The sequence below is a fragment of the Rhizobium sp. WYCCWR 11152 genome, from assembly GCF_013087615.1.
Taxonomy (GTDB): Bacteria; Pseudomonadota; Alphaproteobacteria; order Rhizobiales; family Rhizobiaceae; genus Rhizobium; species Rhizobium indicum.
This window is the reverse complement of record NZ_JABFCP010000011.1, coordinates 225,739-337,999: the sequence shown is the minus strand read 5'-3', so window position 1 is coordinate 337,999 and position 112,261 is coordinate 225,739. Positions and strand designations below refer to the sequence as shown.

The 112,261-nt window shown below is 61.8% G+C and carries 106 protein-coding genes, 2 tRNA genes, 1 pseudogene and 1 riboswitch (1 of these 110 cut by a window edge); of the genes and pseudogenes, 49 read left to right on the top strand and 60 right to left on the bottom strand.

Features of this window, described 5'->3' with window-relative positions; translation table 11 throughout:
- The 3 genes from G9X67_RS23170 to G9X67_RS23160 all read right to left on the bottom strand — a co-directional run.
- Positions 1-147: the beginning of a hypothetical protein gene (locus tag G9X67_RS23170; protein WP_171599787.1), read on the bottom strand. Its footprint begins 528 nt before the window's first position; the window shows 147 of its 675 coding nt (coding positions 1-147); its start codon is at positions 145-147; its stop codon lies off the left edge, out of view.
- Positions 148-398: 251 nt separating this feature from the next.
- Complete coding sequence (locus tag G9X67_RS23165) at positions 399-875, bottom strand: RbsD/FucU domain-containing protein (protein ID WP_171599786.1); 477 nt, start codon at positions 873-875, stop codon at positions 399-401.
- Complete coding sequence (locus tag G9X67_RS23160) at positions 859-2,106, bottom strand: ROK family transcriptional regulator (protein WP_164027026.1); 1,248 nt, start codon at positions 2,104-2,106, stop codon at positions 859-861. The genes G9X67_RS23165 and G9X67_RS23160 overlap by 17 nt, the downstream gene beginning before the upstream one ends.
- 228 nt (positions 2,107-2,334) lie before the next feature.
- Between G9X67_RS23160 and G9X67_RS23155 the strand changes: the two genes are divergently transcribed.
- From G9X67_RS23155 to G9X67_RS35095, 8 genes and pseudogenes are all read left to right on the top strand, one after another.
- A complete protein-coding gene (locus G9X67_RS23155) occupies positions 2,335-3,354 on the top strand; it encodes a sugar ABC transporter substrate-binding protein (protein WP_017958798.1) in 1,020 nt (339 codons plus the stop codon).
- A 155-nt stretch (positions 3,355-3,509) separates the two neighbouring features.
- Entirely contained in the window at positions 3,510-4,574 is a 1,065-nt protein-coding gene (locus G9X67_RS23150; protein ID WP_138332375.1) for an ABC transporter permease, read from the top strand.
- 2 nt (positions 4,575-4,576) lie between these two features.
- Positions 4,577-5,359 (top strand): ATP-binding cassette domain-containing protein, encoded by a 783-nt coding sequence (locus tag G9X67_RS23145; RefSeq protein ID WP_062945140.1) that lies wholly within the window; start codon positions 4,577-4,579, stop codon positions 5,357-5,359.
- Positions 5,356-5,988 carry a nucleoside triphosphate hydrolase gene (locus tag G9X67_RS23140; protein WP_171599785.1) on the top strand — a complete coding sequence of 211 codons (633 nt, stop codon included), beginning with the start codon at positions 5,356-5,358 and terminating at the stop codon, positions 5,986-5,988. The genes G9X67_RS23145 and G9X67_RS23140 overlap by 4 nt, the downstream gene beginning before the upstream one ends.
- Before the next feature lie 72 nt (positions 5,989-6,060).
- Complete coding sequence (gene pyrC, locus G9X67_RS23135) at positions 6,061-7,107, top strand: dihydroorotase (RefSeq protein ID WP_138332377.1); 1,047 nt, start codon at positions 6,061-6,063, stop codon at positions 7,105-7,107.
- Positions 7,108-7,286: 179 nt separating this feature from the next.
- Complete coding sequence (locus tag G9X67_RS23130; protein ID WP_171599784.1) at positions 7,287-8,465, top strand: GGDEF domain-containing protein; 1,179 nt, start codon at positions 7,287-7,289, stop codon at positions 8,463-8,465.
- Between the two features lie 190 nt (positions 8,466-8,655).
- A complete protein-coding gene (locus G9X67_RS35100) occupies positions 8,656-9,192 on the top strand; it encodes a glyoxalase superfamily protein (protein ID WP_246705445.1) in 537 nt (178 codons plus the stop codon).
- A gap of 29 nt (positions 9,193-9,221) precedes the next feature.
- Positions 9,222-9,420: pseudogene (locus tag G9X67_RS35095) on the top strand (diguanylate cyclase); the annotation flags it as partial.
- A gap of 7 nt (positions 9,421-9,427) precedes the next feature.
- On the opposite strand, the gene G9X67_RS23120 reads toward G9X67_RS35095, so the two are convergent.
- The 3 genes from G9X67_RS23120 to G9X67_RS23110 form a co-directional block, all read right to left on the bottom strand.
- Positions 9,428-9,988, bottom strand: coding sequence for a hypothetical protein (locus G9X67_RS23120; protein WP_171599783.1), 561 nt, complete (start codon positions 9,986-9,988; stop codon positions 9,428-9,430).
- A 537-nt stretch (positions 9,989-10,525) separates the two neighbouring features.
- Positions 10,526-11,023 carry an anthrone oxygenase family protein gene (locus tag G9X67_RS23115; RefSeq protein ID WP_171599782.1) on the bottom strand — a complete coding sequence of 166 codons (498 nt, stop codon included), beginning with the start codon at positions 11,021-11,023 and terminating at the stop codon, positions 10,526-10,528.
- The gene (locus G9X67_RS23110) at positions 11,011-11,835 is read right to left on the bottom strand and encodes an NmrA family NAD(P)-binding protein (protein WP_171599781.1); all 825 of its coding nucleotides are present in this window, start codon (positions 11,833-11,835) and stop codon (positions 11,011-11,013) included. The genes G9X67_RS23115 and G9X67_RS23110 overlap by 13 nt, the downstream gene beginning before the upstream one ends.
- Positions 11,836-11,935: 100 nt before the next feature.
- Between G9X67_RS23110 and G9X67_RS23105 the strand changes: the two genes are divergently transcribed.
- The 3 genes from G9X67_RS23105 to G9X67_RS23095 all read left to right on the top strand — a co-directional run bounded on the left by G9X67_RS23105 (position 11,936) and on the right by G9X67_RS23095 (position 14,342).
- Positions 11,936-12,592 carry a TetR/AcrR family transcriptional regulator gene (locus G9X67_RS23105; protein ID WP_171599780.1) on the top strand — a complete coding sequence of 219 codons (657 nt, stop codon included), beginning with the start codon at positions 11,936-11,938 and terminating at the stop codon, positions 12,590-12,592.
- A gap of 71 nt (positions 12,593-12,663) precedes the next feature.
- Positions 12,664-13,353, top strand: a complete 690-nt coding sequence (locus tag G9X67_RS23100; RefSeq protein WP_138388265.1) for an orotate phosphoribosyltransferase — start codon at positions 12,664-12,666, stop codon at positions 13,351-13,353.
- Positions 13,354-13,415: 62 nt separating this feature from the next.
- On the top strand, positions 13,416-14,342 hold the full coding sequence (locus G9X67_RS23095; RefSeq protein WP_171599779.1) for a carbohydrate kinase: 927 nt from the start codon (positions 13,416-13,418) through the stop codon (positions 14,340-14,342).
- A 279-nt stretch (positions 14,343-14,621) separates the two neighbouring features.
- Here the strand turns inward: G9X67_RS23095 and otsA are convergent, their stop codons facing one another.
- The 3 genes from otsA to G9X67_RS23080 form a co-directional block, all read right to left on the bottom strand.
- A complete protein-coding gene (otsA, locus tag G9X67_RS23090) occupies positions 14,622-16,037 on the bottom strand; it encodes an alpha,alpha-trehalose-phosphate synthase (UDP-forming) (RefSeq protein WP_138388262.1) in 1,416 nt (471 codons plus the stop codon).
- 548 nt (positions 16,038-16,585) lie between these two features.
- The gene (gene pgi, locus G9X67_RS23085) at positions 16,586-18,211 is read right to left on the bottom strand and encodes a glucose-6-phosphate isomerase (RefSeq protein WP_171599778.1); all 1,626 of its coding nucleotides are present in this window, start codon (positions 18,209-18,211) and stop codon (positions 16,586-16,588) included.
- Between the two features lie 151 nt (positions 18,212-18,362).
- Entirely contained in the window at positions 18,363-20,063 is a 1,701-nt protein-coding gene (locus G9X67_RS23080; RefSeq protein ID WP_171599777.1) for a long-chain fatty acid--CoA ligase, read from the bottom strand.
- Positions 20,064-20,309: 246 nt separating this feature from the next.
- Between G9X67_RS23080 and G9X67_RS23075 the strand changes: the two genes are divergently transcribed.
- Positions 20,310-20,702 carry a PRC-barrel domain-containing protein gene (locus G9X67_RS23075; RefSeq protein WP_011650296.1) on the top strand — a complete coding sequence of 131 codons (393 nt, stop codon included), beginning with the start codon at positions 20,310-20,312 and terminating at the stop codon, positions 20,700-20,702.
- A 213-nt stretch (positions 20,703-20,915) separates the two neighbouring features.
- Here the strand turns inward: G9X67_RS23075 and G9X67_RS23070 are convergent, their stop codons facing one another.
- The 7 genes from G9X67_RS23070 to G9X67_RS23040 form a co-directional block, all read right to left on the bottom strand.
- Positions 20,916-23,375, bottom strand: a complete 2,460-nt coding sequence (locus G9X67_RS23070) for a glycoside hydrolase family 2 protein (protein WP_171599776.1) — start codon at positions 23,373-23,375, stop codon at positions 20,916-20,918.
- An 80-nt stretch (positions 23,376-23,455) separates the two neighbouring features.
- Positions 23,456-23,851, bottom strand: a complete 396-nt coding sequence (locus G9X67_RS23065) for a VOC family protein (RefSeq protein ID WP_138332389.1) — start codon at positions 23,849-23,851, stop codon at positions 23,456-23,458.
- A 56-nt stretch (positions 23,852-23,907) separates the two neighbouring features.
- Positions 23,908-24,657: an ABC transporter permease gene (locus tag G9X67_RS23060; protein WP_138332390.1), complete on the bottom strand. Its 750-nt coding sequence runs from the start codon at positions 24,655-24,657 to the stop codon at positions 23,908-23,910.
- Complete coding sequence (locus G9X67_RS23055; protein ID WP_138388258.1) at positions 24,654-25,598, bottom strand: ABC transporter ATP-binding protein; 945 nt, start codon at positions 25,596-25,598, stop codon at positions 24,654-24,656. The genes G9X67_RS23060 and G9X67_RS23055 overlap by 4 nt, the downstream gene beginning before the upstream one ends.
- Positions 25,595-26,761, bottom strand: coding sequence for an ABC transporter permease (locus G9X67_RS23050; RefSeq protein ID WP_171599775.1), 1,167 nt, complete (start codon positions 26,759-26,761; stop codon positions 25,595-25,597). Before G9X67_RS23050 ends, G9X67_RS23055 begins: the two co-directional genes overlap by 4 nt.
- Positions 26,762-26,848: 87 nt before the next feature.
- Positions 26,849-27,757, bottom strand: coding sequence for an ABC transporter substrate-binding protein (locus tag G9X67_RS23045; protein WP_171599774.1), 909 nt, complete (start codon positions 27,755-27,757; stop codon positions 26,849-26,851).
- A 286-nt stretch (positions 27,758-28,043) separates the two neighbouring features.
- Positions 28,044-28,229, bottom strand: a complete 186-nt coding sequence (locus G9X67_RS23040) for an acetyltransferase (protein WP_210258961.1) — start codon at positions 28,227-28,229, stop codon at positions 28,044-28,046.
- Positions 28,230-28,278: 49 nt separating this feature from the next.
- Between G9X67_RS23040 and G9X67_RS23035 the strand changes: the two genes are divergently transcribed.
- Both G9X67_RS23035 and G9X67_RS23030 read left to right on the top strand, forming a co-directional pair.
- A complete protein-coding gene (locus G9X67_RS23035) occupies positions 28,279-29,526 on the top strand; it encodes a LysR family transcriptional regulator (protein ID WP_171599773.1) in 1,248 nt (415 codons plus the stop codon).
- Positions 29,523-30,248: a copper homeostasis protein CutC gene (locus tag G9X67_RS23030; RefSeq protein WP_138332394.1), complete on the top strand. Its 726-nt coding sequence runs from the start codon at positions 29,523-29,525 to the stop codon at positions 30,246-30,248. Before G9X67_RS23035 ends, G9X67_RS23030 begins: the two co-directional genes overlap by 4 nt.
- Before the next feature lie 413 nt (positions 30,249-30,661).
- On the opposite strand, the gene G9X67_RS23025 is transcribed toward G9X67_RS23030, so the two are convergent.
- The 7 genes from G9X67_RS23025 to G9X67_RS22995 all read right to left on the bottom strand — a co-directional run bounded on the left by G9X67_RS23025 (position 30,662) and on the right by G9X67_RS22995 (position 38,630).
- Positions 30,662-31,681: a zinc-binding alcohol dehydrogenase family protein gene (locus tag G9X67_RS23025; protein ID WP_138332395.1), complete on the bottom strand. Its 1,020-nt coding sequence runs from the start codon at positions 31,679-31,681 to the stop codon at positions 30,662-30,664.
- A gap of 63 nt (positions 31,682-31,744) precedes the next feature.
- A complete protein-coding gene (locus G9X67_RS23020) occupies positions 31,745-32,719 on the bottom strand; it encodes an ABC transporter permease (RefSeq protein ID WP_138332396.1) in 975 nt (324 codons plus the stop codon).
- 27 nt (positions 32,720-32,746) lie between these two features.
- On the bottom strand, positions 32,747-34,300 hold the full coding sequence (locus G9X67_RS23015; protein ID WP_138332397.1) for a sugar ABC transporter ATP-binding protein: 1,554 nt from the start codon (positions 34,298-34,300) through the stop codon (positions 32,747-32,749).
- Positions 34,301-34,408: 108 nt separating this feature from the next.
- Positions 34,409-35,398, bottom strand: coding sequence for an ABC transporter substrate-binding protein (locus tag G9X67_RS23010; protein WP_138332398.1), 990 nt, complete (start codon positions 35,396-35,398; stop codon positions 34,409-34,411).
- A gap of 208 nt (positions 35,399-35,606) precedes the next feature.
- A complete protein-coding gene (locus tag G9X67_RS23005) occupies positions 35,607-36,053 on the bottom strand; it encodes an RbsD/FucU domain-containing protein (protein ID WP_171599772.1) in 447 nt (148 codons plus the stop codon).
- A 9-nt stretch (positions 36,054-36,062) separates the two neighbouring features.
- Positions 36,063-37,082, bottom strand: a complete 1,020-nt coding sequence (locus tag G9X67_RS23000; protein WP_138388240.1) for an aldo/keto reductase — start codon at positions 37,080-37,082, stop codon at positions 36,063-36,065.
- Between the two features lie 45 nt (positions 37,083-37,127).
- The gene (locus tag G9X67_RS22995) at positions 37,128-38,630 is read right to left on the bottom strand and encodes an altronate dehydratase family protein (protein WP_138332401.1); all 1,503 of its coding nucleotides are present in this window, start codon (positions 38,628-38,630) and stop codon (positions 37,128-37,130) included.
- A 342-nt stretch (positions 38,631-38,972) separates the two neighbouring features.
- On the opposite strand from G9X67_RS22995, the gene G9X67_RS22990 reads away from it, so the two are divergent.
- The 3 genes from G9X67_RS22990 to G9X67_RS22980 all read left to right on the top strand — a co-directional run bounded on the left by G9X67_RS22990 (position 38,973) and on the right by G9X67_RS22980 (position 42,654).
- Positions 38,973-39,872, top strand: a complete 900-nt coding sequence (locus G9X67_RS22990) for a GntR family transcriptional regulator (protein ID WP_171599771.1) — start codon at positions 38,973-38,975, stop codon at positions 39,870-39,872.
- Between the two features lie 232 nt (positions 39,873-40,104).
- The gene (locus tag G9X67_RS22985; RefSeq protein WP_246705444.1) at positions 40,105-40,395 is read left to right on the top strand and encodes a hypothetical protein; all 291 of its coding nucleotides are present in this window, start codon (positions 40,105-40,107) and stop codon (positions 40,393-40,395) included.
- Between the two features lie 258 nt (positions 40,396-40,653).
- Positions 40,654-42,654 (top strand): ABC transporter ATP-binding protein/permease, encoded by a 2,001-nt coding sequence (locus G9X67_RS22980; protein WP_171599770.1) that lies wholly within the window; start codon positions 40,654-40,656, stop codon positions 42,652-42,654.
- A 26-nt stretch (positions 42,655-42,680) separates the two neighbouring features.
- On the opposite strand, the gene G9X67_RS22975 is transcribed toward G9X67_RS22980, so the two are convergent.
- Positions 42,681-43,139 (bottom strand): MarR family winged helix-turn-helix transcriptional regulator, encoded by a 459-nt coding sequence (locus tag G9X67_RS22975; RefSeq protein WP_171599769.1) that lies wholly within the window; start codon positions 43,137-43,139, stop codon positions 42,681-42,683.
- A 127-nt stretch (positions 43,140-43,266) separates the two neighbouring features.
- On the opposite strand from G9X67_RS22975, the gene G9X67_RS22970 reads away from it, so the two are divergent.
- Positions 43,267-43,644 (top strand): nuclear transport factor 2 family protein, encoded by a 378-nt coding sequence (locus G9X67_RS22970; RefSeq protein WP_171599768.1) that lies wholly within the window; start codon positions 43,267-43,269, stop codon positions 43,642-43,644.
- A 138-nt stretch (positions 43,645-43,782) separates the two neighbouring features.
- Here the strand turns inward: G9X67_RS22970 and G9X67_RS22965 are convergent, their stop codons facing one another.
- Positions 43,783-44,034 (bottom strand): hypothetical protein, encoded by a 252-nt coding sequence (locus G9X67_RS22965; protein WP_171599767.1) that lies wholly within the window; start codon positions 44,032-44,034, stop codon positions 43,783-43,785.
- A 277-nt stretch (positions 44,035-44,311) separates the two neighbouring features.
- On the opposite strand from G9X67_RS22965, the gene G9X67_RS22960 reads away from it, so the two are divergent.
- On the top strand, positions 44,312-45,157 hold the full coding sequence (locus tag G9X67_RS22960; RefSeq protein WP_171599766.1) for a methyltransferase domain-containing protein: 846 nt from the start codon (positions 44,312-44,314) through the stop codon (positions 45,155-45,157).
- Here the strand turns inward: G9X67_RS22960 and G9X67_RS22955 are convergent.
- The 4 genes from G9X67_RS22955 to G9X67_RS22940 form a co-directional block, all read right to left on the bottom strand.
- Positions 45,125-45,667, bottom strand: coding sequence for an AAA family ATPase (locus G9X67_RS22955; RefSeq protein ID WP_138388223.1), 543 nt, complete (start codon positions 45,665-45,667; stop codon positions 45,125-45,127). The genes G9X67_RS22960 and G9X67_RS22955 overlap by 33 nt on opposite strands.
- 85 nt (positions 45,668-45,752) lie before the next feature.
- Positions 45,753-46,319 (bottom strand): AAA family ATPase, encoded by a 567-nt coding sequence (locus tag G9X67_RS22950; protein WP_171599765.1) that lies wholly within the window; start codon positions 46,317-46,319, stop codon positions 45,753-45,755.
- A gap of 47 nt (positions 46,320-46,366) precedes the next feature.
- Complete coding sequence (locus tag G9X67_RS22945) at positions 46,367-47,857, bottom strand: MDR family MFS transporter (protein WP_171599764.1); 1,491 nt, start codon at positions 47,855-47,857, stop codon at positions 46,367-46,369.
- A 259-nt stretch (positions 47,858-48,116) separates the two neighbouring features.
- Complete coding sequence (locus G9X67_RS22940; RefSeq protein ID WP_171599763.1) at positions 48,117-48,497, bottom strand: hypothetical protein; 381 nt, start codon at positions 48,495-48,497, stop codon at positions 48,117-48,119.
- Between the two features lie 724 nt (positions 48,498-49,221).
- On the opposite strand from G9X67_RS22940, the gene G9X67_RS22935 reads away from it, so the two are divergent.
- Complete coding sequence (locus G9X67_RS22935; RefSeq protein ID WP_171599762.1) at positions 49,222-49,716, top strand: ankyrin repeat domain-containing protein; 495 nt, start codon at positions 49,222-49,224, stop codon at positions 49,714-49,716.
- 285 nt (positions 49,717-50,001) lie between these two features.
- On the opposite strand, the gene G9X67_RS22930 is transcribed toward G9X67_RS22935, so the two are convergent.
- A tRNA-Thr gene (locus G9X67_RS22930) sits at positions 50,002-50,077 on the bottom strand.
- 122 nt (positions 50,078-50,199) lie between these two features.
- Complete coding sequence (locus tag G9X67_RS22925; protein ID WP_171599761.1) at positions 50,200-51,159, bottom strand: nitronate monooxygenase family protein; 960 nt, start codon at positions 51,157-51,159, stop codon at positions 50,200-50,202.
- Positions 51,160-51,445: 286 nt separating this feature from the next.
- Between G9X67_RS22925 and G9X67_RS22920 the strand changes: the two genes are divergently transcribed.
- Complete coding sequence (locus G9X67_RS22920; RefSeq protein WP_171599760.1) at positions 51,446-52,630, top strand: regulator; 1,185 nt, start codon at positions 51,446-51,448, stop codon at positions 52,628-52,630.
- Between the two features lie 89 nt (positions 52,631-52,719).
- Here the strand turns inward: G9X67_RS22920 and ppk2 are convergent, their stop codons facing one another.
- Entirely contained in the window at positions 52,720-53,601 is an 882-nt protein-coding gene (ppk2, locus tag G9X67_RS22915; protein ID WP_138332411.1) for a polyphosphate kinase 2, read from the bottom strand.
- A gap of 241 nt (positions 53,602-53,842) precedes the next feature.
- Here ppk2 and phoR point away from each other — a divergent pair, with 241 nt between their 5' ends.
- The 7 genes from phoR (at position 53,843) to phoB (ending at position 61,672) form a co-directional block, all read left to right on the top strand.
- On the top strand, positions 53,843-55,066 hold the full coding sequence (gene phoR, locus G9X67_RS22910; protein WP_138332412.1) for a phosphate regulon sensor histidine kinase PhoR: 1,224 nt from the start codon (positions 53,843-53,845) through the stop codon (positions 55,064-55,066).
- A gap of 195 nt (positions 55,067-55,261) precedes the next feature.
- Positions 55,262-56,296 (top strand): substrate-binding domain-containing protein, encoded by a 1,035-nt coding sequence (locus G9X67_RS22905; protein WP_029875432.1) that lies wholly within the window; start codon positions 55,262-55,264, stop codon positions 56,294-56,296.
- Positions 56,297-56,466: 170 nt separating this feature from the next.
- Positions 56,467-57,948 (top strand): phosphate ABC transporter permease subunit PstC, encoded by a 1,482-nt coding sequence (gene pstC / locus G9X67_RS22900; RefSeq protein ID WP_029875431.1) that lies wholly within the window; start codon positions 56,467-56,469, stop codon positions 57,946-57,948.
- Positions 57,945-59,267 (top strand): phosphate ABC transporter permease PstA, encoded by a 1,323-nt coding sequence (gene pstA, locus G9X67_RS22895; protein WP_138332413.1) that lies wholly within the window; start codon positions 57,945-57,947, stop codon positions 59,265-59,267. The genes pstC and pstA overlap by 4 nt, the downstream gene beginning before the upstream one ends.
- Before the next feature lie 15 nt (positions 59,268-59,282).
- Complete coding sequence (pstB, locus tag G9X67_RS22890) at positions 59,283-60,098, top strand: phosphate ABC transporter ATP-binding protein PstB (protein ID WP_003545178.1); 816 nt, start codon at positions 59,283-59,285, stop codon at positions 60,096-60,098.
- 44 nt (positions 60,099-60,142) lie between these two features.
- Entirely contained in the window at positions 60,143-60,856 is a 714-nt protein-coding gene (gene phoU / locus G9X67_RS22885) for a phosphate signaling complex protein PhoU (protein ID WP_003545180.1), read from the top strand.
- Positions 60,857-60,988: 132 nt separating this feature from the next.
- The gene (gene phoB / locus G9X67_RS22880) at positions 60,989-61,672 is read left to right on the top strand and encodes a phosphate regulon transcriptional regulator PhoB (protein WP_003545181.1); all 684 of its coding nucleotides are present in this window, start codon (positions 60,989-60,991) and stop codon (positions 61,670-61,672) included.
- Positions 61,673-61,919: 247 nt separating this feature from the next.
- Here phoB and G9X67_RS22875 read toward each other — a convergent pair whose 3' ends face one another.
- Positions 61,920-62,453 (bottom strand): GcrA family cell cycle regulator, encoded by a 534-nt coding sequence (locus G9X67_RS22875; RefSeq protein WP_012755911.1) that lies wholly within the window; start codon positions 62,451-62,453, stop codon positions 61,920-61,922.
- A 420-nt stretch (positions 62,454-62,873) separates the two neighbouring features.
- On the opposite strand from G9X67_RS22875, the gene G9X67_RS22870 reads away from it, so the two are divergent.
- From G9X67_RS22870 to G9X67_RS22855, 4 genes are all read left to right on the top strand, one after another.
- Positions 62,874-64,073 carry an aspartate aminotransferase family protein gene (locus tag G9X67_RS22870; RefSeq protein WP_138332414.1) on the top strand — a complete coding sequence of 400 codons (1,200 nt, stop codon included), beginning with the start codon at positions 62,874-62,876 and terminating at the stop codon, positions 64,071-64,073.
- A 42-nt stretch (positions 64,074-64,115) separates the two neighbouring features.
- Positions 64,116-65,030, top strand: a complete 915-nt coding sequence (argF, locus tag G9X67_RS22865; protein WP_138332415.1) for an ornithine carbamoyltransferase — start codon at positions 64,116-64,118, stop codon at positions 65,028-65,030.
- A gap of 90 nt (positions 65,031-65,120) precedes the next feature.
- Positions 65,121-66,113, top strand: a complete 993-nt coding sequence (locus G9X67_RS22860; RefSeq protein ID WP_130761654.1) for an Hsp33 family molecular chaperone — start codon at positions 65,121-65,123, stop codon at positions 66,111-66,113.
- Between the two features lie 133 nt (positions 66,114-66,246).
- The gene (locus tag G9X67_RS22855; RefSeq protein ID WP_138332416.1) at positions 66,247-66,834 is read left to right on the top strand and encodes a hypothetical protein; all 588 of its coding nucleotides are present in this window, start codon (positions 66,247-66,249) and stop codon (positions 66,832-66,834) included.
- A 204-nt stretch (positions 66,835-67,038) separates the two neighbouring features.
- Here G9X67_RS22855 and apaG read toward each other — a convergent pair whose 3' ends face one another.
- A complete protein-coding gene (gene apaG, locus G9X67_RS22850) occupies positions 67,039-67,431 on the bottom strand; it encodes a Co2+/Mg2+ efflux protein ApaG (protein WP_003545191.1) in 393 nt (130 codons plus the stop codon).
- Positions 67,432-67,714: 283 nt separating this feature from the next.
- Positions 67,715-68,899 carry an O-succinylhomoserine sulfhydrylase gene (locus tag G9X67_RS22845; protein ID WP_171599759.1) on the bottom strand — a complete coding sequence of 395 codons (1,185 nt, stop codon included), beginning with the start codon at positions 68,897-68,899 and terminating at the stop codon, positions 67,715-67,717.
- 42 nt (positions 68,900-68,941) lie between these two features.
- Positions 68,942-69,020: riboswitch (SAM riboswitch) on the bottom strand.
- A gap of 72 nt (positions 69,021-69,092) precedes the next feature.
- On the opposite strand from G9X67_RS22845, the gene G9X67_RS22840 reads away from it, so the two are divergent.
- Positions 69,093-70,187, top strand: a complete 1,095-nt coding sequence (locus G9X67_RS22840) for a 2'-deoxycytidine 5'-triphosphate deaminase (RefSeq protein ID WP_012755918.1) — start codon at positions 69,093-69,095, stop codon at positions 70,185-70,187.
- Between the two features lie 59 nt (positions 70,188-70,246).
- A tRNA-Gly gene (locus G9X67_RS22835) sits at positions 70,247-70,320 on the top strand.
- Between the two features lie 132 nt (positions 70,321-70,452).
- Here the strand turns inward: G9X67_RS22835 and G9X67_RS22830 are convergent.
- The 5 genes from G9X67_RS22830 to G9X67_RS22810 are packed head-to-tail and all read right to left on the bottom strand — an operon-like array spanning position 70,453 to position 75,875.
- Positions 70,453-70,962 carry a DUF995 domain-containing protein gene (locus G9X67_RS22830; RefSeq protein ID WP_171599758.1) on the bottom strand — a complete coding sequence of 170 codons (510 nt, stop codon included), beginning with the start codon at positions 70,960-70,962 and terminating at the stop codon, positions 70,453-70,455.
- An 18-nt stretch (positions 70,963-70,980) separates the two neighbouring features.
- Positions 70,981-71,919, bottom strand: a complete 939-nt coding sequence (locus G9X67_RS22825; RefSeq protein WP_171599969.1) for a glycoside hydrolase family 26 protein — start codon at positions 71,917-71,919, stop codon at positions 70,981-70,983.
- A gap of 19 nt (positions 71,920-71,938) precedes the next feature.
- The gene (locus G9X67_RS22820) at positions 71,939-73,846 is read right to left on the bottom strand and encodes a glycosyltransferase family 2 protein (protein WP_171599757.1); all 1,908 of its coding nucleotides are present in this window, start codon (positions 73,844-73,846) and stop codon (positions 71,939-71,941) included.
- Positions 73,843-74,829: a UDP-glucose 4-epimerase GalE gene (gene galE / locus G9X67_RS22815; RefSeq protein WP_131661678.1), complete on the bottom strand. Its 987-nt coding sequence runs from the start codon at positions 74,827-74,829 to the stop codon at positions 73,843-73,845. The genes G9X67_RS22820 and galE overlap by 4 nt, the downstream gene beginning before the upstream one ends.
- Positions 74,829-75,875 (bottom strand): UDP-glucuronic acid decarboxylase family protein, encoded by a 1,047-nt coding sequence (locus G9X67_RS22810; protein ID WP_138388186.1) that lies wholly within the window; start codon positions 75,873-75,875, stop codon positions 74,829-74,831. The genes galE and G9X67_RS22810 overlap by 1 nt, the downstream gene beginning before the upstream one ends.
- Before the next feature lie 354 nt (positions 75,876-76,229).
- Between G9X67_RS22810 and G9X67_RS22805 the strand changes: the two genes are divergently transcribed.
- Positions 76,230-77,378 carry an AraC family transcriptional regulator gene (locus G9X67_RS22805; protein WP_171599968.1) on the top strand — a complete coding sequence of 383 codons (1,149 nt, stop codon included), beginning with the start codon at positions 76,230-76,232 and terminating at the stop codon, positions 77,376-77,378.
- Positions 77,379-77,528: 150 nt separating this feature from the next.
- On the opposite strand, the gene G9X67_RS22800 is transcribed toward G9X67_RS22805, so the two are convergent.
- Positions 77,529-77,807 carry a hypothetical protein gene (locus tag G9X67_RS22800; RefSeq protein WP_003545212.1) on the bottom strand — a complete coding sequence of 93 codons (279 nt, stop codon included), beginning with the start codon at positions 77,805-77,807 and terminating at the stop codon, positions 77,529-77,531.
- 422 nt (positions 77,808-78,229) lie between these two features.
- Between G9X67_RS22800 and G9X67_RS22795 the strand changes: the two genes are divergently transcribed.
- Complete coding sequence (locus G9X67_RS22795; RefSeq protein WP_171599756.1) at positions 78,230-78,610, top strand: VOC family protein; 381 nt, start codon at positions 78,230-78,232, stop codon at positions 78,608-78,610.
- A 57-nt stretch (positions 78,611-78,667) separates the two neighbouring features.
- Here G9X67_RS22795 and G9X67_RS22790 read toward each other — a convergent pair whose 3' ends face one another.
- Positions 78,668-80,659: a methyl-accepting chemotaxis protein gene (locus tag G9X67_RS22790; protein ID WP_171599755.1), complete on the bottom strand. Its 1,992-nt coding sequence runs from the start codon at positions 80,657-80,659 to the stop codon at positions 78,668-78,670.
- Between the two features lie 575 nt (positions 80,660-81,234).
- Between G9X67_RS22790 and G9X67_RS22785 the strand changes: the two genes are divergently transcribed.
- Positions 81,235-82,110, top strand: coding sequence for a transporter substrate-binding domain-containing protein (locus G9X67_RS22785; RefSeq protein WP_171599754.1), 876 nt, complete (start codon positions 81,235-81,237; stop codon positions 82,108-82,110).
- A 28-nt stretch (positions 82,111-82,138) separates the two neighbouring features.
- On the opposite strand, the gene G9X67_RS22780 is transcribed toward G9X67_RS22785, so the two are convergent.
- From G9X67_RS22780 to G9X67_RS22760, 5 genes are all read right to left on the bottom strand, one after another.
- Entirely contained in the window at positions 82,139-82,552 is a 414-nt protein-coding gene (locus tag G9X67_RS22780; RefSeq protein ID WP_003545221.1) for a tellurite resistance TerB family protein, read from the bottom strand.
- A 101-nt stretch (positions 82,553-82,653) separates the two neighbouring features.
- A complete protein-coding gene (locus G9X67_RS22775) occupies positions 82,654-83,364 on the bottom strand; it encodes a thermonuclease family protein (protein WP_171599753.1) in 711 nt (236 codons plus the stop codon).
- Positions 83,365-83,375: 11 nt separating this feature from the next.
- Positions 83,376-84,053, bottom strand: coding sequence for a helix-turn-helix transcriptional regulator (locus tag G9X67_RS22770; RefSeq protein WP_171599752.1), 678 nt, complete (start codon positions 84,051-84,053; stop codon positions 83,376-83,378).
- A gap of 122 nt (positions 84,054-84,175) precedes the next feature.
- Positions 84,176-84,823, bottom strand: coding sequence for a response regulator transcription factor (locus G9X67_RS22765; RefSeq protein WP_003545225.1), 648 nt, complete (start codon positions 84,821-84,823; stop codon positions 84,176-84,178).
- A gap of 91 nt (positions 84,824-84,914) precedes the next feature.
- Positions 84,915-85,313: a hypothetical protein gene (locus G9X67_RS22760; RefSeq protein ID WP_171599751.1), complete on the bottom strand. Its 399-nt coding sequence runs from the start codon at positions 85,311-85,313 to the stop codon at positions 84,915-84,917.
- Positions 85,314-85,432: 119 nt separating this feature from the next.
- Between G9X67_RS22760 and G9X67_RS22755 the strand changes: the two genes are divergently transcribed.
- Both G9X67_RS22755 and G9X67_RS22750 read left to right on the top strand, forming a co-directional pair.
- Positions 85,433-85,786: a DUF952 domain-containing protein gene (locus tag G9X67_RS22755; RefSeq protein WP_171599750.1), complete on the top strand. Its 354-nt coding sequence runs from the start codon at positions 85,433-85,435 to the stop codon at positions 85,784-85,786.
- Entirely contained in the window at positions 85,783-86,871 is a 1,089-nt protein-coding gene (locus tag G9X67_RS22750; RefSeq protein ID WP_171599749.1) for a quinone-dependent dihydroorotate dehydrogenase, read from the top strand. The genes G9X67_RS22755 and G9X67_RS22750 overlap by 4 nt, the downstream gene beginning before the upstream one ends.
- On the opposite strand, the gene G9X67_RS22745 is transcribed toward G9X67_RS22750, so the two are convergent.
- The 3 genes from G9X67_RS22745 to G9X67_RS22735 all read right to left on the bottom strand — a co-directional run bounded on the left by G9X67_RS22745 (position 86,847) and on the right by G9X67_RS22735 (position 89,044).
- Positions 86,847-88,193, bottom strand: coding sequence for an MATE family efflux transporter (locus G9X67_RS22745; RefSeq protein ID WP_171599748.1), 1,347 nt, complete (start codon positions 88,191-88,193; stop codon positions 86,847-86,849). The two genes, G9X67_RS22750 and G9X67_RS22745, sit on opposite strands and share 25 nt — an antisense overlap.
- An 85-nt stretch (positions 88,194-88,278) precedes the next feature.
- Positions 88,279-88,776 carry a CAP domain-containing protein gene (locus G9X67_RS22740; protein WP_128400926.1) on the bottom strand — a complete coding sequence of 166 codons (498 nt, stop codon included), beginning with the start codon at positions 88,774-88,776 and terminating at the stop codon, positions 88,279-88,281.
- Between the two features lies 1 nt (position 88,777).
- Positions 88,778-89,044: a DUF6460 domain-containing protein gene (locus tag G9X67_RS22735; RefSeq protein ID WP_026154422.1), complete on the bottom strand. Its 267-nt coding sequence runs from the start codon at positions 89,042-89,044 to the stop codon at positions 88,778-88,780.
- A 144-nt stretch (positions 89,045-89,188) separates the two neighbouring features.
- Here G9X67_RS22735 and G9X67_RS22730 point away from each other — a divergent pair, with 144 nt between their 5' ends.
- Entirely contained in the window at positions 89,189-90,121 is a 933-nt protein-coding gene (locus G9X67_RS22730; protein ID WP_171599967.1) for a tetratricopeptide repeat protein, read from the top strand.
- A gap of 210 nt (positions 90,122-90,331) precedes the next feature.
- Positions 90,332-90,967: a YitT family protein gene (locus tag G9X67_RS22725; RefSeq protein ID WP_171599747.1), complete on the top strand. Its 636-nt coding sequence runs from the start codon at positions 90,332-90,334 to the stop codon at positions 90,965-90,967.
- A 238-nt stretch (positions 90,968-91,205) separates the two neighbouring features.
- Here G9X67_RS22725 and G9X67_RS22720 read toward each other — a convergent pair whose 3' ends face one another.
- A complete protein-coding gene (locus tag G9X67_RS22720) occupies positions 91,206-91,607 on the bottom strand; it encodes an endonuclease domain-containing protein (RefSeq protein WP_171599746.1) in 402 nt (133 codons plus the stop codon).
- A gap of 202 nt (positions 91,608-91,809) precedes the next feature.
- Between G9X67_RS22720 and G9X67_RS22715 the strand changes: the two genes are divergently transcribed.
- Positions 91,810-91,977 (top strand): hypothetical protein, encoded by a 168-nt coding sequence (locus tag G9X67_RS22715; RefSeq protein WP_157628318.1) that lies wholly within the window; start codon positions 91,810-91,812, stop codon positions 91,975-91,977.
- A 69-nt stretch (positions 91,978-92,046) separates the two neighbouring features.
- Here G9X67_RS22715 and G9X67_RS22710 read toward each other — a convergent pair whose 3' ends face one another.
- A complete protein-coding gene (locus tag G9X67_RS22710; protein WP_027666287.1) occupies positions 92,047-92,508 on the bottom strand; it encodes a carboxymuconolactone decarboxylase family protein in 462 nt (153 codons plus the stop codon).
- A gap of 22 nt (positions 92,509-92,530) precedes the next feature.
- Positions 92,531-93,031, bottom strand: coding sequence for an Rrf2 family transcriptional regulator (locus G9X67_RS22705; protein ID WP_003545245.1), 501 nt, complete (start codon positions 93,029-93,031; stop codon positions 92,531-92,533).
- A 132-nt stretch (positions 93,032-93,163) separates the two neighbouring features.
- On the opposite strand from G9X67_RS22705, the gene G9X67_RS22700 reads away from it, so the two are divergent.
- The 3 genes from G9X67_RS22700 (at position 93,164) to pdeM (ending at position 97,153) form a co-directional block, all read left to right on the top strand.
- A complete protein-coding gene (locus G9X67_RS22700; RefSeq protein ID WP_171599745.1) occupies positions 93,164-93,796 on the top strand; it encodes a YitT family protein in 633 nt (210 codons plus the stop codon).
- A gap of 47 nt (positions 93,797-93,843) precedes the next feature.
- Entirely contained in the window at positions 93,844-96,354 is a 2,511-nt protein-coding gene (locus G9X67_RS22695) for a ligase-associated DNA damage response DEXH box helicase (RefSeq protein ID WP_171599744.1), read from the top strand.
- A gap of 61 nt (positions 96,355-96,415) precedes the next feature.
- Positions 96,416-97,153: a ligase-associated DNA damage response endonuclease PdeM gene (gene pdeM / locus G9X67_RS22690; protein ID WP_171599743.1), complete on the top strand. Its 738-nt coding sequence runs from the start codon at positions 96,416-96,418 to the stop codon at positions 97,151-97,153.
- Positions 97,154-97,374: 221 nt separating this feature from the next.
- Here pdeM and G9X67_RS22685 read toward each other — a convergent pair whose 3' ends face one another.
- The 7 genes from G9X67_RS22685 to G9X67_RS22655 all read right to left on the bottom strand — a co-directional run bounded on the left by G9X67_RS22685 (position 97,375) and on the right by G9X67_RS22655 (position 106,191).
- Positions 97,375-97,956 carry a transglycosylase SLT domain-containing protein gene (locus G9X67_RS22685; protein ID WP_171599742.1) on the bottom strand — a complete coding sequence of 194 codons (582 nt, stop codon included), beginning with the start codon at positions 97,954-97,956 and terminating at the stop codon, positions 97,375-97,377.
- A gap of 143 nt (positions 97,957-98,099) precedes the next feature.
- Positions 98,100-98,657 (bottom strand): dihydrofolate reductase family protein, encoded by a 558-nt coding sequence (locus G9X67_RS22680; protein WP_171599741.1) that lies wholly within the window; start codon positions 98,655-98,657, stop codon positions 98,100-98,102.
- A 200-nt stretch (positions 98,658-98,857) separates the two neighbouring features.
- A complete protein-coding gene (locus G9X67_RS22675) occupies positions 98,858-99,661 on the bottom strand; it encodes a TIGR02186 family protein (RefSeq protein WP_171599740.1) in 804 nt (267 codons plus the stop codon).
- Positions 99,658-100,581 carry a sulfite exporter TauE/SafE family protein gene (locus G9X67_RS22670; RefSeq protein WP_003545257.1) on the bottom strand — a complete coding sequence of 308 codons (924 nt, stop codon included), beginning with the start codon at positions 100,579-100,581 and terminating at the stop codon, positions 99,658-99,660. The genes G9X67_RS22675 and G9X67_RS22670 overlap by 4 nt, the downstream gene beginning before the upstream one ends.
- Before the next feature lie 316 nt (positions 100,582-100,897).
- Positions 100,898-104,692, bottom strand: coding sequence for a peptidoglycan-binding protein (locus G9X67_RS22665; RefSeq protein WP_171599739.1), 3,795 nt, complete (start codon positions 104,690-104,692; stop codon positions 100,898-100,900).
- Positions 104,693-105,021: 329 nt separating this feature from the next.
- Positions 105,022-105,387 carry a VOC family protein gene (locus tag G9X67_RS22660; protein WP_171599738.1) on the bottom strand — a complete coding sequence of 122 codons (366 nt, stop codon included), beginning with the start codon at positions 105,385-105,387 and terminating at the stop codon, positions 105,022-105,024.
- Between the two features lie 102 nt (positions 105,388-105,489).
- A complete protein-coding gene (locus G9X67_RS22655; protein WP_171599737.1) occupies positions 105,490-106,191 on the bottom strand; it encodes an SDR family NAD(P)-dependent oxidoreductase in 702 nt (233 codons plus the stop codon).
- A gap of 272 nt (positions 106,192-106,463) precedes the next feature.
- On the opposite strand from G9X67_RS22655, the gene G9X67_RS22650 reads away from it, so the two are divergent.
- The 4 genes from G9X67_RS22650 to G9X67_RS22635 all read left to right on the top strand — a co-directional run bounded on the left by G9X67_RS22650 (position 106,464) and on the right by G9X67_RS22635 (position 112,185).
- Positions 106,464-108,260, top strand: a complete 1,797-nt coding sequence (locus G9X67_RS22650; RefSeq protein ID WP_171599736.1) for an acyl-CoA dehydrogenase C-terminal domain-containing protein — start codon at positions 106,464-106,466, stop codon at positions 108,258-108,260.
- 100 nt (positions 108,261-108,360) lie between these two features.
- A complete protein-coding gene (locus G9X67_RS22645) occupies positions 108,361-109,569 on the top strand; it encodes an acetyl-CoA C-acetyltransferase (RefSeq protein ID WP_171599735.1) in 1,209 nt (402 codons plus the stop codon).
- A 2-nt stretch (positions 109,570-109,571) separates the two neighbouring features.
- Positions 109,572-109,955 carry a cupin domain-containing protein gene (locus G9X67_RS22640; RefSeq protein ID WP_138334494.1) on the top strand — a complete coding sequence of 128 codons (384 nt, stop codon included), beginning with the start codon at positions 109,572-109,574 and terminating at the stop codon, positions 109,953-109,955.
- Between the two features lie 16 nt (positions 109,956-109,971).
- The gene (locus tag G9X67_RS22635) at positions 109,972-112,185 is read left to right on the top strand and encodes a 3-hydroxyacyl-CoA dehydrogenase NAD-binding domain-containing protein (RefSeq protein ID WP_171599734.1); all 2,214 of its coding nucleotides are present in this window, start codon (positions 109,972-109,974) and stop codon (positions 112,183-112,185) included.
- Positions 112,186-112,261: the final 76 nt, after the last annotated feature.

The following is a 112,261-nucleotide window of genomic DNA, read 5'->3' as shown; positions in this document are numbered from 1 at the left end:
GAACCGCTGTTCCAGGGACTCCGAGCGCTCTTCGGCGTCGATCAACTCCGCCTCGCCTTCAATCCAATCGCGCTGCTGCTCAGGATCCAGAAACTTGCGCAGACCGGTGGTGCTGCGACGAGGAGGCGCGCTCATGTCAGGTGCCATGTGAAATCCGTGTCCTCATCGCTTCACCGGCCTGATCCCGCGCGTGTCTATGCAGCTGCTCGACGTCCGCTCCTGGTGGTGAGGCGCCCGTTCGCAGCACTTGGCTTAGCAAGCTGTTTGCCGGCGCGGCGGACCAACCCACCGGCCGCACAGTAACATCCATCCAACGAATGGCGAAAGACCGACCTTCAGCCGGACCGAAAGCCAAAGCCTACCGACGACCAAACCGCTGCGCGTTTTTGCTGAAATTGCTAGTAGACGAACGGATCCACCTCGGCCGCCGCATGGGCGTCCGCTTCCTTGGGGTAGATCACGCCCTTGCGCAGGATGATGTTGGCATAGAGCCTCGGCTCGCCGGTCTGGATCACCGCATGGGCAGCCTTCACCCGTCCGTAGAAATCCTGGCCGATCAGCGGCACCACCTGCCGGTGCGGCTCGTGGCGGGCGCAGCAGTCGATCATCTCCTCGTGCACGGGGTCGAGCTTGTCGCGCTCGGCCTTGACGGTCGAGCGGAAGATCGCTTCCGCCACGAAATCGTCGATCGGCAACACGCTGAGCACGGCGTTGAGAACCGGGATGAGGTGGTGGCCGTCGAGCCGGATCAGCCGGCGGGCATGTTCGACGCCCGGATAATTGCCGTCGACGATGGCGATCTCGTCGCCGTGGCCCATGGCGCGAAGCGTCAAAAGCAGCTCCGGGCTCAACAGCGGATCAAGTCCTTTCAGCATGGTCTACCTCCTTGAAGAGTACGTTCTGGTCGGTGAGGTAACGCGCGAAGATTGGCAGGCTGGCGCCGCCGATGGCGCGCGCCTGCGCGCCGACCGCGCCCTCGATGATTTCGGGCATGACGACGCCCTGTAGGTCGAGCTTGGCCGCTTCGTCGATGGTGGCCTGCACCACGCGGCTGCGCACCCAGCTGGGAAAGCCGCCGTCGATCACAGCCGCGCTGAAATCGACGATCGAGGCGGCGGCGACGATCGCCTGCGCCAGCGCCTTGGCGCTATCCTGGATCCAGGCTTCCATCGGCTCGCCGAAATCCACCCAGTCGTCGGCCGAATACCAGAGCGGCTCGGGATCGATGCCGCGCTCGCGCAGCATGTTTTCGAGCACGAAGATCGAGGCGATTTCGAGCAACTGCTTCGTCTCGCCGTTCTTGCCGCGCACAGGCAGCGGCCCGATCGCGCCTGCCGTGCCGGTGCGGCCGGAAAAGATCGCCGAATTGAGCACGATGCCGCCGCCGATGAAGGAGCCGATGAAGAAATAGACAAAATCCGGGTAGGACGGCCCGACGCCGAAGACCAGTTCGGCGCCGCAGGCGCTGGTCGCATCGTTCTGCATGAAGACCGGATGGGAGACGCGTGCGGCGATGTCGGCCTGCAGGTCGATCTCCCGCCAGACTTCCATGGCGCCAGCCGGCGCCCCCACCTCTTCGGCCCAATTCCAGAGCTCGAAAGGCGCGGCGATGCCGAGGCCGGCAATACGGCCGCGCTGCTTGTCGTCGAGCCGCTCTTCGAGTTCCCGGATGCCCGAGGTGACGAAGGCGAGGATTTCATCCGGCAGCGGATAGGCATAGGTCCGGTGCAACTGCATGCGGATGCGGCCGACGAAATCCATCAGCACCAGATCGGCGCTGCGCCGGCCCATCTTCAGGCCGAAGGAATAGACAGCATCGGGATTGATATGCATCGGGATCGACGGCTGGCCGACACGGCCGCGCACCGGTTCCCCGCGCGACAGCAGCCCTTCCTTCTCCAGCACCCGCATGATGACGGAGACGGTCTGCGCCGACAGCCCGCTGCGGCGCGCGATATCGGCCTTCGACAATGCGCCGTAGAGACGCACCAGCGACAGCACGAGCCGTTCGTTATAGGCTCGCACCCTGACCTGGTTCGCACCTCCGGCCGGATTCAGAATTGGTGGCGGGACCGGCGTGTGTTCCGGTCCATCCAAGGACGACATGGCCGCTCCTCCCGATTGTTGGCCTATGCCCTAATTCGATCGAGCATGCCACATCGAATTAATAATTCAATTGGATTTATTTATTGACAAGCCAATTTCTTTTCGCTCTTAATTGCCGTCGTCAAGGGCACGGGACCGCTGGGAGGCATTAGCGATCCACGGCGAAGTGTCATATCTTAAGCTTCCGGCCCCGCAGGGGCGGCGCCGGCAAACTCTGGGAGGAGTTCCATGAAGAAATCTGTTCTCGCTTTCGGCGCGCTCGCGCTTGGTGTCACCTTTTCCGCTCCTGTCATGGCGGCTGACGTTGCTGCCTGCCTCATCACCAAGACCGACACCAACCCCTTCTTCGTCAAGATGAAGGAAGGTGCGACCGCCAAGGCCAAGGAACTCGGCGTCTCGCTGAAGTCCTATGCCGGCAAGGTCGACGGTGACAGCGAAAGCCAGGTGGCCGCGATCGAAAGCTGCATTGCCGACGGCGCAAAGGGCATCCTGATTGCTGCTTCCGACACCAAGGGCATCGTGTCTTCGGTCAAGAAGGCGCGTGAAGCCGGCCTGCTGGTCATCGCTCTCGACACGCCGCTCGAGCCGGCCGATGCCGCCGACGCCACCTTCGCCACCGACAACCTGCTCGCCGGCAAGCTGATCGGCCAGTGGGCCAAGGAAACGATGGGCGACAAGGCCAAGGATGCCAAGGTCGGCTTCCTCGACCTGACCCCGTCGCAGCCGACGGTCGACGTTCTGCGCGACCAGGGCTTCATGATGGGCTTCGGCATCGATCCGAAGGACCCGAACAAGATCGGCGACGAGGACGATGCTCGTATCGTCGGTCATGACGTGACCAACGGCAATGAAGAAGGCGGCCGTAAGGCCATGGAAAACCTTCTGCAGAAGGATCCGAGCATCAACGTCATCCACACGATCAACGAGCCGGCCGCTGTCGGCGCCTATCAGGCGCTGAAGGCCGTCGGCATGGAAAAGAACGTGCTGATCGTCTCGGTCGACGGCGGTTGCCCGGGTGTGAAGTCGGTCAAGGAAGGCGTCATCGGCGCCACCTCGCAGCAATATCCGCTGATGATGGCAGCCCTTGGCGTCGAAGCGATCAAGAAGTTCGCCGACAATGGTGAAAAGCCGAAGCCGACCGAAGGCAAGTCCTTCTACGACACCGGCGTCTCGCTCGTGACCGACAAGCCGGTTTCCGGCGTCAAGTCGATCGACACCAAGGAAGGCACGGACAAGTGCTGGGGCTGAGCCCTGATTGTTGAAAGCAGACCGGCCGGGGCTTGATCCCCGGCCGTTTTCGACGGACGATGTTCCGTCGCCTCACGAACCGGCTAATCAAAGACCGGATGGATATCGGTGACGGCCCCCGCGCGAGTTCGGCGCGCGGATGCGGAGGAGGAACCATGACCGGAACACAGGAATTCGAACGTGTCCTCGACGGCAGCGACAAGAGCGTTGCCTCCTTCGAGCACGAGAAAGTCTCGCTGATCAAGCGCGCGCAGCATTTTCTCCACTCGACGCCGGCCGCCGTGCCGCTGATCGTGCTGGTGTTGGCGATCGTCATCTTCGGGATCACCATCGGCGGACGGTTCTTCTCGTCCTATACGCTGACGCTGATCCTGCAGCAGATCGCCATCGTCGGTATTCTCGGCGCCGCCCAGACGCTGGTCATCCTGACAGCCGGCATCGATCTTTCGATCGGCGTCATCATGGTGATCTCGGCGGTGATCATGGGAAATGTCGCCATCACTTATGGCATACCGACGCCGATTGCAGTGGTCGCCGGGCTTGTCGTCGGCGGCCTTTGCGGATTGCTGAACGGCTTCCTCGTCGCCTACATGAAGCTGCCGCCCTTCATCGTCACGCTCGGCACCTGGAACATCGTCATGGCGACGAATTTCATCTATTCCGCCAATGAGACGATCCGCGACACCGACGTCGACGAAAAGGCGCCGCTGCTGCATCTTTTCGCCGTGAGCTTCAAGCTCGGCAGCGCGGTGTTGACCCTCGGCGTCATCGCCATGGTGCTGCTCGTCCTGGTGCTCTGGTATGTCCTCAATCACACCGCCTGGGGCCGGCATGTCTATGCCGTCGGCGACGATCCGGAGGCAGCCAAGCTCTCCGGCATTCAGACCAAGAAGGTGCTGCTGACCGTTTACGCCATATCAGGCGTCATTGCCGGCTTGGCCGCCTGGGTCTCGATCGGCCGCAACGGCTCGATCTCGCCGTCCTCGGCCGTCACCGATTTTAACCTCCAGGCGATCACCGCGACTGTGATCGGCGGCATCTCGCTCTTCGGCGGCCGCGGCTCCATTCTCGGCACGCTTTTCGGTGCCATGATCGTCGGCGTCGTCTCGATGGGCCTCAATATGCTCGGCGCCGACCCGCAATGGAAAGTCCTTTTGACAGGCGTGCTGATCATTGCCGCCGTCGCCATCGATCAGTGGATCAGAAAGGTTTCGGTGTAATCATGGCTCGCGAACCCCTTCTCACCGCCCGCGGTCTCGTCAAGCGTTATGGCCGCGTGACCGCGCTCGATAATGCCGATTTCGACCTCTATCCGGGTGAAATCCTCGCCGTCATCGGCGATAACGGTGCCGGCAAGTCCTCGCTGATCAAGGCGATATCGGGCGCCGTCACCCCGGACGAGGGGGTGATCACGCTCGAAGGCCGGCAGGTGCAGTTCCGCTCGCCGATGGAGGCGCGCGACGCCGGCATCGAGACCGTCTATCAGAATCTCGCCTTGTCGCCGGCGCTGTCGATCGCCGACAACATGTTCCTCGGCCGCGAGATCCGCAAACCTGGCCTGCTCGGCTCGATGTTCCGCATGCTCGACCGGCCGGCCATGGAAAAGCTGGCGCGCAACAAGCTCACCGAACTCGGCCTGATGACCATCCAGAACATCAACCAGGCGGTGGAAACGCTCTCCGGCGGTCAGCGCCAGGGTGTTGCGGTCGCCCGCGCCGCCGCCTTCGGCTCGAAGGTCATCATCATGGACGAACCGACCGCGGCCCTCGGCGTCAAGGAAAGCCGCCGCGTGCTGGAACTGATCCTCGACGTGCGGGCCCGCGGCCTGCCGATCGTGCTGATCTCCCACAACATGCCGCATGTCTTCGAGGTGGCCGACCGGATCCACATTCACCGCCTCGGCCGGCGGCTGACGGTGATCGATCCGAAGGAATACACCATGTCCGACGCCGTCGCCTTCATGACCGGCGCCAAGGCGGTGCCGACGGAGCCCGTCGCCGCATGAACGCACGCATCGATGAAATCGCCGGCGAGGTGCTTGACCGCGCCGGCCATTCCAGGCGTTTCCTGGTCGCCATCGCCGGACCGCCGGGTGCCGGCAAATCGACCATGGCCGACAATCTGGCCAACGCCCTGAAGGCGAAAGGCGAGAGTGTCGCGGTGCTGCCCATGGATGGTTTCCACATGGACAATGCCATTCTCATTGAACGTGGCCTGCTTGCCCGCAAGGGTATTCCCGAAACCTTCGATGTGCGTGGCTTCCTGGATATAGTTCGCGCGGTTCGCCCCGCAGATCAGGAAGTTCTCGTCCCCGTCTTCGACCGCTCGCGCGAGCTTGCGATTGCCTCTGCCCGCCCGATCACTCCCGGGGATCGTTTCATCATCATCGAAGGCAACTATCTGCTCTTCACGCAGGGCAAATGGGCTGAACTTGACGGCATATTCGACTACACGATCATGCTCGCCCCACCAATCGAGGTGCTGGAAGAGCGCCTTTGGGATCGCTGGCGCGGTTATAATCTGACCGAGGAAGCTGCCAACGCCAAGGTCTACGGCAACGACCTGCCGAACGGCCGGCTGATCCTCGAAAACCGCCGCCCTGCCGACGTGACGCTGGAGATCGCGCTGGCGTGATGCCGCGGCGATTGTTTTCATGTAAAAGATAGTGCTATCGAGGCTGCAGACGCATCGCTTCGGAGGCCTGCCATGCAATCGATCACCATCCGCCGTCCTGATGACTGGCACCTGCATCTGCGCGACGGCGCCATGCTGGAAGGCGTGATCGCCGATACGAGCCGCACCTTCGCCCGCGCCATTATCATGCCCAATCTCGTGCCGCCGGTCGTCACGTCAGCTGACGCCAAGGCCTATCGCGAGCGTATCCTCAAGGCCTTGCCGGACGGTCATCGCTTCCGGCCGCTGATGACGCTTTATCTCACCGAACATACCAGCCCCGATGACGTAGAGGAGGGGAAGAACAGCGGCCTCATCACCGCCGTCAAGCTTTATCCGGCTGGCGCCACGACCAATTCGCATGGCGGCGTGCGCGACATGGAAAAGGCGATGCCGGTGCTGGAGCGCATGGCAAAGATCGGCCTGCCGCTTTGCGTCCATGGCGAGGTGACGACGCCGGAGGTCGATATCTTCGATCGCGAGGCCGTCTTCATCGAGACCGTGCTCGATCCGCTGCGGCAGCGCCTGCCGGAGCTGAAGGTGACGATGGAGCATGTGACGACATCCGATGGCGTCGATTACATCAAGGCGGCCAGGGGCAATCTCGCCGGCTCGATCACCACCCACCATCTGATCATCAACCGCAACGCCATCCTCGTCGGCGGCATCCGCCCGCATTATTATTGCCTGCCGGTCGCCAAGCGTGAAAACCACCGGCTGGCCCTGCGTGCGGCGGCCGTCAGCGGTGACCCGCGCTTCTTCCTCGGCACGGATTCCGCGCCGCATGTCGATCCGCTGAAGGAATGCGCCTGCGGCTGCGCCGGCATCTATACCTCGGTCAATACGATGAGCTGCCTCGCCCATGTCTTCGAACAGGAAAGCGCGCTGGAGCGGCTCGAAGCCTTCGTGTCGCTGAACGGGCCGGCCTGGTACGGGCTACAGCCGAACGAGGAGCGCATCACCCTGTCGAGGCAGGCCGAGCCGGTTGTCTTTCCCGCGAGGATTGAAACTGGCGCCGGTCCCGTGACGGTGTTCGATCCGATGTTTCCCCTGCATTGGCAGGTGGTGCAGCAGGCGTAATCTTTCAGATTTCAATTTTAAATAGATTTTTTATCCTAAATTCCGGCGTAACGTTAAACGCGTAACATTTGTATTGTGCGGTGCATCATTTGTTAACGGATGCATAAGACATTCCTCAGCACCGACCCCATGAGCTGCCGACATCATCCGGCGCGGCTGCAGTCGCGGAGACTGAAAGCATGATGCTTGACTATAACTCCCTCTTGTTGGCGCTCGGCGTCTCCGCGGCCTGCCTGGCGGTGACGCTGATGGGCAGTTGGCTTGTCCGTCGCGCAGAAACCGTGCTGTTGACCGCCACTGTCGGCCTTGTCCTCGTCGTCAGCGGCATTTTCGTCTATAGCGCTTATGTCAATACGCCGGAGAAATGGCTGGGCGTCGCCAATTTCGTGCTGTTTCATGCCGGTTTTGCCACCATCTGGGGCGCCGGCAAACAATTCCTCACCGGCCGGGTGTCTCTCCTCGCCATCGCGATCCGCGCGCTTGCGGCGATGGTCTTCTCCGTCGTGCCGATGCTGTCAGGCTATGACGGCCTGGCCTTCATCGCCGACAATCTCGCCATCGCCCTTTTGCTCTTTGCCACCGCCCGGCAATATTGGCTCGCCCGTGCCGAAGCACCGGCGCCGCTTCTCGGCATCACAGCGCTCTATACGTTGACGGCGATCTCCTTCTTTCTCTGCGCCGCGGTGCTGATATCAGACGGCAAGCTGGTGCTCGGCAAAGCCCCCAGCAACTGGGCCGAAGATCTGAGCCTTGCCGTCTGCATCGCCGGCATGACCGGGATCGGCGCGCTGTCGCTGGCGCTGCATCAATGGCGGCTCGCTGCCCGCCATCGCCTCGATGCGATCACCGATCCGCTGACCGGCCTGCTCAACCGCCGCGCCCTTTTCGACCAATACGGCACGCGCCCGATGGGAACGACCACGGCCGTCATCGTCTTCGATATCGACCATTTCAAATCCGTCAACGATCGCTTCGGCCATGCCACCGGCGACCGCGTCCTCAATGTCTTTGCCGGCGAACTTTCGGCCCATTGCCGCACCGGCGACACCGCTGCCCGGCTCGGCGGCGAGGAATTCGTGCTGGTGCTGAAGGAGATCATGCCCGGCCGGGCGGAACTCACGGCCGAGCGTATCCGCCGGGCATTCGAGGCGCGCGAGATCCATATCGACGACGAGGTGCTGACATGCACGGTCAGCGTCGGCGTCGCCCCCGGCCGTTCGAAGAACTTGGATTTCGACACCATGCTGAGTGCCGCCGACAAGGCGCTCTACGTCGCCAAGCGCGCCGGCCGCAACCGGGTCGAGCTTGCCAGCTACCTCAAGGCGGTTCCCGTCGAGGCAACGCGCACTGCGTCTTGATTCCTAACCGGCCCTCTCATAATATTGTCCTCGGCCGGATGCGGCCAGCCGCCCCGCGACGCTTCTGCGTTATGGTGAATGCATCCAGACAACATCCTTCACATCCCTTGCCGTTTGGCGATCGATGGCGAACGGGTCAGCAGACGCGGGCACTGATCTTCCTGTTTGCCGCCAACGGAAGGATGACATCATGCGCGATTTTCGCGATGCCAAGCTCATGGCAAAGACATTGCGGCAGGCCCTTGCCGACCGCGACATTTCGCTCACCCACAGCGAGGCGCTCGAAATCGTCGCCCGGCAGTTCGGGCTCGATCAATGGAATATCCTCTCGGCAAAGATCGATGCGGCAGGGGCTAACCCCTCTGCCATCGGCATCGAGCCGCCGATGCCGATCTTCCGCATCTTCTCGGTCGAAAAGGCGATGGAGTTCTATTGCGGCTTTCTCGGCTTCCATCTCGATTGGGAGCACCGCTTCGGCGAAAACTTCCCGCTCTATTGCCAGGTCTCGCGCGACGGCATGGCGCTGCACCTCAGCGAACATTCCGGCGACTCCAGCCCCGGCGCCAAGGCCTTCGTCCGCGTCGCCAATGTGCGGGCCTATCACGCCGAACTCTCAGGCAAGGACTACCGCTACATGAAGCCCGGCGTCGAGCAAGCGCCGTGGGGACTGGAGATGACCGTCACCGACCCCTTCAGCAACCGCATCGCCTTTTGCGAGCAGACGTAGTCGTCAGCGCAGCTTGGCTTATAGGTGACAAATCGATCAACGACCGCTATGGCCAGGCCGCCGGCGACCGCGTGCTCCAGGTCTTCGCCGATGAACTGACGGCCCGTTGCCGCCCCGGCGATACCGCGGCCGGCTCGGCGGCGAAGAGTTTGCGCTGGTGCTGACGGAGATCATGCCCCGCCGGATGAGCTCGCCGCCGAGCTCATCCGGAAAGCCTTCGAGGCGCGGCGTTTCTTCAATCTACCCGGCGCAGACTTTCCACAAAGACACCCCGACTGGTGCCTCGGCCCGAAACGGCGATCCGCTGTCCCGGTCCAAGTTCTCGCCTGATGTTCTCAGGGACACGACAAATTTCGTCGAATAGCATCGGAACCCCTTCGACCTGAACCGGTGACCGACATTTTTTGCTACCCCTTTCATGGGCGTCGACGACGGTGAAAGAAAGCTCTACCAGATGGCCAGCGATAAAGGCGAATAGCATCGGCACTGCGATGATGACGAGATGCTTTCCGAAGAAATAACCAGCGATCGGAGCGATTAGCAGGCCGAAACCTTTCCTCACGCCGTCGATCTCGCGCCTGCTCTTCAAAATGAGCCAAAACGGCAATGCCGCAGAGACCACGCCGACGGCGAGAGCAGGAAGGGCCGCCTTAGAGATCCACTCGTTTGACGGCAGAAAGTTAAAGCCGGATATCTGGACGAAAATGGAAAGTACAGCCGGCAAAAGCAACATGGTCAGAAGGATCCGGCCCGGTTTGCCGAGCGGCCATTTGACACTCTCTTCCTTCGACCCCATGGACAACGTACCGCTCTTTACATCGCAACCTGTCAATCACTCTGTGGCACATTTCGGCTGGCGGCTTCAAGGGGGCACGATCAGGGCAGCAAAAACCATTTTGGCTGCGTCTAAGAGGCCGCGGAACCCCTTTATACACCAACGACAAACTACAATGATGGCGCTCCCATGGATGTCGGCGCTTGCATCTCCGTCCTTGGAACTTACAGTCACACCATCGACGTTGTTTCAATGGAAATGAGTCCTGGTCGGCAGGGTGGGAACCAGATGAAATGTGTTTCGGTCCTGATTTTAGCGTTTCTGTCGATTTTTTTCGGATGGTTATTCTATGAAAGGTACTGGAAGTTCCGAGATTGCATATCGCAAGCCCTATCCAGTTGCCTCACTCCCGACGGTGACAATCTAACGCAAGGCGGCTCTCTGTGGGCTGGTTTGGCGGGGCTGTTCTTGTTGCTCGCTGTGATCTCAGCCTGGCGCTCTTTCCGGAGCCGGGATGCTGGCAAATAAGCTTGAGCGGCCAGCTCTTCCGCTTGCTTCTCAAACGATTATCAACGCCCGCACGAAGGCCACCGAGGCGAGTAGCGAGGCGATGGTCCGCACATGGTTCCACCACGTCCAGTCCCTGACATAGGTGGCCCAGAGCTGAACCGCTTCCGTCCCATTGCCGCCGACCTTTGCCAGCGCATCATTCATCGGCACGTTGAAGACGATGGTCGAGACGAAAGAGGCAAAGACATAGAGGGCTGCTCCGGCCAGCATCAGAAAAGATGCCCCGCCGCGCCAGTCGATCAGGGCGAGCACGGCGATGATGATGCAGAGGATCGCCGTGGGCACGAAGAGGCCCATGAAGGACGAGCGAACGATCGTCACGTTGATCGAGTTCATCGCCGCGATGCCTTGCTCTGCCGGAATCCGCGAGAAGGCGGTCATGATGAAGGTCGAGAAGGCGAAGAAGATGCCGGCGACGAGGCCGCTGCCGATCGCCGCGGCGACGAGGGAGAGGATGAGAATGATCTGCATGGTCAGGCGCTCCATATTCCGGTTGCCGCGGTCCGGTGGGCATATTCGCCGAAATCGGTGGCGGGGCGGCCGAGAATTTCGGCGACACCGCCCATGGTGCCGGAGTTGCGCCCATCGAGCACCTGGCCGAAAAGCTCCTCCAGAAGTTCGATCAGGCCCTGCGGCAGGCCGGCCGCCGCAAGCCCGCCGGTGAAATCCGCCATCGACACCTGCTCATATTCGATCGGCCGCCCGGCGGCCTGAGCGATCTCGGCGACCGCCTGGCGGAAGGTCAGCGCCCGCGGGCCGGTCAGTTCGTAAATCTTGTTGCGGTGGCCGGGATCGGTCAGGGCGGCGACCGCCGCATCGGCAATATCGTCGGCATCGATGAAAGGTTCGCTGATCTCGCCCGCCGGCAATTGTAGGCGGTCGCTAAGGATCTGCTCCAGGAAGGCGCCCTCGCTGAAATTCTGGCAGAACCAGGAGGCGCGCAGGATGGTGGTGTTTATGCCGGATGCTTTCAGCGCCGCTTCGCTTCGCTGCGCGCCCTCTTCGCCGCGGCCGGAGAGCAGCACGATATGCTCAAGGCCGCATCCCACAGCGACCTTGGCGAGCGCTTCGATCGCTTCCGCCGCCCAGGCGACGGAAAGGTCCGGCTGGAAGGCGACATAGGCGCTCGATGCGCCCTCCAGCGCGCCGCGCCAGGTCGACCTGTCCTCCCAGTCGAAGGGACGCGCGCTGGAGCGCGATGCGGCGCGGACGGTGAGGCCGCGCGCTTCCAGGCGCTTGATGATGCGGCCGCCGGTCTTTCCCGATCCACCGACGAGGACGATTTCGGAAGTCTGCATGTTAAAACTCCTCCCAAACTTTAAAACAAGAGAAACTCTCTCATTTGCAAAATGAGATAATCTCTCTTATTTTGTTTGTCAACGTGGAAAAGGAGAGAGCATGTCGGAGCAGCCGGTCGCAACGCGCAGGCGCCAGCAGGAGTCCACCGGCCAACTGCGCCGCATCCCCAGCCAGCAGCGCGGCCGCGAGCGCTTCGAAAAGATCCTCGCCGTTGCCTCGCAACTGATCGAAAGCCATGGCAGCGACGGCTTGAAGATGAGCGAGATCGTCGAAAAGGCCGGTCTCTCCTTCGGCGCCCTCTACCAATATTTCCCCGACAAGACTTCGATCATCCGCACATTGGCCGAGCGCTTCAACGAAGAGGGCAGGCGGTGCGTCGAAGAGGAGCTGGCGAAGGTGACCGACGCTACGGCCCTGCAGGGGGCGCTCGCCAATATCGTCGACGAATATTACGCCTTCTTCCGCCGCGAGCCTGTCATGCGCGACATCTGGCATGCGACCCATACCGACAAGCTGCTGCAACAGGTCGATGCTGAGGACATGGAATTTCATGCCCAGGCATTTCTCGCCGTACTTATCCGCCTGTGGCCGGTTCGCGACCGCAAGGAACTGCTCGTGATCGCGCGGCTGACGATGCAGTTGCTTGCCGCCGCCGTGCGTTATGCCGTTTCGCTGGACGCCGAGGAGGGCGCTCAGGCAGTCGCACTATTCAAGAAGATGCAGATCGTTGATATCGGCCGCCTGCTACAGCAATAGCCCGCCTTTCGTCTGGAAACCGCGGGCTCTTGCTGCTATTCCCGCAAGGATCCAAGCCGAAGGAGAGCCGCATGATCCAGACCACATTTCCCGACCGCGCCGTGATGGCCGAATTGCTGGCCAAGATGCTCTGGGAAATCAAAGCGGTGCATTTCAATGCCGCCCAGCCCTATAAACTCTCCTCCGGCATGGCGAGCCCTGTTTATATCGATTGCCGCAAGCTGCTCTCCTTCCCGCGCATCCGCTCGACGGTGATGGATTTCGCCGCCAGCACCCTGCTGCGCGATGCCGGCTTCGAGCAGTTCGATTGCATCGCCGGCGGCGAGACAGCCGGCATCCCCTTCGCCGCCCTGCTGGCAGATCGTCTCGGCCTGCCGATGATCTATGTCCGCAAGCAGCCTAAGGGCCATGGCCGCAATGCCCAGATCGAAGGCAACATGCCGGAAGGGTCGCGCGTGCTTGTTATCGAAGACCTGACGACAGCCGGCGGCAGCATGTTCAAATTCATCGAAGCGGTCCGCGCCGCCGGCGGCATCGTCGATCACGGCATCGCGCTGTTCTTCTACGGCATATTCGGTGAACAGCGCTTTGCCGACGGCAAAGTCAGGCTGCATCACATCGCCACCTGGCGTAATGTTCTGGCCGTCGCCAAGGCGCAGAAGCTCTTCGACGACAAGACGCTGTCGGAAGTCGAGGCCTTCCTCGATGCGCCGCTGGCCTGGTCGGGAAGGAATGGTGGGGTTAGTGAGCTTTCGCTCTAGCCAGTTGACAAAAGCTCGCTTAATCGGTTGATGAACGCATAAGTGCTGTTGGGAGGAATACGATGATTTTGTGCTGCGGCGAAGCCTTGATCGACATGCTGCCGAGGGACACGACGCTGGGCGAAAAGGGCTTTTCGCCCTATGCCGGCGGCGCGATCTTCAACACCGCGATCGCGCTAGGCCGCCTCGGCATTCCCACCGCCTTCTTCACCGGCATCGCCGATGACATGATGGGCGAAATCCTGCTGGAGACGCTGAAGGCGAGCAATGTCGATTACAGCCCGTGCGCCATCACACCACGTCCCTCGACCATCGCCTTCGTCAAGCTGGTGAACGGCCAGGCGACCTATGCCTTCTACGACGAGGGCACGGCCGGCCGGATGATCACCACGGCCGACCTGCCGGATCTCGGTGATGATTGCGAGGCGCTGCATTTCGGCGCAATCAGCCTCATCCCCAGCCCCTGCGGCGAAACCTACGAAGCCCTGCTCGACCGCGAAGCCGCTCGCCGCGTCATCTCGCTCGATCCGAATATCCGTCCCGGTTTCATCAAGGACAAGCCGTCGCATATGGCCCGTATCAAGCGCATGGCCGCGAAAGCCGATATCGTGAAATTCTCCGACGAAGATCTCGAATGGTTCGGCCTGCAGGGCGACCATGATGCGCTCGCCGCCCACTGGCTGAACCACGGCGCCAAGCTCGTCGTCATCACCAAGGGCGCCGAAGGCGCTTCCGGTTATACCAAGGATCGCAAGGTAACGGTGCCGAGTGAGCGCGTCACCGTTGTCGACACGGTCGGCGCCGGCGATACCTTCGATGCCGGCATCCTGGCGTCGCTGAAGATGGATAATCTGCTGACCAAGGCGCAGGTCGCCTCGTTGGACGAAAAGGCGCTGCGCAACGCTCTGACCCTCGGCGCCAAAGCCGCCGCCGTCACCGTATCCCGCGCCGGCGCCAATCCGCCCTGGGCGCGCGAGATTGGGCTTTAAGGCATATGCCGCAGCCTCTCGGCTCCCTCTTCTCCCCAGCGGGGAGAAGGTGCCCGTAGGGCGGATGAGGGGGCCGGCGAAGCCGGTCAACAACGCTCCTGCTGGGTTCGGCGATGAGGGGTTGTGCCGTGCGGCCCCCTCATCCGCCTGACGGCACCTTCTCCCCGAGGGGAGAAGGGACATGCCGCAACCTCTCGATTCCCTCGTCTTCCCGGGGGGATCCGAAGGACGGTTCGGCCCGAAGGGTCGGATGCGCGATGACAGGTCGACGCCGATCGATCAAGAGACTATCAGGGAGTCACGCTCCGGTTGAAGCTCGGGAGCAAGTACCAAGTCCCGCAAGAAGTTTTCGCACCAAAGCGAGACGTCGTGGGTTAGCAGATGCTCCATCATCATGCTCCAGCGGTCGCGGCGCTCCTCCAGCGACATGGCAAGGCCCTTGGCGATGGCATTGGCAGTGCCTTCGACATCGTAAGGATTGACCAGCAGTGCGCCCTTCAACTCGCGAGCCGCGCCGGCGAAGCGCGATAGCACCAATACGCCTGGGCGATCGGGATCCTGAGCGGCGACATATTCCTTGGCGACGAGGTTCATGCCGTCGCGCAACGGCGTGACCAGCCCGATCGTCGCCAGCCGGTAGAGGCCGGCAAGCACGTTGCGGCTGATCGATCGGTTGACATAGCGAATCGGCACCCAGTCGACCGTTCCGATGGCGCCGTTGACGCGGCCGGCCTGTTCGGCGACCATCTTCTGCATATGCTCGTATTCGGGAACTTCCGATCGCGATTTTGGCGTGACCTGCAGATAGGTGACCTTGTTCTGGTAGGCAGGATTGCTGGTGAGGAAGGTTTCGAACGCTTCCAGCCGCTGAATGATGCCCTTCGAATAATCGAGGCGGTCGACACCGATGATCATGTCCCGGCCTTCAACGCTGCGCCGGGTCTTCTGTACCATGATATGGTTTGCGGCTCTCTCTGCGAATTCGGCGAAACCCGCGGTTTCGATCCCGATCGGATAGGCGCCGGCCTTGAATATCCGCCCATGGGAATCGAACAATCCATTTCCGAGGTCGTCGCCAATTCCCTCCCTTCTGAGATACCCGGCAAAGTTCTGGAGGTCGTAGTCGGTCTGGAAGCCGACGACATCGTAATGCGAGAGCCCACGCATGATTTCCTCATGGACGGGCATCGTGACGAGAATATCGGCCGGCGGCCAGGGAATGTGCAGGAAGAAGCCGATCCGGTTCTTCAGCCCCATTTGTCGGAGTTCGGCCGCCAGCGGAATGAGGTGGTAATCATGAACCCAGATGATGTCGTCCGGCTCGATCATCGGCGCCAACCTGTGTGCGAAGAAGCGGTTGACGCGGAAATAGCCGGCCATTTCCTTCCGGCCATATTCGGCGAGGTCCAGTCGATAATGGCAGATGGGCCAGAGAACACGGTTTGCAAAGCCGCGATAATATTCCTCGACGTCGGTGTCGGTGAGATCGGTCAGCGCATAGGTGATGTTGCCCTTCTGCAGTTGCGACAGCGGGCCAGGTTCCCTGTCCCCGCTCGATTCTCCCGACCATCCCATCCAGATGCCGCCACGCTCCTGCAGGGCTGCCTGCAGCGCGACGGCCAGGCCGCCGGCAGCGGCGCTCCCATCTTTTGCCGGCATGGGAACACGATTGGAAACGACGACAAGACGGCTCATGAGCTTCCTTTAATGAAGATGGGACATGAAAACGCTGTGTGACGAGCGTCTTGAGGCATCTCCTGAACTTGGGCAGGGACCATGCAGTGAAAGCGCCGACATCGACAGAGCCGACCCGGCGTGAGCGGCCCGGTGCAGATGCCAACAAGAACAACGAACGGAGCATTTTCCACACAGATTTTGCTTGAATCTAGGGCGATTCCAACGAATTGAAAGAATTCATTCTACAATTTTTTGATTAGAAGAACGTTCATCCGGTTTCGTACGACGAAGCCCATCGTGCGGATGCCCCAGGCCCGCTGATATCAGTTCATCATTTGCGGCCGCAATGACGATGTTGGCGCCAATCCGCCCCGGCGCGTGAGATTGGTTTGTAAGGTTGGAGCCAGCGTCAGCCCCTCATCCGCCTGCCGGCACCTTCTCCCCGTTCTGACGGGGAGAAGGGAATATGCCGTGACCTCTCCGTTCCTCACTCGCCTCTCGCAGGGCACGTCCCCTCTCCCCGTCAGAACGGGGAGAGGGTTAGGGTGAGGGGCAATCTCGATCGCTTACTTCGCAAGCTTCGCCAGCGCCGCAACCAGGCCCTGTGTCGAGGAGTCGTGCGATGCTGCACTTTCCTTGCCTTCGACAACCGGCAGCAGGCCCGTCGCCAGTTCCTTGCCGAGCTCGACGCCCCACTGGTCGAAGGAATTGATGCGGAAGAGCACGCCTTCGACGAAGACGCGGTGTTCGTAAAGCGCGATCAGCCGGCCGAGCGCATAAGGGGTCAGCTTGTCATAGACGAAGGTGATCGACGGACGGTTGCCGGTAAAGACGCGGTGCGGGGCGATGAAATCGGCCTTCTTGTCGTCCATGCCCTTGTCGGTCAGCTGCTTCTTGGCTTCCGCGAAGGTGCGGCCCTTCATCAGTGCTTCCGACTGGGCGAGAACGTTGGAGATCAAGAGCTGATGCTGATGCCGCAACTCCGGCTCGAAGGCGTTGGCGGCGATCATGAATTCGGCCGGGATGATGCTCGTGCCCTGATGGATCAGCTGGTAGAAGGCATGCTGGCCGTTGGTGCCGGGTTCGCCCCAGACGACAGGGCCGGAATTGCCTTCGACCGGCGTGCCGTCGATGGTGACGCCCTTGCCGTTCGATTCCATGTCGAGCTGCTGCAGATAGGCCGGGAAGCGCGACAGGCGCTGGTCGTAGGGCAGGATGGCGCGGGTGGGGTAACCAAGCACATTGCGATGGTAGAAACCGATCAGGCCGAGCAGCATCGGCAGGTTTTCGGTAATCGGCGCCTTACGGAAATGATTGTCGACGGCATGGGCGCCGTCGAGGAACTTGCCGAAATTCTCCGGCCCGACGGCGATCATCAACGGCAGGCCGATCGCCGACCAGATCGAGTAACGCCCGCCGACCCAGTCCCAGAAGCCGAAGACGCGGGCGCTATCGATGCCGAAGGCGGCGACCTTGTCGAGCGCCGTCGAGACGGCGGCGAAGTGGTGCTGCACGGCGGCTTCGCCGAGCGCCTTGGCGATGAAATTGCGCGCCGTCTGCGCATTGGTCATCGTCTCGACGGTGGTGAAGGTCTTCGAGGCGACGATGAACAGCGTCGTTTCCGGCTGCACCAGCTTCAGGATGTCGGCGATATGGGCGCCGTCGATGTTGGAGACGAAATGCGCGCGCGGGCCGTCATGGAAGGGGGCAAGCGCCAGCGTCGCCATGACAGGCCCGAGATCCGAGCCGCCGATGCCGATATTGATGACGTCGGTGATCGCCTTGCCGGTCGCGCCCTTCAGCGCACCGGAGCGGACGTCGTCGGCAAACTTGCCCATGGCGGCAAGCACCGCATTGACGTCGGGCATGACGTCCTTGCCGTCGACCAGCACCGGCGTGTTGGAACGGTTGCGCAGCGCGGTGTGCAGAACGGCACGGTCCTCGGTGAAATTGATCGCCTTGCCGGAGAACATTTCCTCGCGCTTCTTTTCGACGCCGCCGTCTTCGGCAAGCTTCACCAAGAGCTTGAGGATGTCGTCATTCACCGCTGTCTTGGAAAAATCCATCAGCAGGTCGTCAAGCGCGACGGAGAAGCGCGAAAAGTGCTGCGAATCGGCGGCGAAGGCGGCGCGGATATCTGTCGCCTTGGTGGCATCAGCGGTGCTTTTCAGCTGTTCGACGATGGCGTTCATGGGAGGCTCCTTTGGAGGCGGAAAGGTTGCGGAAACTATTCGCTTTCTCACCCGCAAATCAAGTTCAGCCGCCTGTCGAAATGGAAAAAAGCCACCCGCGGCAAGCGGATGGCCCCTTCAGGAAAGCCTCTAATTCATCAAATCGTCAAATTCAGCCGCGCAGGTCCTTGCGCAGGATCTTGCCGACCGGCGACTTCGGCAGCTCGGTGCGGAATTCGATGAAGCGCGGGCGTTTGTAGTTGGTGAGGTTGGCGATGCAATGGGCTTTCACCTCGGCTTCCGTCAGGTTCGGATCCTTCCTGACCACGAAGAGTTTTACCGCTTCGCCCGAATGTCCGTCCGGCACGCCGATGGCCGCGGCCTCGAGGATGCCGGCGTGCATGGCGGCGACCTCCTCGATCTCGTTCGGATAGACGTTGAAGCCCGAGACCAGGATCATGTCCTTCTTGCGGTCGACGATCTTGGTATAGCCGCGCTCGTCCATGAAACCCATGTCGCCCGAGCGGAAGTAGCCGTCGTCGGTCATCACCCGCGCCGTCTCTTCCGGCTTCTGCCAGTAGCCGGCCATCACCTGCGGCCCGCGGATGCAGATTTCACCGACTTGGCCTGATGGCAGCGAATTGCCCTCCTCGTCGCGGATATCGAGGTCGGTGGAGGGAAGCGGCAGGCCGATCGTGCCGGTGAACTCGGGCGAATCGAAGCGGTTGGCGGTGGCAACAGGCGATGTCTCGGATAGGCCGTAGCCTTCCGTCACCGCCGTGCCCGTCATCTTCAGCCAGCGTTCGGCGACCGGGCGTTGGACGGCCATGCCGCCGCCGAGCGACATGATCAGCGACGAGAAATCGAGCTTGGCGAAATCGGCATTGTTCATCAGCGCATTGAACAGCGTATTGAGGCCGGGAAAGATATGCACCTTCGATTTTTCGAATTCCTTGACAAGACCGGGAATGTCGCGCGGATTGGCGATCAGGATATTGTGGGCGCCATGCGACATGCCCATCAGCGAATTCACCGTCAGCGCGAAGATGTGGTAGAGCGGCAGGGCGCAGAGGAAATTCAGCACCTCCGGCTCTTTCTTGCGCTCGAAAGCCGATCGCAGCCAGAGGGACAGCTGCAGCTTGTTGGCGAGCAGGTTTTCATGCGTCAGCACCGCGCCCTTGGCAACGCCCGTCGTGCCGCCGGTATATTGCAGGAAGGCGATATCGCCGCCTGTTAGCGTCACCGGCTGGAGTTCTTTTCCCGCACCTTCGCGCAGCACCTGGCCGAAGCTCTTGTGCTGAGGGATCGACCAGGAGGGAACGAGCTTCTTCACCTTGCGCACGACGAAATTGACGATCAGCCCCTTTGGCCCCAGCATTTCCCCGAGCGAGGTGACGACGACATGGCGCAGATCGGTCTTGTTGAGGACCTGCTCCACCGTGCGGGCAAAATTCTCCAGCACGAAGATCGCCTTGGCGCCGGAATCCTTCAACTGGTGTTCGAGCTCGCGCGGCGTATAGAGCGGGTTGACGTTCACGACGACCAGTCCTGCGCGCAGGATGGCGTAGGTCGCAATCGGGTTCTGCAGCACGTTCGGCATCATCACGGCGACGCGGTCGCCCTTTTGAAGGCCGGTGCTTTGCAGCCATGCGGCGACTTTGCGCGTCTGGCTCTCCAGCTCGCTATAGCGCATCCCCTTGCCCATGCTGGAAAAGGCGATCCGGTCGGCGTAACGGGCGCAGGATTTTTCGAGCAGTTCGGCAAGCGAGGCATATTCCAGCGGCGGAATCTCTGCCGGAACGATATCGGGATAGGCGGCAAGCCAGGGCTTGTCGGGCTTGGCTCCGTTCGGATGGACGGAAATGCTGTTCATCTGTCTCTCTCCCCTGCGGCCGCCGCGCCGACATCATTCGGCAGATAACCAGAAAGATCCTCCATCTTCCAGTGCGGCAGCTTATGCCATTGCCTGAATGGTTCAAGCCGAATGAAGCTATACTAACCTTGACGTAAACATCAACATTCCGCCAGCGCACGATCATGGAAAGATGGGGAACTTTGAGTCCGCCATCACGTTGATCTTGCATACTCATCATGAGGAAACACCAAAAGGAGGTGCACAATGTTGAACCAGGATACCGACGCCACCCGCCGTGACCCGAATGTCAAGAGCACCCACTCGCTGATCGCCAGCGACCGCGTCGAGGGCACCCGTGTCTATGGGGCAGATGGCAAGCATATCGGCTCGATCGAACGCCTGATCATCGGAAAGCTCGACGGCCGTGTTGCCTATGCCGTGCTGAGCTTCGGCGGCTTCCTGGGTATCGGTCACGATCACTATCCGCTTCCCTGGGAAAAGCTGAACTACGACACCCAGTTGGATGGCTATCGCATCGACCTGACCAAGGAGCAGATCGAAGGCGCCCCGAGCTATTCGGACGATGACGACACCTGGTACAACGACAATGGCCGCCGGGTCTATGATTACTACGGCGTGCCGCCCTACTGGATGTAACGTCGTCCGATAGCCGAGCTGGAAGGGCCCCGCGGATGCGGGGCCTTTTGGTGTTTGGCGACTGGCTCGCGCCCCTCATCCGGCTGCCGCCACCTTCTCCCCGTAAACGGGGCGAAGGGACCATGCCGTAAGCTCTCCGTCCCTCGCCAGCCTCTTGCATGGCACGTCCCCTCTCCCGTTTTACGGGGAGAGGGTTAGGGTGAGGAGCAGCCGCTACCGCGAGCCGACAACAAGATCGTTGGCCGATCGCAGAACGGCGCCGACGACAATGGCGTCTGCCGTAATCGCCTTTGCCGTCTTCACAGCAAACACATGGCTCTCGCCCGGCAACAGCGTCACCAGCATCGAATCGACAACGGCATCCGGATCCAGCCGGTCTGCCATCAGGCAAAGATCCTTGAGGAAATTTTGCGCCGTCACCTTGACCTGATACCCGCCGTCGATCCCGACGACATGGATAGTCAGCCGCGGTGCCGGCAAGGCAAGCTCGATATCCTCGACGAAATAATGGAAGGCGCGCCGGTCGAGCATCTGCACGACGATCACCTCGTCCTTCGGTAAGTCGGGAGTGACGATATCCTTGGGCAGCGGAAATTCCTTTGCCTCGAAGCGGTCGCACAGCAGCCGCCAGAATTCGAATTCGGCAAGCACGGTGCCGTCGAGCTTCATGCGTTTGCCGCTGATCTTCGCCCGCCAGAACAGCGTTCGTTCATTGACGGCCACCGCCGCAAGCCCGCCGCCGCGCGGCTGGATCGTCAGCAGGCGCGGATCATAGGCCGCCTTCAGCCCATACCAGAGCGGTTTGCGGCGACCGGCCGAATCGAGGGCCGCCCACGAGGTCACCGGCCAGCAATCGTTGAACTGCCAGACCACCGCACCCTTGCAGATATGCCGATGCGAGCGCATGTGTTCGACGCCGAAGCGGATGGCGCGCGCCTGGTTGAGCTGGGTGGCGAAGTGCCAGTCATCCATTGTCCGTGGCTCCGGCAGATGGCCGGATAGGCCGCGGATCAGCTTGTCATTGCCATCAGTTGCCTTCTGATGGTGAAAGACGCCGTTCGATTGCGGCGTCAGCGGCGCGTCGTGCACGCTTTCTTCGATCGTTGCCCAGGCTGCAGGCGCCTGCCAGCCGAATTCAGAGCAGAAGCGCGGGATATAATTGCGGTAGACCTCGTAGCCGACATCGTTCCACACGTCCCAGATATGTTTGCAGCCATGTGCGTCGGCATTGGGTTCGATTTCCATTGAGCCGGAATAGGGACTGCCGGGATAATAGGGCCGGTCCGGATCGAGTTCGATGCAGAGTTTCGGCAGCAGGTCGAGATAATAACCCAGCCCCCAGCTTTCGCCCGCCTTGATGATCGGCCGCCAGCCCCATTCGTCGAAGCCCCAGATATTCTCATTATTGCCGTTCCAGAGCACCAGCGAGGCATGCGGCATCAACCGCACGACATTGTCGCGCACCTCCGCCTCGACCTCGCTTCTGAGCGGCTCTTCTTCCGGATAGGCGGCGCAGGCAAAGAGGAAATCCTGCCAGACCAGCATACCGGCGCGGTCGCAGGCCTCATAGAATTCGTCGGCCTCGAAAATACCGCCGCCCCAGACGCGCAGCATGTGGATATTGGCGGCCTTTGCCTCCTCGATCCGAGCGGCATAACGCTCGGCCGTCACCCGCGGGGGGAAACAATCGTCCGGAATCCAGTTCGCCCCGCAGATGAAGAGCGGCACGTCGTTGATGACGAAGGTAAAGGCCGAGCCATGCTCGTCGGCGGAGGTATCGAGCCGCAGCGAGCGGAAACCGAGTTCGCGCTCGTGAGCGTCGAGCAGATCGTCACTGGCCTCGCCGATCAGCCTGAGCGTCAGCGGATAAAGCGGCTGCGCGCCGAGATGGTGCGGCCACCAGAGCTGCGGCGAGGGGAGGGCAAGCTCGAAGGAAACCTCGTCTTCGCCGGCGCCGATCACCACCGTCTTGGTCACGCCGCCGCCAATTTCGGCGATGAGCTTGCATGGCGCCTTATCGCCATGCCGCGCCAGCCTGGCATGCACTTTTACCAGCCCGTCGCCGCCGGCAAGTGTCGCCGACACCCGCGTTTCGGCAAGCCGCGCCCGATCCCAGCTTTCCAGCCGGACGGGCTTCCAGACGCCCGCCGTCACCAGCGTCGGCCCCCAGTCCCAGCCGAAATTGCAGGCCATCTTGCGCATCAGGTTGCCCGGTCCCGGATAGTTGTTGGGACGGTAGCCGTAATGCTTTTCCATCTCCGCACCATAGGCGTAAGCCGAGCGGAAGGTGACGGTGAGTTCGTTCTGGCCAGCCTTCAGCAGCCGGGAAACATCGAAACGATAGGTACGGTGCATGTTGAAGGTGCGGCCGATCTCTTCGCCGTTGAGGGATATCACCGCGACGGTATCGAGCCCGTCGAAGACGAGCTCCTGCACCTTGCCATCATCCGGCATCGCCTCGAAGCTGCAGCGATAGGTCCAGTCGGTCTTGCCGATCCAGTCACTGGTGATCTCGTTGACGTCGATATAGGGATCGGGGATCAGCCGGTTGGCGAGAAGGTCGAGATGCACGCAGCCCGGCACCGTCGCGGGTATCGCAGCCGGCAGGCCGGGTCTTGCTGTATCGTTACAGGAGAGCGTCCAGCCGGAATTGAGCGCAGTCTTTTCGATCATGGCGGGCTCCTGATGCATGCCGCTTGAAGCTGTGGGATTATCTGTGGTTGGACCGTATCGGTGGTTCGGCGTCAGATGCCTCAGAGAAACCGGCCGTGGCGCTGCAGCACCTCGATCTTGTAGCCATCGGGATCGCTGATGAAGAAGAACAGGCCGAAGAGCTTGCCGTCGCGGTTGAGCTCCACCAGTTCACCGGGCTTGAGCCCAAGCTTCGACAGCCGCTCGCGCTCGACCGCCACCTCTTCGACTGAGACGGCGAGATGGCCATAGGCATTGCCGAGGTCATAGGGCGCGGTCCGGCCCTTGTTGACCGTCAGTTCCAGCTCGAAGCCGGTCTCGGCATTGCTCATATAGATCAACGTGAAGGTTTCGAAATCGACGCGGTCGGCGACCGAAAGGCCGAAGGCCCTCTCGTAGAAACCGACGGAGCGCGCCTCATCGAGAACGCGGATCATGGAGTGGATCATCTTCGCCAAGTCTGCCTCCCATTGCACTACAGCGCCGCAGTTACGGCATCTTGGTACTCGCCCTCCTACGCCGCGCGCAAGCCGATTCTTCGGGTAATCGCCGCTTCGACCAAGCCCATGGCATCATAGATCAGCACCGCCATGAGGCCGACGATCAGGCCGCCCTGCAGGATGAAGGCGGTGTTGTCGGAAATCAGCCCGGCGATGATGACCTCACCGAGACCCTTTGCCGCAACCGTCGAGCCGATCGTCGCCGTGCCGATATTGATCACGGTCGCGACCTTCAGCCCTTCGAGGATCAGCGGCAAGGCAAGCGGCAGCTCGACCCGCAGCAGCCGCTGCGTGCCGTTCATGCCCATGCCGTCGGCAGCATCGAGAACCTGCGGCGAAACCTGCTTCAAGCCGGCGACGGTGTTTTCGAAGATCGGCAACAGGCCGTAGAGAAAGAGCGCAATCAGCGTCGGCATGGCGCCGAAGCCGGTGGCGGGAACCGCGAGCGCCAGCACCGCGACCGGCGGAAAGGTCTGCCCGGCATTGGCGATGGCGCGCGACAGCGGCAGGAAGTCAGCCCCGCTTTCCCGCGTCACGAAGATGCCGCCGACAACGGCAAGCACGGCGCTGCAGACGATCGATCCGATCACCAGCTGCAGATGGCCGGCGGCGAGCGAAGCAAGGCTGTTCTGCGTATAGACGGCAGGCGCATTGTTGCTGGTCAGCGGCACCAGCATGAAGGAAAGCCACTCCGTCCTGAACAGCAGGATGAGCAGCAAAGCCAGCGCCGCCAGGCGGAAGAGATTGGCGACGACGAGCTTCATGCCTTGCGGCCCAGTTCGAGAAGCCGCGTCATCGAGATCGATCCCACCGGCTCCTTCTCGCCGTCCTGCACGGCCGCCTCATCGACCCCCTGCCAGATCATCTCGGCCAGTGCATCACGCAGGCTGAGCGACTGCGGCAGGGCATAGGCGAGACCGGTCTTGGCCGGCTCCATGCTCTCCTTCAGCGGCAGCAGCGACATCAGCTTCAGCGCCCGGTCGGAGGTGCCGGTCAATTGCTGCACGAAGGGATCGGCGGGTTCGGTGAGGATCTTTTCCGGCGTCGAGCATTGCAGCAATCTGCCCTCGCTCATCACCGCGATCTGATTGCCGAGATGGAAGGCCTCGTCCATGTCGTGGGTGACGAGAATGACCGTCGTGCCAAACTGCTTCTGGATCGCCAGCAGATCGTCCTGCGCCTTGCCGCGGATGACGGGATCGAGCGCGCCGAAGGGCTCGTCCATCAACAGCAATTCCGGTTCGGCCGCCAGCGCCCGGGCGACCCCGACGCGCTGCTGCTGGCCGCCGGAGAGCTGATGCGGATATTTGTCGGCAAATGTTGCCGGATCGAGATTGAAGAGCCCGAGCAGTTCCTCGACCCGCTTGGAGATGCGGGCGGAATCCCAATCGAGAAGCTGCGGCACGGTGGCGATATTCTGCGCCACGGTCCGGTGCGGAAACAGGCCGTGGCCCTGGATCGCATAGCCGATCTTGCGGCGAAGCTCGGTCACCTCAACGTCCATCACATTCTGTCCGCCGACGAAGATCTCGCCTTCGGTGATCGGCACCAGCCGGTTGATCATCCGCATCAGCGTCGATTTGCCCGAGCCAGACGTGCCGACGATGACGGTGATCTCGCCTTTCTCGACGCTCATCGAGACGTTGTCGACGACGGTGGCCACGCCGTAGCGCTTGGTGACGTTCCTGATCTCGATCATGGTCATGCGGCGGATCCCCGGATGCTGTCGATGACCGCATCGAGGATGACGGCCGATGAGAAGGCGAAGAAGACGGTCGGTACGGCGCCGAGCAGGACGAGATCCATGGCCGTCTGGCCGAGCCCCTGGAAGATGAAGATGCCGAAGCCGCCGCCGCCGATCAGTGCGGCGATCGTCACCATGCCGATCGCCTGCACCAGCACGATGCGGATGCCGGTGAGGATGACCGGGAAGGCGAGCGGCATATCGATTCCAACAAGGATCTGTAAGCGCGTCAGCCCCATGCCGGCCGCAGCATCGCGCACCGAAGGGTCGACGCCCTGCAGGCCGACGACGGTGTTGGCGACGATCGGCAGCAGCGAATAGAGCACCAGCGCAATCAAGGCAGGCGCCGTGCCGATGCCGCGGATGCCGATCGCGGCAGCGAGCGGCACATGGGTGGCGAGGTAGCCGAGCGGCAGCATCAACAAGCCGAAGAGCGCCAGACTCGGGATCGTCTGAATGAGGCTCAGCCCCTGCAGCACGGCGGCGCGCAGCTTAGGCACCCAGAAGCAGAGGATGCCGAGCGGCAGGCCGAGAACAATGGCGATGGCAAGCGAGCCGAACGCCAAGAGCAGATGCGAGATCGCTTCGGTCTCGAATTGCGGGGCCCGGGTCGAGAATTCCTTCATGATCGAAAGGCTGTCGAGCAGACCGGAGGAGAGCGAGATGAAGAGCAGCGCCGTATAGGCTGCAAGGGCTGCGACCCGCATCCACGGCGCCAGCCGGATTTTGACAAGCGCATCTGATATGACCAGGCCGATCACGGCAAACAGTACCCAGAAGCCGCCGCCAGGCGTCATGCGCGCCACCGTGCTGCCGGGGGGCGTTGCCGCCGTCGAGACCAGGCCGATCGCAACGATCAGCGCCGCAAGGCAGAGTGTGCCGATGATAAGCCGCGCTATCGCATTAGTGAGGAACAGCGTGGCGAAAGCGGTGAGAAGGAGGAGCACGGTCAGGATGATGACCGAAGGCTGGGGAAGAAGCTGCATCAGCAGCATCGGCTTGCCGGCGGCGATGCGGTTTGCCTTCACGTAGATGAAGGGCATCAGTGCTGTCGCCGCGATGCCGCCGGCCACCAGAACCACGCCGAGCCGGTCCAGCCTGCGGACCGCTAAGGTTTCTGCCATTCAAATCAACCCTGTCTGGCCAACCCTGTCAGCCCAACCCTATCAGCAAAGGAGGCTCCGCCCTTAATCGGGCGGAGCGGGCTATCACTACTTCAGGAAGCCTTTTTCCTTGAGATAGGCTTCGGCGACGGACTTTGCCGGCTCGCCGTCGACCTGGATCTTGGCGTTGAGCTTGCGCAGCTCGTCGGCGGTCAGGCTTTTGAAGATCGGCGAGAGCACTTCTTCGATCTTCGGATTGGCCTTCAACACCTCTTCGCGGATGATCGGCGTCGGGGCATAGACCTGCTGCACGTTTTTGTCGTCTTCGAGAACGGTGAGTTCGGCCGCTTCGATCGCGCCGTCGGTGCCGTAGACCATGGCGGTGTTGACGCCGTTCGTCTGGTCGGCGGCCGCCTTGATCGTTGCCGCCGTGTCGCCGCCGGAAAGAACGACCATCTGGTCGGGCTTCAGCTGGAAGCCATAGGTCGTCTGGAAGGCGGGAAGCGCGCCGGCCGAATTGACAAATTCGGCGGAGGCCGCAAGCTTGGCGGCACCGCCGCCGGCAACCCATTTGCCGAAGTCCGTGAGGCTCTTCAGCTTGTTCGGGCCGGCGACGTCGCTGCGCACGGCGAGCGCCCAGGTGTTGTTGGCAGGCGACGGCGTCAGCCAGACGATCTTGTTGGCGTCGAAATCGAGCTTCTTCGCCAGCTCATAACCCTGGTCGATGTTCTTCCAGGCGGCGTCATCGGCCTTGTTGAAGAAGAAGCCGGCATTGCCGGTATACTCCGGATAGATGTCGATTTCGCCGGCGGTGATCGCCTTGCGCACGACGGGTGTCGCGCCAAGCGCGATGCGGTCCTGCGTCTTGATGCCGTTTGCTTCGAGAGCGAGCGCAATGACGTTGCCGAGCAGCGTGCCTTCGGTGTCGATCTTCGACGAAACGACGACGTCTGCGGCATGGGCCGCACCCGCTGCGAAGGCGGAGAGCGAAACGGCAAGTGCGAGTTTCTTCAGCATGGAATATCCCCTTGTTAAACACCGTTGACCTACAGCGCCGCACGTCTTTCAGACGTGCAAGGACGCTGTAGCACTTTGAATTGCTGCATAATTTATCCTGCCATCGGTCCCGATTTCAGGAATTATGCAGTTGCCCAAGCCCTTGGCGGGAGGCTTGCGCGCAGGAAAATCCGCCGGCGAGGGCGACCAAGCCGCCATCATGCCGGAATTGCGTGCGTGATGGAAATAGCGTTCATGCCCGAAAAATCGATGCAAGCCCCCTCCAGTATTTGCGCTCGCGGCACGATTATGGCGGCGAATGCATCTCCGCGCGCGGAAACGCATTCCCTTTTCCAAGGCCGGCGCGATTTGTTTTTGTCCCCTTGCGTGTTTCCACGATATTCCCAGGCTCTGTTGCGGATTCCCGCCGCCGAGATTTTTTATGACGGGAACGATAGCCCGCCTCTCCGGAGGCAGGGATATCTTTTTTCATGAACACATCATATCGTCCGGTTTTTCCAGCGCTTTCCGGAGGTGGCCGTTTGCATCTTGGTGCCTTGTTCATCGCCAGCCATGTCCTGACCTCCGGTTCGGTCCGCGAGACCGCGCGGCGCTTCCAGCTGTCGCCCTCCACCGTCTCGACGGCAATCCACAATCTCGAGACCGAACTGGCGATGAAGCTGACGGAACGCGCCTCCGGCGAGCTGGCGACGCTGATTGCGAGCGGCAGGGTGCTGGAAGGCCTGGAGCCGATCATGGCTGCGATCGCTGAACTCGGCCAATGGGCCGGTCACGACGGCGCCGGCGCCGAGATCGACGAGACCTGGACATCCCGCATTCCCGTCAAGATCGTCACGATGGAGCGTTTTCTCGAAGTTGCCGACCAGGGCAGCATCAACCGGGCCGCCCGCCGCCTTCGCCTCGGTCAGCCGCAGCTTTCGCTTCAGCTTGCCAATCTTGAGAAATTTCTTAAGCACCGCCTGTTCGAACGGCAGGCGCAGGGCTCGGTGCTGACGGAGGAGGGCAGGCGCGCCTACCAGATCTTCATGGCGATCAGCCAGGCGTGGAACGATCTCAAATCGTCGGCCGACGAGCGTTATCGGCGTACTGCCCGGTCGCTGCGCATCGGCTCGATCATCCCGACCGGATCGGAAAGCTGGGTGGCGCGCTGCCTGGGCACGCTGGTCTCGGAATGGAATGTGCGCCGCAACAACAATGCGATCTCGCTGGTCGCGATGACCGCCGACGATCTGCGCGAGGCGCTGAAGAGCGGCCGCATCGATGTCGCGATCCTGGATTCGGTCTTCGGGCTGGAAAACTTCCGGCATCGCGAACTGCTCAAGACCGACATGGTGGTGATCGCGCCGCCTGACAGTACCGAGACCAGCGTCGTCGATCTCGTTGCCGGCCACCCGATCTGCATGCCGAGCCCGCGCACCGGCCTCGGCCATGCGGCGATGGCCTTCAGCTACGAGCGCGCGCCCAACCGGCGCCTGCGCAGCCAGGATATCACCGCGGCGGATTCGCTGCCTGTCATCGTCGACCTCGTCGCCAATCATGGCTATGTCTCTTTCCTCGGCCGCGTCAGCGCCATGCCGATCGCCGACAAGGTGCGCATCGTCGATCTCGACGAGCATCTGCCGATGTCCTATCACGTCGCCTTCAACCATCGAAAAGCCGCCGCCGATGCCTGCACTGTCATCATCGAGGTGGCGGCCAGAATTACGTCGGAAACCGTCGCGCGCACCATAAGGCCGACGGACGCCAGAACCAGGGAGACTGCAGCGTGACGATCTTGCTCGAAGTGTGCGTGGACAGCGCCGAAGGCCTTGCCGCCGCGATCGAGGGTGGCGCCGGGCGCATCGAGCTCTGCTCGGCGCTGGAGCTCGGCGGCCTGACGCCGCTGCCGAGCCTGATGCGGATCGCCGCTCGGGCGCCCATTCCGGTCTATGCGATGATCCGCCCTCACGCCGGCCCCTTTATCTTCGACGGGGCAGACGAGGAAGCGATGATGATCGATATCGACGCCGTACGCGCCGCTGGCCTTGCCGGTGTCGTCATTGGCGCCAACCGGCCGGATGGTACGCTCGACATGCCGTTGATCCACCGTTTGAAGGCGCATGCGGCCGGCCTCGGCTCGACCCTGCATCGCGCTTTCGATCTGGTGCCGGATACCGATCAGGCGCTGGAGCAGGCGGTCGAACTCGGCTGCGAACGCATCTTGACCTCCGGCTGCAAGTTGAAGGCGGCCGACGGCCTCGACACGCTGAAGCGCATTTCGGCAAAGGCCGCCGGCCGCATCGCCATCATGCCCGGCAGCGGCATCCGCCCGGCAAATGTCGGCGAGATATTGAAGGCGACCGGCGCCCGCGAGGTCCACGGCTCCTGCAGTTCACCGGTCGAAAGCGCCGATCCGCGCGCGGTGGCCTTCGGCTTCGAGGCGAAGAGTACGAACAAGACGGATGTCGCGATTGTCAGGCAGATGCGTAGGGCAATTGAGGCGGCGGGTTAGACTTGTAGCCTGGGTCGAGCCACAGGTCTTGACCCGTCCTTCGGACAGACATGCCGTGACCTCTCGACTCCCTCTTCTCCCCAGCGGGGAGAAGGTGCCCGTAGGGCGGATGAGGGGGCCGGCGAAGCCGGTCTTTCCCAACGTCCATGCGGGTTTCACCGGCTCGCGTTGTCTCAGGGCGTTGCCGTCGGCGTCGCGGGACAGGTTATGAGAGGAGGGGGTGTGCCATGTGGCCCCCTCATCCGCCTGCCGGCACCTTCTCCCCGAGGGGAGAAGAGATTTGCCGCGTCCTCGCCGTTCCCTTACGCTGTTGCATGGCAGGCCCCGGTAGGGTGAGGGGCAGCCACAAGCGCAAAACGGACAGCGTGGTATTGAACAGAACTCAGCCGCTTCAGACTGTTCCCGAAATTGCCCTAAGCGCCAACACTGATCACCGCCTTGATCAATCCATTCTTCTCATGCGCCCAACGCGCGAGATCGCGCGGCGCATCGGCAAGCGTCGTGCGGTGGGTGATGAGTTTGTCCACCGGCACCAGCCCTTTGGCGATCGAATCCGCCACATGCTCGAAATCGACGCGGGTGGCGTTGCGGCTGCCGATCACCATCATCTCGCGCTTGTGGAATTCGGGATCGGAGAAGCGGATATCGTCCTTGACGACGCTGACCAGCACCAGCGCGCCGCCATGGGCGACGAAGGAGAAGGCCTTCTCCATCGAAGGGCCGTAACCCGTCGCGTCGAAGACCACGTCGAAACCGTCGCCATTGGTCTTTTCCCGTACGGCCTCCGCCGTCGCCTCGTTGGCAACGATGCCGGCGGTGAAGCCGAAACGCTCCGACGCCATCTGCAGCCGTTCGGTGCTGGTATCGAGCAGCGTCACCTCATGTCCTGCGATGCGCGAGAAGATCGCCGCCCCGAGCCCGATCGGCCCGGCGCCGATGACGAGCGCCCGCGCCCCCGCACCGGTCATCGAACGGCGAACCGCATGGGCGCCGATCGCCAGAAACTCGGTCGTCGCCGCCGCTTCGAGGCTTAAGCCTTGGGCGGCATAGAGGTTCTCAGCCGGAACCGAGATCTCCTCGCAAAAGGCGCCATCCGTATGGACGCCGAGCACCTTGATATTGGTGCAGCAATTCGGCTTGCCCTGACGGCAGGCGACACATTGTCCGCAAGAGAGATAGGGATTGACGATGACGGGCGTGCCGGCCGCCATGGCGACGCCGTCGCCCGCTTCCAGCACCGTCGCCGAGATCTCATGCCCCATCACCCGGGGATATTCGAGGAAGGGATGTTTGCCCTCGAAGATGTGGTAGTCGGTGCCGCAGATGCCGACATGGCTGATGGCAAGCCGCACCCAGCCGGCGGCGGGAGCCGCTGGCGAAGGACGCTCGACGATATCGAGCACGCCGGGCTCCCGGCAAAGAACTGCTTTCATGACGGGTCTCGCATTCCTGGAATGGAGGAAGCCGGCCTGTTCAGGCCGGCTGTCTCTTGTCGCTCAATTGCTCCGGCGGCGGCGCAGCTGGTCGAAGAACACGATCACGATGATCAGCAGACCGGTGATGATGCGCTGCCAGAAGGAGTTGACGTTCAGAAGGTTGGCGCCGTTGTTGATGGTGGCGAGAATGAAGGCGCCGATCAGCGGGCCATGCACCGAGCCGACCGCACCGAACAGGCTGGTGCCGCCGATGACGGAGGAGGCGATCGCCTGCAGTTCCCAGCCGTCGGCCTGCGTCGCATTGCCGATGGCGATGCGTGAGGCGAGCAGCACGCCGACGAAGGCGGCGAAGGAGGCAGACAGGATATAGGCAAGGTAGATCATGCCCTTGACGTTGACGCCGGAAAGGCGCGCCGCCTCGGCGTTCGAACCGACCGCGAAGAGATAGCGGCCCCACCGGCTCAGATGCAGGAAGATGAAGGAGGGAACCGCCACCAGGATGACCATCCAGAACAGACTCGGAATACTGAGCAGATCGGCGCGGGCGAAATTGCTGAAGCCCTCATTGGTGATGTTGATCGTCGAACCGTTGGTGATCAGCAGGCCGATGCCGCGCAGCGATGTCAGGGTTGCCAGCGTGATGATGAACGGCGGCAGGCCCATATGCACGATGCCGAAGCCATGGAAGGCGCCGATCGCCACACCCATGAGCAGCGTCAGCGCGATCGCACCCCAGACCGGCACGCCCGCCTGCAGCAGCCAGGCGATGATCACGGTGCAGAAGCCGACGATGGCGCCGACCGAAAGGTCGATGCCGGCGGTGATGATGACGAAGGTCTGGCCGAGCGCGAGGATCGCCGTCATCGCGCCCTGACGCAGCAGGTTCGAAATGTTGAGCGGTGTCCAGAAGCTCGGGGTGACAAGGCCGAGCACGATCCAGAGGAAGATCAGCAGGCCGATCAGCGTCAGGCCGAACAGGATGTTCATTTTCCGGCGCGGCGGCGGTGCGACGATTTCAGTGGGGGTGGCAGTCATGAATTTTCTCCCTCTTATTCTTTTGGCTCAGACGCCGATCGCTTCGCTGAGCACTTCTTCATGCGTCGCCGCGTGATAGTCATGGCTCGCGACGATTTTGCCGGCGCGGAAGACGTGCAGCCGGTCGGCCAGTTCGTAGACCTCGGGCAGATAGGAGGAGATCAGGATGATACCGGCGCCGTCCTTCAGAAGCTTGGCGAAGAGCCGGTAGATTTCCGCCTTGGTGCCGACGTCGACGCCGACGGTCGGCTCGTCGAAGATGAAAAGCCGGGCGCCATGGCTCAGCCACTTGCCGATGACGATCTTCTGCTGGTTGCCGCCCGACATGCTGGAGGCCGGAACGCGCCGGCTCGGCGTCTTGATGCTGAGATTGCGGATCTGCTGGTCGGCATTGGCCGATTCGCGCGTGTGATTGATCACCGGCCCGTGGCTCAGCCGCCCGAAGACCGGCAGGTTGATGTTGAGGCCGATCGGCAGGTTGAGGCAAAGTCCCTGGTCGCGCCGGCTTTCCGGCGCCAGCGCAATGCCGAGCTCCATGGCGGTGCGTTCGTTGCGGATGTCGACACGCTTGCCCATCCATTCGACATCGCCCGATGTCGTCGGCTGGCGGCCGTAGAGCCCGAGCGCGAATTCGCTGCGCCCTGCGCCGATCAGGCCGTAGAGGCCGACGATCTGTCCCGCCTTGACGCTCAGCGACACATCTTCGAAGCCCGGGCCGGAGAGGCCGTTGACCGTGAGGATCGTCTCGCCGATCGCAATCTTTTCCTTGTGGTAGATCTGTTCGATCGAGCGGTTGATCATCAGCGAGATCAGTTCGGCATCGTTGGTCTCGCCGATCAGGCGCGTGCCGACATGCGTGCCGTCGCGCAGCACCGAGACACGGTCGGCAAGCTCGAACACTTCCTCCATGCGGTGGCTGATATAGACGATGGTGACGCCTTCGCCCTGCAGCCGGCGGATCAGCTTGAAGAGCTGCGCCGATTCCTGGCGGGTGAGATAGGCAGTCGGTTCGTCGAAGATGAGGAATTGGGTGCCGCGCATCGCCGCGCGCGCCGTTGCCACCAGCTGCTGCTGGCCGATCGTCAGCGAGCTCAACAGCGCACCGGCCGGCAGGCCGAAGCCGAGATCGTCGAGCACGGCCTGCGCCATCTTCTCCATCTGCTTCTTGCGCATCAGGCCGAAGCGGTTGACCTCGTCGCCGAGAAAGAGATTGGCGGCGACCGTCAGGTGCCGGCAGAGCACGACTTCCTGGTGGACGGCGTTAATGCCGCGGGCGATCGCCTCGTTCGGCGTCGACAGCCCTACCGGCTGGCCGCACCACAGCACTTCGCCGGCGGTGCGGGTGATGACGCCGGTCAGCAATTTGATCAGGGTGGATTTGCCGGCGCCGTTTTCCCCGACGATGGCGTGGATTTCGCCGGCGAGAAAGGTCAGCGTCGCTGGCTTCAGCGCCTGCACATGACCGTAATTCTTCTGCAGGCCCTTGAGTTCGAGGATAGGCGATCCGGCGGGAATTCGATTGGCTTCTTTCAGCGTCGCACTGTCATCATGGCGATGACTGACCTCTTCCAGTCCGATCATGGGACCTCTCCTCCTTGTGTCGCGTCTGCTCTCCATCCCCCGCAAAACATAGCACGGATGGAAAAAGCCGCGCCGGTTTTTGAAGCCGGCGCGGCCTGTCTGTTTTTGTTACTTGATCTTCGGGTTCAGCAGCGCGTCGATCTTCGGATCGGCCATATTCGCCTTGGTGACGAGGTTTGCACCGGTGTCGACGTTCTCTTCGACCTTCTCGCCCTTGGAGACGGCAAGAGCGGTCTTCACGCCGTCATAACCCATGCGGTAGGGGTCCTGAACGACGAGGCCGGCAATCGCACCATCCTTGAGGAAGCCGACCGTCTTGTCGTCGCTGTCGAAGCCGATGACCTTGATCTTCTCGCCGAGCTTGTTTTCTGCGATCGCCTGGCCAACGCCCTGCGCCATGATCAGGTTCGAGGCGAAGATGCCGACGAGGTTCGGGTTTGCCGTGATCAGGTCGGTCATCATGTTGAGGCCGGTCGTTGCCTGGCCGTCGCCGTATTTGTCGGCAATGACCTTCAGGCCGGGATACTTGGTCTTCACCTGATCCAGGAAGCCTTCGCGGCGCTGTTCCAGCGAGCCGACGCCCGGAAGATTGGTGAGGATGACGATTTCGCCCTCTTCCTTGCCGGTGGCGCCCTTGATAGCGGCGGCCAGGCCGTCAGCGGCGATGCGGCCGCCCTGAACGTTGTCGGTCGTCAGGAACGACTTGAACGCCTTGGAGTCGGCGCCCGAGTCGATGCCGATGATCGGAACCGACTTGGCCGCTTCATCGATCGGCTTGCCGAGCGCCTTGAATTCGGTCGGCGAAATGACGACGGCGGCCGGCTTGCCGGCAACGGCGTTCTCCAGAATGCTGATCTGGCCGTTGACGTCGGATTCGGCCTGTGCGCCGAGTTCCGGCACGTTGACGCCGAGATCCTGACCGGCCTTGCGGGCGCCGGCCAGAACGATCTGCCAGTAGAAGGACGTCGTGTCCTTGACGATGATCGGGATCGTCACGTCGGCTGCAAACGACGGTGCCGGCATCGCCGTGGCGATAACTGCGGCGCCCGCAAGCGCGGTAAAGGCGCGGCGGGACAGAAGGGATTTCACGATGCTCATAAGGGTTCTCCTCTCAGGGTGCGTTCTCCTCCGAATAAATCGGCCGCTGAACGCAGGCGGACGATTTTTATCGATAAAAAACATTTGCCAGGTGAAGCTAGCCGAGGCGCAATCAAATTGCAAGAGCGCCAAACCGGCTTTTTTGCTTTGGTAAACTCCCGCCAAGCAACTGATTTTATTCCAATACAACGATACCCTAAAATAGGGATCAGCCCTTGTCGACCTCGTACGGATGCACAACGCCCTTTTTCAAAATCAGGTTGCCGTACAGCCGGAATTCCGTCGTCGCGACGATGTAAGTGGCCTTGCGGGCCATCGCGTAGAAGGCAAAACGCTCCACCGGCACGATGCGGAAATCGCCGGCATGCTTGGAAACGATCTGCTGGAACTCGGTGCAGACCTCGGGCATCGCATCGGGATCGCCGACCACTTCCATCCGCCACGCCGCTTCCGGCACGAAAGTGTCGAGCGGCATATGCGTCAGGATGGCCTCGGCCATGTCAGTGGCGCTGACGCCGTCGGCGCGAATGACCGGCGGGCCCATCGAGCTCGAGGGAAAATTGGCGTCCGATATGACGATGTCGTCGCCATGTCCCATGGTCTTCAATGCATGGAGCAGGTCGGGGCCAAGCAGCGGATGAATACCCTTGAGCATAATCTCTCCTCAGACTCGGACGGCTTCGGCGCCGAGCGGCGGCGCGACCAGCGTATAGGGTTCGAATTCGGCATAGATCTCGTCGGCAAGCCGCGGCTCGACGATCTCCATATTGCGCGTCAGGCTCGAGGGCTTCGCCGTGCCGATCAGCACCGATGCGACGATCGGCTCACGCAGCGGAAACTGCAGGGCGGGCGCTGCCAGCGGCACGCCGTGGCTCTTGGCGATCGCCTCCATGGCGCCGACCTTGGCAAGCACGTCGTCATCAGCCGGCATATAGTCGAAATGCGAACCCGGCACCGGGCCGGTTGCGAGAATGCCCGAGTTGAAGACGCCGCCGACGACGAGCGAGGTGCCCTTCTGACGGCAGAGCGGCAGCAGTTCGGCGACGGCGGAGCGGTCGAGCAGCGTGTATCGGCCGGCCATCAGGATGCAGTCGAGATCGGAATGGCGCATGACGTCGAGGCAGACGGGCACTTCGTTGACGCCGAGGCCGAAGGCGGAGATCGCGCCAGACGACTTGAGTTCCTCCAGCGCCTTCACGCCGGAATCGAGAAACTGCTTCTGGTGGACCGCGTTCTTCGCTGCGCCATGCGTGTAGACGCCGAGATCGTGCACATAGAGAATATCGATGCGGTTGAGGCCGAGGCGCGCATAGCTGAATTCGACCGAGCGCATGATGCCGTCATAGGAATAGTCGTAATCGGCATCGAAGGAGAGCGGGTCGACATAGCTGTAATCAGGCACGGTGCCTGTCGGCACCGGCCGAAGCAGCCGGCCGACCTTGGTGGAAAGCACGTAACTGCCATCCGGCTGGTCGCGCAGGAAATCGCCGACCCGCCGCTCGGCAAGGCCGAGCCCATACCAGGGCGCCACGTCGAAATAGCGGATGCCGCTATCCCAGGCCGCCTGCAGCGTGTCCATCGCCACCTCGCGCGGACAGGCGCGGTAGAGACCGCCGAGAGCGGCGGCACCGAAACTGATTTCGGTCACCTCCAGCTTGGTCTTGCCGATCCGTCTCGTCTTCATCATGCCTCCTCGCGAAGAACTTGAATTTTTGGTAAAAACAAAAGCTTACAGCGTCGCACCCAGATGCCACGGCACGAATTCATTGTCGCCGTAGCCGAAGAGCTCGCTCTTGGTCTTCTTGCCTGATGCCGTATCGACGATCAGGTCGAAGATCTCGCGGCCCTTGCCGCTGATCGTCGCGTCACCCGTGGCGATCGTGCCGCAATCGATGTCCATATCCTCTTCCATCGAGGCAAAGAGCGCCGAATTGCTGGAAAGCTTCAGCGACGGCGCCGGCCGACAGCCGAAGCAACTGCCGCGGCCCGTGGTGAAGGCGATCATGTTTGCCCCGCCGGCCACCTGGCCGGTCGCCGAGACCGGGTCGTAGCCGGGCGTGTCCATGAAGACGAGACCGGGTGCCGTGACGCGCTCGGCATAACCATAAACCGCCGTCAGCGGCGAACGCCCGCCCTTGGCGACGGCGCCGAGCGACTTTTCGAGGATGGTTGTGAGACCACCGCGCTTGTTGCCGGGCGACGGGTTGTTGTCGAGCGAGGCGCCGTGCAGAGCGACGTAATCCTCCCACCAGGCGATCTTGTCGTCGAGCTTCTTTGCCACCTCGTCGCTGACGGCGCGGCTGCGCAGCAGATGTTCCGCACCATAGATTTCCGAGGTTTCCGACAGGATCGCCGTGCCGCCGGCCGCCGCCAGCAGGTCGGCCGCGACACCCAGCGCCGGATTGGCGGTGATGCCGGAAAAGCCGTCGGAGCCGCCGCATTGCAGGCCGATGATGATCTCACCGATCGACATCGGCACGCGCTTTTCCCTGCCGACATCGGCGGCGATTTCGCGCAGCATGCCCATGGCGCGCTCGACAGCACGGCGCGAACCGCCGGCATCCTGGATGTTGAAATGCCGCTTTGAGGCGCCGGCACCGCTCTGGCCATACAGCGTCAGCTGATTGACCTCGCAGCCGAGGCCGATCATCAGCACGCCGCCGAAATTCACATGTCTTGTATAGCCGGCCAGCGTCCGGTGCAGCACGTTCATGCCGTCGCCGGTCGAACTCATGCCGCAGCCCTGGTCGTGCACGATCGGCACGAAACCGTCGATGCCTTCATAATGCGGCAGGATCGTCCGGTTCGCCTCATCGGCGATTGCCCGGCAGACCGTGGTGGAACAGTTCACGCTGGCGATGATGCCGATATAGTTGCGGGTCGCTGCCCGCCCGTCGGCGCGGCGATAGCCCATGAAGGTGCGCCCCACGTCGTCGGCCGTCGCCGTTTCCGGCGCCGAATTGGCGGTTGCCGCCAGCCGGTCGTTTTCGAAATGCAGGTTGTGGCTGTGCACATGGTCGCCGGCCTTGACCTCGGCCGTGGTGCGGCCGATCGCCTGTCCGTATTTGACCACGGGCGACCCGAGCGGAATATCCGCGATCGCCACCTTGTGGCCGGGGTCGATCTTCTCACGGGTCTGAATGCCGGCAACCGTCGAACCCGGCGCGATTGCCGCCGTTGCGACCGCGACATTGTCACCGGCCGAAAGGATGATCCAAGGCAGTTTGTCCAAGTCTCTATCTCCCTAAAGCATGATACCGAAAAGTGTCAGCGGTTTTCGGACGACATCATGCTCTAACTCTTTAATTTAGAACAGGATTCAGATTTTTAGGCCATCCCACCTAAAATCATCCTGTTCTAGCGAAAGGCTCGCTACATCGGCGAAAGCGCATTGATTTTGTTTTTTATCTACAATAAACATTTTCAAGTCAACGGGAATATTGATCCTGTGGACGAGGGAGGCAATGAGCCGCAGGCGACCGGAAATAAGCTAAAGGTCGTTTGAACAAGCCCCGGTCCGCTCCGTCCTGCTTTGAAGCGGGGCGACGGTCACGAGGGCGGAAAGCGGGGTCTGGTGGCAAGGCAGAATACGGTCTTCAAGGAAGCCTATAACAGGTATGCCGTAGCCCTGCGCACGGATACGGCGCTGCCCTCGGAGCCGGAGATCGCCGCCCAACTCGGCGTCAGCCGCTCGACGGCGCGCGCTATCCTGACGCGGCTGAGCGAAGAAGGCATCATCCGCTGGAACAAGCGCCAGAAGATCGTGCTGCGACAACCCACAGACCATGACCTCTTTCCCTCCGAGGAAACCGACTCCCTCCACGATATCATCGAGCGCAGCTTCATGCAGCGCATCCTTGCCGATGATGCAGCACCCGGCATGCAGATCAACGAGCTGGAGCTGGCCCGCGAGATCGGCACCGGCACGACCAGCGTGCGCGAATTCCTGATCCGCTTCTCCCGCTTTGGCCTCATCGAGAAACGGCCGAACAGCCACTGGACGTTGAAGGGTTTTACCCGCGAATTCGCCCTCGAACTTGCCGATGTGCGCGAGATGTTCGAGCTGCATTCCGCCGCCGAATTCGGCCGGCTTTCCAGGGATAATCAAAGCTGGGCCGATCTTGCCGCCATGCGCGACGAACATCACGCCATGCTTGCCGACATCAACCAGCGCTTCAAGGATTTCTCCGTCCTCGACGAGCGCTTCCACTTGCTGATCCACCGCGCCTCGAAAAACCGCTTCATCGCCGATTTCTACGACGCCATCGCCATCGTCTTCCACTATCACTACCAGTGGAACAAGACCGCCGCGCGCCAGCGCAACGAGCGCGCCATCCACGAACATCTGGATTATATCGCAGCCCTTGAATCCCGTGACCAGGCGGCAATCGAAACCGCCTGCCGCGCGCATCTGCACTCCGCCCGCCAGACCCTGCTGCAATCCCTGCCGCAGGTCGCGACCGAAACCGCCTGAGGTGGTGAGAGCAACTCCAGGAAAGTGTGTGGTTTTATGGAGCGGATGCCAGCCATGGCACGTTTCGGCGCCAAGGGGACATTTATAAATCCGTCATGATATCGACAAAACCTCGGGCTGGTCCGGATGCCGCGTCAAACCTATTGAAACAATCTCCTCGACGCGCATGGTCGACACATCCACCGTTTGGAAGTTGGCGTCAAAATATGATTCAGTGGGAGAGGCAGGCGTCATGGTGACGGCTGCCGGGGCGTCATCGGAATTCAAGGGTATGCTAGAGCAGTTTCGGGCTTGGTCTGTGATTATCGGCCTGACGCTATTTAGTCCTTTGCCGCTGTGCGTTCCGTTGGTGTGGCTGGTTCAAGGAGAGGTGCACGGTAAACAATCCGGCGTACTCAAGGCTGCTGAACAACCGGCGCTATTTTATCTGATCGTCCTTTTCTTTTTCTGCAATGGTTTGATTTGGGCGCATCTCTGCTTGACGGCCGCACTCAGGCGCTTTCGCCTGAGACCAAGACGTTAATCAGAGCAAGAAGGAATTGGCTCGGCGCCAGCCTCTGCCCCTCATCCGGCTGCCGCCACCAACCGCGGTCGAGCCACGGGTCTCGCCCCGTCCTTCGGACGCCCGTAAACTGGGCGAAGGGGATATGCGGCTACCTCCCTATTACCCGCTACGTCCCCTCTCCCCGTTTTTACGGGATGGGTGAGGGGCTGATGTTGTTCGATACGGCGGATGGCAGCCATCATGAAACATTTCGATGTGTAAGCCGTTATCGCGCTTATGGCCGACGCTAAACTCAAACCGAAATCGGTCGACGGCACCGAACCGCACGGTGCCGGAAACTCGCCCCAGGAGACGGCATCGACTGTCGAGGTCATGCCGCCGCCAGATGCCGTCGAGCCCGATCCGGAGTTGACGCCTGAAGAGGCCGAGCAGGCGCGCAAGCGGTATCTGCTCAAACGTTTCTGGATCAGCGCGCGCCGCTACTGGGGCCGCGGTGGCGATAAGTTCGCTTGGCCCTTCTCGATCGGGCTATTGGCGATGATCTGCATGAATGTCGGCTTCCAGTACGGAATCAATCTGTGGAACCGCGGGATCTTCGACGCCATAGAGCGACACGATGCCGGCACCGTCTATTTCCTGAGCGCCGTATTCGTGCCCCTCGTGCTCGGAACTGTAGCCATTGTCACGATACAAGTCGCCGTTCGCATGATGATTCAGCGCCGCTGGCGGTCCTGGCTGACAACAGCCGTCATCGCGCGCTGGCTTGCAAACGGCCGTTACTATCAGTTGAATCTCATCGGCGGCGACCACAAGAACCCCGAAGCGCGCATTTCCGAGGATTTGCGGATTGCCACCGAAGCACCCGTCGATTTCGTCGCCGGTGTCATTTCCGCATTTCTGGCGGCCTCGACTTTCATCGTGGTGCTCTGGACGATCGGCGGGGCCCTGACTCTTCCGATCGCAGGTTCGACCATCACCATTCCCGGCTTTCTCGTCATCACTGCGGTCCTCTACGCGGCGATCACCTCTACTTCGATGGCGGTCATCGGCCGCTATTTCGTCCACGTCTCCGAGGCCAAAAATCAAGCAGAAGCCGAGTTTCGCTACACGCTGACGCATGTCAGGGAAAACGGCGAGAGCATCGCGCTTCTCGGTGGCGAAGAGGAGGAGCGTAACGATCTCGATAAGACCTTCGCCAATGTGCTCAGGCAATGGGCGCTGCTTGCCCGCCAGCACATGCGCACGACGCTCGTGTCGCATGGATCGATGCTGATAGCGCCTGTCGTGCCGGTCCTGCTTTGCGCACCAAAATTTCTCGAAGGCAGCATGACCCTCGGACAGGTCATGCAGGCCGCCTCTGCTTTTGCCATCGTTCAGGGCGCGTTCGGCTGGCTGGTCGACAACTATCCCCGTCTTGCCGATTGGAATGCCTGTGCACGGCGCATCGCCTCGCTGATGATGTCGCTTGACGGGCTGGAGCGCGCCGAACAGAGCGACTCGCTCGGGCGCATCAAGCATGGTGAAACCGAAGGCGAGGCGATGCTCAGCCTCAACGATCTCTCCGTGTCGCTTGACGATGGCACCGCCGTGGTCACGGAAACCCGGGTCGAGATCGAACCCGGCGAGCGGGTGCTCGTGGCCGGTGAATCCGGGTCCGGCAAGAGCACGCTGGTGCGGGCCATCTCAGGTCTCTGGCCGTGGGGTAGCGGTAGCGTCAATTTCCATGCCGACAGGCGATTGTTCATGTTGCCGCAACGGCCCTATATCCCGTCCGGGACGCTTCGTCGCGCCGTCGCCTATCCCGGCGCCGCCGATAGCTGGCCGCTGGATGAGATCAAGTCGGCCCTCGACAAGGTGGGGCTGGATTATCTGAACGACAAGATCGAGGAAGATGCGCCATGGGACCAGACCTTGTCGGGCGGCGAAAAGCAGCGGCTCGCCTTTGCACGTCTCCTGCTGCACCAACCCGATATCATCGTGCTGGATGAAGCAACGGCAGCACTCGATGAGAAGAGCCAGGATAAGATGATGCAGATGGTGATCGATGAATTGCCGGAGGTCACCATCCTCAGCGTCGCGCATCGCGCTGAGCTGGAAGTCTTCCATAGCCGCAAGATCACGCTCGAGCGGCGCGAGGGCGGCGCAAAGCTTGTCAGCGATATCGATCTGATCAAGCGCAAGAGAAAACGGAACTTGCTGTCACGCGTTTTGGAGAAGCGCCGCTCCCCGCCGAAAGGCAGTACGACCTCGAATGAAGGCGGCACAGTCCCCGAATAGAAACTGTCGGTTTGGCCACAAAACCATCAATCACCTGACGAAGGCTCTGCGCTCGCAATTTGATCCAGATTGTCGATTAGCCGCGTCAGCAGATCTGCAAGTTGCTCCGCTTCCGCATCCGTGAACCCAGTCAATGCCTCTTTATTTCCTCGGAACAAGGCGGCAATCGCCTCCGGCATGCTGTGCTGCGCGGTTTTCGTCAGCACGATACGGCTGCTGCGACCGTCAGTCGGGTCGCGTGTCCGCTCGATCAAGCCATCCCTCTCCATGCGTGCGAGCATCTGTGCCATCGGCGGTTGCTCGATCCTGGCATAGCGGGCGAGGTCGCGTTGCGTGCTGGCCTTGCCGTTTTGCAGCGCGACCAGCACAGGCAACTGGCCGACACCGAAGCCGAGCGGTTTAAGGCGTGACTCGCTGAGGCGGGCAAAGCCACGCGCCGCAAGACTGATGAGATGCCCCGGCGTAGAAAGCACGTCGTCGTCCATTCGGCTCACCCCTTGCCTGCGCTTGACCACGAGATATATATGTACGTATGTATATTGGTGTGCGGCATGAGGCAAGGCAGTTTCGATGCCGCACAGCGAATGTATCAATCTCCATCGAGGAAACGACATGTCTCAAAACGACGTCGAAATGATCCAGCGCATCTATGCCAGCTTCAACGCCAGAGACATCGACGCTGTCCTTGCCGTGCTTTCCGATGATGTCGCCTGGGCCAACGGCATGGATGGCGGCCACGTTCATGGCCGTGCAGCCGTGCGCGACTATTGGACACGCCAGTGGGCCGTCGTCAGTCCGCACGTCGAGCCGGTCGCATTCGAGGAAACGCAAGATGGAGCCATAGCTGCCGAGGTGATCCAGTCTGTCTTCGACCTCGATGGCCGGCCGCTGGAAGGGCAAAGCCATGGCCTGAAGGACAAGACCGTGACGCATATCTTCCGCATGGACGGCGACAAGATCGTCCGCTTCGATATCCAGGATGCGCTGTAAGCCCAGCATGCTTTGTAAGCTTGCACTCACTATGCGGGGATGACCGCTCCTGTTGCGACGTGCCATTGTCAGACCCGCCTTTCGGCCGTCGGGGGCCTGGCTTGTGCGTTCAATTCGCGCTTAGCCGGCGGTATCGGTTCAGAGCCTGCGCGCTTCCAGACGCCGCTTGTCGCGCTCGACATAGTTGGAGCCCAGCTCTGTCAGACGGAATTGCCGTTTCTGAAATTCCCCGCGGATCAAGATGAAGCCTTGCTCTTCGGCTTCGCTCAATGTCTTCAGGCTGGTGCCTTTAGGGGGAGACTGCCAAGCCATGCCATCGGCGCTGTGCAGCAAGACCATGATCTTCATAATTTTGTCTCTCCATGGCTGGTGCATACAGCCGGGCTGCATCGCTTCAGCATTCCGCTGGTTCCGCATTCTCGATTTGGCGCCATCCAGGAAAAGCCCATTGATTTAAAAGGATTATTTTTGGCCAATCCGGAGTTTCGCAAAAGCCATTGTATAAAAGCTCCAATAGTCTTGGTCAATTCAATCACTCCGTCCCAACAAGTTTGGTCATGCCTGGCGATTGGCCCGATGGCGCTTATTTGCATTGAATCCCGACATCAGCGGCGCATAGTGTCGACGTTCCCGGCTTTGCCGGTTGAACGGATGGGGGAGCCGGTGCATGTCAGCAAATCTCGACGATATCCGTAACCAGCAACGTGAGACCTGGGACAAGTTTTCCGCCGGCTGGAAGAAATGGGACAGCTTGGTTCTCAGCTGGCTCGCCCCGTTTGGTGACACCATGCTCCGGCGCGCAAACCTCTCCAACGGCTTTAGCGTGCTTGACATAGCCGCCGGCACTGGCGAACCCGGCCTGACGGCGGCGGCAGCAATCCCCGAGGGTCATGTCGTCGTCACCGATCTCTCGGAAAATATGCTGACTGCTGCCGCCGAAAATGCGGCCAGACGTGGCCTCAAAAACTTCGAAACTCGCCTATGCGATGCGGGAGCGTTGCCTTTTGCCGATGCCAGTTTCGACGCCGTTCTGTGCCGGTTCGGGTTTATGTTCTTCCCTGATATCGCCGCCGCCGCCAGGGAGATGGCACGCGTGGCAAAGCCCGGTGCGCGCGTCTGCGCCGCAGTCTGGAGCACTCCTGCCAAAAATTCATGGGCGACCACGATCATGGGCACGATCGCCCGCCACGTGGAAATGCCCTCGCCACCACCCGGCTCTCCGGGCCTGTTCCGCTGTGCTGGAGAAGGCATGATGGTCGAGACCTTCAGAGAGGCGGGCCTTCTCGATGTCGCCGTGGAAGAGGTGTCGGCGATGATGGTGCACGATACCCCGGCGCGCTACTGGGACTTCATGACTGAGGTCGCCGCGCCTGTCGTCGCCGGACTATCCAGGGCAGATGCGGCAACACGGGAGAAAATCCGCGGCGAGGTCCTGGAGCTAGCTCTCCAATCCGTCAGCGATGGCAAGGTTCGCCTTCGCTCAACGGCAACGGTAGTCACAGGCACGCGATAGCCTCAGAATCTCGTCGACAACGACCGTCAGCGGAAGTGTGGCGTCGATGACGACGCCACACTTTGGAATATCCGCTTTCGTTGCATGCAAGCGCACAATCAGCTCCCGTTCGGCAGGCCTTCCGCCAAACTCGTCTTCCGGTCTTAAGGCAAGCCGCCGGTTCAACGTGTCGAGATCGACGTCGAGAACGAAAACCCCGTCAAACACATCGATAAAGCGGGAGAGATTTCGAGAGCCGCCGCAGAAGAAGGAGGTCGCGTTGCGGTGATCGGCGATCACGGATTTGACTTTGTCGACATCCCAAATGTGATGCTCGTGCACCCATGTGACATTGTCCGTCAGGCTCTCATCGGCAAGCCCATCCAGCGGTTCGCCAGATTCGGGATCGCCGACATAAGACAATTCCCGGTCCCCGTGGATGACGTGGTAGCCGCGCCGCTGCAGTTCCTCCGCCACCGTGGTTTTGCCGGTGCCGGAAACGCCTTCGATCAAATAGTTTTTGACGCCCATTTTCGCTCTCGTTGATCCGTTCCATCACGCGGCGCATTCCGGCCGGAGGCAGATCTTCCGCTATCGGCGCGAGGGGCTGCTCTCCTCAGACCCTGCGTCTCGCAACATGATCCCGTATTGCCGCAGCACTTTCCAAGGGCGACATGAAGGTCACATCCAACGTCAGAGCGTGTTGGTGCGGGATATCTAGAACCATAGCCTCTTGGCTTCGATGTCTTGAGGTCTCTACGTCGGTGGTTTTCAAGTGGTCGCGCCGTGCGGGGGACGAAACGCGACGCGCCAATTCTTCTTCGGCACACAGCAATCGCACCGGCACGAAGACCGCGGCGCGCCGTCCGGCGGCGTCGACGAACTGTTGGTACGTCCGCGTGCTCCGCTCATCGCCTTCGACACCGGCATGGGTGAAGATGAAATTCGCCGACGGGCCGCTATAGGCGGTGATTGCATCCAGGACGGCCTGCCGGACTCTTGCCGTGTATTCCCAGACACCCTTAGGCAGCGGAGCGGTCTGATCCTCGTCGAGGAGTCGCAATATCGGGTTGTTGAACCAGTGATTATCAACAATCTTTGCTGATATAAGCGAACCGAGTTCTTTGGCGATCGTCAGCTTGCCCACGCCCGGAAACCCCAAGAGCAACACGAAAACACTCATCGTCCGGCAACCCTCCCAGTGCCTGCGCTTCCATAGGCTGAACCGCTCTAATGCGAAGCCGCCTCGCTTGCGACAGCCGCCCCCTCGCGCTTCTGGCCCGACCCGACCGGGATCAGCCAGGTGGTGAAGAAGGTCAGTACCGCGACGACGACCACGCCCCAGAAGCTCCAGTGCAGGGCCGCATTGAAGACGGCGCGGATCGCCGGATCGGCGGCAAGCGCCGAGAGCCCGGTCGGCTGGTTCAGCGCCGCGTGCAGGCCCGCCGCCGCCTCGCCGCTCGCATAGTGGTTGATGCCGGCATTGAGGATGGCGCCGAGCACGGTGGCGCCGAGCGTATTGCCGAGGCTGCGGGAAAAGATGATCGAGGCCGTGGCGCTGCCGCGCATCGACCATTCGACGCTGTCCTGTACCAGCACGATGCTGGTGAGGCTGATGAGACCCATGCCGAAGCCCATGAAGAACGAGCCGGCGCCGGCAACGATCGGCGAGCTTTCCGGCGTCAGGAACAACAGGAAAGAGGCGCCGAAGGGAAACATCAGGCTGCCGACGCGCAGGGTGCGGCGGATGCCGAAGGCCCTGTAGAAACGGCCGGAAAGCATCACCGCCAACGGCCAGCCGACGACGAGCATGGTCAGCGTGAAGCCGGCAACAACAGGCGAACGGCCGAGCACGCCCTGTACATAGATCGGCAGGATTGTCGAAAGCCCGATCAGCGCCATGCCGGCCAGCAGCGTCGCCGCATTGCTGGTCGCAATCAGCCTTCGGCTCCAGAGCGGGATCGAGATGATCGGCTCCGGCGCCCGCTTCTCCTGGGCGAGGAAGAGCAGGCCCGAGACCACGAAGACGGCGAAAAGAGACAGCAGGATCCAGGCACTGGCATCGGTTTCCGTCAGCATGACGAGAAGTGCTACGATCGAGATCGAAAACAGCACCGAGCCGAGGTAATCGATCTTTGCCTGCTTGTGCGCCACGTCCTCCTTCAGGAAGAGCATGAAGGCGATGATCGAGATGATGCCGATCGGCAGGTTGATCCAGAAGATCCAGGCCCAGGAGATATTGTCGACGATGATGCCGCCGGCCAGCGGCCCGACGACCGCCGATGTCGCCCAGACGGTCGCCATGAAGCCCTGCACGCGGCCGCGCTCCTCGAGCTTGAACAGATCGCCGATGATCGTCGTCGTCACCGGCTGGATGGCGCCGGCGCCCAGCCCCTGCAGCAGCCGGAACAGCACCAGCGACATCATCGACCAGGCGAGCCCGCAGAGCAGCGAGCCGACCAGGAAGATCAGGATGCCGCCGATCAGCACCGGCTTGCGCCCAAAAATGTCGGAAAGCTTGCCGTAGATCACCGTCGTCGTCGACTGCGCCAGCAGGAAGGCCGAAAACACCCAGCTGTAATAGGAAAAGCCGCCGAGCTCGCCGACGATGCGCGGCATCGCGGTCGCCACGATCGTCGCCTCGATCGCCACCATGAAGGTCGCGAGCATGATGGTGGCGACGATAAGCACACGGTTCGAGCGTTGCGCTGCATTCGACATGACGATCCTCTTCGGGTGCTCCGCAGATGCCGGAAATATCGGCAGGCTGGCTGGGTGTGGGGCGATGCGCCGCTTGCGGAGTGATGCCGTCCTTTTACGACCTCAAACCCGGCCGGTAAAGCAGGCCGCGTCCGCTTTCTGGTGGCAGCGGTTGTTTTCGCGTGATGTCAGCGAAGTGGCGTCCGAAAGCGAAGGCCCGGCGCCATTCCGCTCCGGGCCTTTGTTTTGTCAGAAGGAAAGGCGGACAATCACCTCATCCTCATTGCGGGCATGCCTCACTGAGCGAGCCGGTATCCGCGCTTCCGCTGGTGCAACCCGGCGTCTGTTGCAGGTTGGGATTGACCCCGCCGGGATTGATCGTGCTGCGGCCGCTATTGAGATTGACGCCGCCATTGTCGGTCGTGCTGCCGGTGGTGCCGGAATCGGTGCCGACAGACCCTGTGCCCATTACCCCGCTGCCGACAGAACCAGTGCCAGCTGACCCGGCCCCGGCAGAGCCGGCGCCCGAACTCCCCGACCCGCCAATGATCGGCGCCACCGAAAGCCGCCCATTGGCATCCGCACCCCCGGCCGTCTGCGCCATGGCCGAACCGGCCAGACCGATCGAAAGCAGTGATATCGCGATGAACTTGCAGGACATGATTCTCTCCATGCTTGTTGTCTCACGGGAGGAAACCGGCACGGGGGTGGCATTGTTCCTGTCGGGGTTGCGGTTTTCACGGTCGTTTGATTGGAACAGGGCAGGCCGGTTCCAGGCCATTATATTGGATAAGTTCCCGCGATGATTGTTTTATTTTCGGCGACTGTTATCGTTGCCTTTCAATACTCAAGGTATCCATCTTTGCCGTTTCATCGATTCATTGCTGTTTGTCTTGCTCTGCTGGTTGTAACACCTGCCCTTGGCCGCCGATTGATAACGGTCGATAACCGCTTTGCCTGACAGGCAAGAGACAGGATGCGGACGCCGCGTATTTAGGGGGCAATTACGCGGCGATCGATACCGGAAATAGCGGGACAAACAGAGGCGCAGATGACGGACGAATACACAAGGAAAATGCTAGGCAATCTGGAAGCAGCCGTCCACTGCCACACAGCGATACAGCTTAACATCCTTCGGCGCCTGCTGATGAATGGCATACTCTTAAAGCCAAGATGCCACTGAACTGCCGGACGATGCTCTTGCGGACCTGGAGAGACTGCAGACCAAGGCATATCCGCACGAACACTGGATTTATGAGCTTGCCAGAGGTCACGTCGAAGCACGCTTCCAAGCATTGGCGAGGGCATCGAGAGAACGTAGCGTGTGCGAACAATGTCCCTCCAGACTGGAGGAGAGCGATGATAGAGAACTTCAACGTACTCCCATGAACGATCAGTCAAAGATTGAGCATTTCATTGAGCGAATCGTGGCCGGCGCTTCACAAGCTCAGCTAGAAATCGAGTCCAAGGAACTCGACTTGAACAAAGTCGGCATACATGGTCGAACACCGCTCATGGTCTCGGCAGCTGAAGGTTTGCTTGCAGCGGTTGAGACGCTAGTGCGGAACGGTGCATCAATACACGCGATTGGTCGTGGTGAAATGACGGCACTGCACGAGGCATCTGCGAATGGCGAAGCAGCCGTTGCAAACTACCTACTATCCCTTGGCGCAGACGTAAACGCCGAGACGGCCGATGGCGTGACCCCGCTGATGTGCGCGGCCGCCTGGGGAAACACCGAAGTTGCAAAGCTATTATTGGAGAACCATGCGGACCTGACAAAGACCGATCGCACCGGTGCAACCGCCGCCGATATCGCACGCGAGAAGGGAGAGGACGATGCCGCGGACCTGATCAACTCATACTTGTCGCGTGCATAGTCTTCTGAAAGCACACTTGCCGCAAAGGGACTTGAGATTGCCCCAGTTTTGTGATTGTGGCCATCTCCGACCTTTAACTACCTTTGGCGTGGTAAGCGCGGAAGCCGCTTATTGTGATGCGAGAGGAGTCCAAGTCGCTCAAAATCTTTCGCCATCTCGCCTCAACTTCGTCACCTCGCCAAGTTGTGAACAGGCGACTATCGACCGTTAACAGGTGGACTAAAGGGGATTGAACACTTTAGGAAAGGGAGATAACGCTGCAAAATCAGCGATTTATCAAATAAATGGTGCCGCTTGCAGGACTCGAACCTGCGACCCCATCATTACGAATGATGTGCTCTACCACCTGAGCTAAAGCGGCGTTTCACGGCCGAAGCATGCGGCCTGCGATTTGCATGGCGCTGATACAGCCATTGTTGGAAGATTTCAAGCACCCTGTCATGGCTTTGGCAAAAAAGAGGGGAGGGGCCAAGAAGGCGCGCCTCAGAGCGCCAGCCGGGCACGCGCCGCCTGGTATTCGGCCTCCAGCCGGTCGACGAGTTTGGCCACGGGCTCGACAGCCTTGATGGCGCTGATGCCCTGGCCGCTGCCCCATATGTCCTTCCAGGCCTTGGCGCCGCCGACAGCCTGCTCGAAATCCATCTTCGAGACATCGGCAAGCGGCAGGTTGTCCGGGTCCATGCCGGCAGCCACGATCGAGGGCTTGAGATAGTTGCCGTGCACGCCGGTGAAATAGTTGGAATAGACGATATCGCCAGCGGCCCCTTCGACGATCGCCTGCTTGTAGGCGTCTGCGGCGCGGGCTTCTTGCGTTGCGATGAAGGGCGAGCCGATATAGGCCATGTCGGCGCCCATCGCTTCTGCGGCAAGGATCGCGCCGCCGGTGGAAATCGCGCCGGCCAGCAGCAGCGGCCCGTCGAACCATTCGCGGATTTCCTGGATCAGCGCAAAGGGCGAAAGCGTGCCGGCATGGCCGCCGGCGCCGGCAGCGACCGCAATCAGCCCGTCGGCGCCCTTGCGGATCGCCGAATGGGCGTGGCGGTTGTTGATAATGTCATGCAGCACGATGCCGCCATAGGAATGCACGGCGGCGTTGACCTCGGGCACGGCGCCGAGCGAGGAGATGACGATCGGCACCTTGTATTTGACGCAGAGCGTAAGGTCGTGCTCCAGCCGCTTGTTCGACATGTGGACGATCTGGTTGACGGCAAAGGGGGCGGCTGGCCGTTCCGGATGGGCGGCGTCGTGGCGGGCGAGTTCCTCGGTAATCTCCGCCAGCCATTCGTCGAGCTGGCTTTCCGGCCGGGCGTTCAGTGCCGGAAACGCCCCGACGATGCCGGCCTTGCATTGCGCCAGCGTCAGCGCTGGATGCGAGATGATGAACAGCGGCGAGCCGATGACCGGCAGTCTCAATCTGTCCTTGAGGATCGGGGGCAGGGCCATGGTTCACCACTTCCATTGACGTTTACGAAAACGTCAATCTCATAACAGAGATGAAAAGGCGATAAAAGAGCGGCTGCCATGCCTTCGTCGATTTCGGCCCGAATATATACGTCCGAGAAAGCTAATAGAATAAGGCCGGTGAGCGGTGAAACCTGCCGATATCCCCGCCGATCGACCGCGGCCGGGCCTGCAAGGCTTGCGGTTTGCCGCACTTGCCGCTACCGAATTTTGATGGAGAACGGCAGGGATTGCAGTCCGATGCCGAATTCAAGGTGAAGGACTGAATGTGAGCGGATTAGAAACGGCCATCAGAACAGCGCTCGAGAATTCCGATCGCGATAATCCGGAGGTTCGAGCGAGGATCTATCAGTCGGCCCGCCAGGCGCTGGAAGCCGGGCTGCGCAAGCAGGACATCACCGACACCGAGGTCGTCGCCCATCACCGCCACCGCCTGGAAAGCACCATCCACGCCATCGAAGGCGAGGAGCGTGACCGTCTTCACCCCCGCCAGAGGCCGCCTGAAGTGCCCGTGCCGCCGGTCGTGGAAATGCCGGCGCCACCGGTTCATCAAGCCGAAGCCGATGCGTTCGACGGCCCCGTCGTATCAGGGGAGACCCGCGCGCCCGAGCTTATGCATCGCGGCGACGAGTCCAGCCTCGACGACGTGCATGCCGGCAATGCCGATCATCTGGCTGCCGCCCCCGTCGGTGAAGAACGCCTTGCCCGCGGTCAGCGCGCCACCAATATGGATTTCCGCCCGGAGCGGGCGGCGGGCCGCCGCAAGCCTAGAAAATTCTTTTCGAGACTGCTCGTCTGGTGCGTCCTGCTGGCCTTCATCGGCATCGGCGCCTGGTGGGCGCATACGTCTGGCCTGCTGATGACGGCGGCCGAGCGCGACACCAGCGTTGCCAATCCGCCGGCAAGCACTCAGCCGGAGGATTTTACCGGCAATGATGAGAGCGCCGGGAATGCGGGCTCTCACACCGATCAGCCGGTGACCATCGATCCGCAGAACAGTTTCTCGGCCGATTGGATCCCGCTGTTCAAGCCTGAGGACGCCGACAAGATCCAAAGCGGCCCGCGGGCGCGCACCGAAAAAATCGTCGAGAATGACGGCCCCGCCGTCCGGCTGATTTCCGAAAGCGGTGCCGCCGATGGCAATATCTCGATCAGCGTGCCGCCGTCGGTGCTGCAGCAGCTGGCCGGCAAATCCTCGACGATCGCGCTGACGCTGCAATCCACCACCGACGAGCCGACGCAGATCACCGTCGAATGCAATTTCCAGACGCTCGGCAATTGCGCCCGCCATCGCTTCAACGTCACCCGGGAAAAGTCGGATGCGCTGCTACAGGTGAAGTTCGACCGCTCACTCGCGCCGAATTCGCCGGGCACGCTGACGATCAACAGCGATCTCGACGGCAAGGCGCGCGGCATCAATCTCTTCGCCATCCGCATCCTGCCGGGGCAGTAAGGCCGGTCCCGGCTGAGCCGGTGACCCCGGTCCCGGCTGAGCCGGTGACCCCGGCTTCGATTTCAGGAGGCCAGCCTGTTCCGAAAGCTCTATTTCAGAAAGCCAGGCCCTGAGCCGATGATCTCCGCGTCGACCGTGCCGAGCGCCTGTTTGTCCTTGCCGTCATAATCCATCTTGTTCAGCATGTGACGGATGATTTCGAGGCGCGCCCGCCGCTTGTCATTGCCGTGGATCACCGTCCAGGGCGCGAAATCCGTATGGGTTTCCTTCAGCATCCGGTTGCGCTTGTCGCTGTAGTCGTCCCATTTCGTCAGCGCCGCGATATCCATCGACGACAGTTTCCAGACTTTCAGCGGATCGTGCCGGCGGTCGTGGAAACGTTTGAGCTGCATCTCGCGGCCGATATCGAGATAGAATTTGAAGAAGAAGATGCCCTCATGGGCGATGATCTTTTCGAGTTGCGGCGCCTGTTTGAGGAAATCCTCATATTGCTGCGGCGTGCAGAAGCCCATGACCGGCTCGACGCCGGCGCGGTTGTACCAGGAGCGGTCGAACAGCACGAATTCGCCAGCTGTCGGAAATTGCGCGACATAACGCTGGAAATACCATTGTCCCTGCTCGCGGTCGGTCGGCTTGGTCAGCGCCACCACCCGCGCAAGGCGTGGGTTCATATTCGCCGAGGAGGCCGAAATCGCGCCGCCCTTGCCGGCAGCGTCGCGCCCTTCGAACAGCGCCATCACCCGCTTGCCGGTCGCCTGCAGCCAGAACTGCACCTTGACGAGTTCGATCTGCAGCTTTTCCAGCTGCTCCAGATAGTCCTCTTCCTTGAGCTTCTTCTTGTGGGGAAAGTTGCCGGATTCCAGCGCGCGTTCGTCCACCCAGGCCGGCAGGGTGGGATCGTCGACATCGAAGATCCGCTTCTTCCCGCGGATATCCAGCTCCACGGCCCTGTTTTCGACGTCCTCGTCCATATCAGCCTCCACCGCCCGATCGCTTCTCTTCCCGCAAGCGAACATATTTACCGTTGAAAATCAAATCTCTCGCAGGCGGCCGGCAATTTTTCGTGGGTTCGGCTGCGGCTTTTCGCTTGAGATGCGGCAGCCCGAAAACTTCTGTCATGAATTGCCGCTATCAGGCAGAGTTCAATATAAGAAAAACGAATCGACGCCGCGAGGGCACTTGCCAGACGAAACTCCATGGAGAAAAAGCCTGTTGGCGCGCATAAGGCGCGAACGGCCGGTGCTGCTTGCGGCAATCCTCAGCGCGCTCGCCGCGCTTGCCGCCGGCATGAACAAGTGGGTTGTGCTTGTCCTGCTGCTGGTCATGATCTTCACCGCGCTTTTCAACGAGGCGCCCATCATCAAGGCGGATCCCGCCGAGCCGGTCGAGATCGAGCCGGAGCTGCCACCCAGCCGCCTGCCTGAAGTTTCCGCCACGCTTGCCGGCCTCGATATCCCCGTCATGGTGCTCTCGGACGATGCCTCGGTGCTCTTCCAGAACCGCGCTGCCGAAAAGGCCTTCGGCGAGGTGGCGCTCGGTGCCCATATATCGGCCCGCCTGCGCTCGCCCGGCGTGCTCGACATGGTGCGCGAAACCATCGCCACCAATGCGCCGAACCAGATAGAGCATGCCGAGCGGCTGCCCTCCGAGCGCGTCTATATCGTGCGCAGCGCGCCCGTCGAATTCGCGGCCGATGACGGGCCGCGTGAACGCTATTTCATCCTGTCCTTCCGCGATATATCGGAGGTCCGCCGCATCGACCGCATGCGGTCGGATTTCGTCGCCAATGCCAGCCATGAGCTGCGCACGCCGCTGGCCTCGCTGCGCGGCTTCATCGAGACCATTCAGGGGCCGGCGAAGAACGATCTGAAGGCGCAGGCGCGTTTCCTCAATATCATGCTCGACCAGACGACGCGCATGAGCCGGCTGGTCGACGACCTGCTGTCGCTCTCGCGCCTGGAGCTGAAGTCGCACATCGCGCCGGATGAGAAGATCGATCTGGTGCCGCTGCTCGGCCATGTCAGAGATGCGCTTGTGCCGCTCGCCAGGGATGTCGGCGTCGACATCAACCTGCATCTGCCCGACGGCAAGGTCGAGGTGCTGGGCGACCGCGACGAACTTGTCCAGGTCTTCGAGAACCTGATGGAAAATGCCTGCAAATACGGCCAGGAGGGCGAGATCGTCGATGTCTGGCTGAAGAACGGCACCGGCCAGCCGGTCGAGGTCAGCATCGTCGACAAGGGTCCGGGCATTCCGGCCGAACATGTGCCGCGCCTGACCGAGCGTTTCTACCGCGTCAGCATCGAGGACAGCCGCTCGAAGAAGGGCACCGGCCTTGGCCTTGCCATCGTCAAACACATCCTCACCCGCCACCGGGCGCGGCTGATCGTCAAGTCGGAAGTCGGCAAGGGCACCGATTTTACCGTCCGTTTTTGACGATATGTCGCAACACTTTTACGTTGCATAATTTTATTATTTTAAATCAATTACTTAATCTGTCACAAATGTTTCACGGCTTTGACATAAAAGGACGGTGCTTACAGCGCTAAGAGAGTCTCGCCGATGAAAAAAGGCAATGCGAGGGCCTCTCTAAGGCCGCACTCACACAAGCCCAAATGCCGGGAGATTTACATGAACACCTTCAAGCTCACCGTTGCCGCGCTGGCTGCAACTGCTGCTTTCGCTGGCGCCGCCGTCGCCCGCGACCAGATCCAGGTCGCTGGCTCGTCCACCGTCCTGCCTTACGCAAAGATCGTTGCCGAGTCCTTCGGCGAAACCTTCACCAACTTCAAGACGCCGGTCGTTGAATCCGGCGGCACGGGCGCTGGTCTGAAGGAATTCTGCAAGGGCGTTGGCGAAGACACCATCGACATTGCGAACGCCTCGCGTCCGATCAACAAGAACGAAGCCGAAGCCTGCAAGGCTGCCGGCGTAACCGACATCCAGGAAGTCAAGATCGGCTACGACGGCATCGTCTTCGCAACCGACTCGTCGAACCCTGACGTTGCCTACGTTCCTGCCGACATCTACAAGGCCCTCGCAGCCCAGGTCGTCGTCGACGGCAAGCTCGTCGCCAACCCCTACAAGAAGTGGTCGGAAGTCAACCCGAAGCTTCCGGCTGTTGATATCGCTGCCTACATCCCGGGCGAAAAGCACGGCACCCGCGAAGTCTTCGAACTGAACGTTCTCGCTGCCGGCTGCAAGGCCGCTGGCGCACAGGAAGTCATCGCCAAGGAAATCTCCGAGAAGGCTGCCCAGACGAAGGCCTGCGTCGCAGTCCGCAAGGACGGCGCTGCTGTCGACATCGACGGCGACTATCCGGAAACCCTGGCACGCATCGCCGCCAACAAGACCGGCGTCGGCGTATTCGGCCTTTCCTTCTACGAAAACAATGCCGACAAGCTCAAGGTTGCGACCATGAGCGGTATCGTTCCGTCCACCGAAACGATCTCCAACGGCACCTACCCGGTTTCCCGCCCGCTGTTCTTCTACGTCAAGAAGGCACATCTCGGCGCCGTTCCGGGCCTGAAGGAATACGTCAACTTCTTCGTATCCGACCAGATGATCGGCCCTGACAGCCCGCTCGTCGAATACGGCCTCGTTGCCGCTCCGGATGCCGAGCGCGAAGCGATCCGCAAGGACGTCGAAGCCGGCAAGTCCATGTAATGACTCTGCCGGCGCGGTGCCTTTTGGCCCGCGCCGGCATTGCCTTATGTCCCTGCGCGCCGGCGGTTCCGGAGCTGCAGGGTTGGAATTCCTTCTCCATGATTGGAAGCTGAAGGCAGGCTGATCAAGCTGCCGGGCTTTTTGGGGCTATGGGCCTGGGGACGTAACGAATGAGCACATCCATCATACTTTTGTGCCTTGTGGTGATCGGAGTCGCCGCCTATCTGGTCGCGCGCAACCGTGCCACGGCGCTTGCCGGAGGCCGGTCCTCCGCATTGCATTCACGGCCGGCCTATTACGGCGCCTATGCGGCGATCTGGGCAATTCTTCCCGCCTTGCTCGTCCTCTGCGTCTGGCTCTCCGTCAGCCCCGGCATCATCCAGTCCTCGGTTCGCGGCGCTTTCCCCGAGGACATCAGGGCTCAAGCCCCGGTCGAGCAGGACCTCGGCTATTCGACGGTGGCAACAGTTGCCCGCGGCCTGACGATGCTGACCTCGGATGAAGCTGCCGCGGTCGCCAACGATCCGGCTGCCTTGCAGGCCAAGCTCCTCGAAAAGGGTGTGCCGCTTGCCAGCCAACCGCTGCCTTACATGCTCGACGCCGCCAAAAAGCTCAACGCCATGAGCATGACGAGCCGCATCGCCATGACGGCGATCGTCTTCGCTCTCGCCGTTGCTGGCGCCTTCTATGCGCTGCGCTCCATCGCGCCGCGCTTCCGCGCCCGCAACCGGGTCGAGCGCGTCATGCTCTGGGGCCTGCTGCTTGCCTCCTCGATCGCTATTCTGACGACGATCGGCATCGTCTTCTCCATGCTGTCGGAAGCCGCCCGCTTCTTCGCGGCCGTTCCCGCCATGGACTTCTTCTTCGGCACCGTCTGGGATCCGCGCTTTGCCGGCGCCGGCAGCTCGTCCTTCGGTCAGTTCGGCCTGATCCCGCTGCTGCTCGGCACGATCTATATCGGCCTGGTCGCCATGCTGGTCGCCGTGCCGGTCGGCCTCTTCGCCGCCATCTACATGGCCGAATACGCCTCGCCGAAGGTGCGTGGGGTCGCCAAGCCGCTCCTCGAAGTGCTCGCCGGTATTCCGACGATCGTCTACGGCTTCTTCGCGCTCGTCACCGTCGGCCCGTTCCTGCGCGACTTTTCCGCCCAGGTCAGCGGCCTCCTCTCCGGCAACTACAGCAACTTCATCCAGGCGCAGAGCGTTCTGACGGCCGGCATCGTCATGGGCATCATGCTGATCCCCTACGTGTCCTCGCTGTCGGACGATATCATCACCGCCGTGCCGGGGTCACTGCGTGACGGTTCGCTCGGTCTTGGTGCCACACGCTCCGAAACCATCAAGAAAGTGGTCTTGCCCGCAGCCCTTCCCGGCATCGTCGGCGCATTGCTGATGACCGCCTCGCGCGCCATTGGCGAAACCATGATCGTCGTGCTGGCCGCCGGTGTGGCTGCCCGCATCCAGATCAACCCCTTCGAGCCGATGACGACGGTGACCGTCAAGATCGTCAACCAGCTGACCGGCGACCTTGAGTTCACCTCGCCGCAGACGCTGGTTGCTTTTGCCCTCGGCATCACCCTCTTCTGCATCACGCTTTGCCTCAATATCTATGCGCTCTACATCGTGCGCAAATACCGGGAGCAGTACGAATGACGGATATTGTTTCTCCCACATCAGGCGTCACCGTTTCCAAGGCGCCAGCGCGCCGCGATATCGGTATCAAGCGCCGCTACGCCGCCGAGCGCCGGTTCCAGGCCTATGGCATTGCCGCCATCACCTTCGGTCTCGTCTTCCTCTTCATCCTGCTGTGGACGGTGATCGGCAAGGGCTACACCGCCTTCCAGCAGACGGCGGTCACCCTGCCGATCGAATTCTCCGAGAAGACGATCGACCCGAGCAACAAGCGTGCGACCGACCCTTCGGTGCTGATCGCCGCCAACTACCCGGTTCTCTTGCGCGACGCGATCGTCAAGCAGCTGAACGTCAATGCCTCGAGCCGTCCCGACGTGCGCGATGCATCCGCCATGCTGTCCAAGGGTGCGCCGATCCAGCTGCGCGATATGGTGATGGCCGATCCGTCGATCATCGGCAAGACGGTCAATGTCACGGTGCTCGCCGACGCCAATGTCGACAGCGCCAACAAGGGCCAGATCGACCTCTCTGTCGATGAGAAGAACCGCAAGGTCAACGACAAGCAGGTTGGCTGGATGAACGAGCTGAAGGCGAGCGGCGCTCTCCACAAGCAGTTCAACACCGGCCTCTTCGTCAACGGCAATTCCAGCCGTCCGGAGGCCGCAGGCCTTGGCGTCGCCCTCATCGGCTCGCTCTACCTGATGCTGATCGTGCTCGTGCTTGCCCTGCCGATCGGCGTCGCCGCCTCGATCTATCTCGAGGAGTTCGCGCCGAAGAACAAGCTGACGGACCTGATCGAGGTCAACATCAACAACCTCGCCGCGGTTCCTTCGATCGTCTACGGCCTGCTCGGTCTTTCCGTCTTCATCAACTTCATCGGCCTGCCGCGCTCGGCCTCGCTGGTCGGCGGCCTGGTGCTGACGCTGATGACCCTGCCGACGATCATCATCGCGACGCGTGCGGCACTGCGCGCCGTGCCGCCGTCGATCCGCGCCGCAGCGCTCGGCCTCGGCGCTTCGAAGATGCAGATGGTGTTCCACCATGTGCTGCCGCTCGCCATGCCCGGCATCCTGACCGGCACGATCATCGGCCTGGCGCACGCGCTCGGCGAAACCGCGCCGCTGCTCCTGATCGGCATGGTCGCCTTCGTCGCCAACGCGCCGACGACACCGCTCGATCCCTCGACGGCTCTGCCCGTACAGGTCTATATGTGGGCCAACGAGGCAGAACGTGCCTTCGTTGAGCGTACTTCGGGTGCCATCATTGTCCTGCTCCTGTTCCTGATCGTCATGAACATGGGCGCCATCCTCTTGCGTCGTCGCTTCGAGCGCCGCTGGTAAACGGAGTTACACATCATGAACATGTTGACGGAAGCTGCAGTTGAAAAGGCGCTGGATCACAAGATGAGCAACGTCCCGTATAAGATGATCGGAAAGGATGTCTCGGTTTACTACGGCGAGAAGCGCGCGCTTTTCGATGTGAACCTGAACGTCCGCGAAAACACCGTAACCGCCCTGATCGGCCCGTCCGGCTGCGGCAAGTCGACCTTCCTGCGGTGCCTCAACCGCATGAACGACACGATCGACGGCTGCCGCGTCACCGGCAAGATCACCCTCGACACCGACGATGTCTATGATCCCGATATCGACGTCGTCGAACTTCGCGCCCGCGTCGGCATGGTCTTCCAGAAGCCGAACCCGTTCCCGAAGACGATCTACGAAAACGTCTCCTACGGCCCGCGCATCCATGGCCTTGCCAAGTCGAAGGCCGACCTCGACCAGATCGTCGAGACCAGCCTGCAGCGCGCCGGTCTCTGGAACGAGGTCAAGGACCGCGTGCATGAATCTGGCACCGGCCTGTCCGGCGGCCAGCAGCAGCGCCTTTGCATTGCGCGTGCCGTCGCCGTCAGCCCGGAAGTCATCCTGATGGACGAGCCCTGCTCGGCGCTCGACCCGATCGCCACCGCCAAGGTCGAGGAGCTGATCCACGAGCTGCGCGAGAACTATACGATCGTCATCGTCACCCACTCCATGCAGCAGGCCGCGCGTGTCTCGCAGCGCACCGCCATGTTCCACCTCGGCAACCTCGTCGAGGAGAACGACACCGACAAGATGTTCACCAATCCCGACGATCCGCGCACCCAGGACTACATCATGGGTCGCTTCGGTTGATTTTGGCGACACCAAGCCTTCCCGTTATTCGAGGATAAAGCCCCATGGCATCGACACATATTTTTTCTGCCTACGATGATGATCTGAAGTTCCTGTCCAGGCGGATTTCCGAAATGGGCGGCCTGGCCGAGCAGATGGTCGGCGAATCCGTGCGCGCCCTCGTCAACGGCGATACGGCGCTGGCGCAGAAGGTCATCTCGGACGATGTGATCCTCGATCACGCCGAACGCGAAATCGGCGACAAGGCGATCGTCACGATCGCCCGCCGTCAGCCGATGGCCTCGGACCTGCGTGAAATCATGGGTTCGATCCGCATCGCCGCCGATCTCGAACGCGTCGGCGACCTCGGCAAGAACACCGCCAAGCGCGTCATCGCCGTCCAAAGCACCGGCGTTCCCCGCAAGCTTGCCCGCGGCCTCGAGCATCTGTCCGAGCTGGCGCTCGTCCAGCTCAAGGAAGTGCTCGATGTCTACACCAATCGTTCAGCCGACAAGGCGAATGCGATCCGTGAACGCGACAACGAGATCGACGCGATGTACACCTCGCTGTTCCGCGAACTCCTGACCTACATGATGGAAGATCCGCGCAACATCACCAGCTGCACGCATCTTCTCTTCTGCGCCAAGAACATCGAGCGCATCGGCGACCATGCCACCAACATCGCCGAGACGATCTTTTACATGGCGACAGGCGCGCAGCCGGAAGGTGATCGTCCGAAGGATGACAGCGCCAACACCGTCGGCGCGGTCACCGAATAACCGCCCGCACAGTCAATTGCGTGCGCGCCCGTCCGGGCGCGCAAAGAGGTCGCAGCCAATTTTTGAATTTGCGCAGGATGCACTGCTTAAATCACCCTGGTTTAAGGATCATGCGCGAGGAGACCGACACGCATGATCCCGAGAGTTGCAGTTGTTGAAGACGAGGAAGCCCTCAGCGTGCTTCTTCGCTACAATCTCGAAGCGGAAGGCTTCGAGGTCGATACCATCCTTCGTGGCGATGAAGCCGAAATGCGGCTCCAGGAGCGCACGCCCGATCTTCTCATCCTCGATTGGATGCTGCCCGGCGTTTCCGGCATCGAGCTCTGCCGGCGCCTGCGCATGCGGCCGGAAACCGAGCGCCTGCCGATCATCATGCTGACGGCGCGCGGCGAGGAGAGCGAGCGTGTCCGTGGATTGTCGACGGGCGCCGACGATTATGTCGTCAAGCCCTTCTCGACCCCCGAGCTCGTTGCCCGCGTCAAGGCGATGCTGCGCCGCGCCCGCCCCGAGGTGCTGTCGACGGTGCTGAAATGCGGTGACATCGAGCTCGACCGCGAGACCCATCGCGTCCATCGCAAGACCCGCGAAGTCCGCCTCGGCCCCACCGAATTCCGCCTGCTGGAATTCCTGATGTCGTCGCCGGGCCGGGTCTTCTCCCGCTCGCAGCTGTTGGATGGCGTCTGGGGCCACGATATCTATGTCGACGAGCGCACCGTCGACGTCCATGTCGGCCGCCTGCGCAAGGCGCTGAATTTCTCCAACATGCAGGACGTCATCCGCACCGTCCGCGGCGCCGGTTATTCGATGGAAGCCTGAGGGCTTCCATCTGAGCCTGCTGACAAAGCCCTGGCAAAACCCGCGACGTCATCCTCGGCCTTGTGCCGAGGATCTGCGCTCGCTAAATTAAGTATTTGAAAATAAAGGTTTTACCCTCAAGTCATTGGGGTGATCAGATGCTCGGCACAAGGCCGAGCATAACGGAGGGAAGCCTGAGCTTCCATCCGCGCATAAAAAAACGGGCCAATCGGCCCGCTTTCTGCATTCTAACGATGGTTGCCCGCGCTCAACTGGCCCGCGCTGCTGCCCTGCGGCGTTCGTTCACCGGCTGGTAGGCAAGCTTCTGGTGATAGCCGCAATAGGGCGAATTGTCGGGGGACTCGCAGCCGCAGAAATGGAAGTCGTCCTTCAGCGGATCGCCGACCGGCCATTTGCAGGTGCGCTCGGTTAGTTCCGTCAGGCCGAGGCGGCGCGAAATCGGCACCACCACATTGCCTCGCGGCACGTATTCCATTTCCTCGATCGTTTCGATCTCGATCTCTTCCTTCAGCATCGTCGCGCCCTGCTGGCGGGTGACGGTGCGGGTCGTGATCCGGGAGGCGAAGTTCGGCGCGCGCGGCGCCGATGTATTGCGCTTCGGCGTTCGCGCCGCGGTATTGGTGCCGCCGGCCTTGGCACGGCCGGGAAGGCACAGCCGGTGCACTTTGCCGATGACCGCGTTTCGGCTGACCCCGCCAAGCTGCGCAGCGATCTGGCTGGCGCTCAGTCCTTCGGCCCAAAGTTTCTTGAGTTTCTCGACCCGCTCGTCTGTCCAGTTCATGCCCTGTCTCCACCTTTTGCGTTGGTGATGGCAGAATCCCTCACCGTTGTCCCGGGAGCTCCGAAACAAGAAACGCTTGATCAATTTTGGTGACTAGTTCCGCCGCATGCAGTCTAGTAATTGATCTTTAACCTAGTGTGAGCCTGACTCCGTGACAAGAGTCGCATGAATCCGGATGAATCGAATTCGTAGTTTTCCCCAACTTGCTGCCCCTGCGTGTCATTTCTGCAATAATGCCTGTTGAAGACTGAAAATGCCGCTGTACACCTGTGCTGCATACGCTAAGGGCGCCGTTTTATTGACATTGCAGCGCGAAAAGGAAATAGTGCCACTCGCCGCCGCAAGGCGGCATTTTTGATTTTTCGGGCCTGGTTTCCTTAGCCGGAGTCATTGCCCGGCAACTTTGATGGAGATCGCGCCATGGCTGAAGCCGCGCCGCTTTATGACACCTATTCTCGTGCCCCGCTGCGGTTCGAGCGAGGCGAGGGCGTATGGCTGATCACCGAAACTGGCGAGCGATATCTCGATTTCGGCGCCGGCGTTGCCGTCACCTCCGTCGGCCACAGCAATCCGCATGTGGTCGGCGCGCTGAAGGAGCAGGCCGACAAGGTCTGGCACCTGTCGAACATCTATGAGATCCCCGGCCAGGAGCGCCTGGCAAAACGGCTGACGGACGCCACCTTCGCCGATAAGGTGTTCTTCACCAATTCGGGCGCCGAGGCGCTCGAATGCGCGATCAAGACGGCGCGCCGCTATCAGTTTTCCAAGGGCCATCCCGAGCGCTTCCATATCATCACCTTCGAAGGCGCCTTCCACGGACGGACGCTGGCGACGATCGCTGCCGGCGGCCAGGAAAAATATCTCGAAGGTTTCGGCCCCAAGGCGCCGGGTTTCGATCAGGTGGCTTTCGGCGATATCGAAGCGGTCCGCGCCGCGATCACCGAGGCGACGGCCGCCATCCTCATCGAGCCGGTGCAGGGCGAGGGCGGCGTCCGTCCTGCCACGCCTGAGTTCATGAAGGCGCTTCGCCAGCTCTGCGACGACAACGGCCTGCTGTTGATCCTCGACGAGGTCCAGACCGGCGTCGGCCGCACCGGCAAGCTCTTCGCTCATGAATGGTCGGGCGTCACCCCCGACATCATGGCTGTTGCCAAGGGCATCGGCGGCGGTTTCCCGCTCGGCGCCTGTCTTGCCACATCAGAGGCCGCCTCCGGCATGAAGGCCGGCACGCATGGCTCGACCTATGGCGGCAATCCGCTTGCCATGGCCGTCGGCAGCGCCGTGCTCGACATCATTCTTGCCGATGGCTTCCTCCAGCAGGTGCGCGACGTCGCACTTGTCTTCCGGCAGGGCCTCGCCTCGCTGAAGGATCGTTATCCCGATGTGATCGAGGATATCAGGGGCGAGGGCCTTTTGCTCGGCATCAAGGCTGCCGTTCCCTCAGCCGAACTGCTGCAGGCGATCCGCGCCGCCCATCTGCTCGGCGTGCCCGCCGGCGATAATGTCATCCGCCTTCTTCCGCCGCTCGTGGTCACCGCCGAGGAAGCCCGCGAGGGCCTTGCCCGCGTCGAGCGCGCCGCCGAGAGCATCCGCGCTTCCAAGATCAAGAAGACGGCTTGAAGAAATTGCCGCCTTCGGGCGCAGCACAGGTAAGAAGACGATATGAGCCCAAAACACTTCCTCGATCTTTCGGCAGTCACATCAGCCGATCTCAGAACCATCATGAACGATGCGCTTTCCCGCAAGCAGGCCTTCAAGGCAGGCACGGGCGACAAGCCGCTCGCCGGCAAGATGCTGGCGATGATCTTCGAGAAGCCGTCGACGCGCACCCGTGTCTCCTTCGACGTCGGCATGCGCCAGCTCGGCGGCGAAACGCTGTTCCTGTCCGGCACCGAGATGCAGCTTGGCCGCGCCGAGACGATCGGCGACACCGCCAAGGTGCTGTCGCGCTATGTCGATGCGATCATGATCCGCACGACCGACCATAACCGGATGCTGGAGCTTGCCGAGCACGCGACCGTGCCCGTGATCAATGCGCTGACGGATGACACCCATCCCTGCCAGATCATGGCCGATATCATGACCTTCGAAGAGCACCGCGGCCCGATCAAGGGCAAGACCATCGCCTGGACCGGCGACGGCAACAATGTGCTGCATTCGCTGGTCGAGGGTGCCGCGCGTTTCGGCTACCGCATGAACATGGCCGTACCCCTTGGCTCCGAGCCCAAGGATCACTATCTGAACTGGGCCCGCAATGAGGGCGCCGAAATCATGCTCTGCCATGATGCCGACCGTGCGGTCGCCGGCGTCGATTGCGTGGTGACCGATACCTGGGTCTCCATGAATCAGGAACATCGGGCCCGGGGTCACAATGTCTTCCAGCCTTATCAGGTCAACGCGGCCTTGATGGCCAAAGCCGGCAATGATGCATTGTTCATGCATTGCCTGCCCGCCCATCGCGGTGAGGAAGTGACTGATGATGTGATCGACGGTCCGCAATCCGTGGTCTTCGATGAAGCGGAAAACCGTCTTCATGCGCAGAAGTCGATTCTTGCTTGGTGCCTGGGCGCGATCTGAACCATAATCGGACGTCGCGAGAGACAGACTCGCGACCGCGTGAGCGAAGGGCACGCTGGCCCATCGCTCTGAAACTAGGAGTGAAAAGCCATGGCAGAAGCTGCAGCCGCCCTCGGCCAGTTCGATTTCGCCGGCGATGACCATGTCGTCCCCTTCCAGGTGGAGGGGCTGGATGTGCGCGGCCGCGCCGTCCAGCTCGGCCCGATGCTCGATGCCATCCTCGAGCGCCATCATTATCCCGCACCCGTTGCCCGGCTGCTTGCCGAAGTCGTCGTGCTGACGGTGCTGCTCGGCACGTCGCTGAAGTTCGACGGCAAGTTCACGGTGCAGACCAAGGGCGACGGCCCGGTCGATCTTCTCGTCGCCGATTTCTCGACGCCGGAAAATGTCCGCGCCTATGCCCGTTTCGATCAGGCGCTGCTCAACAAGGCCGTCGAGTCAGGCGAAACCGAGCCTGAGCAATTGCTCGGCAAGGGCATTCTCGCCTTCACCATCGACCAGGGCAAGTTCAGCCAGCCCTACCAGGGCATCGTTCCGCTCGACGGCACCACGCTGGAAGAAATTGCCGGCGTCTATTTCCGCCAATCGGAGCAGATCCCGACGCGCGTCCGTCTCGCCGCGGCCGAACTCTTCGACCGTGACGATGCGGGAAAGCCGCGCCATCGCTGGCGGGCAGGCGGCCTCGTTGCCCAGTTCCTGCCGGAAGCGCCGGAGCGCATGCGCCAGCCGGATCTCCACGGCGGCGACGGCGACACCGGCAGCCGCCCGCATGGCGAGGACGATGCCTGGCTCGAAGCACGTTCGCTGGTCGAGACCATCGACGCCGATGAACTGACCGACCCCCTGGTTGGTACCGAGCGGCTGCTGTTCCGCCTGTTCCACGAGCGAGGCGTGCGCGTCTACGAACCGCGCGCCGTCTTCGACCGCTGCAGCTGCTCGCGCGACAAGATCAAGGGCGTGCTGAAGGGCTTTTCGGCCGAGGAGATCGAAGCCAGCCAGGAAGATGGCGAAATCGCCGTCACCTGCGAATTCTGCTCGACCACCTATCGCTTCGAGCCGGCCGAACTTCAGCCGGCTGAATAGGCGCGGTTAAGGACACACACAGCGAACAATAAAAGATTAGCGATGATACAGCACGGTGACTCGACTTTGCGTAGTCACTGTGCACCTATTCTGTTTCATTGGTTCTGGCCTAAGAAAGCGGGATGGGGCGTTGATGCGACTTTTGTTTTTTGTACTCGCACTCATAGCTGCGATGCCACGATTGAGCTTGGCTGATGACGAGACAGTCCAATGGAAAGAAGTCGGCGGCTGGAAAGTGGTCGTCGACAAGACTCTAGGCAACGGCTGCTTTGTTCTGACTTCCTTTGAAGACGGCACGGTTTTTCGTCTTGGCTTCAATTATGTCAAAAAGGAAAGTCCTTTTTACATTCTGATCGGAAATGTAAACTGGAAATCCTTGGAAGACGGCAAGCAGTATCCCCTTGAATTTTATTTAGATCGCTCAAAGTGGACGGTTGATGCGAGCGCCGTGGACCTTGATGGCTTTAAGGCATTATGGATCGACTTCAAGGATTCGAGCTTGGTTGCCGAGTTCGCTCGTAAATTGAGCTTTCGCGCGACCTTTAATGGAAAAGAGATTGTTGCCCTGAGTTTAAAAAATTCCGTCAAGGCAACCGACGAGATGCTCGCCTGCCAAAAAGCGGTAAATGCTGCCGTTGCCCAACAGCCGGCACCGCCACAATCAAAAGATCCATTTGAAGCAAAGCCAGGTACTCAGGCCTCGGATCCTTTTGACCTTTAAAGCATGTCTCGCCAAAGTGTGCAGCGGTTTTGCTGCAAAGACATGCGAAAAACAAAGACCTAAAGTGCGGTACGCGAATCTGAAGGATCGCGACGCGCTTTAGTAGATGACTGATGAAAATGACGTCTGGATCCCTTGCGCCCGATAGGACGCGCTTAGGCCTTCTGCCGCCTTCAACCCGCGCTCGATTTTGGGATCATGCGTTTAGTTAAGCACCCGCAGCAGCCCCGGGGAGTCCAGCGAGAAGGCGGGGATGTCGACATCGAACATCTCGCCGTCGTCCGTTTCCATCTGGTAATGGCCGAACATCAGCCCTGAGGGTGTGTCGAGCGGGCAGCCGGAGGAATATTCGTAGGTGTCGCCGGGGCTGAGCCGCGGCTGCTCGCCGACGACGCCGGGGCCGGTCACCTCGTCCACCTGGCCGTTCTGGTCGGTGATGTTCCAGTAACGGTTGACCAGCCGAACGGCTATGCCGGAATTGTTGCTGATGACAATCCGGTAACCCCAGACATAGCGGTCGTCTTCCGGATCGGATTGCTCCTCCAGATAGAACGGCTCGACGACTACTTCGATCTCTCTTGTGAGGGCGCGATACATGCCTTGCACCTTAGTCAAGATATGTTACCCGTATCTTATAAGAGGCCCTGTCCGTCAAGAAACGGAACAATTATCATCGCTGAAATGGCTGTGATCCGAGGGGTTTTCGATCGTTAAGCCTAATTGTCAGTGTTAATTCCGTTTCGGAACGCCGCGGCGAGCGAACTTGTTCCCCCCGGTCTCACCTTGGTGAGATCCGGCCTCACCCAGTGAGGTCCGGCACGGCCTCACCTTGGTGAGATCCGGCCGAACCCGGGTGGGGTCCGGCCGTCATGACTGTCGATCAGGCCGAGACCTTGGCAAGCGCCTTCGCGAAATCCTCGATCAGGTCGTCGGTATCCTCGATGCCGGCCGAAAGGCGGACCGTACCCGGAGAAATGCCGAGTTCGGCGCGTGCCTCTTCGGTCAGGTTCTTGTGCGTCGTCGTTGCCGGATGGGTGATCAGGCTCTTGCTGTCGCCGAGATTGTTGGAGATCTTGATGATCTCGAGCGCGTTCTGCAGCGCGAAGGCCGCATCCTTGCCGCCCTTCAGCTCGAAGGCGACCAGCGTCGAGCCGCCGGTCATCTGCTTGGCGATGATATCGGCCTGCGGATGGTCCTTGCGGCCGGGATAGATGACCTTGGCGACCTTGCCTTGCTCGGCCAGGAAATCGGCGATCTTCGCCGCATTCTCGGTCTGCTGGCGCACACGCAGCGGCAGCGTCTCGATGCCCTTCAGCAGCGTCCAGGCATTGAACGGCGACATGGCCGGGCCGGTATGGCGGAAATAGTCGTGCAGGTTCTCGTCGATCCATTCCTTGTCGGAAAGGACGACGCCGCCGAGGCAGCGGCCCTGTCCGTCAATATGCTTGGTGGCGGAATAGACGACGATATGGGCGCCGAGCTCCAAGGGCTTCTGGAAGAGCGGTGTCGCGAAAACGTTGTCGACGACGACCTTGGCGCCGATCTGGTTGGCGAGCTTGGCAACGCCTGCGATATCGATCACTTCGAGCGTCGGATTGGTCGGGCTTTCCAGGAAGAACACCTTGGTCTTCGGCGTGATCGCCTTTTCCCAGTTCGCCAGATCCCGGCCGTCGATCAGCGTGCAGTCAATGCCGTATTTCGGCGCCAGCGTCTCGACGACCCAGCGGCAGGAGCCGAACAGGGCACGCGCGGCGACGATATGATCGCCGGCCTTTAGCTGGCAGAGGATCGCCGCGGTGACGGCGGCCATGCCGGAAGCGGTGGCGCGGGCGTCTTCGGCGCCTTCCAGCATGCACATGCGCTTTTCGAACATGTCGTTGGTCGGGCTGCCGTAGCGGGCGTAGATGAAGCCCTCCGTCTCGCCCTTGAAGCGGGCTTCGGCCGCCTCCGACGTCTCGTAGACGAAGCCTTGGGTGAGATAGATTGCCTCGGACGTCTCGCCATATTGCGAACGCAGCGTGCCACCGTGGACGAGTTGGGTTGCCGGGCGCCAGGTCTTGCTCATGCCATCACCTTCACATAACAAAAAAACCGGTCGCAAAAGCAGACCGGTTTCAACCCGGTCTTTTTAGCCACTTATTTAACGTGGCTGCAAGCCGACCGGCCAAATCACCACGGGATAATTCTGCAATACTGCTGTTAGCTGCTTGCGTCAATTCCCCGAGTTTGGTTTTGTCGGCGCAAATGATGGATGAGGCATGATGGCTCGCGAAACGGGAATTCTGGCGGATCGCGCGATCTCCGCGCTGTTCGAAACGGGGCGTCTGATCTCCGAGCGGGAGCTGGACCGCGACCAGATCCAGCCGGCAAGCCTCGACCTGCGCTTGGGCGGCAAGGCTTTTCGCGTGCGCGCCAGCTTCATGCCCGGCCCCTCGCATCTGGTATCCGACAAGCTCGACCGGCTGAGCCTGCATGTGATCGACCTCTCCGAAGGCGCGGTGCTTGAAACCGGCTGCGTCTATATCGTGCCGTTGATGGAGAGCTTAGCGCTGCCGGCCGAGATGTCGGCATCGGCCAACCCGAAGAGCTCGACCGGGCGCCTCGATATCTTCACCCGCGTCATCACCGATTACGCCCAGGAATTCGACAAGATTCCATCAGGCTATTCCGGCCCGCTCTATCTCGAAATCAGCCCGCGCACCTTCCCGATCGTCGTGCGCCGCGGCTCACGCCTGTCGCAGATCCGTTTCCGCGTCGGCCAGGCCCTGCTCGGCGAGCCGGAACTTTTGAAGCTGCATGAAAGCGAGACGCTGGTTGCCAGCAAGCTGCCCAATGTTTCCGGCGGCGGCATTGCCCTGTCGATCGACCTCGCCGGAGACAAGGACGGCCTGATCGGCTATCGCGGCAAACATCACACTGCCGTCGTCGACGTCGACAAGAAGGCCGAGCACGACCTCTTCGATTTCTGGGAACCGCTCCACAGCCGCGGCCGTAACGAGCTGATCCTCGATCCCGATGAGTTCTATATCCTCGTCTCGCGCGAGGCCGTGCATGTGCCGCCGGATTACGCAGCCGAGATGACCCCCTTCGATCCGCTGGTCGGCGAATTCCGCGTCCATTATGCCGGCTTCTTCGATCCGGGCTTCGGCCATGCGCCTGCCGGCGGACGCGGCAGCCGCGCGGTGCTCGAAGTGCGCAGCCACGAAGTGCCCTTCATCCTCGAAGACGGCCAGATCGTCGGCCGCCTCGTCTACGAACATATGCAGGAAAAGCCCGCCAGCCTCTACGGCTCCGGCCTCGGCTCCAACTACCAGGCCCAGGGCCTGAAACTCTCGAAACACTTCCGCATCTGAAGCGTTGCACCCGGCGCGACTTGACAGCGGCCCCCATCTGTTGGAAATCTCGCATCATCGCGGGTGTAGCTCAATGGTAGAGCAGCAGCTTCCCAAGCTGAATACGAGGGTTCGATTCCCTTCACCCGCTCCAGCTGCCCCGGCCGTCCGTTCGCCGCCTTTTGAAGGCGCTTCGCAATCTTTTATGAAAAGGGTTGCGCGCAGGCATCGGCTCCTACAAGGATACAGATGGCGCCTCGGCCGCGCGCAACCCCTAGCTTCGCCTTTATTTGGTCTTACTGACGCTCGTCTCAATCCTCCCCAATTGAGACCTCACGTAGTCGCCGTGGCGAAGCTTTGCGAATTCGTCGGTGGCTTGTGCCGGTGCGCTCTTGAAAACGTACCATTCACCGTCCGGTTCGCGTTTCTGATAGATCAGGCCGCCCTTCTTGCGGTGGCTGAAGCAGGTGATTGCCGTCGCCGTTCCGGTCTTGGCGTGCCAGTCGGCGTTGAAGCAGAGTTTCCCCGACTCCGTGATGAACCAGCGGCCCGTGCCGAAGGACGGCGAGCCATTTTCCCGCGACCAGGCGGTAAAGCGACGCGCCTTTGCGGAGAAGTAGCCGGCGCCGGCTTTCCACATCCAGGAATTCTGGTTGTAGAGCCGATAGATTTCCGCGCTGCTCATCGGCTTTGCGGTCTCGATCCCCGCAGGCTCATTGGTTCCGGCAGCGGACGCGGCCGTGGCGATACCGCTGGTCAGGGCCGCGGCCAGGAACATTTTTTGAAGCATGGACATGTTCAGGTTCCTTCTTGTTCAATTGATGCTTTGGCGGACGACCCGCCAGTCGGGGCGGCCATAGCCGTCCGGCCACGGATAGACTTCACGGTCGTTGAAGTAGATAACGGCGCTGAGCGCCGGGAACTGGGGATAGCGTTTCGTTACGCTCTCAGCCCAGTTTCGCACGAAGGAATCGCCGCCTTCGTAGCCGAGTTCGGCAACCATGATGGGCTTGCCGTAACCAGCGACACGGGCGTATCCGGGCGCAAGGTGTTCGGCAAACGTCTGGTCACGGCCAGTCTTGTCTCTGTCGTATTGCTCCAGGCCAAAGACCGAGAGCCCGATGAGATCGACGACATCGTTGCCGGGATAAAAGGCTTGAAGCCCCTCATTGCCCTTCGGTGACCACATGTATTTGGCCGTCTTCAGGTGGACCTTGCAGACCTCCACCATCCGGCGATAGGCCTTGGCATAATCGTCGCCCTGCCAATGCGACCAGGAGAACTGGCTGTCGGTTTCGTCCATTTCCTGTCCCCAGCGAATGATGACCGGACTTTTCAGCTTGGCAGCAGTCGAGCAGACGGCGGCCATGTTCGCATCGCGCGAACCGTTGAGGATGCTGTGCAGCAGTTCCTGCGAGGTTTGGCGCGAACCGGTCGACCAGGTCCAGGGCTCGACCGAGATCAGCAGGGTGCGGCCACGCGCTTGCGCATAATCGTCGGCGAGGACGAGCGTGCGCAGATCGACATCTTCCCAGGGCAGGAAGAGGTGTTCGATCTTCGAATCGGGCGAGGCGCCTAAATCTCCGTGCGGATCATAGGCGCCGAACGTGATCGACTCCTTCGTGACGACCGGCATTTTGGTCGGCGGCGCAATGGACGATATCGTCATTGCAAGCGGCTGCCCTTCGGCAGAACTGCCCAGAGCGGTAGGCAGGACCGCGACTCCCGACAGCAACAGGCCGGTTAACGACAACAGGGCTATTTTGGATGGGCTATGCATTGTGTATTTCCTCCACGCTCGGCCGCACATCCGGGTGAGCGGCATCCGTTCTCAGTTGGATCTCCTCCGGATCGGAAATCCATCGTGGTTTGAAGAAGATCGTGCGCAGGGCGGTCCCGCCCCGGCCTGCACCGGAGGCGGCGTAGCGCTCTTCGAACAGCTGAAGGCGGCCGCTGCCCCAGGCGAGTGCCTCGGTCGCATCCTTTCCGCGCATGATGGTTGCAGCGCCCGGCAACGCGACAAGCGCAAGAAGCACGGTCGCCATCGCCGGACGGTAGAAACGCGGGGCCGCCGCAACCGTATTTTCCTTCGAATGGCGCCCGACGATGACCAACAGCAGCGCGCAGTAGATTGCGGCGTTCAGGATGGTAAAGAAGTAGCCACCCTTGGAGGCGCCGGCATCGCCGATTGCCAGGGCAGGCAATACCGCCATGAGCGCCAGCACAGCGTAGGGCGCAAGGACACGCACCGGCAGCAGATCGACTTCCGACCGGCCTTTCGGCGTGACGCGGAAATCGACGAAGGAGCCTGTCACAAAATCGTGCACCGCAGCCAGCGTGCCGGCGAGCGCCCAGGGCCAGCGCGCGAAGAGAAAGAGCATGCATTCCCAGCTCAGGATCTTGGCGTCGTAGGGGCGGAACGAGCTGCTGGCGCGCCAGCGATAAGCCATCACCACGAGAGCGATAGAAAGCGGTGCGAAATGCGCCAGGAAATCGGGGTAGGTCACCGTCACGAAGTTCTGGCCGCGCACGAGCGCGATGATCGGCAATGCAAACATGAGCAACATAAAGAACGCAAAAAGCGGATACCAGAGTTGCGAAAAGAGGAACTGGAACTTGAGCCGGGGCGGCAGCCGGCCGAGGAGGCTGGGCGAGTACCGCAACAGCACCATGACCAGGCTGCGCGACCACTGGAATTCCTGCGTCACGAGATCGCTGAAGGTTCTGGGGCCGTCACCATGGGCGATGGCATCCAGCGCATGCACACCCCGCCAGCCGCCGGCATTCATCATCAATGTCGTCGAATGGTCTTCAGCCAACTCCGGACCGAGGCCGCCGATCTGTTTGAGGGCGACGGTACGTACCGCGTAATGCGACCCTATGCACATCGGCGCCAGGCCGCCATTGTAACCGGCTTGGAGCGAGCCATGCATGCTGGCCTCGGCATAGAGCCTTCCACGTGCCGACCAGCTTTCGGAAGCGTTCTTGTCGCAAATGCTGGGGGCGGAGACATAGCCGACCTTTGGATCGGCGAACGGACGCAGCATATGGAAGAGATAGTCGGGCGCGGGAACATGATCCGCATCGAGTTGCGCCACGAAATCGTAGCGGCTGTAGCCGTAGTGGTCGTAGAAGAAGGCGAGGTTGCCTTCCTTGCACCGCGTGCGTCGGGGCCACGACGTCCGATGATAATCGGATCGCCCCTTGCGGGTCGAGACGAGGACCCCGTGCCCGGAGCACCAGTCGAGAGTCTCGGGGGAAGGGTCTTCGTCGGCAAGCCAGGTGTCGTGTTCCACCTCCTGGGCAAGCATTGCCAGCAGGGTCTCACGGACGACCGAGAAGGGTTCGGCCGGCGCCTTGGTCACGACCATGGCCACTCGACTGCCCGCCGGCAGGCGCAAGGGACCGTTCGGTCTTGCCGCCCGATAGAAGACGACGATGAAATAGGCCGGCAGAGCGGTAACCCAGGCAAGAACGAGGCTCACCGTAATTGTGCCGAAAGCATCGACGTGATGGCGCGGCTCCAGCCACCAGATCCAGAAATAGGCGAAGGCGCAGGACCATACGGCCGCCGAGAACAGATATTCGGCCCGTCGATGTCCGGTCAGAACCGGGACAAGAAGTGGCTCGTGGGAGGGTTCCGGAGCATGCATCGCTCGGGTAATCGCAAGTTCGGTCACGCGCGCGCCTCCAGTCCGAAGAACGGAGCCGCCGTCCGCACGATGGTTTCGAGGTCGGAATATCGAGGCTGGAAGCAGAGCGTCTCGCGGGCCAGGCTGGCGTCGGCGTAGAGGCTGGGCGGATCGCCCGGCCGGCGTGGATGGATGACGACCGGGACTTCACACCCGGTCGTTTCCTGAATCACGCGCAGCACTTCCCTGATGGAAAAACCCCGACCGGTGCCGAGGTTGACAGCGAGGTTTGCTCCGCCTTTGGCGAGATGGGTGAAGGCCTGAACATGGGCGCGCGCGAGATCTGCGACGTGAATATAGTCCCTTATGCAGGTGCCGTCAGGGGTATCGTAATCATCGCCGAATATCTCCAGGTGCGGAATCCGGCCGGCCGCGGCCAGCAGCGCCCGCGGAATGAGATGGGTTTCCGGAACGTGCCATTCGCCAAGCTCGCCGTCCGGATCGGCTCCACAGGCATTGAAGTAGCGCAGGGCAACATACCGCAGGCCGTAGGCCGCCGCATAGTCGGCGAGCATATGCTCGAAGATCAGCTTGGTCTTGCCGTAGGGATTGATCGGAGCCTTCGGCAACGTCTCATCGATCGGCAGCACGGAGGGGACGCCGTAGACGGCACAACTCGATGAGAAGATGACGTTTTGAAGCCCCGTCTGCCGGCAGGCATCGATAAGCGACAATGCACCGCAGACATTGTTATTGTAATATTTCGCTGGGTTTTCCACGGACTCGCCGACGTAGGCCGAGGCGGCAAAGTGGATGACGGCATCGGGAGCATATTTCTCGATGACCTCGATCAGGCATGACGTGTCGAGGACGTCACCTTCGACGAAAGGGCCCCAGCGCACGGACGAACGGTTTCCGGTCGTGAGATTGTCGTAGACGACAGGCTCAATCCCCTCCGAGCGGAGGAGCTTGGCGGTGTGGCTGCCGATATAGCCGGCACCGCCCGTGACAAGGACCCGGGGCGCAGCCATCAGACCGCCTCCAGTTCGCGTGCCGGACGGGTGAGAACGCCATCGAAATAGTCGATCGTCTGACGCAAGCCGCTCGACAAGTCGATCTTCGGCCGCCAGTCGAGTTCCTGCATGGCAAGCGAAATATCGGGGCGACGCTGACGGGGATCGTCAACCGGCAGAGCGCGATGGATGATTTGCGACCGGGAGCCGGTCAATCCGATCACCTGCTCGGCCAGCTCCCGGATCGTGAATTCGCCAGGATTGCCGAGATTGACCGGCCCCGTCAGCGACGACGGTGAGGCCATCATGCGGACCATGCCGCCGATGAGATCATCGACGAAACAGAACGAGCGGGTCTGGGAACCGTCGCCATATATCGTGATGTCTTGCCCCGTCAGGGCCTGAACGATGAAATTCGAGACGACGCGGCCGTCGTCCGGACGCATCCGCGGGCCGTAGGTGTTGAAGATGCGGATGATCTTGATCTCGACGCCGTGCGTGTTGTGGAAGTCGAAGAACAGCGTCTCGGCGCACCGCTTGCCCTCGTCGTAGCAGGAGCGTGGCCCGAACGAATTGACGTTGCCCCAGTAGCTTTCGACCTGCGGGTGGACGTTCGGGTCGCCGTAGACTTCGGAGGTGGATGCCTGAAGGATACGTGCGCCGGTGCGCGCGGCCAGCTCCAGAAGGTTGAGGGAGCCCAGCACGCAGGTCTTAGTCGTATGGATCGGATCGGCCTGATAATGCGGGGGCGATGCCGGGCAGGCGAGGTTGTAGATCTCGTCGACTTCCAGATCGAGCGGGTGGACGATATCGTGGGCGATGACATTGAAGCGATCGACTCGCTTCAGATGGGTGATATTGCGCCGCATGCCGGTGGAAAAATTGTCGAGGCAGATCACCTGGTGTCCGGAGGCCAAAAGCGTCTCGCAGAGATGGGATCCGAGGAAACCTGCACCGCCGGTGACAAGAACTCTCTTGGGAGCGTGGTGTATTCCGGATGGACAATTTGCATCACGAGCCGAAGATTTTACAGAGCGCGCACGAATCCTGCCAAGATAGTTCACGACTACCTCCCGTGTTTTCAGAGTTTGCTATGGGATATTCGATATTTACTTCGACATATCGCGAAACCAAGTCGTTCGATCATGCGAATATTTTATTCGTCCGGTTTTTCTTTTGGAATGAACCGATGCTTATTTAGATACAGCTAAGAAAGGCAATTGTCGTTATCCTCGCGTCCTGGAAATTATCGCTCCGTACATTTCAGAGCGAAAAGGAATATGATAAACAACTTATGCAGGAGAATCTTCGGGCACTTCCGCTTTTTCAGACGGAGTTCTGCGGAGATTTCAGCCGCAAAAACAATTGCTTTTCTCAATTTCCATGGCTCGGGTCGGGTTATGCGCTGGAGGAATTGGATGGCTACAGGGTCTGAATCCGACGATGATCCTGCCGCGGAACAGGAACGGCCGGCGCATATGGAGCGGCGGCGCTGGCCGCGTGAACCGGCTATGCGCAAGGAACGCCCACCCCATGCCTCCCCTGCACTCGAGCCGCTGCGATTCTCGACGCAGGACCTGCCACCGGCAGAACAATTCCAGGCCTGGCGGGCACATATGGCGCCGCTCGTGGATGTTCATCTGCCGGAGGGAAAATCACCCGAAGACGGATTCCTCGCGGAGCAGACCGGCTGGCAGCTCGGCGATATCCTCATCGTCCAGCAGCGCGCGCATGCCCACAGATATATCCGCGATCAGGCCATGCTTCGATCGAGCCCCATCGACCATTGGAACGTCGGCCTGCAGCGCAGCGGCCAGGCCTGGACCGAGGTCAACCGTCGTGTCACCGAGACCGGTGCCGGCGAGATATTTTTCATGTCTCTCGGCAGCCCCTATCGCGGACGGACGACCGATACCGAAGCTTTGCTCGTGTTCCTGCCGTATGAGATGCTGGCTCGCGATGCGAGCCTTCTCCAGAGCGCCGGCAACACGGTTCTTTCGGGCAGCCACGCCGAGTTGCTCACGGGCTATCTGACGGGCCTCGAAACGAACCTCGGCAATCTGACGATAGAGGAAGTGCCCCGGATCATCCAAACCATTGGCGATATGGTCGTTGCGGGCGCCGCATCGTCCACAAGGACTGATACCGGTCAAAACCAGGCCAATATGGGACTGATGGAGCGGGCGCACCGCTACATTCACGTCAATCTCCATTCGGAAAACCTGACACCGGACGTGATGTGCCGCGCGTTGGGGATTTCGCGTACGCGGCTTTACCAACTGTTTGAGGCGAGCGGAGGCGTGCTCAATTATATTCGCAAGCGGCGATTGCTGCAGGCCTATGCGGATCTCAGCAATTCGGCCGACCACAGGCCGATTTCAGAAATCGCAGAAGCCGCCGGTTTCGAGGTCGCCGCCAATTTTACGCGCGCCTTCATCCACGAATTCGGGCTGAGCCCGCGTGAAATCCGAAGGACGATGGCAACCCAACAGCGGCCGGCTCCGGCCATCCACTCCACGCGGCGTTCCGGAAAAACGATCGGTGATTGGCTGGCCCTGACGGGTTGATCCGGCTCGGGCTGAAATCCAGACTCGAAGTCCGTTAAGCGGCGATCGCCGAAGACACTGCGGATTTGATCCAGACCCATGGCCTCTAAACCGCCTGTTGCGGTCTATGATGCCTGCTTCGCTCCTTTTCATATCTGACCAGGAAAGGCTCTAATCCCCGAAAAACCGGATCGGCTTGTATTGCCGATGCGCGATGATCAGGCTCCGGTCGGGCTGGATGATGTAGGTTTCCTCGACCTGCCGGCCGTACTGGTCGATGAAATCATGCGGAAAGGCGGAGCCGGGGGGTGATTTGGTGAGCTTGGTGCGCGGTTGGCCGCTATAGGTAATGCTGCCGGGGATGGGTTCGAGGCCCGGTCCGCTATAGCTGACGGTGTTGCATCCCGCCAGAACGAGCGTGCCGACGAGGCCGATGATTGCAGCTTTCATGTCCATCCCTCCCAATGCCTGAATAATATCACTCTACGCCTCACCGGATAGAGTTCACGACACGAATGCCCATGCCGCGCTTCAATCCTTCGGGAAGCGTCGCCGGGGGCGCCGTGATCGAGCGGCCGGCGGGACGCGACATCCACCTGTTGATATTAGGGTGAAAATCCGGATCCTCCAGATGCGCCGACCCATCCATTGCCGAAACCGATGCCGTCTGCTAGATCGGCCTCGTCGAAAAAGGCAGGATCGGTTGAGGTAAGCCCGATCCCTTCCGCTGGAGCGTTAAGCGCTGTGGCGAAGCTCTGCTCCGTGCCACGGCACGAGAACCCGCGACGTGATCCGCATGAAGATGCGGGATCCCGGCGGCGTGCGGAGACGGCAAAAAGGCAGTCCCGGGATTTTTTCGAACGGAGACTGTCATGCGCTTGAACCATCTCGATTTCCACGTTCCCGATATCGCTGCCACGGCGGATTTCTTGATCCGCCATTTCGGCCTGAGGCTTAAGGATATGCGCGGCCAGAACGGCCTCGCGATCCTGGAAGACGATGCCGGCCTCGAAATCGTCCTCAGCCACGCAATCGCAAAATTCGGCACCGCCGATCAAGTGGAGATCGGGCGCCAGACCTATCACATCGGCTTCATTCTGCCCGAAAGGGCGGACGTCGATGCGGTCCATGCCGGGCTTGTGGCTGCCGGTGCGGATCTGTCTGGCCCGCCGGTCGCCATGCGCGGCGGCTGGCTATTCTATTGCACGGCGCCCGGAAACATCCTCGTCGAGATCGGCTGGCGGCCGGGTTAGGTCCTCAAATAGCAAGGGCGGCCGCAGCCGCCCTTGCCAATGCCTGTCTTGACCGGCTCAGAATTCCGTCCAGTCGGGATCCTGGCTCGGCGATGTGCTGCTGCCGGCGCCGAAGGCGTTGGCGATTTTCTGGCCGAGCGCGCGGGCCGGCGAGGCGGCCGGGCGGGCAGTGCCTTCGTGGGCGACGCGGACCGGAGCTGCCCTGGCGGCCGGGCGCGTGGGCGCGCGTGGTGCCGTGGCGATTGACGCGCTGGCGGTGAAGCCGCCGGTGCCGGTCAGCCTGAATTGGCCGAGCAGGTTGTTGAGTGCTGCCGCTTCCGTTGCCAGGTTGTGGCTGGCGGCAGTGGATTCTTCGACCATCGCCGCATTCTGCTGCGTGCCCTGATCCATGGTGTTGACGGCGGTGTTGATCTCCTGCAGTCCGATCGACTGTTCGCGGGAGGCTTCGGCGATCGCGTGGACGTGCTGGTTGATCTCCTGCACTTCGTGGACGATTGCGTCGAGCGCCTTGCCGGTTTCGCCGACCAGCGAGACGCCGGTCTGCACATGCGAGCCGGAGGTGCTGATCAGCGCCTTGATCTCCTTGGCCGCCTTCGCCGAGCGCTGGGCGAGCTCGCGCACTTCCTGAGCGACGACTGCAAAGCCCTTGCCGGCGTCGCCGGCACGGGCCGCTTCGACGCCTGCGTTTAGAGCCAAAAGGTTGGTCTGGAAGGCGATGTCGTCGATGACGCCGATGATGTTGGAGATTTCGCCCGAGGACTTCTCGATCTGCTGCATGGCGGAGACGGCCTTGCGGACGACCTCGCCTGACTTTTCGGCACCGAGGCGGGTGCGGGCGACGAGCTGGCTCGCCTCCTCGGCCCGCTTGGCGGCGTCGCGCACCGTCGTGGTGATCTCCTCCAGCGCTGCTGCCGTCTCTTCGACGGAGGCCGATTGCTGTTCCGTTCGCTGGGAAAGCTGGTCCGCGGAGGAACGAATCTCGTTGGCGCCGGCGCCGATCGCCCGGGCATTGGCGCCGACCGTATGCAGGGTCTCGTTGAGCTTCTCGACCGAGTTGTTGAAATCCTCACGCAGCGCATCGAGATGCGCGACGAAGGGCTCGGCGATATGCGAGGCGAGATCGCCGGCGGCAAGGCGGCGCAGGCCGTCGCCGAGCGCGGTGACGGCGCGGTCGAGTTCAGATGCTTCGCGGGCCTTCTGCGCCTCGCGGTCGCGGCGCTCGCTGTCGCTGACGTCGCGGTCTGTTTCGGCGCGCGCTTCGATCCGGGCGCGCTCGATCGCATTGTCGCGGAAGACCGAAACGGCCTTTGCCATCTGGCCGACTTCGTCGCCGCGGTCGAGGCCGCTGACATCGCTTGTCGTATCGCCCTCGGCAAGCCGCGTCATGCGCTGGCGCAGCTGCATCATCGGGCCGGCGATGCCTATCTGGGCCACGACCACGCTGAAGCCGACGGCAGCGAGAACGGCGATGCCGATCAGAACGAGACAGAAGACGATCCGTTCGTTGACGGAAGCCGAGAGCGCGTCGCCGCCATCGTTGAGCATCGCCATCATCGCATCATTGTTGGCGATCATCTTCGGCGTCAGTGCATCGAGCTTGGCATTGATCAGGGCAACATTCGCCTGGGCGCCGGCGTCGTCCTTGGCTTTGCTCTGTTCGATGATCTTGTTCGCCAGCGTTTCGATCTCATCGATGCCCGCCTGAATTTCATCGATCGCCGGCTTGCGGCTGGGCACCAGTGCCAGCGCCTGCTTCATGCGGTCACGCGCCTGTGGCAGCTTGCTCGGTGTGGCGAGCGCCTTCTGGAATTCGGGCGTATCGGGTTTCATGTCGGCAAGCAGGCTTACCTGCAGCACCGAGGCCACCGCCGATGCGCTGGCACGCGCGCTCAGCATCGAGGCCTGCGCCTCATGATCGATGAAGGCGCTGTAGGCGGCGTCCGCACGGCGGAACTCGGATATGACATAGATCAGCCCGGACATGGTGATCAGCCCCAGGAGCGCCACGACGGATATGATTTTTGTGCGGATTTTCAGATGTTTCAGCATAGAAATGTCACCCGATTGACGGGGCGTGCTCGCGCGCCCGGTGCTTTTGAAATCAATTGTTGCAGAAAAACGCTGCTTCAATATCGCGGTTTAGGGATTACGTTTGGGCTGACGCTTGCATCATGCGATCGGCTGGCGGGGTCCGATGTCGTCGCAACAAATAAAGGCGATATTCTTTAATTCCGCGCTAACACGAGGCGGTGGTTGGCTGTGATTTTTAGGGACTGAATTGTCGTCTCGAGTCTTGCGCCAGGGCTGTCCGGTTGGCGCCGATGGCTGCCCCTCACCCTAACCCTCTCCCCGTAAACGGGGCGAGGGGACGCGCCCCGCGAGAGGCTGGCGAGAAACGGAGAGGTCGCGGCTATCCCCCTTCGCCCCGTTTACGGGGAGAGGTGGCGGCAGCCGGATGAGGGGCTGGCGTCGGCGATCTCCCTGGGCCGAGGATGTCGTATGAAGGCTATTCCTCTGCGCGGCGCCGCTCCCCTCACTCCCACCCATATTCCCCACCACGCATGACTCTGATACATCTCGCCGACGCCGCACGCTTCGCGCTTAACCCAGAGACAACGATCACGATGATGCAATCCAAGCCGGCATCCCTGACTCTGAAGGGTTTTTTCACGCTCGGCCTGTTTCTCGGCGCGTTTTTTTCAAGTTTTGCCGCATCGGCTCAGCAGGCGGCGCCCTCGCTGCCGCTGCTCTTCGATGCGCGCGAGCGTCTTGCGAGGCCCGATCTCTCTTCGCTGGTGCGCTTGCGCTTCCTGACGTCGGTCGATTTCCCACCGTTCAATTTCACCGATCAGAACGGCAAGCTTTCCGGTTTTAATGTCGACCTCGCCCGCGAAATCTGCGGCGAGTTGGAAATATCGGATAAGTGCCAGATCCAGGCGATCCCCTTCGCCGACCTCAGGGATGCGCTCGCCGCCTCGCAGGGGGATGCCGTCATCGCCGGTTTTGCCGTGACCCCGGAGCTGCGCCGGCAATTCCTCTTCTCCAGGCCCTATCTGATGCTGCCGGCGCGCTTCGTGCGCAATCTTGCCGTGCCGCTCGACGGAAAGACCGCTGCCGCGCTTTCCAGCCATCCGGTCGGTGTGGTCAGGGGGACGGTGCACGAGGCGATGCTGGCCGCCTTTTTTCCCACGCTCAAGGCCGAGCCATTCGACACGAAGGACGCCCTGCTTGCGGCGCTCAAGGACCGCAAGGTCGATGCCGCCTTTGCCGATGCGCTGCAGCTTTCCTTCTGGGTCTCTTCGCCGGCCTCAGCCAAATGCTGCGCGCTGTTCGACGGCCCCTATCTCTCCGAGCATTTCCTCGGCGAGGGCATGACGATCATGCTGCGGCAGAAGGACAGCGTGTTGACATCCGCCATCGACCACGCGCTCGCCACGCTGTCGCGCAACGGCCGCCTCCAGGAAATCTATCTACGGTATTTCCCCTACGGCCTTTATTGAATTATGCAGCAATCCAAAGCTGATGCATTCAGCCCTTGCGGAAGCGGGCAATGGCGCTGCGCTCGATCGCCGCGCAGGTGAGCTTATCCAGGCCGAGCCGGTCACGCAGCAGGCTGAGCAGCCGCAACTCCTCCGCCTTGACCGAGAGATCGGCAGATGCCACCTCGACGGCCAGTGCATAGGCCGTGTCGTAGAGCTTTGCGGGCAAGGTATCGCGCACGGTTTCGAGGACGACGTCGAGGCCTTCCGGTCCGGCCAGCAGCGAGGCGCAGTCGCGCGCCACCGCAATCAGCTTGTCGTCGTCGAAATCCCGGAAAACCGGCAGGAATCCGATCAATTGGCCGATCCTTGTCATCTCCCTGTCGTTCATCGTGCTGTCGACGGCGGATGCCATCACCATCACGTAGATCAGCGCGTCATGGGCGGAAAGCGGCTTGTTCATCTCTGATTCCTTTTTCGGTCAGCCCAGATTAGGAATTGGCGACCGCCATTACAAGGGATCGGCCCGATCCGGGGCTGTCCGACGCTGTCGTGGCTGCCGGTTTAATTGCGGCGTGGATCATCGCCGTAGAGGCCTTTTCCTGCCTGCCTGGCCTTTTCGGCGGCAGCCATAGGCGGCGAACCCACTGCTGCTTCCGCCCAGCCGTTTTCGGCGAGCCATAAGCCGAGATCCTCTGTGCCGAGCCGGCAGGCAGTCGTTACTGTTTCCTTCCATTCCACCGTCTCGAGATCGCAGCTGACGCTGCGGTTGCGCAACAGCAGGCGCAGCGCCGTCTTCGCCATCATGCCGCAGGGCCATTGCCGGCCCGTCGGCCCGCATATCCTGTCGGTGGGCGTCGGCACGATGCCGGCAAGCAGAAGCCGGCGCTCGCCAAAGGAAAGAATGCCGGCATTATCGACCATCGGCCTCGCCAGCTCCACCGCCTCTTTCGCAGTGGGACTTGGCGTTTCCCCGGCCGGCGTCTCCGCTTGTTGCGGTGCATCGGCCGGTTTGGGTGTCCCGCCATCGCTTGGCGCCTGAGAGGGCGGAGCCGTCGGCTCCACTGAGCGAGCAATCATTTCGGCACGGTCGTCCGACATCGTCGCACGTTCGCCGGCTTTGGGAGCAGCATCCGCGGCTGCCGTCGCCCTCTCCTCTGCGGACGCCGTCTCTTCCCCGGCCGTGCCGCCGCCAAGCCTTGCTTCGCCTGCTAGCAGCAGGCCGGCCACCACCGCCATCCCCGTGATACCTGTGATGAAGGCGGCAGGGCGCATGGAATATCTTCCTATTGGCTGGCCCAGATGATCCGGGCGATCCAGGCGATGTCGGAAAGCTCGAGGGTGCGGTTGGGATGTTCGGGATTGAGCGACATCAGCTCGATCGACCGCGGGCTCTGGCGCAGCAGCACCTTGGCCATCACCTCGCCCTCGTTTGTGCGCACGACGACGCGGTCGTTGCGGCGCACCTGCGCCCCCGGCTCGACGATCAGCACGTCGCCGTCGCGGTAGAGCGGCATCATGCTCTCGCCCTGCACCTCCAGCGCATAGACGCCGGCCTTCTGCGAAGGAGCGGCCGGAAATTCCACCACGTCCCAGCCCTGGCCGGCCGGAAAGCCGCCATCGTCGAAGAAACCGCCGGCGCCCGCCTGGGCGAAGCCAAGCAGCGGAATGGGGCGGCCTTGCGGCTGAAACGCGTTTTCCTGCTGCCTGGCCTGCTGCTCGGAGGGACCGGTGTCCGCCCGCATGAAGGCCAGAAACTGCTCCATGCTCGCACCCGTGGCGTCGAGCACCTTGGCGATCGATTCCGTCGAGGGCCAGCGCAGCCGCCCGTCGGCGGAGAGCCGTTTCGATTTGTTGAAGGAGGTCGGGTCGAGGCCGGCGCGCCGCGCAAGACCGGACGGCGTCAGTTCGTGCCGTTCGGCAAGCCTGTCGAGCGCTTCCCAGATCTGGTTGTGTGACAGCATGCGCGCGATTCCGTGCGGCGGATCAAGCGCCGCGCTTCAACCAAGCGGAATATTAACCGACCGCGCTGGCGGAGTAAAGATAAAGGAGGAATAAAATCCTGTCGCCGGGCAGTCGGCTGCGCTCAGGCGACCATCGCCATGTTGATCTTGCCGAGCTGGATGACGGCCTGCGTCCGGCTGTCGACATCGAGTTTCAACAGGATCGCCGAGACATGCGCCTTGATCGTCGCCTCGGAGACGCCGAGTTCGTAGGCGATCTGCTTGTTCAGTAGCCCTTCGCCGAGCATGGTCAGCACCCGGCTCTGCTGCGGCGTCAGCGTATGCAGGCGGTGGATCAGGTCGGCGACATCGGGATCCTGCTCCTGCCCGTCGCGATAGCTTTCCGGCGTGGCGATGTCGCCGGCAAGCACCGTCTGGATGCTGCGGCGAATATCCTCGATACCGGAGGACTTCGAAATGAAGCCGGAAGCGCCGAGTTCCAGCGCCCGGCGGATGGTCGTCGCATCGTCGGTTGCCGAGACGATGACGATCGGCAGGCTGGCGAATTCGGAGCGCAGAGCCATCAGGCCGGAAAAGCCGCTGACGCCGGGCATGGCGAGATCGAGCAGCATCAGGTCGGCATCCGCATGGGCGCCGGCTGCCCGGCGCGCGGCGGCGAAATCGCCGGCCTCGACGATCGACTGCCGGCCTTCCATGCCGATCACCGCCTGGCGCAGCGCGTCACGGAAAAGCGGATGATCGTCCGCAATGATGATGGTCTGTTCCTGCATCGAAAACTCCCTCCCAAGAGCCCGATCATGCCGGCTTGTGCCTCCGCCCCTCCGCGTTGCACGCTGGCTTGCTCATATCGACTATATCAGATCAGGTCTTCTGCGGAAGGGGATTGGTGTTTTCCTCGGCCTGGAACTCCTTCACCATCCCCATGAAACTCTTCATCATCCGCTCCATGATGCTGATCGAACGGTCGACCTCGGCATCGCTCGGCAGCGCGCGCTGGGCGACATTGCCCTGTTCGAGCGCGGTCACCCGCTTTGCCAGCCGGTCGAGTTCATCCTCATAGGCCGCCCGCTCGTCGGCCGCCATCCGGCAGACGAGGGCGCCGTCCTTATCCTGGCAGATCGACATCGCGCCGGTCTGCCGGTCGAGCCGGACGAAATGGTCGCCGCTCTTCTCCAGCTGGAAGCGGCCGGCATCGGGTTCGACGGCGGCGGCGGCCAACGGCATCAGAAAAATGCCAAACGTCAGAATCAAAACCTTCATCGTCTCATCCTCCGGATTTTGCTTGTGGCGGTCCCGTTTTTCGGCGCCGGGGCGTGGACATCGCCGCCTCTTTCCGGCAAAGCCCTCGTGACCAAGGAACAGCCTATCGTGAGGCCATGATGACCCTGACACCGACCCTTTACAAGATCGTGACGGAAACGCTCTGGCAGCAAGCCAGACAAACCGGCACTTTTCATGGCGCAGGCATCGATCTCAAGGATGGCTTCATCCATTTGTCGACGGCGGACCAGGTAAAGCAGACCGCCGCGCTGCATTTGGCCGGCCAGTCCGGCCTGCTGCTGATTGCCGTGGATGGCGGCGGCTTCGGTGACAAGCTGGTCTTCGAGCCCTCGCGCGGCGGCGATCTCTTCCCACACCTCTACGCCGATCTGCCGCTTGCGGCCGTGCTCTGGGAGGCGCCGTTACCGCTCGACGAAGCCGGCGCCCATATCTTTCCGGAGCTCGCGCCATGATCGATCCCTTCAAGCGTCTCGCCCGCAAGGGTCTCTTCCTGTTCGATCCGGAAACGGCGCATGGCATGTCGATCGCCGCGCTGAAATCCGGCTTCGTGCCCGCCTGCCAGCTGACACCCGATCCGCGCCTGCGCCAGACCGTTGCCGGCCTTACCTTCGAAAGTCCGCTCGGCATGGCCGCCGGCTACGACAAGAATGCCGAGGTGCCGGAGGCGCTGTTGAAGCTCGGCTTCGGCTTTACCGAGATCGGCACGGTGACGCCGAAACCGCAATCCGGCAATCCGCGGCCGCGCATCTTCCGGCTGGTGGAGGATGAAGGCGTCATCAACCGCCTCGGCTTCAACAATGAAGGCCATGATGCCGCTTTCGGGCGCCTTGCCGCGCTGAGGGGCGGCGGCATGATCGGCGTCAATATCGGCGCCAACAAGGATAGCGAGGACCGCATCGCCGATTACGTCGCCGGCATCCGCCGCTTTTATTCCGTCGCGCGCTATTTCACCGCCAACATCTCCTCGCCGAACACGCCTGGCCTGCGCGACCTGCAGGGGCGCGAAAGCCTTGCAGTGCTGCTGTCATCAGTGCTTGCTGCGCGCGACGAGATGGCGGCGGCGTCCGGCCGGAAGATCCCGGTCTTTCTGAAGATCGCGCCCGATCTGACCGAGGAAGGCATGGACGATATCGCAGCCGAGGCGCTTTCGCATGCGCTCGACGGGCTGATCGTCTCCAACACCACGCTGTCGCGCGACGGCCTTAAGGATCAGCGCCAGGCGAAGGAGGCGGGTGGCCTTTCCGGCGTGCCGCTGTTCGAAAAATCGACGGCGGTACTCGCCAGGATGCGCAAACGCGTCGGCCCTGATCTGCCGATCATCGGCGTCGGCGGCGTCTCCTCGGCCGAAACCGCGCTGGAGAAGATCCGGGCGGGTGCCGATCTCGTCCAGCTCTATTCCTGCATGGTCTATGAGGGCCCTGGTCTGGCCGGCGATATCGTCCGCGGCCTGTCGAAACTCCTGGACCGCGAAAAGGCCGCCTCGATCCGCGACTTGCGCGACACCCGGCTGGATTATTGGGCGGCGCGGAAGGTCTGATCGGCCCGCGACCGCACCAGCATCGCCAGGAAGAAGCCCCGGAAGAGCAGGAAGGCGTTCATCGCCAGCCACAGGCCGTGATTGCCGAAGAGCGGCACGAAGACCGCGAGCATCAGGAGATAGCCGGCAAAAGATATCAGCATGCGGTTGCGCATGTCGGCCGACCATGTGGCGCCGATGAAGACCCCGTCCATCAGGAAGGCGAGCGCGCCGGTCAGTCCGGTGATCGCTGCCCAGGGCAGATAGGTTTCCGCCGCCTGCCGCACCTCGGGTGAGGTCGTCAGCACCGAGATCAGCCAGGGGCCGGCGAGGAAGAAGAAGGCGGAGCCGAGCGCCGCCAGCCCGAAGGACCAGAAGGTCGTGAGCTTCAGCCCGCGGTCAAAGGCCGGCCGGTAGCGCGCGCCGATTGCCCGGCCGATGATCTGTTCGGCAGCATTGGCAAGCCCGTCGAGGTAATAGCCGGACAGCAGGAAGAAATTCATCACCACGGCATTGGCGGCAAGCGTCACCGCACCGAAGCTGGTGCCGATCCGCGTCATGATGGTGAAGGCGCCGATCAGCACGAAAGTCCGGATCAAGATATCGCGGTTGAGCGCGAAAAGCTCGGCCAGCCGGTGGCGGGAGAAGACCTCGGACCATGCCGGCCGGGCTGCCTTACCGAAGCCGCGCAGCACGATGAAAAGCCCGGCGAGCGCACCGACGGTTTCGCCGGCCATTGTTCCCCAGGCGACCCCCGCCACGCCCCAATCGAGCGTCAGGCCGAGATAAATGGAAAGCAGGATGTTGATACCGTTGATGATCGCCTGCAGCAGCAGTCCGATCTTGCCCTGTCCGCGCCCGAGCACGAAGCCGAGGATGGCATAATTTGCCAGCGCCGCGGGTGCTGCCAGCATGCGGATGGAAAAATAGGTGCTGGTCGCCTCGGCGATCGCGCCTTCCGCCCCCATCAGCCTCAACCCCGCCGCCATCAGCAGCGGCGAAAGACAGAGCAGCGCCAGTCCGCAGCCGAGTGCCGAAATCATCGCCCGGGAAAAGACCGCCTGCTGCTCGTGCTGGTCGTGACGGCCATAGGCCTGCGCCGTCAGCCCGGTCGTCGAGGCGCGCAGGAAGTTGAAGCTGCCGAGAATCAGGTCGAAGAGCATGGCGCCGATCGCCAGCCCGGCCAGCGCTTCCGCATTGCCCATGCGGCCGACGACGGCGGTGTTCGTCAGCCCGAGCAGCGGCGTCGTCATGAAGCCGAGCGTCATCGGAAGGGCGATCGACAGCACCATCAGGTGCGTCACGTCGAATGCGAGCGCGTTGTGATTGCTGCGTGTATCCATGCCGGCCTCGTCGCGACGGCACTACGCGTCGTTTCAGACGCGCAACCGACGCTGCATCACTTGAACTGCTGCCGGCGGAATCACCTCAGCTGGAAAGCACCATGGCCCAATAGGGCAGGTTCCTGGAAGATGTATTATGGGCGACGGCAACGCCAAGGCCGCCATAACGTCCGAGCATGTTTTCCAGGTGATGCGGTGAGTTGATCCAGGCCGTCACCACGGCATCGACGCTCTGCTGGCCGGAGGCGATGTTTTCGGCCGCCGGCAGCCGCACGCCGCTCGCCTTGACGCGCGCGCCGAAACTGTCGGTCATACCCATGAGATGGGCCATTTTGCCCGCACTCGCCATGCGTTTTGCCTGGAACAAGGCGGCAGTACTCGCCGCCGGATCGACGGCAAGCGGCGGCAGGCCGTTCTTCGCCCGCAATTGGTTGACGAGCGGTAGCACGCTCGCCGTCTCGTCCTCGCCGTCCGACGGCGTGCCGGCCATCCGCGGGGTCGTGGTGCAGCCGGCGATGCCGGCGGCGAGCGCAAGTCCGGAAAGGCGCAGCAGGCCGCGCCTGGAAAGATCGATGGATGTCATGTTACCGGCGGTAGCTGAAAAGACGAAGGATGATGAAGAGCGGGATGACGATCGTCGCGCCGAGGATCAGATAGTCGCCGACGCGCCCGAGGGCCGAGAAGCCGCGGTACCAGATCTCCAGAATGAAATCGCGTATGCCGTAGATGATGCCCCACGGCGTCAGGCCGAAGACGGTCATGACGAAACCGACGATCAGCGACACCACGATAAGCTTTATCAATGTGCGGCCGATTGAATCGCCGAGGAACCTGTTCGCCTGATCGGACATAAGCCATCTCCTGTTTGCCCTTGGAATAAGGTCGCGGCGCGGCGCCCGCAAGCCCTTTCCGGAATTGGCCGCTTCGCCTCTGAAATAGGACTTGAGTTTTTTTGTGGCCGCCGCCAAATGCGCGCGAACCGATAAGGCCCATTGATGCTACCCCACCAGCTTTCCTCTGGCGATGTCATCGCCGACCGCCGCGCCGATTATGCCAGGATGCTCGAAGAAGGCGGCGAGCCGGAAGCGGCCGCCGAGCTGATGGAACAGGCCCTCGAGCTCGTGCCTGCCTGGGCCGCCGGCTGGTATCGCCTCGCCACCTATTGCGAAAAGGCGGGCAGGGGCGAGGCCGCGATCGAGGCCTATCGCAGGACGCTTGCCCTCGATCCCGATGATATTTTCGGTGCAACCCTCAAGCTCGCCCTTCTCGGCGGCGCGGCCATGCCCGACCAACCGCCGAGCCGCTATGTCGAGCGCCTCTTCGACGACTATGCCGACCGTTTCGAATCAGCCCTTGTCGAAAAGCTCGACTACAGCGTCCCACAGAAGCTCGCAGCGCTCGTCGCCTCCACCGGCAGGCGCTACGAACTGGCCGTCGATCTCGGCTGCGGCACCGGCCTGCTCGGCCCTGAAATCCGCGGCCGTGTCGGCCGCCTCGAAGGCTTCGATCTCTCCCAGAACATGCTGGCAAAGGCCGCCGAGAAACATGTCTATGACAGTCTCGCCCAGGCCGATCTCTCGCTCGCGCCCGATCTCTCCGGCCTCTTTGCAGATGCGGCGCGCCATCGCGCCGATCTGGTGACGGCAGCCGATGTGCTGATGTATCTCGGCAATCTCGAAAGCGTCTTTGCCATCGTCGGAGAACTCGCTGCACCATGCGCCGATATCGCCTTCTCCGTCGAGGATGCGGGGGAGGGCGAGGGCTTCCATCTCGCTCCCTCGCTGCGTTACGCCCATTCGGAATCCTATGTCAGGATGCTTCTTGCCCGTCACGGCTTCCAAATCCTCAAGATCGTCAAATCGGTCATTCGCAAAGATGGCGGAAAACCGGTGTCCGGCATTCTGTTCCTTGCGCAGAAGCCTGCGTGAGCGAACATTTCTTGCGATGTTTTAATAGGTCAGCATTGCTTACCTATTTCACTTGATCGGAACACCGAAAAACCCGATACTGCACCGCATCGGCAGAGAGCCCGGCAATATTACGCCGAGGCGCTCGGGCTCCTTTCATGATCCAAAATTCCGTCGCGCCCGGCCTTTCCAGGCGCGTTCTTGAACTCGTCTGCCGTGGAGACTGGCGACATGACACAGCTCATCAATGCCCTTGGCTTTTGGAATACGACTGCGACGCGCCACACCCCGGTCGAAGACGTGCAGGGCATATTCTCCGGCAGCCTCGTTGCCGCACTCGGCCTCTATGTGCTCGCCAGCGCCGGCCTTCTAACCGGCAGCACCGCCGGCGTCGCTTTCCTCCTGCATTATGCCTTCGGCGTCAATTTCGGCCTTGCCTTCTTCCTGCTCAACCTGCCGTTCTTCTATCTCTCCTGGAAGCGCCTCGGCATGGCCTTCACCATCAAGACCTTCATCGCCATCGGCCTGACCTCGGTGATTGCCGATGTGCAGTCGCGCTTCCTGTCCATTTCGAGCATTCATCCGGCCTGGGCGGCCCTTCTCGGCGGCCTGCTGCTCGGCTTCGGCCTGCTGGCGCTCTATCGCCACCGCGCCAGCCTCGGCGGCGTCGGCATTCTCGGCATCTACCTGCAGGAGCGTTTCGGCATCCGTGCCGGCCTCGTCCAGCTTGCCATCGACATGTGCGTGCTCGCCGCCGCCTTCTTCGTCACCACGCCGCCCGTCGTCTTTTATTCGGTTCTCGGCGCCGTCGTCCTCAACCTCTTCGTCGCCATCAATCACCGCGCTGATCGCTACATCGCGCTGTAAGGCGACATCCGAAGCCTCGTCTCCCCGTTTTTTTGGCGGTCCGCCTGCGTCCTCTCATCAAAGTCGCCGCGTGGATTTGCCCCTCATCCGCCTGCCGGCACCTTCTCCCCGCTTGCGGGGCGAAGGGGACATGCCGCAACGTCTCCGTTCCCCATGACGTCTCGTATGGCACGTCCCCTCTCCCCGTTCTTTACGGGGAGAGGGTTAGGGTGAGGGGCCACTCCACGGCACGCCATCGCTAATCGCCTGCCGCCGGAAAGAACCGCAAATCCGAAGCTTCCACGCGTTCGACCAGCCGCCCGTCGCAGATTGCAAGGATCGTCTCAAGCACGGATGGCGGAGCTCTCAGCACGTCCACGTTCCAGAAACGAACCACCGACCAGCCATTGCCGGTCATGAAGGCATCCCGAATGCCGTCCCGTCGGCTTTCCGCATGTTGGCTACCGTCGATCTCGATGACAAGCCGCAGTTCACGGCAGGCGAAGTCTGCAAAATAGGGACCGATCGGCAATTGCCGGACGAACTTGTTTCCGTTGAGCCGCCGGTCGCGCAGCTCTTTCCACAATTTGTCCTCTGCGTCGTTATCCGATTGGCGCAGGGATCGTGCTCGGGCAGTGGTTTTTGGCTTGGAGCCTCTCATTGAAGTCGTTCCGTGTGCTTTGCCCCTCACCCTAACCCTCTTCCCGTTTTACGGGGAGAGGGGACGTGCCCTAACCGCGTGTCAATCTGACCAGCGAGGCCCTAACATTACCAATCGGTAAGCCATTCTAAACAAAACGTAACTTGCCTGTGATCGGTCGCGGCGCCAAACTCTTCTCGCGCCGGATTTGATGAGGTGAACTATGTCAGATTTGGAAAAACTTGTCAGACGCCGTATGCAGGAAGAATACGCCAAGGGCGCTTCCGCGGAAGAAATTGCGAAAGTCGTCCGCGACCTATTCAACAGCGTCGACCTCTCGGGCAATCGGTTTGATGCCGTTGCCGTACGGGCCACCAGGGATCACGAGTGACCCGGTATTCGACCGACCCGAGATTTTCGGGTCGGTTGCCAGGATGATTTCCCTGTAAGCAGATATCGATCAGGCTGCCTTCTGCGCCGCATCAATCGGATGCTGCGAGCGGAAGCCGACGGCAAGCCGGTTCCAGATGTTGATCGCGCCGATCGCCACCGTGATTTTCGTCATTTCTTCTTCGGAAAAATGGGCCTTCAGCGTCTCGTAGTCGGCATCAGGCGCGCCTGTTTTGGCGATATTGGTCACTGAATCCACCCAGCCGAGCAGCGCCCGTTCGCGGGCGTCATAGACCGGCGATTCCCGCCAGACGCACATCAGGTTGATCCATTGTTCGGAGAGCCCATCATGGCGGGCTTCCTTCACATGCATGTCGACGCAATAGGCGCAGCCGTTGATCTGTGAAGCGCGCAGCTTGATCAGGTGGATGAAGCGGCGCTCCAGCCCGGAGGACTGGACATATTGCTCGAGCGCGGCGACTGCCTTGTAGGCATCGGGGGCTGCTTTGGCGAAGTTGAAACGTGGTTGCATGCTCTTTCTCCTTTGTTATGGCTCAACGAGCCGTCTTGCGTTCATGGATTTCAAGGAAGGCGCAGCCTCTGGCTGCGATCGATCCGTCGTCGACGGCGGCAAGTTCGATGCCGATATCGGCCAGGCTCGTCTTGGCGAGTTCGGCGCGATAGACCCGTTCGGCTTTCAGCATCGCCGCGTTGATGGTGCAGGGCTGGGCGAACAAGCGATCGGAGACCGGGTTCGGTCCGCGCTGGCGGATTTCGGCGCAGCGGAACGCCGGTGCAGACCCCTCGACCGCGAGCACGATGTCGAGCAGCGAAATCTCCTTCGGTGCTTTTGCCAGCCGATATCCGCCCTTCGGCCCCGGTACGGTATCGAGGATGCCGGCGCCCGACAGCGCCTGCAGATGCTTCAGCAGATAGCTTGTCGAAACGCCGTGGAATTCCGCCAGCGCGGCCGCCGAAAGCACGCCGCCTTCGGAGAGGCCGGAAAGCATCGCAACGCTGTGAATGGCCTGCTCGACCCCATCGCCCATCTTCATGCATCTGGCCTCCTCAATTCGTGGATAAAAAATATCCACGATTATGCCAGCTGTCAAGAGGTGTCCTCGCTGCTGCCACTTGCCTTTATCCTGACCGCGGATAGAAGACGGAAACGCCGACAGGGGAACAACATGGCATCCAACGCTTTTGCAGGCCTTCTGAATTCCAGCGCCGATCGTCACTCGCTCTTCGACGACGCCCAGGGCATCGTCGCCGGCAGCATGCTCGCCGTGCTCGGCGTAACGCTTCTCTCCGGCGCCGGGCTGCTTGCCGGCGGTACGGCTGGCCTTGCCTTCCTCGCCCATTATGCGACGGGCTTCAGCTTCGGCCTCTGCTTCTTCGTCGTAAACCTGCCCTTCTATTATCTAGCCTTCCGCCGTTTGGGTGCCGCCTTCACCATCAAGACCTTCGCCGCCATTGCGCTGACCTCGGTCCTGTCCGAATTCGTCCCGGGCTTCATCAGCATGGCGCGTGTCGATCCTTTCGCCGGTGCGCTCTTCGGCGGCCTTGTCATCGGCGCCGGCATGCTGGCGCTCTTCCGCCACCGCGCCAGCCTCGGCGGCATCGGCATTCTTGCCCTCTATATCCAGGATCGCTTCGGCTGGCGCGCCGGCTTCGTCCAGCTCGGTTTCGACGGCATCATCCTGGCGCTCTCCTTCTTCGTCGCCAGCCCCTTCATCATCGCCTGCTCTGTGCTCGGTGCGATCGTTCTCAACCTCACGATTGCCATCAACCACCGCAAGGACCGCTATATCGCCATGTGAAAAGGCGCCGCTCTTCTTTTTCCCTGGCGTTTGACTACTTTCAGGGCGTGGACCAGATCGATTCCGAAGCCCGTGCCCTGCTTCCTGCCGCCTTTACCCGCTGGTTTGCGGAAAAGGGCTGGCGCCCACGCGCCCATCAGCTGGAACTGCTCGCCCGCGCCGAGGCCCGCGACAGCACGCTGCTGATTGCGCCGACCGGTGCCGGCAAGACGCTCGCCGGTTTCCTGCCCTCGCTCACCGATCTCACCCGCCGCGGCCGGATCCCGCCCGGCTCCGCCTTCACCGGCATCCATACGCTTTATGTTTCGCCACTGAAGGCGCTTGCCATCGATATCGAGCGCAACCTGATGAAGCCGGTCGAGGAGATGGGCCTGCCGGTCACCGTCGAAAACCGCACCGGCGATACGCCGAATGCCAAGCGCCAGCGCCAGAAGCTCAACCCGCCGGACATTCTGCTGACGACGCCGGAACAGGTCGCCCTGCTGTTGGCGAACCGGGAGGCCGAGCGCTTCTTCAAGGACCTGAAATATATAGTCCTCGACGAGCTGCATTCGCTGGTCACCTCCAAGCGCGGCCATATGCTTTCGCTCGGCCTGGCTCGCCTCCGCCGCCTTGCCCCCGGTCTCCAGACAATCGGCCTGTCGGCCACCGTCGCCGAGCCGATGGATCTGCAGAAATGGCTGGTCGGCCAGGAAGAGGGCAGGGAGCACCATGCCGGCCTGGTGGTCGTCGAAGGCGGCGCCAAACCCGATATCTCGATCCTGTCGACCGAAGAACGCATTCCCTGGGCCGGCCATTCCGCCCGATATGCCATTCCGGATGTCTACAACAAGCTTGTCGAACATCGCACGACACTGCTCTTCGTCAACACCCGCAGCCAGGCGGAAATGCTTTTCCAGGCACTCTGGACGATCAATGACGACAACCTGCCGATCGCGCTCCATCACGGCTCGCTCGATGTTGCCCAGCGCCGCAAGGTCGAGGCGGCGATGGCCGAAAACCGGCTGCGCGCCGTCGTCGCCACCTCCACCCTCGATCTCGGCATCGACTGGGGCGATGTCGATCTCGTCATCCATGTCGGCGCGCCGAAGGGCGCCTCGCGTCTTGCCCAGCGCATTGGCCGCGCCAATCACCGCATGGACGAGCCCTCGAAGGCGATCCTCGTACCCGCCAACCGTTTCGAGGTCATGGAGTGCCAGGCCGCCCTCGATGCCAATTATATCGGCGCGCAGGACACCCCGCCGGTCGGTCGCGGCGCGCTCGACGTGCTCGCCCAGCATGTGCTCGGCATGGCCTGCGCCGAACCCTTCGACATGCTGGAACTCTACGATGAAATCATCAGCGCCTCGCCCTATGCCGATCTGAGCTGGGAGACCTTCGAGCGCATCGTCGATTTCGTCGCGACCGGCGGTTATGCGCTCCGCACCTATGAGCGTTACGCCCGTATCCGCAAGACTGCGGAGGGCCGCTGGCGCGTCTCCAATCCTGGTGTCGCCCAGCAATATCGCCTCAACCTCGGCACTATCGTCGAAAGCCCGATGCTGAATATCCGCATGGTCAAGCGCGGCGAGGGCGGCAGGATCGGCCGCGGCGGCGCCACGCTCGGCAAGGTCGAGGAATATTTCCTCGAGCAATTGTCGCCGGGCGATACCTTCGTCTTCTCCGGCAAGGTGCTGCGCTTCGAGGGCATCCGTGAAAACGAATGCCTCGCTTCGCAGGCCTTTTCGCTCGATCCGAAAATCCCATCCTATAATGGCGGCAAGTTTCCGCTGTCGACCTATCTCGCCGAGCAGGTGCGGGCGATGATCGCCGATCCCGATCGCTGGCGACACCTGCCGGATCAGGTGCGCGACTGGCTGTCGCTGCAGAACGACAAGTCGATGCTGCCGAAGCGTGACGAGTTTCTGATCGAAACCTTTCCGCGCGGCAGCCGCGGCTACATGGTCGCCTATCCCTTCGAAGGCCGTCTCGCCCACCAGACTCTCGGCATGCTGCTCACCCGCCGGCTGGAGCGGATAGGCGCCAAGCCCCTCGGTTTCGTCGCCACCGATTATTCGCTTGCCATCTGGGGCCTCGAGGATATGGGGCTGATGATCGGCAACGGCCGGCTCAGCCTCTCCGACCTCTTCGACGAGGATATGCTCGGCGACGATCTCGAAGCCTGGCTCGACGAATCCTTCCTGTTGAAGCGCACCTTCCGCAATTGCGCCGTGATTGCCGGCTTGATCGAGCGCCGCCATCCGGGCAAGGAAAAGAGCGGCCGTCAGATCACCGTCTCCGCCGATCTGATCTACGACGTGCTGCGCAGCCACGAGCCGGATCACATCCTCCTGCAGGCGACGCGGCAGGATGCAGCGACGGGACTTTTGGATATTGGCCGTCTTGGCGATATGCTGAGACGAATCAGGGGCCACATCACCCACCGCGCTCTCGATCATATTTCCCCGCTCGCCGTGCCGGTGATGCTGGAAATCGGCCGCGAGGCGGTGCCGGGAGAGGCCCATGACGCGCTCCTGGCCGAAGCGGCGGACGATCTGATCGCCGAAGCGCTCGCTTGACGAGAATTGGACCTGGTGAGAATTAGGGCCCGACGATTTAGGCCCTGACGACGATTTAGGAATGACGACCGTGATGAACCGCCTGGCGCTGGCGCGCGACATATCAGGACCGACCGCGATGCCGGGCATCGAGACATCGGTCCGTGGCATTGCCGCCGTCTGCGATCCGCTCGGCGCCCTCTATCTGCCTGATGCCGGCCTGCTCGTCGTTTCCGACCTGCATCTGGAAAAGGGTGCAGCCTTCGCCCGCCGCGGCATGATGCTGCCGCCTTACGATACGCTGGCAACGCTGACCGTCCTTGCTGCCGTCATTTCCCGCTATAACCCGAAGCTCGTCATCTCGCTCGGCGACAATTTCCACGACCGCATCGGTTCGAAGCATCTGCCGGAGAATTTCCGCACGCTGATCGTCAATATGGCCCGCGGCCGCGAATGGATCTGGATCAATGGCAACCATGATCCGGATGGCATCGTCGACCTGCCGGGCACATCTGCCGACGAGATGCACTATGCCGGCCTGACCTTCCGGCACGAGCCGAAGAGCGGCTTGCAGAGCGGCGAGATCGCCGGCCACCTGCACCCCTCGGCGACCGTGCGCCGCCGCGAGAAATCCGTCCGCCGCCCGTGCTTTGCCACCGACGGCGCCCGCCTGCTGATGCCGGCCTTCGGTGTCATGAGCGGCGGTCTGGATCTCGGCCATCAGGCAATGAAGGGCCTGTTCGACAAGGCTTTGCTGGTGGCGCATCTGCTCGGCAAGGACCGGATCTACTCGGTGCGGTATGGGAATTTGTGGGGATAGCGCCTGTTATTCCAGGTCGGCGGGCTTCAGCCCCCCTCTGCCCTGCCGGGCATCTCCCCCACAGGTGGGGAGATCACAAGTGGCTTGAACTTCCTGTCCATCTACCGTTTCGCCGTGCTGGACGTTCGTTGTTTGGGGAAGCCCGTGTGCCCAGCCAATCTCCCCACCTGTGGGGGAGATGCCCGGCAGGGCAGAAGGGGCTGGCACGGCACCACCTAAACTCAATCGCACTCCTGCAGCTGCCGCTGATATGTCCCTGCCATCCGCGCAAACTTCTGGGCCGTCTGCTGCAATTGCCCGTTCGAGCGCCAGTCGCCGCGTTTGTACCCCGTCGGACCTGAGTAATAGGCAAGATAGAGATTATAGGCATCGTTCAGCGGAATGCCGGTCTCCAGGCTGTTCTGGTAGTGATACCAGCCGATGAAATCGATCGCGTCGGCGAAGTTCGCCCGCCGCGCGGTCCAGTTCCCTGTCTGCGACTGGTAGTGATCCCAGGTCCCGTCGAGCGCCTGCGAATAGCCGTAGGCTGTCGACGGACGGGTCCAGGGAATGAAGCCGAACAGCTTGGTGCGCGGCGGCCGCGCATAGGGCTGGAAGCCGGATTCGGTATACATCGTCGCCATCAGGATCGGCACGGGCACGCCGTATTTCTTCTCCGTTCGTTCGGCGGCGCTCTGCCAGCTGGAGAAGAGCCCGTTGCGCTCGTCGAAGACGGCACAGATGTTCCTCGTCTGCTTCGGCGCCGTCGCGCAGCCGGCAAGCAGCGCGAGACCCACGGCCGTCAGAACGATACGAGTACGCATGACAAAACCTCTCGTTTCCGAGAGATTACTAACTCGTAAATGTTAAAAACCGGTTTTTAGTCGAATGCGAACTTCCCCGGCTGCCTCCTTGTGCGGCCAGGGATCGATACCCTGGCCTAACCATCGGGACGGCATCCCATCCACTACGCTTTGACGGGTTCGTAGCGCAGGATCATCGCGCCGCCTTCCGTCGTCGAGGATTCGATGAGCTTCAGCGGCATCTGGCTCTCTGCCGGTTTGAAAAGCGGATTGCCGCCGCCGAGGATCACCGGCACCAGGCAAACCCTGATTTCGTCGATAAGGCCGGCTTTCAGCAGACTGTCGGCAAGCTCGGCGCTGCCGAAGATCAAGATCGTCTTGCCGTCCTCCTGTTTCAGCCGCGTCAATTCGGGGATCGGATCGCTGACGACGCGGGCATTGTTCCAGCCGGGCTCGCTCATCGTCCGCGACACGGCGATCTTGGCGATGCCGTTCATATAGGCTTTGATCTCACCTTCGCCCTCGGCGGTCGGCCAGTAGGAGGCCATGCCCTCATAGGTCTTGCGGCCGAAGACCAGCAGATCGCTTTCCCTGCCGAACTGTTCGGCATAGCGCTGCAATTCAGGCCCCCAGGCGAGATTGTGGAAGTCGATATCCCATGGCTTCGTGCCTTCGAAATAACCGTCGAGCGTCATCAGGTTCCAGACAACAAGCTTTCTCATTTCCATCCTCCTTCTGAATTGCCATCACCAAAACTGGTTGCGTTTAACAACTGGTTAAAAGTTAGGCCGACTGATAGCGAAATGCAAGCGGTTTTTTTGAAGCAGAACATTCGGGCAAGCAGCTGCTCCCGCAGGCCTTCGTGCTCAGCGCCTTGCCGAGCCTATTTTCGGGAAGAAATTTTGAGCGCCTTGGCTGTGGATCAGTCCTTGCGGAAGATCAGGCTGGCACCCCAGCCGGTGATGACGGCGAGCAGCACGGCCGCAAAGCCGTAGAGGATCGGCTGCTCATGCGCCGCATCGGTGATCGTCTGCTCGATGCCGGTCTTGATGACCCGCAGCGGCAGCGATTTCTCGTTCACGAAAAGTCCGCTCTTGAACAGATAGGCGCGCACGGTGTGCACGCCGTTCGGAATGTTTGCCGGCAGGCGCAGGCTCGCCTTGAAGAGGTTGGAGGAAACGAACCGCACGCCGCTCGGGTTGCGGTCGTAGAGCCCGCCACCCTGCTGCAGTCGCCGGAAGGCGTCGCGGAACTCGCCGAGATTGCTGCCGTCGCCGACGAAGCCGACCGGCGTCAGCGGAATGTGGTCGATGCCGATCCCCTGATCGGTCAGCTCGAGCGGTGTCGTCAGATCGTCGATCATGCGCGAGCTCGACATCGAATAGGAATGCGGCACCGCTTCGAAGGTCATCGAGCGGGTGTTCACCCAGATGCCGAAGACGCGTTCCTTCCTGCGCACTGTCGCATCCTCGCGCGGGCCCTCCAGCACCACGACCACGTCATACTGGCCGATAGCGAGCAGCAACTGGTCGGTATTCGAGAGCGCTCCGAAGATGGTCAGATCCGCGCCGTGGAAATCCGAGGTGATGGCGATTTCGCTGGTCGACGTGCCGATTTCCAACCCTTCACGCACCACTTCCGTTGCTTGCCCCGGCAACCACTGCGCTCCGGCAACAGCCGGCAGCAGGCAAAGCAATGCGATGGCGAAACTCAGCAGGCGCGTCAATTGCCCGCTCCCATCACCACCGAATAGACGTCGGCCGGCGTCACCACCAGAGCGATCGCAAGACGCACGCCGACGGCGAGCACCAGCAGGCCGAGCAGGGCGCGCAGCTGTTCGCCGCGCAGCTTTTGGCCAACGCGCACGCCGTATTGCGCCCCGATGACACCTGCCACCATCAGGATGAAGGCGAGCACGATGTCGACGGAAAAGTTCGTCGCCGCCTGTACGATCGTCGTATAGGCGGTCACGAAGATGATCTGGAACAGCGAGGTGCCGACGACGACATTGGTCGGGATGCGTAGCAGGTAGATCATCGCCGGCACCATGATGAAGCCGCCGCCGACACCCATGATCGAGGTGAGGATGCCGATCGCAAAGCCGAGCGCGACGATCGGAATGACGCTGAGAAAGATCTTCGATTTCTTGAAGCGCACCTTCAGCGGCAGCTTGTGCACCCAGTGCTGGTGGCCGGGCTTGCGCGGTGCAGGCGGCTCGTTGCGCGCTGCCCGCCGCATGGCATTGACGCTTTCGAGCAGCATCAGCCCGCCGACGGTGCCGAGGAAGATCACATACATCAGCGAGATGATGAGATCGAGCTGGCCGATGGCGCGCAGTAAAGAGAAGATCCAGATGCCGACCGTGGCACCCGCAAGGCCGCCGACCAGCAGCACCGTGCCGAGCTTGACGTCGAGCGAGCCGCGCCGGAAATGCGTGATCGCGCCCGATATCGACGAGGCCACGACCTGGTTGGCGCCGGTCGCGACGGCGACAACGGGGGGAATGTTGTAGAAGATCAACAGCGGCGTGATGAGAAAACCGCCGCCGACGCCGAACATTCCAGACAGGAATCCGACGGCCGCCCCCATGCCGAGAATGATGAAGATGTTCACCGACAATTCTGCGATGGGCAGATAGATTGTCACAGCCGACCCCGAATGATGACCGCTCCTGCCGGGCGGTTTCTTGTCACGTCCCCGTTCGAATGCGCACCATACTGTGAAATCGTTGCCAGAGGCTTTCGATCGGCCCCGTGATTAGCCATAGAGATTGACGGAGAGATCGGTGGCAGAGGATTCGCCAGATGCGCGGATCGATATGTCCGGGCATAATCCGGCTTTTTTCAGGTTTTGTGACAGACGACGGCAAAATTGGAAAAAGCCTTGCGGCATAGTGCCGCCAGGCGTTTTTCATCGCAGGAACAGAGAGTCCAGACGATCCCGCGTCGATGCGACGCGGGCCTCAGATTGCCTTGCTGCCCTGCTTGTTGCGTTCGAGCAGCGCCTTCACGGTCGCGTCGGTCACCTTGCCGTCCGGCTCCTGGCCGACGGACTTCTGGAAGTTTTTGATCGCGGTCACGGTCTTCGCGCCCATTTCGCCGTCCGGCACGCCGGCGTCGAAGCCGTTATTGTTGAGGATCGCCTGGATGTTGCGGATCGCCTTCTTCATATCGACGCTCGCCGTCTTGGCGCCGGTTCCCGCCCATTCGTCGGGGATGTCGATGGCGTTCGTGCGGTGGTCGACCGGCTCCGCCTTCCAGAGATCGGCCTTGGCGCGCGCCCGTTCGAGCTGGTCGGGTTTCATGGCTTTGGCCACTTCGTCGCGCTTCTGCGCCGCATCCTTGTCGCCGCCCTTGGCGGCGATCGCAAACCACTTGTAGGACTCTTCGAGATCCGCCGGAACGCCGTTGCCGCGTGCGCAGAGGATTGCCAGGTTGAACTGGCTGTCGGTGATGCCGAGGTTCGCAGCCTTGGTGAACCACGAGGCGGCCGTCGCATAATCCTGTTGGCCGAGGGCGCCGGAGGCGTAGAGCACGGCGAGATTGTGCATGGCGCTGGCATTGCCCTGGTTTGCCGCCTGCTCGTAAAAACCCTTCGCCTTGGCGATGTCGCGTTCGACGCCGTTGCCCTTCTCGTACATGCTGCCGAGCCGGTATTCGGCCGGCGCAAAGCCCTTGTCGGCTGAAAGCTGGTACCAGCCTGCGGCCTGCTTCTGATCGACCGTCATGCCGTTGCGGCCGTCCGAATAACGCGCGCCGATCTCAAACAGCGCCAGCGCATCCCCGCCGCTCGCCGCATCGGCAAGCGATTTCGGCTGGACAGTGTCGGGAATGGTGATGGCAGCCTGCGGCGCGGGTACTGCTGCAGCCGGCGCGTTCGGAACGAAGCCCGATGTCTCCTGTGCCGCGCCCGACGAACCGGGAGGGGCAAGGGTCGCTGCCCCTTCGCCGTCAAGCGGCGCCACGTCGGTCAGATGCTCGCCGGCGTCAGGCGGGGTTGCTTCCGGCTGCGCCTGTTCGGCGGCGGGTGGTACAGATTCCGCTGCCGGAGCGGTCGTTCCGAGAGCGGCGGCATCCGGCTGGGCAGGTGTCGCGTCAGGCAAGGCCGGCGCTGGGTTTTCCGCGCCGGTCAACGCCGAGACTTCTGCCGGCGGCTGCGGCGCGCGCTCGCCGCTTGTCAGCGTTCGGGCAAGCGGAAAGGCCATGATGGCGAGCAGCACGGCGCCGACCGCCAGCAGGATCGGCCGCCGGTAGCGCGAAAAGGCACTGGTCTTGCCCGTCTTGTCAGAAGCCTTGCCGGCCTTGTCGGCATTTGTGCCCTTCTTCTCTGCCTTGCCGGCTGCCTGCTTCGGATTGGCATCCACTTCCATCGCGGCCGCCTGCGCCGCACGGCGCGCGGCAGCGATATAATCGGCGCGATCGGTTTCGCCGGCAGGTTTGCCGCGTGCCGCATTCTGGCTGGCGCGAACCCGTTCAAGGATCTTCTTCACGTCAGGTGTGCCCGAGCCCGGCTCGAGCAGTTCGTTTGCCGCATCCGTCGGCACCACATCGGTGGGATCGATCGACGGCGCGGGGTCGATCATCGGTCGTTCGATCGTCCGGCTCTCGGCCTTCTTGCCGGGCAGCAGCCGCTTGCCAAGGCTGGCGAGCAGGCTGGCCTTTGCCGGTACCTGTGTCCCTGCCGATGTCGCAGCTTCCGTCGTCCTGGTCGCGGCTTCGATGGCGATCGCGCTCGTTCCGCTCATGGCGGCGGCTTGTGCTGGGGCGGCCGGTTCGGCGGCGACTTCGGCCGTGCGGATAACAGGAGAAGCCTTCGCTGTCGGGGCAGCGGCCGGTGTCCTGTTCATCTCCGCTTCGGCCACCATCAGCGCATAGGGATCGACATCGAAATCGACCTCGGCGACCGGCATCTGGGCGGCCGGCCGGCCGCGATCTTCCATGCCGTCGAGCCGGTCGGCGATATGCACCAGCGTCTCGTGCAGCGCCGTGAAAGTCTTGTGGGTGCGTTCCTCGCTGTCGCGGCTGAGATCCTCGAGGTGGCGAAGATCCTCGGCCAGCGCCGTCAGCGCCGACATGTCGGCGGCAGGCATCGCACCCTGCGGGCCGCCATGACGCGAATAGGCCTCGACCACGGCCTCTGCCGCCTGGCGTGCCGCCTCGATGATATATTCGTCGCTCGTCGCCATATAGTCTTCGATCGCGCCCATGCGCTGGTCGAGTTCGGGGGGTATTACAGCGCTTTCGCGCGGCGCGCTCATCAGTGCAGAAAGATTGGCGATCTGGTCTTCGAGGTTCTTCAGCGCGCGCGGATCGGTCGGCGCCGCCGATGTGCTCTCTTCCAGCCGGGCGGCGATGTCGCTCAGCCGTCCTTCGAGACGCCGGAAGGCGCCGTCGTCGACTACCGCGGCCGGTGCCGGCGCCTGCTGCTGATGGGCCATCTCGTCGATGCGCCGGGCGAGATGATCGAGCCGCTGCGCCAGCACGTCGTTGACGGCGCCGTTCTCAAGCGCGTCGATCTTGCGAGAAATGTCGGAAAGCGTGCCGGTGAGGTCGGCCTGCGGCGCCGTCTCCTGCGTGCGCTCCAGCAGATAGGAGAGATGTTCCAGCCGTTCGTCGAGCCGCGACGTCGCTTCCGCCTTCGTCAGCTCCTCGACGCGTCCCGTCAACGCTTCCAGCCGGATCGCCAGCTCGTCGGCCGGGTTCACGCGGCTCGCCGCATCATGGCTCATCAGGTCGATCTGGTCGGCCAGCGCTGCAAGCCGGCTTTCCAGCCGCTGCATCAGGCCCGGATCGTTCGCAGTCGCCGTGCGCCCGCTTGCCGCGATTGCCCGGCTGATCTCGTCGAGCCGCATGTCCATGGCGGCGAACTGCTCGGACATGACCCGGTCGTGTGGCTGGATCATATTGCCGAAATGCTCCATCGCCGTGGCGATCGAGATCAGCTTGTCTTCCAGCGCCCGAACGGCCGGGCTTTCGCCCATGCCGCCGATATGGCGTTTGATGTCGTCGAGCCGATAGGCGAGCGCAACGAGCTCTTCCTGGAGCCCCTCGGTATCGAGCGCCGCAAGCCGGTTTTCGAAGCCGTCCCAGCGGTTTTCCATATGGCGCAGCGAATCTTCGCGCGCCAGCCCGTCCATCAGCGAGCGCAGCTCTTCGAAATCCTCGCGAAGGCCCGTGGCCTCCGGTGCGGCGGAGCGGCCGGTCAGCTGGGTGATGCTCTGGGCAAGGCGGCCCATATCGGCGCGCATGTCGTCGGCGAAACGGCCGTCTCCGGCATTTGTCTTGATGTCGCGCAGCTCGGTGCGCAGCGCGTTCATTTCGCGGGTGACGCCCTCGGAAATGTCGCGCTTCAGGTCCTGCCGCAGATTGACGAGCGCCTGGGCGATCTCCGTCATCGTGTCGTCGCCGGCGCGAAAGGCGGGTGCCGGCACTGGGGCGGCGGCGCGTGGCGCTGGTTCGCGAATCTGCGGAGCCTGCTCGCGTGCGTAAGGCCGCTCGCGGCCGGCTTCAAGCGCGCGCTGGCGTTGACGGATTTCGGCAAGCGGATCCGGCCGCGGCTCAGGCGGGGCCTTTGTGGGCCGGGGAGCTTGGGAAGCGACATAAGGATCGCGCTCTGCCGGTGCCGTGCGCGGCCGCTGTTCGCGCCCGCTGCCCATCAGCCCTTCGATGCGCGCCTCCAGCCCTTCGATCGTGCGGTTTAGCGCATCGAGCGAGGTCCTGTCGGACTGTCGGGAAGGATTTGATCGCGATCCGTTCATCTTCTTGCTCGCTTCGACTGCTCGACCCCTCGTCAGAGCTCGATCTTTGGCTTTTCGTCTGCTGCCCGCGTGTTTGCGCGGACCGGAGCGCACCATTCATAAGACGATAGTCAATTAGACTTTCCTCAAGCTGAACGGGGTAGCGGCATCCTTAGGGAACGCGAGACTGGGAAAAGGAATGCGGATCGCTACTGCTCAATCCGCACCTTTCACGAAACGTGGTAAACAAGCCGTTAATGCCGATGGGAATTTTTTAACGTTTGTGTTCCAAACGCCGTTTTTGGCGGCAATTGCTGTTCAATTCGTCAGATCGAATGGCGGCGGCGCGCTCAGGCGGGCCTGGGATATTGCAGCTCGATCTTCACGCCCTCGGGGCCGTAGACGAAGACCTGGCCGAGATCGGTGTCGGGAATATCGTAATATTCGAAGCGATAGCCGCCAGCCTTGATGCGTTCCAGCGCCGGCCCGAATTCGTAAAGGCTGAAGGCGACATGGTTGAAGATGCCGGGCGGAAAATCGGTGCTGCGCGATGTCAGGCTGAGATGGATGACCGGGCGTTCGTCCAGATAGAGCCAGTGGCCGGGCGTGGCGAAGGGCGGCCGATAGCCTTCCCTGACGCCGAGCACGGTTTCCAGGAAGGCGATCATCTGAGGCGCATCGCGGGTCTCGATGGTGACATGGTCCAGACGCGGCATCGGTATCCTCCCAGCTTGCCTTGACGGCAAAGCCTAACCCGTCTGAGAGTGTCGTGAAAGTTGCTTCCCCTGCGGCGGCAGGCCGCGGCCAGGGAGGGAGACTTAGAAGCTCTCCGTCCAGGGCCGGACTTCCACCTCCAGCGACCATGCGCTGCGGTGCTGGCGAAGCACATCGATATAGGTCTGGGCGATCGCATCCGGCAGCAGCGTGCCATCCGGCTTTTCCGCCCGGTCCGGCCGGATCTGCGAGCGCACCGCGCCGTCGATGACGAAATGCGCGACATGGATGCCCATCGGCCCGAGTTCGCGGGCGGCACTCTGGGCAAGGCCGCGCAGCGCAAACTTGCCCATCGCGAAGGGGGCAGATTGCGCAAAGCCCTTCACGCTTGCCGACGCGCCGGTGATGAGGATGGCGCCGCGGCCGCGCGGGATCATCCGCCGCGCCGCCTGCTGCACCACCAGGAAGCCGCCGAAAGCGGTGGTCGCAATCGCCTTCTCGACCTCGGCGGGATCGAGTTCGGCGAGCGGGCCACGCTGACGGGCGCTGGCATTGAAGATCACCACGTCAGGTCCGCCGATTGCGGCGGCAGCCTCTTCGAAAAGCGCTGCGACGCTCGCAGGTTGCGAGACATCTGTTGTAAAGGCACTGGCACCGGTCTCCTCGACCAATGCCCGGAGCTTTTCAATATTACGGGCGGCAAGCCCGACCTTGACGCCCTGCGCCGACAATTGCCGGGCAAGCGATGCGCTGATGCCGGAGCCCGCGCCGACGATCAGCGCACTCTCATAGGGAAAATCGGTCATGATGTCTTCCTCGATGAATCGTCCCAAAGACTTAGGAAGTCCGAACGACTTGCGCCACTGCCCGGCCGCGACTCCGTTCCGTGATGGACAAGGAAGATGAGATGGCGTCTGCTCCTCTCAGTACTTCATGGCTCGCGGATTCGTGCCCTCGAATTTTTTCAAGAAAAGACGACACAAGCGCAGAATTTGACGTTTACGCAAACGTCAATATTTTGTAAGACAGTGCCCAAGGCCGGCGCGATCCGGTCAGTCGAATGGGAGGAATTTGAGAGATGCCAGTCTACAAGGCCCCGGTGAACGATACGCTTTTCGTCCTCAACGACGTGCTGGGTCTCGAACGCTATAACAATCTGCCGGGTTTTGCCGATGCGACCCCCGATATGATCGAAGCGATCCTCGGCGAGGCCGGAAGGGTTGCAGAGGAAGCTCTCTTTCCGCTGAACTATTCCGGCGACCAGGAAGGCTGCACGCGCCACGACGATGCGAGCGTCTCGACGCCGAAGGGTTTCAAAGAAGCGTATAAAGCCTATCGCGAAGGTGGCTGGATCGGCCTTGCTGTGCCGGAGGAATTCGGCGGGCAGGGGCTCCCCTATACGCTGCATACCGCCGTCGGCGAATATACCTCGGCCGCCAACATGTCGCTGATGATGTATCCGGGCCTGACGCAGGGTGCGATCGCAGCACTTCTCGTCCATGGCTCCGACGAGCAGAAGGCCACCTATCTGCCGAAGATGGTGGACGGCACGTGGTCCGGCACCATGAACCTCACCGAGCCGCATTGCGGCACCGATCTCGGCATGCTGCGCGCCAAGGCGGTGCCGCAGGCTGATGGCAGCTACAAGATCTCCGGCCAGAAGATCTTCATCTCCGCCGGCGAGCACGACCTGACCGACAATATCATCCATCTGGTGCTGGCCCGCATCGAGGGTGCGCCCGAGGGCACCAAGGGAATCTCGCTCTTCATCGTCCCGAAATTCCTCGTCGGCAAGGACGGCGCGGTCGGCGCCCGCAACGCTGTCTCCTGCGGCGCGATCGAGCACAAGATGGGCATCCACGCCAACGCCACCTGCGTGATGAATTACGACGAGGCGACCGGCTTCCTGATCGGCGCCGAAAACCGCGGCCTCAACGCCATGTTCGTGATGATGAACGAGGCCCGCCTGATGGTCGGCCTGCAGGGCATCGCCATTTCCGAGATCGCCTATCAGAACGCCGCCAGCTATGCCCGCGACCGCATCCAGGGCCGCTCGCTGTCCGGCCCCAAGGCGCCGGACAAGAAGGCCGATCCGATCATCGTCCATCCGGATATTCGCCGCACGCTGATGACCATCCGCGCTTTCAACGAGGCCGGCCGCGCCTTCCTGCTATGGACCGCGCTCAAGTCTGATATCGCCCACCGCGCTAGCGACGAGAAGGAGCGCCAGACGGCCGACGATATTCTTGGCCTCGTCACCCCGATTCTCAAGGGCGTGATGACCGACAAGGGCTTCGATCATGCCGTCATGGCCCAGCAGGTCTTCGGCGGCCACGGCTATATTGAAGAGCACGGCATGAGCCAGTATGTGCGCGATGCCCGCATCGCCATGATCTATGAAGGCGCCAACGGCATTCAGGCGCTCGATCTCGTCGGCCGCAAGCTGGCGCTGAACGGCGGCCGCGCCGCCATGGCCCTCTTCAAGGAGATCGGTGATTTCTGCGAGGAGAACCGCAGCAACGAAAAGCTCTCCTTCTTCACCAAGCATCTGAAGAAGGGCTTGAACGACGCCCAGGGCGCGACCATGTGGTTCATGCAGAACGCCATGGCCAAGCCCGACAATGCCGGCGCCGGCTCGACCGACTACATGCACCTCTTTGGCCTCGCCATTCTCGGCTATATGTGGGCAAAGATGGCCAAAGCCGCCGAGGATGGGCTTGCATCAGGCGATGTGGCTCGCGAGGATTACCTGAAGAAAAAGCTGATCACCGCCCGCTTCTTCATGGAACGCCTGATGCCGGAAACCGCACTTCGCAAGGCCCGCATCGAAGCCGGCGCCGACACGATGATGGAACTGGCCGCCGAAGCGTTTTGAGACGGTTCTCCCTCCCCCTTGTGGGGAGGGTTGGGGAGGGGTCTTTTCTCCTCCCGCCAAGATTTGAGGCAAGATAGATTGCCGCCAGGGAGATGAGACAATGACCGAGGTTTTCATTTACGACCACGTGCGTACGCCGCGCGGCCGCGGCAAGAAGGACGGGGCCTTGCATGAGGTGCCTTCCGTCCGCCTCGCGGCAAAGACGCTGGAGGCGATCCGCGACCGCAACGGGCTCGATACGCAAACGGTCGACGACATCATCATGGGCTGCGTCGATCCGGTCATGGATGCCGGCGCCGTCATCCCCAAGGCTGCCGCCTTCGAAGCCGGTTACTCCACCAAGGCGCCCGGCATGCAGATCTCCCGCTTCTGCGCCTCCGGTCTCGATGCGGTCAATTTCGGCGCCGGCAAGATCGCGCAAGGGGCCGACGATATCGTCATCGCCGGCGGCGTCGAAAGCATGTCCCGCGTCGGTCTCGGCATGTCCGGCGGCGCCTGGTTCATGGATCCTTCGGTAAATTTCCCGGCCTATTTCATGCCGCAGGGCGTCTCGGCCGATCTGATCGCCACCAAATATGGCTTCAGCAGAACGGATGTCGATGCTTACGCGGTCGAGAGCCAGAAGCGTGCCGCCCATGCCTGGGAAAACGGCTGGTTCGACAAGTCGGTCGTCCCGGTCAAGGACCAGAACGGCCTGACGATCCTTGATAAGGACGAGCATATGCGCCCCGGCACCGATATGCAGGCGCTCGCCTCCCTCAATCCATCCTTCCAGATGCCCGGCGAGATGGGCGGCTTCGAGGCCGTCGGCATTCAGGCCCATCCGGAGATCGAGCGCATCAACTATGTCCATCATGCCGGCAATTCCTCCGGCATCGTCGATGGCGCCAGCGTCGTCCTGCTCGGCTCCAAGGCCGGTGGTGAGAGCATGGGGAAAAAGCCGCGCGCCAGCATCAAGGCTTTCGCCAATATCGGCTCCGATCCGGCCCTGATGCTGACCGGGCCTGTCGACGTCACCGAGAAACTGTTGAAGCGGACAGGCATGAGCCTGTCCGACATCGACCTCTTCGAACTCAACGAGGCCTTCGCTGCCGTGGTGCTGCGCTACATGCAGGCCTTCGACATCGACCATGACAGGATCAACGTCAATGGCGGCGCCATCGCCATGGGCCATCCGCTCGGCGCCACCGGCGCGATGATCCTCGGCACGGTGCTCGACGAACTTGAACGCCGCGACCTCAACACCGCGCTGGTGACGCTCTGCATCGGCGCCGGCATGGGCACGGCAACGGTTATTGAAAGGGTCTGACGATGGGCTTTAACACCGGCACGATCGAAACCGAATATGCCGAGGTCAGCGAGCACTGGTCGCCCCGCGTCATCGCCGATCTCAACGGCCAGAGCGTCAAGCTCGCCAAGGTCCAGGGCCAGCTCGCCTGGCATTCGCACCGCGACGAGGACGAGCTCTTCCTGATCTGGAAGGGGGCGCTTACCATCGAATATCGCGACCGCCCGCATGTGCATCTCAAGGCCGGTGATTTTCATGTCGTGCCGAAGGGTGTCGAGCATAATCCTGTTGCGCAGGAGGAATGCTGGATCGTGCTCTTCGAGCCGTCGCAGACCAAGCATACCGGCGATGTCGTCACCGAAAAGACGAAGACCTTAGACGCGCAGCGCAGCCATTTGCCGGCCTGATCGGGGAGGAAACCCAATGACCTACACCAATTTCACGCTCGAAACCGACGCTGACGGCATCGCTCTCGTCACCTGGGACATGCCGGGCAAATCGATGAACGTCTTCACCGCGGAGGTGATGGCCGAGCTCGACGCCATCATCGATGCCACGACCGCCGATGCCGCCATCAAGGGTGTCGTCTTCACCTCGGGCAAGTCTTCCTTCTCCGGCGGCGCCGATCTGTCGATGATCAAGTCGATGTTCAGCTCCTATCAGGAGGAGAAGGCAAAGAGCCCGCAAACGGCCGTGCAGAACCTCTTCGGTCTGGTCGGCCGCATGAGTGGCCTGTTCCGCAAGCTCGAAACATCGGGCAAGCCCTGGGTTTCCGCCATCAACGGCACCTGCATGGGCGGCGCTTTCGAACTGTCGCTTGCCTGCCACGGCCGTGTCGCCTCCAATGCCAAGAGCGTCAAGATCGCGCTGCCCGAAGTGAAGGTCGGCATCTTCCCCGGCGCCGGCGGCACGCAGCGTGTGCCGCGGTTGGCTAACGCCCAGGATGCGCTGCAGATGATGACCACTGGCCAGTCACTGACCGGCTCCCGCGCCAAGGCGATGAACCTCGTGCATCAGGTGGTCGAGCCCGATCAGCTGATCCCGGCCGCCAAGCAGATGATCAAGGATGGCCTGAAGCCGGTTGCCCCCTGGGACGAGAAGGGCTTCAAGGCGCCTGGCGGCGGCATCTGGACGCCGGCCTCCGCCCAGCTCTGGCCGGCAGCCCCGGCAATCCTGCGCAGGGAAACATCGGGCAATTATCCGGCAGCGCTTGCCATCCTGAAATGCGTCTATGAAGGCCTGCAGGTGCCGTTCGACACCGGCCTGAAGATCGAGCAGCGTTATTTCACCGAGGTGCTGCAGACCCGCGAAGCCTTCTCGATGATCCGTTCGCTGTTCATCTCCATGCAGGAGCTCGGCAAGGGCGCCCGCCGCCCGGCAGGTCACGCCAAGACCGAGCTGAAACATATAGGCGTCGTCGGCGCCGGCTTCATGGGCGCCTCGATCGCTTATGTCACCGCTGCCGCGGGTATACCGGTGACGCTGATCGACCGCGACATCGAAGCGGCGACCAAGGGCAAGACCGTCTCCGAAGGCCTGGTCAAGGATTCTGTCGGTAAGGGGCGCCTTACGCAGGGTGAGGCAGCCGCATTGCTCTCCCGCATCACACCCTCGGCCGACTATGCCGACCTCACCAATGCCGATCTCGTCATCGAGGCGGTGTTCGAGGACCGAGAGGTGAAGAAAGCGGTCATCGAGGCGGTCGAAGCCGTGCTGCCGGAAGGCGCGATCTTCGCCTCCAATACCTCGACCCTGCCGATCTCGGGTCTCGCCAAGAATTCGAAACGCCCTGCCGATTTCATCGGCATCCATTTCTTCTCGCCTGTCGAGAAGATGATGCTGACCGAGGTGATCCTCGGAAGCGACACCGGCGACAGGGCGCTGGCCGTCGCTCTTGATTATGTCGCAGCCATCAAGAAGACGCCGATCGTCGTCAACGACACCCGCGGCTTCTTCGTCAATCGCTGCGTGCTGCGCTACATGTCGGAAAGCTACGACATGCTGATCGAGGGCGTGCCGCCTGCGATGATCGAGAACGCCGCCAAGATGGCCGGCATGCCGGTTGGTCCGCTGGCGCTCAACGACGAGGTCGCCATCGACCTCTCGCTGAAGATCCTCAAGGCGACGGTCGCCGATCTCGGCGAAAAAGCCATCGACCCCAGGCATATGGAGCTCATCTCCCGCATGGTGGAAAAGGAGGGCCGCTTCGGCCGCAAAAATTCCAAGGGTTTCTATGACTATCCGCCGAAACCGGCGAAGAAGTCCCTCTGGCCCGACCTCAAGACCCTCTACCCGCAGAAGCAGGCGGACGAGGTCGACGTCAACGTCCTGAAGCAACGTTTTCTCGTCACCATCGCGCTCGAAGCCGCCCGCACGGTCGAGGAAGGCATCGTCACCGATCCGCGCGAAGCGGATGTCGGCTCGATCCTCGGATTCGGCTTCGCGCCCTATACCGGCGGGGCGCTGAGCTATATCGACGGGATGGGCGCAAAGGCTTTCGTGGAACTGGCTGAAACGTTAGCTAATACTTACGGAAGTCACTTCAAGCCGACGCCGCTGCTGAAGGACATGGCCGCCAAGGGCGAGACGTTTTACGGTCGGTTCGACCCCTATGCGAAAGTGGGGAAGGCGGCTTAGGCCGCCTTTTAAGCTATGCCGCTCTTGCCGGATTTCAAATGTTGAATGGGACAGGGTGACGACGGTAATCTGAACC

What these genes read in the sequence shown, in the direction of transcription:
- G9X67_RS23015 (WP_138332397.1), bottom strand. Translation starts at nt 34,300, where the DNA reads ATGATCGGACTGGAAGAGGTCAGTCATCGCCATGATGACAGTGCGACG.
- G9X67_RS22635 (WP_171599734.1), top strand. Translation starts at nt 109,972, where the DNA reads ATGACCTACACCAATTTCACGCTCGAAACCGACGCTGACGGCATCGCT.
- G9X67_RS22795 (WP_171599756.1), top strand. Translation starts at nt 78,230, where the DNA reads ATGCGCTTGAACCATCTCGATTTCCACGTTCCCGATATCGCTGCCACG.
- G9X67_RS23070 (WP_171599776.1), bottom strand. Translation starts at nt 23,375, where the DNA reads ATGATCGAAAAGACTGCGCTCAATTCCGGCTGGACGCTCTCCTGTAAC.
- G9X67_RS23005 (WP_171599772.1), bottom strand. Translation starts at nt 36,053, where the DNA reads ATGCTCAAGGGTATTCATCCGCTGCTTGGCCCCGACCTGCTCCATGCA.
- G9X67_RS22855 (WP_138332416.1), top strand. Translation starts at nt 66,247, where the DNA reads ATGCGACTTTTGTTTTTTGTACTCGCACTCATAGCTGCGATGCCACGA.
- G9X67_RS22925 (WP_171599761.1), bottom strand. Translation starts at nt 51,159, where the DNA reads ATGGCCCTGCCCCCGATCCTCAAGGACAGATTGAGACTGCCGGTCATC.
- G9X67_RS22685 (WP_171599742.1), bottom strand. Translation starts at nt 97,956, where the DNA reads ATGCGTACTCGTATCGTTCTGACGGCCGTGGGTCTCGCGCTGCTTGCC.
- G9X67_RS22665 (WP_171599739.1), bottom strand. Translation starts at nt 104,692, where the DNA reads ATGAACGGATCGCGATCAAATCCTTCCCGACAGTCCGACAGGACCTCG.
- G9X67_RS22965 (WP_171599767.1), bottom strand. Translation starts at nt 44,034, where the DNA reads ATGCAGCCCGGCTGTATGCACCAGCCATGGAGAGACAAAATTATGAAG.
- G9X67_RS22975 (WP_171599769.1), bottom strand. Translation starts at nt 43,139, where the DNA reads ATGGACGACGACGTGCTTTCTACGCCGGGGCATCTCATCAGTCTTGCG.
- G9X67_RS23025 (WP_138332395.1), bottom strand. Translation starts at nt 31,681, where the DNA reads ATGAAAGCAGTTCTTTGCCGGGAGCCCGGCGTGCTCGATATCGTCGAG.
- phoU (WP_003545180.1), top strand. Translation starts at nt 60,143, where the DNA reads ATGGCATCGACACATATTTTTTCTGCCTACGATGATGATCTGAAGTTC.
- G9X67_RS23100 (WP_138388265.1), top strand. Translation starts at nt 12,664, where the DNA reads ATGATCCAGACCACATTTCCCGACCGCGCCGTGATGGCCGAATTGCTG.
- pdeM (WP_171599743.1), top strand. Translation starts at nt 96,416, where the DNA reads ATGACGACCGTGATGAACCGCCTGGCGCTGGCGCGCGACATATCAGGA.
- G9X67_RS23080 (WP_171599777.1), bottom strand. Translation starts at nt 20,063, where the DNA reads ATGAACAGCATTTCCGTCCATCCGAACGGAGCCAAGCCCGACAAGCCC.
- pstA (WP_138332413.1), top strand. Translation starts at nt 57,945, where the DNA reads ATGACGGATATTGTTTCTCCCACATCAGGCGTCACCGTTTCCAAGGCG.
- G9X67_RS22830 (WP_171599758.1), bottom strand. Translation starts at nt 70,962, where the DNA reads ATGTCCATGCTTCAAAAAATGTTCCTGGCCGCGGCCCTGACCAGCGGT.
- G9X67_RS22700 (WP_171599745.1), top strand. Translation starts at nt 93,164, where the DNA reads ATGGCATCCAACGCTTTTGCAGGCCTTCTGAATTCCAGCGCCGATCGT.
- G9X67_RS23010 (WP_138332398.1), bottom strand. Translation starts at nt 35,398, where the DNA reads ATGAGCATCGTGAAATCCCTTCTGTCCCGCCGCGCCTTTACCGCGCTT.
- pyrC (WP_138332377.1), top strand. Translation starts at nt 6,061, where the DNA reads ATGCAATCGATCACCATCCGCCGTCCTGATGACTGGCACCTGCATCTG.
- G9X67_RS23160 (WP_164027026.1), bottom strand. Translation starts at nt 2,106, where the DNA reads ATGTCGTCCTTGGATGGACCGGAACACACGCCGGTCCCGCCACCAATT.
- G9X67_RS22785 (WP_171599754.1), top strand. Translation starts at nt 81,235, where the DNA reads ATGATGCAATCCAAGCCGGCATCCCTGACTCTGAAGGGTTTTTTCACG.
- G9X67_RS22765 (WP_003545225.1), bottom strand. Translation starts at nt 84,823, where the DNA reads ATGCAGGAACAGACCATCATCATTGCGGACGATCATCCGCTTTTCCGT.
- G9X67_RS22680 (WP_171599741.1), bottom strand. Translation starts at nt 98,657, where the DNA reads ATGAGAAAGCTTGTTGTCTGGAACCTGATGACGCTCGACGGTTATTTC.
- G9X67_RS22955 (WP_138388223.1), bottom strand. Translation starts at nt 45,667, where the DNA reads ATGGGCGTCAAAAACTATTTGATCGAAGGCGTTTCCGGCACCGGCAAA.
- G9X67_RS23055 (WP_138388258.1), bottom strand. Translation starts at nt 25,598, where the DNA reads ATGACCATGATCGAGATCAGGAACGTCACCAAGCGCTACGGCGTGGCC.
- G9X67_RS22720 (WP_171599746.1), bottom strand. Translation starts at nt 91,607, where the DNA reads ATGAGAGGCTCCAAGCCAAAAACCACTGCCCGAGCACGATCCCTGCGC.
- G9X67_RS22745 (WP_171599748.1), bottom strand. Translation starts at nt 88,193, where the DNA reads ATGGATACACGCAGCAATCACAACGCGCTCGCATTCGACGTGACGCAC.
- G9X67_RS23020 (WP_138332396.1), bottom strand. Translation starts at nt 32,719, where the DNA reads ATGACTGCCACCCCCACTGAAATCGTCGCACCGCCGCCGCGCCGGAAA.
- G9X67_RS23075 (WP_011650296.1), top strand. Translation starts at nt 20,310, where the DNA reads ATGTTGAACCAGGATACCGACGCCACCCGCCGTGACCCGAATGTCAAG.
- pstC (WP_029875431.1), top strand. Translation starts at nt 56,467, where the DNA reads ATGAGCACATCCATCATACTTTTGTGCCTTGTGGTGATCGGAGTCGCC.
- G9X67_RS22705 (WP_003545245.1), bottom strand. Translation starts at nt 93,031, where the DNA reads ATGAAGATGGGCGATGGGGTCGAGCAGGCCATTCACAGCGTTGCGATG.
- G9X67_RS22710 (WP_027666287.1), bottom strand. Translation starts at nt 92,508, where the DNA reads ATGCAACCACGTTTCAACTTCGCCAAAGCAGCCCCCGATGCCTACAAG.
- G9X67_RS22645 (WP_171599735.1), top strand. Translation starts at nt 108,361, where the DNA reads ATGACCGAGGTTTTCATTTACGACCACGTGCGTACGCCGCGCGGCCGC.
- G9X67_RS22905 (WP_029875432.1), top strand. Translation starts at nt 55,262, where the DNA reads ATGAACACCTTCAAGCTCACCGTTGCCGCGCTGGCTGCAACTGCTGCT.
- G9X67_RS23140 (WP_171599785.1), top strand. Translation starts at nt 5,356, where the DNA reads ATGAACGCACGCATCGATGAAATCGCCGGCGAGGTGCTTGACCGCGCC.
- G9X67_RS22945 (WP_171599764.1), bottom strand. Translation starts at nt 47,857, where the DNA reads ATGTCGAATGCAGCGCAACGCTCGAACCGTGTGCTTATCGTCGCCACC.
- pstB (WP_003545178.1), top strand. Translation starts at nt 59,283, where the DNA reads ATGAACATGTTGACGGAAGCTGCAGTTGAAAAGGCGCTGGATCACAAG.
- G9X67_RS22980 (WP_171599770.1), top strand. Translation starts at nt 40,654, where the DNA reads ATGGCCGACGCTAAACTCAAACCGAAATCGGTCGACGGCACCGAACCG.
- G9X67_RS23050 (WP_171599775.1), bottom strand. Translation starts at nt 26,761, where the DNA reads ATGGCAGAAACCTTAGCGGTCCGCAGGCTGGACCGGCTCGGCGTGGTT.
- G9X67_RS22860 (WP_130761654.1), top strand. Translation starts at nt 65,121, where the DNA reads ATGGCAGAAGCTGCAGCCGCCCTCGGCCAGTTCGATTTCGCCGGCGAT.
- G9X67_RS22640 (WP_138334494.1), top strand. Translation starts at nt 109,572, where the DNA reads ATGGGCTTTAACACCGGCACGATCGAAACCGAATATGCCGAGGTCAGC.
- G9X67_RS22780 (WP_003545221.1), bottom strand. Translation starts at nt 82,552, where the DNA reads ATGAACAAGCCGCTTTCCGCCCATGACGCGCTGATCTACGTGATGGTG.
- G9X67_RS23110 (WP_171599781.1), bottom strand. Translation starts at nt 11,835, where the DNA reads ATGCAGACTTCCGAAATCGTCCTCGTCGGTGGATCGGGAAAGACCGGC.
- G9X67_RS22970 (WP_171599768.1), top strand. Translation starts at nt 43,267, where the DNA reads ATGTCTCAAAACGACGTCGAAATGATCCAGCGCATCTATGCCAGCTTC.
- G9X67_RS23045 (WP_171599774.1), bottom strand. Translation starts at nt 27,757, where the DNA reads ATGCTGAAGAAACTCGCACTTGCCGTTTCGCTCTCCGCCTTCGCAGCG.
- G9X67_RS22845 (WP_171599759.1), bottom strand. Translation starts at nt 68,899, where the DNA reads ATGAGCAAGACCTGGCGCCCGGCAACCCAACTCGTCCACGGTGGCACG.
- G9X67_RS23115 (WP_171599782.1), bottom strand. Translation starts at nt 11,023, where the DNA reads ATGGAGCGCCTGACCATGCAGATCATTCTCATCCTCTCCCTCGTCGCC.
- G9X67_RS22655 (WP_171599737.1), bottom strand. Translation starts at nt 106,191, where the DNA reads ATGACCGATTTTCCCTATGAGAGTGCGCTGATCGTCGGCGCGGGCTCC.
- G9X67_RS22940 (WP_171599763.1), bottom strand. Translation starts at nt 48,497, where the DNA reads ATGTCCTGCAAGTTCATCGCGATATCACTGCTTTCGATCGGTCTGGCC.
- G9X67_RS22730 (WP_171599967.1), top strand. Translation starts at nt 89,189, where the DNA reads ATGCTACCCCACCAGCTTTCCTCTGGCGATGTCATCGCCGACCGCCGC.
- G9X67_RS22950 (WP_171599765.1), bottom strand. Translation starts at nt 46,319, where the DNA reads ATGAGTGTTTTCGTGTTGCTCTTGGGGTTTCCGGGCGTGGGCAAGCTG.
- G9X67_RS22750 (WP_171599749.1), top strand. Translation starts at nt 85,783, where the DNA reads ATGATCGATCCCTTCAAGCGTCTCGCCCGCAAGGGTCTCTTCCTGTTC.
- G9X67_RS22735 (WP_026154422.1), bottom strand. Translation starts at nt 89,044, where the DNA reads ATGTCCGATCAGGCGAACAGGTTCCTCGGCGATTCAATCGGCCGCACA.
- G9X67_RS22790 (WP_171599755.1), bottom strand. Translation starts at nt 80,659, where the DNA reads ATGCTGAAACATCTGAAAATCCGCACAAAAATCATATCCGTCGTGGCG.
- G9X67_RS22760 (WP_171599751.1), bottom strand. Translation starts at nt 85,313, where the DNA reads ATGAAGGTTTTGATTCTGACGTTTGGCATTTTTCTGATGCCGTTGGCC.
- G9X67_RS22755 (WP_171599750.1), top strand. Translation starts at nt 85,433, where the DNA reads ATGACCCTGACACCGACCCTTTACAAGATCGTGACGGAAACGCTCTGG.
- G9X67_RS22770 (WP_171599752.1), bottom strand. Translation starts at nt 84,053, where the DNA reads ATGCTGTCACACAACCAGATCTGGGAAGCGCTCGACAGGCTTGCCGAA.
- G9X67_RS23000 (WP_138388240.1), bottom strand. Translation starts at nt 37,082, where the DNA reads ATGAAGACGAGACGGATCGGCAAGACCAAGCTGGAGGTGACCGAAATC.
- G9X67_RS22725 (WP_171599747.1), top strand. Translation starts at nt 90,332, where the DNA reads ATGACACAGCTCATCAATGCCCTTGGCTTTTGGAATACGACTGCGACG.
- pgi (WP_171599778.1), bottom strand. Translation starts at nt 18,211, where the DNA reads ATGAACGCCATCGTCGAACAGCTGAAAAGCACCGCTGATGCCACCAAG.
- argF (WP_138332415.1), top strand. Translation starts at nt 64,116, where the DNA reads ATGAGCCCAAAACACTTCCTCGATCTTTCGGCAGTCACATCAGCCGAT.
- galE (WP_131661678.1), bottom strand. Translation starts at nt 74,829, where the DNA reads ATGGCTGCGCCCCGGGTCCTTGTCACGGGCGGTGCCGGCTATATCGGC.
- G9X67_RS22740 (WP_128400926.1), bottom strand. Translation starts at nt 88,776, where the DNA reads ATGACATCCATCGATCTTTCCAGGCGCGGCCTGCTGCGCCTTTCCGGA.
- phoB (WP_003545181.1), top strand. Translation starts at nt 60,989, where the DNA reads ATGATCCCGAGAGTTGCAGTTGTTGAAGACGAGGAAGCCCTCAGCGTG.
- G9X67_RS22960 (WP_171599766.1), top strand. Translation starts at nt 44,312, where the DNA reads ATGTCAGCAAATCTCGACGATATCCGTAACCAGCAACGTGAGACCTGG.
- G9X67_RS22800 (WP_003545212.1), bottom strand. Translation starts at nt 77,807, where the DNA reads ATGAAAGCTGCAATCATCGGCCTCGTCGGCACGCTCGTTCTGGCGGGA.
- G9X67_RS23120 (WP_171599783.1), bottom strand. Translation starts at nt 9,988, where the DNA reads ATGGGGTCGAAGGAAGAGAGTGTCAAATGGCCGCTCGGCAAACCGGGC.
- G9X67_RS23130 (WP_171599784.1), top strand. Translation starts at nt 7,287, where the DNA reads ATGATGCTTGACTATAACTCCCTCTTGTTGGCGCTCGGCGTCTCCGCG.
- G9X67_RS22875 (WP_012755911.1), bottom strand. Translation starts at nt 62,453, where the DNA reads ATGAACTGGACAGACGAGCGGGTCGAGAAACTCAAGAAACTTTGGGCC.
- G9X67_RS23060 (WP_138332390.1), bottom strand. Translation starts at nt 24,657, where the DNA reads ATGAAGCTCGTCGTCGCCAATCTCTTCCGCCTGGCGGCGCTGGCTTTG.
- G9X67_RS22985 (WP_246705444.1), top strand. Translation starts at nt 40,105, where the DNA reads ATGGTGACGGCTGCCGGGGCGTCATCGGAATTCAAGGGTATGCTAGAG.
- G9X67_RS23105 (WP_171599780.1), top strand. Translation starts at nt 11,936, where the DNA reads ATGTCGGAGCAGCCGGTCGCAACGCGCAGGCGCCAGCAGGAGTCCACC.
- G9X67_RS22660 (WP_171599738.1), bottom strand. Translation starts at nt 105,387, where the DNA reads ATGCCGCGTCTGGACCATGTCACCATCGAGACCCGCGATGCGCCTCAG.
- G9X67_RS22935 (WP_171599762.1), top strand. Translation starts at nt 49,222, where the DNA reads ATGAACGATCAGTCAAAGATTGAGCATTTCATTGAGCGAATCGTGGCC.
- G9X67_RS23155 (WP_017958798.1), top strand. Translation starts at nt 2,335, where the DNA reads ATGAAGAAATCTGTTCTCGCTTTCGGCGCGCTCGCGCTTGGTGTCACC.
- G9X67_RS23150 (WP_138332375.1), top strand. Translation starts at nt 3,510, where the DNA reads ATGACCGGAACACAGGAATTCGAACGTGTCCTCGACGGCAGCGACAAG.
- G9X67_RS23040 (WP_210258961.1), bottom strand. Translation starts at nt 28,229, where the DNA reads ATGAAAAAAGATATCCCTGCCTCCGGAGAGGCGGGCTATCGTTCCCGT.
- G9X67_RS22775 (WP_171599753.1), bottom strand. Translation starts at nt 83,364, where the DNA reads ATGCGCCCTGCCGCCTTCATCACAGGTATCACGGGGATGGCGGTGGTG.
- G9X67_RS23145 (WP_062945140.1), top strand. Translation starts at nt 4,577, where the DNA reads ATGGCTCGCGAACCCCTTCTCACCGCCCGCGGTCTCGTCAAGCGTTAT.
- G9X67_RS35100 (WP_246705445.1), top strand. Translation starts at nt 8,656, where the DNA reads ATGCGCGATTTTCGCGATGCCAAGCTCATGGCAAAGACATTGCGGCAG.
- G9X67_RS22650 (WP_171599736.1), top strand. Translation starts at nt 106,464, where the DNA reads ATGCCAGTCTACAAGGCCCCGGTGAACGATACGCTTTTCGTCCTCAAC.
- G9X67_RS22870 (WP_138332414.1), top strand. Translation starts at nt 62,874, where the DNA reads ATGGCTGAAGCCGCGCCGCTTTATGACACCTATTCTCGTGCCCCGCTG.
- otsA (WP_138388262.1), bottom strand. Translation starts at nt 16,037, where the DNA reads ATGAGCCGTCTTGTCGTCGTTTCCAATCGTGTTCCCATGCCGGCAAAA.
- G9X67_RS22805 (WP_171599968.1), top strand. Translation starts at nt 76,230, where the DNA reads ATGGCTACAGGGTCTGAATCCGACGATGATCCTGCCGCGGAACAGGAA.
- G9X67_RS23165 (WP_171599786.1), bottom strand. Translation starts at nt 875, where the DNA reads ATGCTGAAAGGACTTGATCCGCTGTTGAGCCCGGAGCTGCTTTTGACG.
- G9X67_RS22715 (WP_157628318.1), top strand. Translation starts at nt 91,810, where the DNA reads ATGTCAGATTTGGAAAAACTTGTCAGACGCCGTATGCAGGAAGAATAC.
- apaG (WP_003545191.1), bottom strand. Translation starts at nt 67,431, where the DNA reads ATGTATCGCGCCCTCACAAGAGAGATCGAAGTAGTCGTCGAGCCGTTC.
- G9X67_RS23095 (WP_171599779.1), top strand. Translation starts at nt 13,416, where the DNA reads ATGATTTTGTGCTGCGGCGAAGCCTTGATCGACATGCTGCCGAGGGAC.
- ppk2 (WP_138332411.1), bottom strand. Translation starts at nt 53,601, where the DNA reads ATGGACGAGGACGTCGAAAACAGGGCCGTGGAGCTGGATATCCGCGGG.
- G9X67_RS22840 (WP_012755918.1), top strand. Translation starts at nt 69,093, where the DNA reads ATGATGGCTCGCGAAACGGGAATTCTGGCGGATCGCGCGATCTCCGCG.